Annotated in this window: 97 protein-coding genes, 6 tRNA genes, 3 rRNA genes, 1 pseudogene and 1 riboswitch (2 of these 108 only partly in view); of the genes and pseudogenes, 33 read left to right on the forward strand and 74 right to left on the reverse strand. The window is 41.4% G+C overall.

Annotated elements, in window-relative coordinates:
* From JFY49_RS12415 to JFY49_RS12430, 4 genes are all read right to left on the reverse strand, one after another.
* Nucleotides 1-534 carry the 5' portion of a cell division protein ZipA C-terminal FtsZ-binding domain-containing protein gene (locus JFY49_RS12415; protein ID WP_200223099.1) on the reverse strand. The gene continues 426 nt to the left of window position 1, outside the view, so 534 of the gene's 960 nt are visible here — the first part of the coding sequence; it begins with the start codon at nucleotides 532-534; its stop codon lies beyond the left edge, outside the window.
* A 1-nt stretch (nucleotide 535) separates the two neighbouring features.
* Nucleotides 536-3,988, reverse strand: a complete 3,453-nt coding sequence (gene smc / locus JFY49_RS12420; protein ID WP_200224873.1) for a chromosome segregation protein SMC — start codon at nucleotides 3,986-3,988, stop codon at nucleotides 536-538.
* Nucleotides 3,989-3,998: 10 nt separating this feature from the next.
* Nucleotides 3,999-4,694: a GntR family transcriptional regulator gene (locus tag JFY49_RS12425; protein ID WP_180174703.1), complete on the reverse strand. Its 696-nt coding sequence runs from the start codon at nucleotides 4,692-4,694 to the stop codon at nucleotides 3,999-4,001.
* A 361-nt stretch (nucleotides 4,695-5,055) separates the two neighbouring features.
* Nucleotides 5,056-5,865, reverse strand: a complete 810-nt coding sequence (locus tag JFY49_RS12430) for a sulfite exporter TauE/SafE family protein (protein WP_180174704.1) — start codon at nucleotides 5,863-5,865, stop codon at nucleotides 5,056-5,058.
* A 30-nt stretch (nucleotides 5,866-5,895) separates the two neighbouring features.
* On the opposite strand from JFY49_RS12430, the gene JFY49_RS12435 reads away from it, so the two are divergent.
* On the forward strand, nucleotides 5,896-6,654 hold the full coding sequence (locus JFY49_RS12435; protein ID WP_180174705.1) for a biotin--[acetyl-CoA-carboxylase] ligase: 759 nt from the start codon (nucleotides 5,896-5,898) through the stop codon (nucleotides 6,652-6,654).
* 9 nt (nucleotides 6,655-6,663) lie between these two features.
* Nucleotides 6,664-7,401 carry a type III pantothenate kinase gene (locus JFY49_RS12440; RefSeq protein WP_180174706.1) on the forward strand — a complete coding sequence of 246 codons (738 nt, stop codon included), beginning with the start codon at nucleotides 6,664-6,666 and terminating at the stop codon, nucleotides 7,399-7,401.
* Nucleotides 7,402-7,544: 143 nt separating this feature from the next.
* Here the strand turns inward: JFY49_RS12440 and JFY49_RS12445 are convergent, their stop codons facing one another.
* Together JFY49_RS12445 and ffh are read right to left on the reverse strand one after the other, a co-directional pair.
* A complete protein-coding gene (locus JFY49_RS12445; RefSeq protein WP_166171066.1) occupies nucleotides 7,545-7,682 on the reverse strand; it encodes a hypothetical protein in 138 nt (45 codons plus the stop codon).
* A 123-nt stretch (nucleotides 7,683-7,805) separates the two neighbouring features.
* Nucleotides 7,806-9,209 carry a signal recognition particle protein gene (gene ffh / locus JFY49_RS12450; protein WP_180174707.1) on the reverse strand — a complete coding sequence of 468 codons (1,404 nt, stop codon included), beginning with the start codon at nucleotides 9,207-9,209 and terminating at the stop codon, nucleotides 7,806-7,808.
* A 138-nt stretch (nucleotides 9,210-9,347) separates the two neighbouring features.
* Between ffh and JFY49_RS12455 the strand changes: the two genes are divergently transcribed.
* Nucleotides 9,348-10,154 (forward strand): inner membrane protein YpjD, encoded by an 807-nt coding sequence (locus JFY49_RS12455; protein WP_200223101.1) that lies wholly within the window; start codon nucleotides 9,348-9,350, stop codon nucleotides 10,152-10,154.
* Between the two features lie 166 nt (nucleotides 10,155-10,320).
* Here JFY49_RS12455 and JFY49_RS12460 read toward each other — a convergent pair whose 3' ends face one another.
* Nucleotides 10,321-10,860 (reverse strand): TetR/AcrR family transcriptional regulator, encoded by a 540-nt coding sequence (locus JFY49_RS12460; protein ID WP_200223102.1) that lies wholly within the window; start codon nucleotides 10,858-10,860, stop codon nucleotides 10,321-10,323.
* A gap of 94 nt (nucleotides 10,861-10,954) precedes the next feature.
* Between JFY49_RS12460 and JFY49_RS12465 the strand changes: the two genes are divergently transcribed.
* Entirely contained in the window at nucleotides 10,955-11,485 is a 531-nt protein-coding gene (locus JFY49_RS12465; RefSeq protein ID WP_200223104.1) for an HPP family protein, read from the forward strand.
* A gap of 357 nt (nucleotides 11,486-11,842) precedes the next feature.
* Entirely contained in the window at nucleotides 11,843-12,778 is a 936-nt protein-coding gene (locus JFY49_RS12470) for a tRNA dihydrouridine synthase (protein ID WP_200223105.1), read from the forward strand.
* Nucleotides 12,779-12,814: 36 nt separating this feature from the next.
* On the opposite strand, the gene JFY49_RS12475 is transcribed toward JFY49_RS12470, so the two are convergent.
* The 14 genes from JFY49_RS12475 to JFY49_RS12540 all read right to left on the reverse strand — a co-directional run bounded on the left by JFY49_RS12475 (nucleotide 12,815) and on the right by JFY49_RS12540 (nucleotide 25,157).
* On the reverse strand, nucleotides 12,815-13,474 hold the full coding sequence (locus JFY49_RS12475; protein ID WP_200223106.1) for a nuclease-related domain-containing protein: 660 nt from the start codon (nucleotides 13,472-13,474) through the stop codon (nucleotides 12,815-12,817).
* A gap of 46 nt (nucleotides 13,475-13,520) precedes the next feature.
* A complete protein-coding gene (locus JFY49_RS12480) occupies nucleotides 13,521-14,006 on the reverse strand; it encodes a methylated-DNA--[protein]-cysteine S-methyltransferase (protein WP_200223107.1) in 486 nt (161 codons plus the stop codon).
* Nucleotides 14,007-14,055: 49 nt separating this feature from the next.
* Nucleotides 14,056-14,373, reverse strand: coding sequence for a quaternary ammonium compound efflux SMR transporter SugE (gene sugE, locus JFY49_RS12485; protein WP_200223108.1), 318 nt, complete (start codon nucleotides 14,371-14,373; stop codon nucleotides 14,056-14,058).
* Between the two features lie 235 nt (nucleotides 14,374-14,608).
* Entirely contained in the window at nucleotides 14,609-15,523 is a 915-nt protein-coding gene (locus JFY49_RS12490; protein WP_200223109.1) for a copper resistance protein B, read from the reverse strand.
* On the reverse strand, nucleotides 15,510-17,432 hold the full coding sequence (locus JFY49_RS12495) for a copper resistance system multicopper oxidase (RefSeq protein WP_200223111.1): 1,923 nt from the start codon (nucleotides 17,430-17,432) through the stop codon (nucleotides 15,510-15,512). Before JFY49_RS12495 ends, JFY49_RS12490 begins: the two co-directional genes overlap by 14 nt.
* 44 nt (nucleotides 17,433-17,476) lie before the next feature.
* Nucleotides 17,477-17,932 carry a hypothetical protein gene (locus tag JFY49_RS12500; RefSeq protein ID WP_180042522.1) on the reverse strand — a complete coding sequence of 152 codons (456 nt, stop codon included), beginning with the start codon at nucleotides 17,930-17,932 and terminating at the stop codon, nucleotides 17,477-17,479.
* A gap of 394 nt (nucleotides 17,933-18,326) precedes the next feature.
* Nucleotides 18,327-19,013, reverse strand: coding sequence for a ribulose-phosphate 3-epimerase (gene rpe, locus JFY49_RS12505; RefSeq protein WP_166171048.1), 687 nt, complete (start codon nucleotides 19,011-19,013; stop codon nucleotides 18,327-18,329).
* Nucleotides 19,014-19,169: 156 nt separating this feature from the next.
* On the reverse strand, nucleotides 19,170-20,012 hold the full coding sequence (gene fghA, locus JFY49_RS12510; RefSeq protein ID WP_200223112.1) for an S-formylglutathione hydrolase: 843 nt from the start codon (nucleotides 20,010-20,012) through the stop codon (nucleotides 19,170-19,172).
* Nucleotides 20,013-20,023: 11 nt separating this feature from the next.
* Nucleotides 20,024-21,436 carry a C13 family peptidase gene (locus JFY49_RS12515; RefSeq protein WP_180042525.1) on the reverse strand — a complete coding sequence of 471 codons (1,413 nt, stop codon included), beginning with the start codon at nucleotides 21,434-21,436 and terminating at the stop codon, nucleotides 20,024-20,026.
* A 123-nt stretch (nucleotides 21,437-21,559) separates the two neighbouring features.
* Nucleotides 21,560-22,366 carry a class I SAM-dependent methyltransferase gene (locus JFY49_RS12520; protein WP_200223113.1) on the reverse strand — a complete coding sequence of 269 codons (807 nt, stop codon included), beginning with the start codon at nucleotides 22,364-22,366 and terminating at the stop codon, nucleotides 21,560-21,562.
* Complete coding sequence (locus JFY49_RS12525) at nucleotides 22,366-23,187, reverse strand: undecaprenyl-diphosphate phosphatase (protein ID WP_086197691.1); 822 nt, start codon at nucleotides 23,185-23,187, stop codon at nucleotides 22,366-22,368. The genes JFY49_RS12520 and JFY49_RS12525 overlap by 1 nt, the downstream gene beginning before the upstream one ends.
* A gap of 8 nt (nucleotides 23,188-23,195) precedes the next feature.
* Nucleotides 23,196-23,864: a tRNA (adenosine(37)-N6)-threonylcarbamoyltransferase complex dimerization subunit type 1 TsaB gene (gene tsaB, locus JFY49_RS12530; RefSeq protein WP_180082043.1), complete on the reverse strand. Its 669-nt coding sequence runs from the start codon at nucleotides 23,862-23,864 to the stop codon at nucleotides 23,196-23,198.
* A 131-nt stretch (nucleotides 23,865-23,995) separates the two neighbouring features.
* Nucleotides 23,996-24,526, reverse strand: a complete 531-nt coding sequence (locus tag JFY49_RS12535; RefSeq protein ID WP_180042528.1) for a gamma carbonic anhydrase family protein — start codon at nucleotides 24,524-24,526, stop codon at nucleotides 23,996-23,998.
* 13 nt (nucleotides 24,527-24,539) lie between these two features.
* Nucleotides 24,540-25,157, reverse strand: a complete 618-nt coding sequence (locus JFY49_RS12540) for an NUDIX hydrolase (RefSeq protein ID WP_086197694.1) — start codon at nucleotides 25,155-25,157, stop codon at nucleotides 24,540-24,542.
* A gap of 125 nt (nucleotides 25,158-25,282) precedes the next feature.
* Between JFY49_RS12540 and JFY49_RS12545 the strand changes: the two genes are divergently transcribed.
* Nucleotides 25,283-25,831, forward strand: a complete 549-nt coding sequence (locus JFY49_RS12545) for an NUDIX hydrolase (RefSeq protein ID WP_086197695.1) — start codon at nucleotides 25,283-25,285, stop codon at nucleotides 25,829-25,831.
* A 60-nt stretch (nucleotides 25,832-25,891) separates the two neighbouring features.
* Here the strand turns inward: JFY49_RS12545 and JFY49_RS12550 are convergent, their stop codons facing one another.
* From JFY49_RS12550 to JFY49_RS12575, 6 genes are all read right to left on the reverse strand, one after another.
* Nucleotides 25,892-27,850 carry a hypothetical protein gene (locus tag JFY49_RS12550; protein WP_180082049.1) on the reverse strand — a complete coding sequence of 653 codons (1,959 nt, stop codon included), beginning with the start codon at nucleotides 27,848-27,850 and terminating at the stop codon, nucleotides 25,892-25,894.
* Between the two features lie 21 nt (nucleotides 27,851-27,871).
* Nucleotides 27,872-29,041, reverse strand: a complete 1,170-nt coding sequence (gene filE / locus JFY49_RS12555; RefSeq protein WP_265092670.1) for a putative pilus assembly protein FilE — start codon at nucleotides 29,039-29,041, stop codon at nucleotides 27,872-27,874.
* 32 nt (nucleotides 29,042-29,073) lie between these two features.
* Nucleotides 29,074-30,738, reverse strand: coding sequence for an OmpP1/FadL family transporter (locus tag JFY49_RS12560; protein ID WP_180042531.1), 1,665 nt, complete (start codon nucleotides 30,736-30,738; stop codon nucleotides 29,074-29,076).
* A 12-nt stretch (nucleotides 30,739-30,750) separates the two neighbouring features.
* Entirely contained in the window at nucleotides 30,751-31,986 is a 1,236-nt protein-coding gene (locus JFY49_RS12565) for a hypothetical protein (protein WP_180042532.1), read from the reverse strand.
* 47 nt (nucleotides 31,987-32,033) lie between these two features.
* Nucleotides 32,034-32,873, reverse strand: coding sequence for a C39 family peptidase (locus JFY49_RS12570; RefSeq protein ID WP_200223114.1), 840 nt, complete (start codon nucleotides 32,871-32,873; stop codon nucleotides 32,034-32,036).
* A gap of 197 nt (nucleotides 32,874-33,070) precedes the next feature.
* Nucleotides 33,071-34,105 carry a DUF6160 family protein gene (locus JFY49_RS12575; protein ID WP_180042534.1) on the reverse strand — a complete coding sequence of 345 codons (1,035 nt, stop codon included), beginning with the start codon at nucleotides 34,103-34,105 and terminating at the stop codon, nucleotides 33,071-33,073.
* A gap of 256 nt (nucleotides 34,106-34,361) precedes the next feature.
* Here JFY49_RS12575 and pabB point away from each other — a divergent pair, with 256 nt between their 5' ends.
* Entirely contained in the window at nucleotides 34,362-35,732 is a 1,371-nt protein-coding gene (pabB, locus tag JFY49_RS12580; protein WP_086197702.1) for an aminodeoxychorismate synthase component I, read from the forward strand.
* A gap of 77 nt (nucleotides 35,733-35,809) precedes the next feature.
* On the opposite strand, the gene hisC is transcribed toward pabB, so the two are convergent.
* From hisC to secA, 23 genes are all read right to left on the reverse strand, one after another.
* Entirely contained in the window at nucleotides 35,810-36,901 is a 1,092-nt protein-coding gene (gene hisC, locus JFY49_RS12585) for a histidinol-phosphate transaminase (protein WP_413784584.1), read from the reverse strand.
* 217 nt (nucleotides 36,902-37,118) lie between these two features.
* Nucleotides 37,119-38,420, reverse strand: coding sequence for a histidinol dehydrogenase (gene hisD / locus JFY49_RS12590; protein WP_200223116.1), 1,302 nt, complete (start codon nucleotides 38,418-38,420; stop codon nucleotides 37,119-37,121).
* Between the two features lie 198 nt (nucleotides 38,421-38,618).
* Complete coding sequence (hisG, locus tag JFY49_RS12595) at nucleotides 38,619-39,314, reverse strand: ATP phosphoribosyltransferase (protein WP_086197705.1); 696 nt, start codon at nucleotides 39,312-39,314, stop codon at nucleotides 38,619-38,621.
* Nucleotides 39,314-40,570: a UDP-N-acetylglucosamine 1-carboxyvinyltransferase gene (gene murA, locus JFY49_RS12600; RefSeq protein ID WP_166171032.1), complete on the reverse strand. Its 1,257-nt coding sequence runs from the start codon at nucleotides 40,568-40,570 to the stop codon at nucleotides 39,314-39,316. The genes hisG and murA overlap by 1 nt, the downstream gene beginning before the upstream one ends.
* 6 nt (nucleotides 40,571-40,576) lie before the next feature.
* The gene (gene ibaG / locus JFY49_RS12605; protein ID WP_004650949.1) at nucleotides 40,577-40,828 is read right to left on the reverse strand and encodes a BolA family iron metabolism protein IbaG; all 252 of its coding nucleotides are present in this window, start codon (nucleotides 40,826-40,828) and stop codon (nucleotides 40,577-40,579) included.
* 137 nt (nucleotides 40,829-40,965) lie between these two features.
* A complete protein-coding gene (gene hpf, locus JFY49_RS12610) occupies nucleotides 40,966-41,298 on the reverse strand; it encodes a ribosome hibernation-promoting factor, HPF/YfiA family (protein WP_086197707.1) in 333 nt (110 codons plus the stop codon).
* A gap of 172 nt (nucleotides 41,299-41,470) precedes the next feature.
* A complete protein-coding gene (locus JFY49_RS12615) occupies nucleotides 41,471-42,925 on the reverse strand; it encodes an RNA polymerase factor sigma-54 (RefSeq protein WP_086197708.1) in 1,455 nt (484 codons plus the stop codon).
* A 269-nt stretch (nucleotides 42,926-43,194) separates the two neighbouring features.
* Complete coding sequence (gene tnpC, locus JFY49_RS12620) at nucleotides 43,195-44,799, reverse strand: IS66 family transposase (RefSeq protein WP_200222996.1); 1,605 nt, start codon at nucleotides 44,797-44,799, stop codon at nucleotides 43,195-43,197.
* Between the two features lie 74 nt (nucleotides 44,800-44,873).
* Nucleotides 44,874-45,209 carry an IS66 family insertion sequence element accessory protein TnpB gene (gene tnpB / locus JFY49_RS12625; protein ID WP_162689812.1) on the reverse strand — a complete coding sequence of 112 codons (336 nt, stop codon included), beginning with the start codon at nucleotides 45,207-45,209 and terminating at the stop codon, nucleotides 44,874-44,876.
* Nucleotides 45,206-45,589 carry an IS66-like element accessory protein TnpA gene (gene tnpA / locus JFY49_RS12630; RefSeq protein ID WP_002114018.1) on the reverse strand — a complete coding sequence of 128 codons (384 nt, stop codon included), beginning with the start codon at nucleotides 45,587-45,589 and terminating at the stop codon, nucleotides 45,206-45,208. Before tnpA ends, tnpB begins: the two co-directional genes overlap by 4 nt.
* Nucleotides 45,590-45,779: 190 nt before the next feature.
* A 5S ribosomal RNA gene (rrf, locus tag JFY49_RS12635) occupies nucleotides 45,780-45,894 on the reverse strand.
* 177 nt (nucleotides 45,895-46,071) lie between these two features.
* Nucleotides 46,072-48,964: ribosomal RNA gene (locus JFY49_RS12640) — 23S ribosomal RNA — on the reverse strand.
* A 399-nt stretch (nucleotides 48,965-49,363) separates the two neighbouring features.
* Nucleotides 49,364-49,439: transfer RNA gene (locus tag JFY49_RS12645), tRNA-Ala, on the reverse strand.
* 48 nt (nucleotides 49,440-49,487) lie between these two features.
* Nucleotides 49,488-49,564, reverse strand: a tRNA-Ile gene (locus JFY49_RS12650).
* A 61-nt stretch (nucleotides 49,565-49,625) separates the two neighbouring features.
* Nucleotides 49,626-51,163: ribosomal RNA gene (locus JFY49_RS12655) — 16S ribosomal RNA — on the reverse strand.
* Together the 16S, 23S and 5S rRNA genes with 2 tRNA genes alongside form the textbook arrangement of a ribosomal RNA operon.
* Nucleotides 51,164-52,146: 983 nt before the next feature.
* Nucleotides 52,147-52,223: transfer RNA gene (locus JFY49_RS12660), tRNA-Pro, on the reverse strand.
* Between the two features lie 4 nt (nucleotides 52,224-52,227).
* Nucleotides 52,228-52,303: transfer RNA gene (locus tag JFY49_RS12665), tRNA-His, on the reverse strand.
* A 38-nt stretch (nucleotides 52,304-52,341) separates the two neighbouring features.
* Nucleotides 52,342-52,418 (reverse strand) — tRNA-Arg (locus JFY49_RS12670).
* A gap of 44 nt (nucleotides 52,419-52,462) precedes the next feature.
* A tRNA-Pro gene (locus tag JFY49_RS12675) sits at nucleotides 52,463-52,539 on the reverse strand.
* A 153-nt stretch (nucleotides 52,540-52,692) separates the two neighbouring features.
* Nucleotides 52,693-53,760, reverse strand: coding sequence for a quinolinate synthase NadA (gene nadA, locus JFY49_RS12680; RefSeq protein ID WP_092821088.1), 1,068 nt, complete (start codon nucleotides 53,758-53,760; stop codon nucleotides 52,693-52,695).
* Between the two features lie 153 nt (nucleotides 53,761-53,913).
* On the reverse strand, nucleotides 53,914-55,134 hold the full coding sequence (gene argJ, locus JFY49_RS12685) for a bifunctional glutamate N-acetyltransferase/amino-acid acetyltransferase ArgJ (protein WP_200223118.1): 1,221 nt from the start codon (nucleotides 55,132-55,134) through the stop codon (nucleotides 53,914-53,916).
* Nucleotides 55,135-55,291: 157 nt separating this feature from the next.
* Nucleotides 55,292-55,612 (reverse strand): hypothetical protein, encoded by a 321-nt coding sequence (locus tag JFY49_RS12690; protein WP_092821084.1) that lies wholly within the window; start codon nucleotides 55,610-55,612, stop codon nucleotides 55,292-55,294.
* A gap of 182 nt (nucleotides 55,613-55,794) precedes the next feature.
* Nucleotides 55,795-58,527: a preprotein translocase subunit SecA gene (gene secA, locus JFY49_RS12695; protein WP_200223119.1), complete on the reverse strand. Its 2,733-nt coding sequence runs from the start codon at nucleotides 58,525-58,527 to the stop codon at nucleotides 55,795-55,797.
* Between the two features lie 339 nt (nucleotides 58,528-58,866).
* On the opposite strand from secA, the gene JFY49_RS12700 reads away from it, so the two are divergent.
* The 3 genes from JFY49_RS12700 to JFY49_RS12710 all read left to right on the forward strand — a co-directional run bounded on the left by JFY49_RS12700 (nucleotide 58,867) and on the right by JFY49_RS12710 (nucleotide 61,296).
* Complete coding sequence (locus JFY49_RS12700; RefSeq protein WP_200223120.1) at nucleotides 58,867-59,508, forward strand: peroxiredoxin; 642 nt, start codon at nucleotides 58,867-58,869, stop codon at nucleotides 59,506-59,508.
* A gap of 394 nt (nucleotides 59,509-59,902) precedes the next feature.
* Nucleotides 59,903-60,718: an MBL fold metallo-hydrolase gene (locus JFY49_RS12705; protein ID WP_166171327.1), complete on the forward strand. Its 816-nt coding sequence runs from the start codon at nucleotides 59,903-59,905 to the stop codon at nucleotides 60,716-60,718.
* Nucleotides 60,715-61,296 (forward strand): dual specificity protein phosphatase family protein, encoded by a 582-nt coding sequence (locus JFY49_RS12710; RefSeq protein WP_166171325.1) that lies wholly within the window; start codon nucleotides 60,715-60,717, stop codon nucleotides 61,294-61,296. Before JFY49_RS12705 ends, JFY49_RS12710 begins: the two co-directional genes overlap by 4 nt.
* An 18-nt stretch (nucleotides 61,297-61,314) precedes the next feature.
* Here the strand turns inward: JFY49_RS12710 and JFY49_RS12715 are convergent, their stop codons facing one another.
* The 5 genes and pseudogenes from JFY49_RS12715 to JFY49_RS12735 all read right to left on the reverse strand — a co-directional run.
* A complete protein-coding gene (locus tag JFY49_RS12715; protein ID WP_413784585.1) occupies nucleotides 61,315-62,334 on the reverse strand; it encodes an SPOR domain-containing protein in 1,020 nt (339 codons plus the stop codon).
* A complete protein-coding gene (folC, locus tag JFY49_RS12720; protein WP_180081096.1) occupies nucleotides 62,325-63,608 on the reverse strand; it encodes a bifunctional tetrahydrofolate synthase/dihydrofolate synthase in 1,284 nt (427 codons plus the stop codon). Before folC ends, JFY49_RS12715 begins: the two co-directional genes overlap by 10 nt.
* A complete protein-coding gene (gene accD / locus JFY49_RS12725; RefSeq protein ID WP_166171319.1) occupies nucleotides 63,605-64,501 on the reverse strand; it encodes an acetyl-CoA carboxylase, carboxyltransferase subunit beta in 897 nt (298 codons plus the stop codon). The genes folC and accD overlap by 4 nt, the downstream gene beginning before the upstream one ends.
* Complete coding sequence (trpA, locus tag JFY49_RS12730) at nucleotides 64,498-65,301, reverse strand: tryptophan synthase subunit alpha (protein WP_166171317.1); 804 nt, start codon at nucleotides 65,299-65,301, stop codon at nucleotides 64,498-64,500. Before trpA ends, accD begins: the two co-directional genes overlap by 4 nt.
* A 440-nt stretch (nucleotides 65,302-65,741) precedes the next feature.
* Nucleotides 65,742-66,089: pseudogene (locus tag JFY49_RS12735) on the reverse strand (helix-turn-helix transcriptional regulator); the annotation flags it as partial.
* A 47-nt stretch (nucleotides 66,090-66,136) separates the two neighbouring features.
* Between JFY49_RS12735 and JFY49_RS12740 the strand changes: the two are divergent.
* Entirely contained in the window at nucleotides 66,137-66,751 is a 615-nt protein-coding gene (locus tag JFY49_RS12740; RefSeq protein WP_005402019.1) for an IS607 family transposase, read from the forward strand.
* Nucleotides 66,748-67,902, forward strand: coding sequence for an RNA-guided endonuclease InsQ/TnpB family protein (locus JFY49_RS12745; protein WP_005402020.1), 1,155 nt, complete (start codon nucleotides 66,748-66,750; stop codon nucleotides 67,900-67,902). The genes JFY49_RS12740 and JFY49_RS12745 overlap by 4 nt, the downstream gene beginning before the upstream one ends.
* A gap of 100 nt (nucleotides 67,903-68,002) precedes the next feature.
* Here JFY49_RS12745 and JFY49_RS12750 read toward each other — a convergent pair whose 3' ends face one another.
* The gene (locus tag JFY49_RS12750; protein WP_200223122.1) at nucleotides 68,003-68,740 is read right to left on the reverse strand and encodes an AraC family transcriptional regulator ligand-binding domain-containing protein; all 738 of its coding nucleotides are present in this window, start codon (nucleotides 68,738-68,740) and stop codon (nucleotides 68,003-68,005) included.
* 136 nt (nucleotides 68,741-68,876) lie between these two features.
* Here JFY49_RS12750 and JFY49_RS12755 point away from each other — a divergent pair, with 136 nt between their 5' ends.
* On the forward strand, nucleotides 68,877-69,755 hold the full coding sequence (locus tag JFY49_RS12755; RefSeq protein WP_200223123.1) for a metal-dependent hydrolase: 879 nt from the start codon (nucleotides 68,877-68,879) through the stop codon (nucleotides 69,753-69,755).
* Between the two features lie 74 nt (nucleotides 69,756-69,829).
* On the opposite strand, the gene JFY49_RS12760 is transcribed toward JFY49_RS12755, so the two are convergent.
* The 6 genes from JFY49_RS12760 to JFY49_RS12785 form a co-directional block, all read right to left on the reverse strand.
* On the reverse strand, nucleotides 69,830-70,822 hold the full coding sequence (locus tag JFY49_RS12760; RefSeq protein WP_180081094.1) for a DUF2804 domain-containing protein: 993 nt from the start codon (nucleotides 70,820-70,822) through the stop codon (nucleotides 69,830-69,832).
* A 171-nt stretch (nucleotides 70,823-70,993) separates the two neighbouring features.
* Nucleotides 70,994-71,512: a DUF1543 domain-containing protein gene (locus JFY49_RS12765; protein ID WP_166171309.1), complete on the reverse strand. Its 519-nt coding sequence runs from the start codon at nucleotides 71,510-71,512 to the stop codon at nucleotides 70,994-70,996.
* Between the two features lie 199 nt (nucleotides 71,513-71,711).
* Nucleotides 71,712-72,740 (reverse strand): transposase, encoded by a 1,029-nt coding sequence (locus JFY49_RS12770; RefSeq protein ID WP_200223124.1) that lies wholly within the window; start codon nucleotides 72,738-72,740, stop codon nucleotides 71,712-71,714.
* Nucleotides 72,741-72,759: 19 nt separating this feature from the next.
* Nucleotides 72,760-73,614, reverse strand: coding sequence for an IS982 family transposase (locus JFY49_RS12775; protein WP_200223125.1), 855 nt, complete (start codon nucleotides 73,612-73,614; stop codon nucleotides 72,760-72,762).
* Nucleotides 73,615-74,009: 395 nt separating this feature from the next.
* The gene (gene trpB / locus JFY49_RS12780) at nucleotides 74,010-75,239 is read right to left on the reverse strand and encodes a tryptophan synthase subunit beta (protein ID WP_166171307.1); all 1,230 of its coding nucleotides are present in this window, start codon (nucleotides 75,237-75,239) and stop codon (nucleotides 74,010-74,012) included.
* Nucleotides 75,223-75,864, reverse strand: a complete 642-nt coding sequence (locus JFY49_RS12785) for a phosphoribosylanthranilate isomerase (protein WP_086197509.1) — start codon at nucleotides 75,862-75,864, stop codon at nucleotides 75,223-75,225. The genes trpB and JFY49_RS12785 overlap by 17 nt, the downstream gene beginning before the upstream one ends.
* A gap of 156 nt (nucleotides 75,865-76,020) precedes the next feature.
* Nucleotides 76,021-76,231: riboswitch (cobalamin riboswitch) on the forward strand.
* A gap of 35 nt (nucleotides 76,232-76,266) precedes the next feature.
* Between JFY49_RS12785 and JFY49_RS12790 the strand changes: the two genes are divergently transcribed.
* The 7 genes from JFY49_RS12790 to JFY49_RS12820 all read left to right on the forward strand — a co-directional run bounded on the left by JFY49_RS12790 (nucleotide 76,267) and on the right by JFY49_RS12820 (nucleotide 86,020).
* Entirely contained in the window at nucleotides 76,267-78,105 is a 1,839-nt protein-coding gene (locus JFY49_RS12790) for a TonB-dependent receptor plug domain-containing protein (RefSeq protein WP_180081092.1), read from the forward strand.
* 102 nt (nucleotides 78,106-78,207) lie between these two features.
* Nucleotides 78,208-78,786, forward strand: a complete 579-nt coding sequence (locus JFY49_RS12795) for a cob(I)yrinic acid a,c-diamide adenosyltransferase (RefSeq protein ID WP_086197511.1) — start codon at nucleotides 78,208-78,210, stop codon at nucleotides 78,784-78,786.
* 309 nt (nucleotides 78,787-79,095) lie between these two features.
* A complete protein-coding gene (locus JFY49_RS12800; protein WP_001223318.1) occupies nucleotides 79,096-79,797 on the forward strand; it encodes an IS1-like element ISPa14 family transposase in 702 nt (233 codons plus the stop codon).
* Nucleotides 79,798-79,914: 117 nt separating this feature from the next.
* Nucleotides 79,915-80,616, forward strand: coding sequence for an IS1 family transposase (locus tag JFY49_RS12805; RefSeq protein WP_004693132.1), 702 nt, complete (start codon nucleotides 79,915-79,917; stop codon nucleotides 80,614-80,616).
* 73 nt (nucleotides 80,617-80,689) lie between these two features.
* Nucleotides 80,690-81,400, forward strand: coding sequence for a glycerophosphodiester phosphodiesterase (locus JFY49_RS12810; protein WP_086197512.1), 711 nt, complete (start codon nucleotides 80,690-80,692; stop codon nucleotides 81,398-81,400).
* A 281-nt stretch (nucleotides 81,401-81,681) separates the two neighbouring features.
* Complete coding sequence (locus JFY49_RS12815; RefSeq protein ID WP_086197513.1) at nucleotides 81,682-82,848, forward strand: acyl-CoA desaturase; 1,167 nt, start codon at nucleotides 81,682-81,684, stop codon at nucleotides 82,846-82,848.
* Nucleotides 82,849-83,290: 442 nt separating this feature from the next.
* A complete protein-coding gene (locus JFY49_RS12820; RefSeq protein ID WP_200223126.1) occupies nucleotides 83,291-86,020 on the forward strand; it encodes a restriction endonuclease in 2,730 nt (909 codons plus the stop codon).
* 54 nt (nucleotides 86,021-86,074) lie between these two features.
* Here JFY49_RS12820 and gmtX read toward each other — a convergent pair whose 3' ends face one another.
* Genes gmtX through gmtY form a run of 3 tightly spaced genes read right to left on the reverse strand, consistent with a single transcriptional unit; the run spans nucleotide 86,075 to nucleotide 90,866 of the window.
* Entirely contained in the window at nucleotides 86,075-86,752 is a 678-nt protein-coding gene (gene gmtX / locus JFY49_RS12825) for a gamma-mobile-trio protein GmtX (RefSeq protein ID WP_200223127.1), read from the reverse strand.
* Nucleotides 86,752-89,406: an integrase family protein gene (locus tag JFY49_RS12830; protein ID WP_227609466.1), complete on the reverse strand. Its 2,655-nt coding sequence runs from the start codon at nucleotides 89,404-89,406 to the stop codon at nucleotides 86,752-86,754. The genes gmtX and JFY49_RS12830 overlap by 1 nt, the downstream gene beginning before the upstream one ends.
* Nucleotides 89,406-90,866, reverse strand: coding sequence for a gamma-mobile-trio recombinase GmtY (gene gmtY / locus JFY49_RS12835; RefSeq protein ID WP_200224876.1), 1,461 nt, complete (start codon nucleotides 90,864-90,866; stop codon nucleotides 89,406-89,408). The genes JFY49_RS12830 and gmtY overlap by 1 nt, the downstream gene beginning before the upstream one ends.
* 34 nt (nucleotides 90,867-90,900) lie before the next feature.
* On the opposite strand from gmtY, the gene JFY49_RS12840 reads away from it, so the two are divergent.
* The 3 genes from JFY49_RS12840 to JFY49_RS12850 all read left to right on the forward strand — a co-directional run bounded on the left by JFY49_RS12840 (nucleotide 90,901) and on the right by JFY49_RS12850 (nucleotide 94,062).
* On the forward strand, nucleotides 90,901-91,929 hold the full coding sequence (locus tag JFY49_RS12840; RefSeq protein WP_200224774.1) for a transposase: 1,029 nt from the start codon (nucleotides 90,901-90,903) through the stop codon (nucleotides 91,927-91,929).
* Between the two features lie 240 nt (nucleotides 91,930-92,169).
* Nucleotides 92,170-93,615, forward strand: a complete 1,446-nt coding sequence (locus JFY49_RS12845) for a protein adenylyltransferase SelO (RefSeq protein WP_200223130.1) — start codon at nucleotides 92,170-92,172, stop codon at nucleotides 93,613-93,615.
* Between the two features lie 75 nt (nucleotides 93,616-93,690).
* Complete coding sequence (locus tag JFY49_RS12850; RefSeq protein WP_200223131.1) at nucleotides 93,691-94,062, forward strand: MmcQ/YjbR family DNA-binding protein; 372 nt, start codon at nucleotides 93,691-93,693, stop codon at nucleotides 94,060-94,062.
* A gap of 55 nt (nucleotides 94,063-94,117) precedes the next feature.
* On the opposite strand, the gene JFY49_RS12855 is transcribed toward JFY49_RS12850, so the two are convergent.
* Nucleotides 94,118-94,804: a response regulator gene (locus JFY49_RS12855; RefSeq protein WP_131274647.1), complete on the reverse strand. Its 687-nt coding sequence runs from the start codon at nucleotides 94,802-94,804 to the stop codon at nucleotides 94,118-94,120.
* Between the two features lie 13 nt (nucleotides 94,805-94,817).
* Nucleotides 94,818-96,479 (reverse strand): sensor histidine kinase efflux regulator BaeS, encoded by a 1,662-nt coding sequence (gene baeS / locus JFY49_RS12860; protein ID WP_200223132.1) that lies wholly within the window; start codon nucleotides 96,477-96,479, stop codon nucleotides 94,818-94,820.
* Nucleotides 96,480-96,613: 134 nt separating this feature from the next.
* Between baeS and JFY49_RS12865 the strand changes: the two genes are divergently transcribed.
* From JFY49_RS12865 to JFY49_RS12875, 3 genes are all read left to right on the forward strand, one after another.
* Nucleotides 96,614-97,264, forward strand: coding sequence for a hypothetical protein (locus JFY49_RS12865; protein WP_200223133.1), 651 nt, complete (start codon nucleotides 96,614-96,616; stop codon nucleotides 97,262-97,264).
* A gap of 297 nt (nucleotides 97,265-97,561) precedes the next feature.
* Entirely contained in the window at nucleotides 97,562-99,364 is a 1,803-nt protein-coding gene (locus JFY49_RS12870; protein ID WP_200223134.1) for an acyl-CoA dehydrogenase C-terminal domain-containing protein, read from the forward strand.
* Between the two features lie 169 nt (nucleotides 99,365-99,533).
* On the forward strand, nucleotides 99,534-101,315 hold the full coding sequence (locus JFY49_RS12875) for an acyl-CoA dehydrogenase C-terminal domain-containing protein (RefSeq protein ID WP_200223136.1): 1,782 nt from the start codon (nucleotides 99,534-99,536) through the stop codon (nucleotides 101,313-101,315).
* Between the two features lie 68 nt (nucleotides 101,316-101,383).
* Here the strand turns inward: JFY49_RS12875 and JFY49_RS12880 are convergent, their stop codons facing one another.
* Both JFY49_RS12880 and JFY49_RS12885 read right to left on the reverse strand, forming a co-directional pair.
* Complete coding sequence (locus JFY49_RS12880) at nucleotides 101,384-101,596, reverse strand: hypothetical protein (protein ID WP_200223137.1); 213 nt, start codon at nucleotides 101,594-101,596, stop codon at nucleotides 101,384-101,386.
* A protein-coding gene (locus JFY49_RS12885) for an IS4-like element ISAba33 family transposase (protein WP_200224877.1) occupies nucleotides 101,593-102,683 on the reverse strand; the annotation gives its coding sequence in 2 pieces (ribosomal slippage) (nucleotides 101,593-102,143 and nucleotides 102,143-102,683; 1,092 coding nt in all). The genes JFY49_RS12880 and JFY49_RS12885 overlap by 4 nt, the downstream gene beginning before the upstream one ends.
* Nucleotides 102,684-102,961: 278 nt before the next feature.
* On the opposite strand from JFY49_RS12885, the gene JFY49_RS12890 reads away from it, so the two are divergent.
* On the forward strand, nucleotides 102,962-103,459 hold the full coding sequence (locus JFY49_RS12890; protein ID WP_200223139.1) for a phosphate-starvation-inducible protein PsiE: 498 nt from the start codon (nucleotides 102,962-102,964) through the stop codon (nucleotides 103,457-103,459).
* A 77-nt stretch (nucleotides 103,460-103,536) separates the two neighbouring features.
* On the opposite strand, the gene JFY49_RS12895 is transcribed toward JFY49_RS12890, so the two are convergent.
* Nucleotides 103,537-103,995 (reverse strand): RcnB family protein, encoded by a 459-nt coding sequence (locus JFY49_RS12895; protein ID WP_200223141.1) that lies wholly within the window; start codon nucleotides 103,993-103,995, stop codon nucleotides 103,537-103,539.
* A 184-nt stretch (nucleotides 103,996-104,179) separates the two neighbouring features.
* Between JFY49_RS12895 and JFY49_RS12900 the strand changes: the two genes are divergently transcribed.
* The gene (locus JFY49_RS12900; RefSeq protein ID WP_180042863.1) at nucleotides 104,180-104,632 is read left to right on the forward strand and encodes a hypothetical protein; all 453 of its coding nucleotides are present in this window, start codon (nucleotides 104,180-104,182) and stop codon (nucleotides 104,630-104,632) included.
* 100 nt (nucleotides 104,633-104,732) lie between these two features.
* Here the strand turns inward: JFY49_RS12900 and JFY49_RS12905 are convergent, their stop codons facing one another.
* The 3 genes from JFY49_RS12905 to JFY49_RS12915 form a co-directional block, all read right to left on the reverse strand.
* Nucleotides 104,733-106,196, reverse strand: coding sequence for a phospholipase D family protein (locus tag JFY49_RS12905; RefSeq protein ID WP_200223143.1), 1,464 nt, complete (start codon nucleotides 106,194-106,196; stop codon nucleotides 104,733-104,735).
* Nucleotides 106,197-106,303: 107 nt separating this feature from the next.
* On the reverse strand, nucleotides 106,304-108,346 hold the full coding sequence (gene znuD / locus JFY49_RS12910) for a zinc piracy TonB-dependent receptor ZnuD (protein ID WP_200223144.1): 2,043 nt from the start codon (nucleotides 108,344-108,346) through the stop codon (nucleotides 106,304-106,306).
* A gap of 133 nt (nucleotides 108,347-108,479) precedes the next feature.
* The gene (locus JFY49_RS12915; RefSeq protein ID WP_200223145.1) at nucleotides 108,480-109,343 is read right to left on the reverse strand and encodes an IS982 family transposase; all 864 of its coding nucleotides are present in this window, start codon (nucleotides 109,341-109,343) and stop codon (nucleotides 108,480-108,482) included.
* Between the two features lie 130 nt (nucleotides 109,344-109,473).
* Here JFY49_RS12915 and JFY49_RS12920 point away from each other — a divergent pair, with 130 nt between their 5' ends.
* From JFY49_RS12920 to JFY49_RS12940, 5 genes are all read left to right on the forward strand, one after another.
* Nucleotides 109,474-110,238: a DUF4184 family protein gene (locus JFY49_RS12920; RefSeq protein WP_200223146.1), complete on the forward strand. Its 765-nt coding sequence runs from the start codon at nucleotides 109,474-109,476 to the stop codon at nucleotides 110,236-110,238.
* Between the two features lie 162 nt (nucleotides 110,239-110,400).
* Nucleotides 110,401-112,191, forward strand: coding sequence for an aspartate--tRNA ligase (aspS, locus tag JFY49_RS12925; protein WP_086197526.1), 1,791 nt, complete (start codon nucleotides 110,401-110,403; stop codon nucleotides 112,189-112,191).
* Nucleotides 112,192-112,309: 118 nt separating this feature from the next.
* Nucleotides 112,310-112,531, forward strand: a complete 222-nt coding sequence (locus tag JFY49_RS12930; RefSeq protein ID WP_086197527.1) for a hypothetical protein — start codon at nucleotides 112,310-112,312, stop codon at nucleotides 112,529-112,531.
* Nucleotides 112,532-112,715: 184 nt separating this feature from the next.
* Complete coding sequence (locus JFY49_RS12935; RefSeq protein ID WP_200223147.1) at nucleotides 112,716-113,594, forward strand: lysophospholipid acyltransferase family protein; 879 nt, start codon at nucleotides 112,716-112,718, stop codon at nucleotides 113,592-113,594.
* A 231-nt stretch (nucleotides 113,595-113,825) separates the two neighbouring features.
* The gene (locus tag JFY49_RS12940) at nucleotides 113,826-114,923 is read left to right on the forward strand and encodes a glycosyltransferase (protein ID WP_200223149.1); all 1,098 of its coding nucleotides are present in this window, start codon (nucleotides 113,826-113,828) and stop codon (nucleotides 114,921-114,923) included.
* A 5-nt stretch (nucleotides 114,924-114,928) separates the two neighbouring features.
* Here JFY49_RS12940 and JFY49_RS12945 read toward each other — a convergent pair whose 3' ends face one another.
* On the reverse strand, nucleotides 114,929-115,343 hold the end of the coding sequence (locus JFY49_RS12945) for a glycosyltransferase family 2 protein (RefSeq protein ID WP_180042856.1). The gene runs 503 nt beyond the window's last position; only the last 415 of its 918 coding nucleotides appear in the window; its start codon lies beyond the right edge, outside the window; its stop codon occupies nucleotides 114,929-114,931.

Genomic DNA, 115,343 nt, shown 5'->3' on the forward strand with positions numbered 1-115,343 from the left:
CGATAAGGCACTGGCTTCATCCACGCGTTGCTGTTCATGCAAATGCTCATCCAGAATACTGCTTTCATCTTCAAAGTCTGAAATTTCGGCTTTTTCAATGCTGCTGTCCAGGTTAAATTCATCTGCTTTTTTATCTTCACCCTGTTGATCCTGCTGTGCTGGCTCTGAGCTGGCTTCAGATTTTACTTCTTCTACAGCGGTAGCATCTGCTTTCAACTCCGCCTGAGCGGGTGCTGCTGCCTGTTCAACCTGAGCGGTTTCAACCTTTTCTGCTTGCGCTTCTGCCTGCTGAGCTGCCGGAAGCTGTTCAGCCGCCGTTTCAGTTAAAGTGGGTTCAACACGTTCGGCTTCTTTTGCACTTTGTAGTTGATCACGCACATGACGAGGAATGACCGGTTGCTGGCTGTCAGAATTGACATGAAGTTCCGAATCTAGTGACGGTGCTGCATCCCCAGGTTTTTTAAACAATAATCTTAAACCGAATAGCATAATGATGATGGCGATAACTATGCCAACAATCGTAGTGACTTCCATACTATGACTCCGCAACTAAACCGTATTCTTTTGCCTGTTCCAAATCGACAGTGACTAATTTTGAGGTGCCCGGTTCTGGCATGGTAACACCTAACAAATCGGTTGCCATCGTCATTGCAACTTTATTATGGGTAATGTAAATGAATTGCACCTGTTCAGAAAGTTCTTTTACCAGATTACAAAACCGTCCCACATTGGCATCGTCCAAAGGTGCATCGACCTCATCCAGTACACAGAACGGTGCCGGATTTAAACGGAAGATGGCAAACACCAATGCCAATGCTGTTAATGCTTTTTCACCACCAGAGAGTAAGGCCAGAGAACTGTTCCGTTTACCCGGTGGACGCGCCATTAGTTTTACACCCGATTGCCAGTCGTCTTCAAGGCTTAAACTGGCTTCTCCGCCATTAAATACTTTCGGGAACAGATCTTGTAGTTCATGATTGACCCGATCAAAGGTGGTCATAAACAATTTGCGGGTTTCCTGATCAATACTTTTCATGGCGCCCTGTAACTGATCGACTGTTTTTTCCAGGTCTTCAATCTGATGACTCAGTTCTTCAAAGCGACTGGAGACTTCCTCATATTCTTCAGAAGCCGCCAGATTGACCGCACCCAGTTTTTCAAACTGCTGCTGTGCTTTTTCCAGTGTTTGTTGATGGCTGGCAATATCAATACTCAGCCCCGTGAGCATTTCACTATTCATCTCTTTTAACTGTTCAGAATAGTGCTGCCAGTCAGACTTGGCTGCTTGCCAGGCCAGTCGCTTTTCTTCCAGTTGAGTACGCAGCTTTTCATCTTGCTGCTGATACTGATGGCGCTGTTCAGTCAACTGTTGCTGTTTTTCTTGAACACTGTTCAGTTCAACCTGCCATTCATTCCAGGTCTTTTGCAACTTCTCGGTAATGTGTGCCTGCTCACTGAATTGAGATTCCAGTGCCGGCAATTCCAGCTGCACCGGATCAACAAACTTTTTCGCCTGCTCCATTTGCGCAATAATCTGTTGATATTGTGCTTTTGAGAATGAAGCATCTTTTTCCAGCAATTCAATTTGCTGCCGGCTTTGCGTGGCCTGACGACGCAGCAATTCCATCTCCTGTTGTGCTTGCTGCCAGGTATGCTGGGTATTTTCCAGCTGCTCGGTCAGTTCCTCAACCTGGAATTGTAGGGTTTTATAATTCGGTAAAGCCTGTTCCAGTTTCAGGTTTAAAGCATGCAGATCAATTTCCAGATCATCTTTCTGCATGGCATCCTCTTCCAGCTGCTCATCCAGCTGTTGCAGCTGACTGGCCAATTGCTGTTTCTGAAGCGAAAAAGCCTGAGCCGTACTTTGTACTTTGGCAATGTTGACATCCAACTGCTGCAATGCTTTTTGCTGTAGCTTTAACTGGTCTTGCTGCTCTTGAATGTTTTTTTGCAGCGTTTGAATCTGTTTTACTAATTCCGGCAATTGTTGTTCCGCCGTTTCAAGCTGTGGCAACTGCTGTATCAATGCTGTTTCAATTTCTTCCAAACGGATACGATGACTCAGTGCCCCTTGTCCTGCCTGACTGGCTTCATCGTAAAACAGGCCAATCACCCAATCCTGAGCCACCTGATAACCATCCAGCGTCAAGATAGACTGACCAATACCCAATTGTGACTGTAAAGCCAAAGCCTGATGAAGATTGTCTGCAACTGCCACCTGCTGCCAGATGGAATGCTGCGGTGATTCAATCCATTCGGCCAGACACGGTAAACCTGCAAGCTGAATCTGCCCTTTTGCAACCTGAACTTTCAGCTGACGGGCAATACTTTCCGTGAAATCCGCATTGGCATCTAGTACCTGTGCAGACAGCCATTTCGCCAGGAATTTTTCAATCAGATTGGCATGGTCTTTGGCCTGATTTTTGAGCTTCAACACCTGCATCAACTGCACGGCATCGTTCTGGACTTTCGGACTGTTCTTGATCAGCAACTGATGGAGATTTTTCTGTTCCGACTGCAATACTTGAATCGCAGACTTTAAGGTCGCAACATCATTTTTCTGCTGCGCATATTGTGCCTGTACTGACTCTAATGTGTGTTTCTGCGTTTGAATGGCTTGTTCCAGCTGTTCAATCTGCTGAGACAGTTGAACTTTTTCACTTTCCAGCTGTTCAATATCCTCCAGCTGGTGCTTATTTTGAATCTGTGCGGCCTGTTGTTGCAAGGTCTGTTTTTGCTGTTCAATCCGGGCAACATTTTTCGCCAACTGCTCACTTTGCGCCAGCATCTGCATTTTTTGCTGCTGCTGTTTTTCAACCTGAGCTTTGACCAGTTCAAATTGCTGTTGTACCTGTTGCTGTTGTGCTTTCAAATCGCTCAGACTTTGACTCTGGTCCTGTCCCTGGCTTTCTTGCTGCTGTAATTGTTCAGTCTGCTGTTCATGCTGGACTTGCAAAGTTTCAATTTGCAATTCAATCAGTTGCAGCCGTTCTTTGGTCTGTAGTTTTTGCTGTTCCAGCTGAGTTAAAGTCAAACTATTTTGCTGGAACAAGGACTGCTTCTGTTCCAGCGTCATTTTCAGTTCAGCTAGTTTTTTCTCGGCCTGTTGCCATTCATTTTGCAGTGGCGTGGACTGCTGAATCAGGCGCTGAAATAATTCACTGGTTGCAGTCAGGTCATGTTCCAGTGTGGTGAGTTCGGAACGCACCAGCTTGAAGGTTTCGCCCAGCTCATTCATCTGCACAGTATATTCTTGCTGTAAGCGGCTGCTTTGCTCACATTGAAATGACAGCACTTCCACTTTTATGGTGCGAATCCGGGTTTCCAGTTCTTTATATTGAATGGCGGTTTCGGATTGACGTTTCAGGGTTTTCAGCTGGGATTTCAGTTCCGCGGCAATATCTTCAAGGCGGGATAAATTTTGCGTGGTGTGATCCAGATGCAATAGGGTTTCACGGCGACGTGCCTGATAACGGGAAACACCGGCAGCTTCCTCAATAAACACCCGCATTTCTTCAGGTTTGGCATCGACCAGACGGTTAATCATGCCCTGTTCAATGATCGCGTAAGAGCGCGGACCCAAACCGGTTCCCAAGAAAATGTCGGTGATGTCACGACGACGGCATTTGGTGCCATTTAAAAAATATTCGGACTTGCCATCACGGTTGACCTGACGACGTACAGCCAATTCGTTATAGGCATTATAAGCGCCACCGAGCTTGCCATAGGTATTATCAAAACGCAGTTCGACACTAGCGACCCCGACCGGTTTACGTTTCGCAGTTCCGGTAAAAATCACATCCTGCATGCTGCCGCCACGCAGCTGGCGCGCACTGGACTCTCCCATTACCCAGCGTATGGCATCAATGACATTGGATTTACCACAACCGTTGGGCCCAACCACAGCGGTACGATTGGCCTTGAAATGTAAAGTTGTACTGTCGGCAAAAGATTTAAAGCCGGAAAGTTTTAAGCTGCTTAAACGCATAATGTCCTGATCAACGTCGTGAACGTCTTGCCCATGCAAGTTCGATTTGTTTCATCCGTGTCAGAGATTCCAACACAAGGTTGCGCAAGTGTCGACAAAAATCATCCATAAATAAAGTAGCTTGTTGTGATTTTCGGATCAAAACTGCATCAGTCACCAGCTTAAACAATTCAAATGATTCCTGCAGTTCGCGATGCGAGATATTTAAGGTTAAGAAATAGCTGCGGCGCAGTGAAGGTAACAGTTCCTGATAGACTTTCATTAAATAAGGATTGCCGACCATTTCATGCTGGCGAGACAAGCCCTGAAAGATTAAATCATAAAATTTTTCAGTATGACCGTGACGGGTTTCTTCCTGCAACTGTTGCAATAATGCCTGAATGCTTTCAGCTTCATGCGGACGCCAGGTTTCTGCCATGCGCTGCACAATCTGTCCAGTGAGCAAAGCACACATCTCAAACAGGGCACGTACCTGCTGGGCAGACATTTCCGAGACAATCGCCCCACGGCGAGGATAAATTTCGATTAATTGGGTACGCTCCAGCAGCAGTAAGGCTTCACGTACCGAACCACGACTGACATCCAGTTCAGAGGAAATGCGCAATTCTTGAATGCGTTCCCCCTCTACCAGTTCACCGCGAATGATTTGCTCACTAATATGCCTGGCAATCTGCTCGGACAAACTGTCCTTTTCTTGTTCTTGCATACTGTTCCTATCTTGTTTTTATAAGATGCAATCAAAAAAATTTGGATAAACCCTGTGGATAAATCCTGATTGTTACGTGCTTTTTTACTTGATTTTAACTACAAAAAATATGACATTGTCAGACAATTTTCAAGTCGATAAAGCCAATATCAGTTTGTGATCAGTAGATCAGATAAAACTGTCTATTTCCGTTAAATATCCTACTCTAGACTCACTTCAACCTAAGTGATTCATTTAAATTATAAAATAAAACTTATTCTTAGTTCAGCACATCCTTAGAAAAACAGCAGGATAAGTGATCTCAAGGTGCGTATGCAAAAACCATAGCACACCTTTTCATCTCTTTTATATGGTTCTTAAATTAAAAAAAGGCTGAAAAACCTTGATAAATAAAATACGAACCGACAGTTGCCAACAGGCAGGCAAAACATCTTTTCAGCATGGCTGGCGATAGTTTATGCGCTACTTTTGCACCTAATTTAGCCGTCATAAAACTCATGACACTAATACCAATAAAGGCATAGATATGCACATAGCCAATACTATGCGGTATTTCAGTTTCGGTATTGGAACCAAACCACATAAAGCCTAACGCACCAGCAATAGCAATCGGCAAGCCGCCTGCAGCTGAGGTAGCCACCGCTTTCTGGATCACTACGCCATGACGGCTTAAATACGGTACGGTCAAGCTGCCACCACCAATACCGAATATGGCAGAGGCGATTCCGATTCCGCCGCCAGCCAGAATCTGCATGGCTCTGGAAGGTAAATGATGATTCGGGTCCACCGCTTTGCTTGCACCATTAAACATGGTGTAAGCCACCCAAATAGCAAAAAAGCCGATCAATAATTGTAAGCCCTGACCCGACATATAGTCCGCAATACCGGCTCCTAAAAATGCCCCTAAAGCCAGTCCCGGCGCTAAATTACGAAATACATCCCACATCACTGCGCCTCTTTTATGGTGCGCTGTGACCGAGCTGATGGAAGTGACAATAATGGTCGCTAAAGATGTACCCACAGCCAGATGCATAATCACCGATGGATCATAATGTAACTGGGTAAATACAATATAAAGAATGGGAACAATAATCAGGCCGCCACCAACGCCAAACAGCCCGGCAGCAAAACCCGCCATTGCACCAATCAATAAATATATGATTAACTCCATTATTCACATTCCACGGTTACTTAGATTTAAATGGATTTAGAGACCCGACAGCTGCAAAAAATCCTCGATGATGCCCATCAGCTTCCTGAAGTTTTGTTACTCAAACCCGTCACCACGTCGACCAATGACGATGTACGTGAAATTGCACTGAAAGGCGTGCACAGTGTTCTGGTTTGCAGTTCCAAACAGACTCAAGGTCGTGGACAGCGTCAACGACAGTGGGTATCGCCTGAAGGCAACATCTATTTAAGCACATTGCTGAATACGCGAACAGCCATTGATGGCCGGCTGGCGCTTGAAATCGCACTGAATATTTTACAAATGCCGAGTTTGCAAGATTTAGATTTGCAAGTGAAATGGCCGAATGACCTGTATAGTCGACAAGGTAAATGGGGTGGCATTCTGGTTGAACCGATTTCCCCTCATCAGGTCATTGTCGGTGTCGGGATTAATCTTGAACCTGTTCTCAAAGCACAGATTGACCAGCATGCCACCTCAGTGCGTGAATTGGGATTACAGGATATTTCCCGTATTCAGCTGATTGCTGAACTGTATATGGCGATTCAGCAAGCCAGTGCATGGTTTGATCATGACTGCTATAACCTGGCGGCACGCTTTAATCATTATGCGGCTTTTATAAACCAGGCTGTTGAATTTGAAGATCATTCGGGAGTATGTTCAGGTATCTTCCAAGGCATTCAGGATGATGGTTCGGTCAACATTGACACCCCTGACGGTTTAAAACAGTTTTATCAAGGGCGTTTACGCCGCCTGAGTACCTCTCTTTAGAGAAATGCAATGAAGAATTTATGGCTGGATATCGGCAATACCCGACTCAAATACTGGATTACTGAAAATCATCAGGTAATTGAACATGACGCAGAACTGCATCTGCAATCCCCTGCCGACCTGCTACTCGGTTTAATCCAGCATTTTAAAAGTCTGGATCTGCAACAAGTCGGGGTGTCTTCGGTTCAGGACAAAAAGAACAATGAACGCATCCAGAAAATTCTCAAGTTTTTAAATATTCCGGTAACTTTTGCAAAAGTACATGCCGAATATGCCGGCTTACGCTGTGCCTATGAAAATACCAGCAAGTTCGGGATTGACCGCTGGCTGCAAATGCTGGCTGTCGTGAACAATCCGGAGCAAAAATATTGTGTGATCAGTTGTGGAACTGCACTGACCATTGACCTCACCGATGGCTTGCAACACTTGGGCGGTTATATCCTGCCGAACCTGTACCTACAGCGTGATTCCCTGATTCAAAATACCAAAGGCATCAAGATTCCCGATGCCATATTTGATGAGCTTAGCCCAGGTCGCAATACCATCGATGCCGTTCATCATGGCATTCTGCTCAGTCTGGTCAGCACCATTGAAAAGGTCCTGGAAAAGTATCCAAGCCAACTGATTTTAACTGGTGGTGATGCACCGCTATTTGCTAAATATTTGACAGCTTATCAGCCTGTTATTGAGCCGGATCTATTGCTGAAAGGGCTGCAAAATTATATTTATTCCTTGGCTGAAGCCTGATTTTGTCGAATCAAATAAGGCTGAATAAGCTGTCAGACTTCAGGCAGCTCGGTACAGCCTTTTATAAAAATGAATGGCTGAATGTGTGCATCCGGCAATTTACCTCATTACTTGCATAAAGATTGCAATAGATTCCCACCAGATTAATGCAGCAGCAAAGGTTTTAGAACGTCCCAGACCTGGTTATGCGCAACAATAATACTTTCCGGATCTAAACGAGGTATTTGCAGGTGTATTGCTGTTTGCCAGTTCTGAAAATTCGGTACATTCGGATCGGGCAAGATCAGCAGTCTTGCCTGATGTCCTGCGTGCTGGATTTTTTTTAAAGTATTTTAGAAAAGAAAAAAAGGCAATAAAAAAGGCGCATTACGCGCCTTCTTTAGATTGATCATCAAAGCTTAAGCTTATTTCTGATCTTTATTGCCAAATAGTGGGCCCATACCGCCGCCACCAAATTGTTTTTGCATATTGCCCAATGAACGCATCATTTTTGCCATACCTGACGGATTGGCAAATTTCTTCATCATTTTCGCCATTTGCGCATGCTGCTTGATGAGTTTATTCACCTCAGCAACATCCATACCGCAACCGGCAGCGATACGTTTTTTACGGCTTGGGTTCATCAGGTCAGGGTTACGACGCTCTTTGATGGTCATCGACTGGATAATCGCTTCCATCTTTTTCACTTGCTTTTCAGGGTTGGCTTGGGCGATGGCATCCTGAATGCCTGCATTGCTCATGCCTGGAAGTTTATCCAGAAAGCCCATCATGCCGCCCATTTTGTTCATTTGTTCAAATTGCATCAGCATGTCTTCAAAGTTGAAGCTGCCGCCTTTTTGCAATTTTTTCGCCATTTTTTCAGCTTTTTCTTTGTCGATCTTGCGTTCAACTTCTTCGACCAAAGAAAGTACGTCACCCATGCCGAGAATACGCTGTGCAATACGCTCAGGATGGAATGGCTCTAGGGCATCAAGTTTTTCACCCATACCCAGGAATTTGATTGGCTTGCCGGTAATCGCACGTACCGAAAGTGCTGCACCACCGCGTGCATCACCATCAGTTTTGGTTAAGATCACACCAGTTAAAGACAAGGCATCATTAAAGGCTTTGGCTGTATTTGCCGCATCCTGACCAGTCATGGCATCGACCACGAACAGGGTTTCAGTCGGCTTGATGGCAGCATGAAGCTCTTTAATTTCGTCCATCATTTCGTCATCGACGTGTAGACGACCAGCAGTATCGACAATCAGTACATCAGCAAACTGGATTTTCGCTTGTTCAATTGCACGGTTGGCAATATCAATTGGTTTTTCATTGGCATTCGATTCAAAGAAAATCGCGCCCACTTCAGCAGCAACCGTTTGCAGCTGTTTGATTGCTGCTGGACGATAAACGTCGGCAGAAACCATCGCCACTTTTTTCTTTTGACGCTCTTGCAGGAAACGTGCAAGTTTTGCCGCAGTCGTGGTTTTACCTGCACCTTGCAAACCTGCAAGAAGTACAACCACAGGGGGTTTGGCTGCGAGGTCAAGGCTTTCATTGGCCTCACCCATCATTTTGGTCAGTTCGTCATGTACAATTTTGACGAACGCTTGGCCCGGTGATAACTGAGTCATCACTTCTTGGCCCAATGCCTCTTCCTTAACTTTCGCGATGAACTCACGAGTTACAGGTAACGCCACATCGGCTTCAAGAAGTGCCATACGCACTTCACGTAACGTATCTTTAATATTGTCTTCGGTTAGCTGCCCTGAGCCAGTAACATTTCTTAAACTCTGCGTGAGTCGTTCTGTTAAGGTATCAAACATTGCAAATTCCGCTTAAAATAGCCGTGAGCAAAAAATTGTTTCTTAAAATAGAAAATTTATGCATAGAATGCTATAGGATACTGTAGTTCGCATCGAATTTATATAAATGAATATTCATCATCCTGAAAAAGGTTTGACATGATTAGCCTGCCCTTGGTTTACACGATCTTAGCATTAATCGCTTATACCTCATCTTTCTGGTATCTGTTTATCCACTTAATGTCAAAACGTGATCCAAACCATTGGCTTATTGGGCTGGTACTGGGTTTAGGGGTAATGTTGCATGGGGCTGTGCTGTATAGCGATATGCTCACCCCTTTAGGCATCAATTATGATGTTTTTGTACTGATGTCATTTACCTCTGGTCTGATGCTGCTGCTCAGCCTGCTGTTTAGTACATTTCGTCCCATTTTGGCACTGAATTTACTGGGTATCCCTGTTGCTGCAATCGGTCTCATTTTAGGTTTTACCTTAAGCAAGACCAATCAGGTGATTGAACAGCATTCTCTGGGCCTAGACATTCATATTATTTTGTCTTTATCCGCCTATGCTGTTCTGTTGATGGCCACCATTCAAGCCGTGATTTTGTGGTTTCAAGACCGTGAATTAAAGAATAAGACCAAAAGACTGTGGGTTAATTTACTGCCTTCATTTCAGGCTATGGAATCATTATTATTTGATTTAATCATTACCGGTTTTATCCTGCTGACTTTAGCGCTTGGTTTTGGTTTCTTTACCATTGAAAATTTCTTTGCCCAGCACTTAGCCCATAAAACGGCGTTTAGTATTATTTCCTGGTTTGTTTATGGCTTCCTGCTGATTGGCCATTATAAATTTGGCTGGCGCGGTCAAAAAGCCATTCGCTTTACCTTGATTGGTTTTATGCTATTGGCGATTGGTTTTATTGGTTCCAAGTTTGTACTGGAAATGATTTTGGGTAAGTAAGACCCTTTTATTCAGTGTGTCTAATTAAAAATGTGGAACATGATAAATCATTAAAAAGGCCCAACCCTTATGGTTTGGACCTTTTTTTATACGATATATCATTGATTAAAAATAATAAATTGATATTTTCATATAACTTGTATATGTTAATTTTAGAAAATCTTAATCATCGCTCAAATAAATTATTAATATTTTTCTTCAGAGTACTAGCAATATTAGGATCAAATCCATCTACTAAAAATCTACTCATTAACCCTTCTATTAAAGTATAAATTAGCTCGGATAAATCTTGATGATTCGCTAATAAGCAATTTTGCGATACTAAATCTTTTATCCACTGCTTATGCTTTTTAGAAACGGAAATTATATCTTTTTCATTTTGACCCGACTCAGCTACAGCTCTCACGAATAAGCACCCTTTGAAAGATTCTTGTTGAAACCATTCCATATGCCAATCAAAAATTTTATTAATTGCACAAATACCTTCTGCCGTTCCAATGTATTTGAATAAGCTCTCTTTAAATTTTTCATCACGAGCTCTAAGAACCGACTGAACCAACTGATTTTTATTTTTGTAGTAAGTGTACATAGTGGTTTTAGAACAACCAGATTCATCTCGAATTAGATCTACCCCGACGCCAACAAAGCTATTTTGATTAAATAGTCTTTCTGCTGTATCTAAAATTTTTAATGCTGATTTTGACATTTGTCGCACCCCAAAAAATAGTACAGATCTGTACTATTTTTTATTTTATCTATATTATGGTTTGAAAACAATATTTTGAAAGAGGGAGATAGACATGTTTTCGATTTTTGAAGGAAAGGAAAAATTAGCTGCATTTCCCAAAAGGCATGAAGTTCTTAGAAGTTTATTTGGAGGAACGATCAGCATCTTTCTTCTACTTTTGCTTACTAAATTAACAGGTAATCTCTACATCATGGCTCCTTTTGGCGCTACTTGTGTAATTCTGTATGCTGTTTCACAGTCACCATTGGCACAACCTAGAAATGTTATATTTGGTCATTTCATTTCAGCTTTTATCGGCCTATTTTTCCTTAAGTTTTTCCCTGATTCTATTTTGACTATAGCTTTATCTGTAGGCTGTGCAATTGCCTTAATGCAAGTTTTTAAATGTGTACATCCCCCAGCGGGAGCTAATCCATTAGTGATACTTTTAACAGCAAATTCTATCCACTATGAATGGAGTTTCTTGGTTTTTCCTGTGTTATTAGGATCTATAGCTTTAATTTTGGTTGCTACTGTTATAAATAATATTAAAACTAATAATAAGTGGCCTCTATATGGCTTAGGTTTAATCAGAACCAAGTAATAAATTGACTGAAGGTTAAATCTATTTAACAGAGTGGCACTTATACGAAATGCAAATGTAAGAAACCATTTAAAGTATGTGTATTCTTACTAATTAAAATGTCTAGTCTATGATATACATCAACATCATGGATTGAATATGCATTTGAGATGCTGATCACTATGTCTAACAAAGAGATTTAAATCCTGTTTTTGACTCTTGCAGTTTAAAACAGGACATTTCTACTTAGGAATAACGATACGAAATATAAGGGTTAAGACCTATCTCACACTACAATATTTCAAAGCCTTTTACCTAGACAACCTAGATAAAAAAACGTATAACACCGTTTTTCAAATTTAACGGGCAAACCTCACTGTGAAACTCATCCTTGCACCCATGGAAGGCTTAACAGACCCCATTATGCGTGATGTACTCACGTCTGTGGGCAGCTTTGACTGGTGTGTAACCGAGTTCATTCGTGTCACCGATTCAGTGCTTCCCGATCATGTCTATCATAATTACTGCCCGGAACTCCTCAATGAAGGTAAAACCGCTGCGGGTACACCTGTGCATGTACAATTTTTGGGAAATAATCCTGAAATGCTGGCAGCCAATGCCTTTCGTGCCGTGGAGCTAGGTGCTCCTGTGATTGATATGAATTTCGGTTGCCCTGCAAAAACGGTTAATCGTCACCGTGGCGGTTCAGTGCTGCTGGATGAACCCGACGTGGTACATCTGCTTGTCAAGGCTGTGCGTGATGCAGTACCTAAACATATTCCGGTTTCTGCCAAAATGCGCTTAGGCTATATGGACAGAAAATTTACCCTGGAAAATGCTCATGCCATTGAGGATGCTGGTGCTGCCTGGGTCACAGTGCATGCACGTACCAAGGCGGAAGGCTATACCCCTCCTGCATTTTGGGATCAGTTGCAACCGATTCGTGAAGCCTTAAACATCAATGTCATTGCCAATGGTGAAATTTGGACCAATGCAGATGCCAAACAATGCCAACTTGAATCTGGCTGTGACGATTTGATGATTGGCCGGGCTGCTGTAACCACACCGGATATCACCCAATGTATCCGTCAGAATACTGACGAAGCCTTGATCACCTGGAATGAATTATTGGCTTTGCAAATTCGTTTCCTGAATGGTCCCTATAAAAAAGAAGTGAATATGGTGGGACGCTATAAACAGTGGCTCGGCATGATGTCCAAACATTATCCAGAAGCCAAAATGCTGTGGGATGAAGTAAAACGCATCAAGCAACTGAATGAAATTATTGAAAAGTTGAATCTGCTACAGCATTAAAAATAAAAGCCTTTGCATATGCAAAGGCTTTTTAATTTAGCTGCTTTCTTTCCGCTGTTTTAAATTTTCCACATGTAGGCAATTAGTTTTCCAGGACTTCTCTAAAACTTCTTTTTCAATCCGCAATTGAATCCGTTTTAGTTTCATGGCGGGTATCACTTCCTCCTGAAAACCTTTGACATAATCCACCCATGCAGCACCACGAAATACATTGGCAGGCATTTCTGTTTTAAATTCACTTTCCAGCATAAACACAATCACTGAATGCAGGTACTCTGGCTCAACAATATCAGACAATACATTTTGCAGTACTTTCATGTGCTTATAATTCTGATGCAATGGATTTTGAAATTTATAGCTTTTCTTATAAATCTTCTGTGTCCACATTTTTTGACGTTCACCACCAAAAATCCAGCCTTTATATTTTTTGGTTTCAATCACGAAAATCCCAAAGGGACTGAGCAGAATATGGTCAATTTGCGTCGTTCCTGCCTGTTCATCTGGCAAAGTACAATCATTTAATAAAATATATTGCGGGTCTTTTAAATACAGTTTGACATGTACCGCTACTGCCAATTCCCCAACTTTTCCTTTCAAAAAAGGTTTAAATATCTTAAAAAGAACAGCGCCAGCAAATAATAAAATGATCCACCACAGCTGTGAAAAAAGTGGTATAAAAATTTGAGAAATGTTCATTCAATGAAGTTCATATTATATTTTTAATAACAATAACATAAACTTATTAAATTAGTGAAGATTCAAGTTTCAATAAAATTTCTTTGTTGTCCAGTCCACCAGCAAAACCGACCAGTTTACCATTTGCTCCGACCACACGATGACACGGCGCAATAATGGAAATGGGGTTTTTACCGTTCGCTGCACCCACAGCACGTACCGCTTTGACGTTACCGACTTGCTCGGCAATATCACGGTAACTGCGGGTTTCGCCAAATGGAATGCTCAGCAAGGCTTGCCAGACTTTCTTCTGAAATTCAGTACCTTCAAAATCTAAAGGCAAATCAAACTGCTGTCTTGTTCCAGCAAAATATTCAGTTAACTGTTTTTGAGTTTCCAATAAAATGGGATGATCTATCTGTTCAGTTAGCTCGGCTAAACGTAGCCGTTTAGGATTTTCATTTTCCCAAACTACTGCCACCAGAGCCGTGTCATTGGCTACCAGTTTTAAGCTACCTACAGGAGAAGCCATTTGCATAAATGAAAGTTTCATTGTCTTCTCCTGTAGTGCAATAAATAAGCGATATAGTGAGGAAGAGTCATTATGATGATGACAGTTTCATCAATACTAATCCAGAAATAATCAGTACCGCAGCGAGCATCAGCATCGCCGATGCAGGCTCACCCAAAATAAACACCCCGACCAGAAAAGAACCCACTGCTCCAATCCCGGTCCAGATGGTATAGGCTGTACCCAGTGGCAAAGTGCGCATGGCATAGGCCAGTAAAGCAAAACTTAATACCATAAAAACCAGAGTAATAATACTCGGGGTAAGACGGGTGAAACCTTCTGAAAGTTTCATGGCATAGGCCCAAACAATTTCAAAAAGACCCGCTAAAATTAAAACTACCCAAGCCATGACGACGATGCTCCATTTGATCAGAGTCAGGTCGTCCTGACGAATTTTCTCAGTGCGACAATAAATTCGATTACCCCAAGGGAGGTCGTTCCTCCTATAACTTATTAGATAATTATATAAATAATTGAGCTAAACAGGTGCTTGTTTTACATTTTTCGACCAATTACTCACCTTAAAAGTGCGAATAAAAATACGACTGGCCTAAACCAGTCATATTTTGAACCAACTGAGGGAATTAAAATTTAAAACGAATCCCCGCACCATATAACCATTCCTGATCAGATGCTGATTCCGCTTGCCAATCCGTCTGTTCATGCCCCTGTTTGTATCCATAGGCCACATCAATAAAAGGCATGACCTTTTTATTGATTTCATAACGGGTTTCCAGCCCCAATTGTGCCGTACTTAAACCAGTTTTTTGCGCATAGCTGGAGTCATCACTCAATACCACATTCAAGTCTAGATAAGGCTTAACAATCAGCTTTTGCGTCAGTAGCACATCGCGTTCGGTTTCCAGACTAAATGATACTTGATGATCTTGCCCGAGCAATAAATAGGCATCGGTTTCAAAGAAATACGGTGCCAACCCATGTACCCCAATCACGGCATCGAGCTGATCCTGATCGACTTCCCGATTCTGGTCATTGCGATAACGTAGACCGGCCTGCACATCCCAAAAATCGGCAACATTGCGACTGTATAACACTTTGGCATCGTACTCGGCTTGCTGTGATTCAGCATTATCGGCATGGACTTTGATAAAAATCTTGTTTTCATCTGTGCCAATACGGGTTTCAAGTTCCGATTTTAGAACCCCGTTTCCATCGTTATTGGGTAACCAGCGACTTTCAACCGTGGTTTGCTGATACATCTGCCCACCATGTTCCTTGATATGCTCGGCAGATGCAGCATCGCTTGCGTTCGTATTTTCATCCTGTATAGAGGGTGTCTGTTTTGCTTCAACAGGTGTTTGGGCTGTAGTTGACACGACATGATGCTGTGAATGATCGACCGGTATTTCATTTTGTGGTGACATCTGCACTTCCGCCATCGACATGGTTTGATGACTTGGTTGTGCAAAACTTGGTCCAGAGAGCAACAGTATCGAGACACTCAATGTGCTCATTGCAAAGAAATTAATGATGCGCATGTGAGTCTCCTTGCTGAACTTGAGCCGGCGTAGCAGGTGAAGCTAGCGTTTTATTTCCATCCACATTGGCCACCACCAGTTTACTCATCATACCCGACGACATGTGATAGAGCAGATGACAATGAATCGCCCATTCTCCCAATTCATCAGCGGTCAGTAATGCCGTTACCGTTTTACCCGGTGGCACAATCAGGGTGTGTTTATTTGGCATATTGGCACTACTTTGCCCATTTTCCAGCTGCATAAACATGCCATGCAGATGCATCGGATGCGCCATCATGCTGTCATTGATAAATTTCAGCCGGATACGTTCGCCATACTTCATCTGTAGCGGTTTCACTTCGGTAAATTTCTTGCCATTGATGGTCCAGATATAACGCTCCATGTTGCCGCCCAAACGCACTTCCAGCTCTCTCTCTGCCGGACGGGTATCGGGCTGTGGAGTGAGTGATTTCAAGTCGCTATATTGCAGTGCCTTATGCCCTGCGGGTGTGGATGCATTGCCCCAGCCGTAAACCACGGCTACCTTATTATCTGAAGCAGGTTGTTCTGTACGATGCGTTGTATGGCTTTGCTCGTACGGCTGATCAGACTCAGGTTTTGCTGCCTGTGGCATAGCGTGTTGTTGAGTCACATGTTGCGAATGCTCCTGCATGACAGCATGATTCATTTGAGTATGATCCATTCCAGCCATATCATGTTGCATGGATGAATGATTCATTGACGAGTGATCCATCATTTGATGTTTCATTGTGCCGGCACTGCTTTGATTTGGACTACTCTGATGATCATCCATCTGGGCATGGTTGGTATGATCACTGGATGCAGAACCGTGACCCATATCTTCCATCGTTAACAAGGCACGTGGACGTGGTTTCGGCACAGTAATGCCCTGCTTTATTGCTGCCTGCTCATTGTGCAATGAACCAATCGCAAAACCGCTGCGGTCAATCGATTCGGCTTCAATCTGATAATGATTGGCCTTGGGTTCAACCATAACATCATAAGTCTCAGCGGTTCCGATGCGAAATTCATCGACAGGTACCGGTTGCACAGGCTGGCCATCGGCACTAACCACCGTCATCTTCAAGTCAGGAATACGCACATCATAAAAAGACATGGCTGAAGCATTGATAAAACGTAAACGGACTTTTTCATCTGGTTTAAACATGCCCGTCCAGTTCTGTTGCGGCGTTTTGCCATTGATCAGGAAGGTATAACCGGTGACATCGGACAAATCGGTTTTCAGCATGCGCATCTGATTCCACATGGAACGATCTTGCCAGGTACTTTTGAGTCCATCACGCTTAACTTGTTTCAACACGTCGGCCACAGTTTCACGCCGATTTTGGTAGTATTCAGCCGACTTTTTCAGGTTCTTCTGAATCTGATCACTGCCTGATTGATGAAAATCGGACAGCATCACCACATAATCACGATCAGCCTGTTCATGCGCTGCTAGCGGCTTTTTCCCTTTGGGATAAATCACCAAAGCACCATATAAACCGTCCTGTTCCTGTCCTTTGGAATGCGCGTGATACCAGTAGGTACCGTTTTGCCGCACCTTGAAACGATAGACAAAATCCGCCTGTGGTTTAATCCCTTGAAACTGGTTAAAACCCGGCACCCCATCCATCAGTCCCGGCAGCAATAAACCATGCCAGTGAATGGAGCTTTCCTTGTTTTTCAGATTGTTATGCACATGAATAACGGCATCATCGCCTTCTTCAAATTCGAGAAGGGGTGCTGGAAATTGACCATTCACGGTAATCCGTTTTAAGGGCTTTCCGGTGATATTTACGTTCTGTTCATCAATGTTGAGATGATATTCTTTGACCGCAGCAAACGACCACGACGATGACACTAAACAGACCCCAATCACGAGGCTTTGACTTAATTGTATAGACATGACTAAACCTATAATTTAAAAATAAAAAGTTTTTTAAATCACGGTCAAGCTTTTGGGGGACGTAAAATCTGCTGCCAGAAACCGCTTAAATGCTGGGCGGAATAAGTAAAATTCAGCTGTGGATGTTCTTGAATGGCTTGCACATGTACCAGAGGGTGTGCTTGAGAATCCAGCCAGAGACTGAGACTCTGACAATGCAACTGTAGGCAATCATTACAACTGAAATGTTGCTGTTGATCGCTCATGCCCTGATTACAATCCAGATCATGGGACACGTCTACCTGTTCGACAGGATGCTGCTGCATGTGCGGTTGAGTATTGACTGAATCATGGCAACCCGACATGGTCATCATGGACATTTTATCTTCATGTTGAGCCGTCAATTCACTCATCATTTGCTGATGCATCGGCTGTTCAAATGCCAAGACAGCATTGCTCCACCCAATGGCAAAAACCATCAGGAACACAAACCAAGCCTGTTTGCGTAATGAAGTGGGCACAGTATTGTCCTTAGCCGATGCACAATAAAAGATAAATCATGTTCTTTTGATTTCAGTCTACCAGCATAATCAAGATATAAGTTATACACAATTTTTAAATTTATGCTAAACAGTGTCAAGTCAGGTTGAATAATGCCAACTTAAACAATAAAGTTATTTTTTAAACAGTATTATTTTTAAGCATAGATGAATAAAGCATCATATTTTTTAATGCCTTAACAAGCTAAAAAAGGACTCATTTGAGTCCTTTTTATACATTTAATGTCTAATTATTAAACTATTGATCTACAATTGTTTATAAACTAATCAAGTTATCCATACAGTTATCTACACAGATATCCATATGGTTATCCATAAAGTTATCCACAACTTAGCGATCATTAATTGTAGATTATTAGAGATTAACTGAGCCTACTTTTGCCAGTTCTGAACGCATTTCATCAATGACAGCTTGATAATCTGGCTTGCCAAAAATAGCCGAACCGGCAACAAACATATCTGCGCCTGCTTCTGCAATTTCGCGAATATTGGCTGGAGTCACCCCACCATCAACTTCTAAACGGATGTCACGGCCAGAGGCATCAATGATCTTGCGTGCCTGACGAAGTTTATCCAAAGTCATGGGAATAAATTTCTGACCGCCAAAGCCCGGGTTAACACTCATCAACAAAATTTGATCAACTTTGTCCAGCACATAGTCCAGGTAATGCAATGGTGTGGCCGGATTAAACACCAGACCAGCTTTGGCACCACCCGATTTAATTAACTGTAAAGAACGGTCAATATGATCCGTCGCTTCCGGGTGAAAAGTAATAATGTCAGCACCCGCTTCCAGGAAATCGCCAATCATACGGTCTACAGGCGACACCATCAGATGCACATCAATCGGTGCCTGAATCCCGTATTTTTTTAATGCTTTACATACCCCTGCACCAAAAGTCAGGTTAGGTACGTAATGGTTATCCATGACATCAAAGTGTACGACATCGGCACCTGCTGCAAGCACATTTTCAACTTCTTCACCTAAACGGGCAAAGTCGGCAGATAAAATGGAAGGTGCAATTAAATATGGCTTGGACATGGAGAGAACCTGGCTATGCATTTGAATTGATTTTTCACATTATAACAAATTGCATCTTAGTGCTGTGATTCAATCCTGTTTATTCAGGCATTGATGACAGCAAAAAAAATAAGGAGCTGTTGTGCTCCTTATGTTCTGAGTAAATTTGCTGCTCAATCAAATGTATACATCAAGTTGTACCGCATGAAACTGCAGATGATCATCCATAAAGGTCTGAATAAAGTAATAACCATGATCATAACCGGCATGTTCACGCAAGGTCAGGGACTGACCTACTTCGGCACAGGCCTGTTTGAATAAGGCCGGATTCAGCTGGCTATAGAACTGGTCCTTAGCCCCCTGATCAATCAGAATCTCCTGAAACAAGGCACCTTTAGACTGAACCAGAGCCGTTGCATCATGCTTTTTCCATTCTGTCTGGTCAGCACCTAAATAATTGGAAAAGGCTTTCTCACCCCACGGACATTGGCTCGGTGCGCAAATCGGAGCAAAAGCGGATACCGATTTAAATTTTTCCGGGTATTTAAATGCCAGTGTCAGCGCACCATGTCCGCCCATAGAATGCCCGAAGATGCCTATCGCATCCGCTTGCAGTGGAAAGTTTTGCATCACCACAGCATAAAGCTCATCGGCAATGAAGCTTTCCATTTGATAATGCTCAGCCCACGGTGCCTGAGTAGCATTGATATAAAATCCGGCACCCTGACCGATGTCCCAGGAATCCCCTGCTGCGACCTGCTCGCCTCGGGGTGAGGTATCCGGACTGATCAGAATCAAACCCAGCTGTGCTGCCAAACGTTGCGCATGGGCTTTAATTGCAAAAGTTTCTTCAGTACAAGTCAGACCTGCCAGATAAAACAGGGCGGGACAAGGCTGACCTGTTAAGGCCTGATGGGGCAAGAAAATTCCAAATTTCGCCTGCCCTTTTAAGCTCTTGGAATTAAAAACATAAATTCGCTGTTCCCCATCAAAGCATCGATTCGCTTGCATTAATTCCATCGTTATTTTCCTTATTGTGCTGCCACACTTAATTGTGGGCTTTCTATTTTCATATCTGTCTGAGTTGTAGCTGGAAATAAGCGTTGCTCAAGTTGCGGCAACATAAATTCCATATTCTTGCCAATTGACCATTGCGGTTCAGAGGCTTCAAATCCTTGTGCTGTTTCCCATTGTGCCACTGTTTTTTTGGTCTGCTCAAAAGCACTTTCTATAGACATCTGCTCGCGCATGGCCTGATCAAAGAAAGCCCGTCCAAAATAAGTATAATCCGCTTCATTCGAACAGCCAAACGATGCACGATCAGCCGCAGATGCGGTAATAATCAAGGTATTATCATCCTGCAAAGCGGGAACAAAACTCCCCGAATAACAGGCTGAAATTACGATTACCCGCCAACGGATGCCTGATTTATCCAGAGTATCTTTAAGCCATTTAGGATCGACATCATTTAAATCAATCGGGTCATTTTCCATTTCAAACTGGTTCGGCAAACCATGTGAAGTCATGTATAAAAATAACACATCACTTTCTTTATTCATTTGCTGCCCGATACGGCGTAAAGCCATTTCCATACTGGTGCGTGAAGCAATCGGCATTTGAGTGCGGGTTTCAGGGTTATTAATCAGGGCCAATGAACGGCCAAAAGTCCCAAAACGGGTATCAAACTGTTCTTTAATCCGTTCAACTTCCGACTTAAAAACATCCTGATAACCTGCCCCTGCAACGCCTAAAAAGTACCAGTGCGACTGGGCAAACTCCCCATACTGTATCGATTCCAGCGACTTGTTCAAGATCCGGTTCTGGGCATAAAAAGCATCTTCGGCAAATGTCGGCGGGCTTTCTTCAACTTTCCAGATCGGCTGGCTTTTCACCGACATTTGCCACACCACAAGGGTGAACAGTGTCGCAGCGACAATCAGTGCCCGCTCCCACCATGGCCATTTCAGCTCACGGGAAAAGACCCATACCACCGCCAAGCTCTGCCAGACGAACAGCACCATAAAGATAGTCGGCAAATAGTCATACAATATATAAGGCAATACATCAATAAGGCCCAGATACTGGATCAGACTTTGCAATAAGGCGATATGGGTATCCAGTACCAGCCACAACAAGGCAGGTACCAGCATCAAACGTGGATTATTGATCCGCTGGGAAAGAAAAATACCGACGATGAGTGCAATAAAAGGCCATAAAGCATAACTGATCAGGCCTTGCGGGTTAAACTCCCCCATCTCCTCCGCACTGAGCCAACTGAATAAGCTGTTGGCACTGCCGCCTAAAATTCCCCAAAAAATCAGTTGTAGAATCGAGGGACGTACAATTTGCAAAGATCGGCGTGAACCCAGAAAAAGCCACATCCCGGCAGTTTGGTTGCTCTTAAAATCATGCCAAAAATTGATGGAGGGTTTAAAGTCGATCATAAGATTTTCGGGGGGCTTTAGCTCGCGAGTTTACACTCTAAGTTTATGCTTGATGGAATTTTTATCAATGCTGCTTTGGGACTATATAACAAATTAATGCACATTATTGAAACAATTACCAAACTACTCGGGAAAATGATGCTGAAAGTAGGCATCAAAACGACAGGCATCTCCCTGCCATTGATGATCCGGTTCCAGGTTAGCCAAATAGACAGCCAGACGCGGCCGCTTCACCACCACACGTTTTGCCACTTTTTTTGCCAAAGTTAACAGATTATCACCCAGATCCATTTCCCCATGTTCGGGCAATAACAGATGTAATAATTGCATCTGTTTTTTCACTTGTGCCTGTTTTTTAATGGCTTGTTGATTCTGGTCACGCTGCGGAAACATCGGATCAAGATAAACCACATCTACCACACGTTTCTGTTCCGCCTGCCGGGTTAGGTAATCGGCAGAATCAGAGAAAACCAGATGAATTCGTGACACTACTGAACTAAGAAAAGCATCATTTTGCGCATAGTTTTTACTGTCTTCCAGTAAGGTAAACAAGATCGGATGCCGTTCAACCAGGGTGACTTCAGCACCCAAATGTGCCATTAACAAACTGTCATGACCTAAACCGGCAGTCGCGTCAATTAATGTAGGCTTTTCACCCAGATTACAGGCGCGTGCAATCATTTCAGATTTTAACGATGAGCGTTTTAAACGCGGCACTTCAGCTTTCCAGTCGGGCTGCATCTTCATGCCATTGGCACACAACCACAATCCCGATTCATCTACACATAAAGCCAGTTCCGGATTTAAACGTAAAAATCGGGCATTCAACTTTTCAATGATCTCAACATTTACACTGACACCACGTGAAGAAAGCACAGTAGAATACTGCTGTGCTTGTGCTTGAAACTGAACTTCTGTAAACAAATGCATTACCAAGAAACCCAGCCTGTCCACCAAGTTGCCAAAATAAACAGACCAAAACCTATGCGGTAGTATGCAAATGCAGTGAAATCATGTTTCGATACATAGCGAATTAATGCACGAATCACGATAAGTGCAGAAATAAATGCCACAATAATACCCACTGCTAGAACAGCCATATCATTGCTATGCAAATCAGCCCTCATTTTATACATATCGAGTAAACCAGCACCCATTAATACAGGAATACCCAGAAAGAAGGAAAATTCTGCTGCTGCTTTACGTGATACACCTAAAAATAAAGACCCGATAATGGTTGAGCCTGAACGTGAAGTCCCTGGGAATAAGGCTAAACATTGAATCAAACCAATTAAAGTCGCTTGCTTATAGGTCAAGTCATCTACTTCTTGAGTTTCAATGCTATGCGGACGGCGTTCAGCCCATAAAATAATAAAACCACCCACAATTAAGGCAATCGCGACAGTAATTGCATTAAACAAGTAGGCTTTGATGATATCGCCAAACGTTAAGCCGATAATGATGATTGGAATTGAAGCAATAATTAAGTTAATACTTAAACGGCGGCCCTGTTCTTGACCTTTTAAGCCACCGATTAAAGCGCCCCAAAGTTTGCCCCAGTACTCGTAAATCACCGCTGCAATTGCACCAATCTGCACTGCAACCGCAAACATATCTCTTTTTTCAATGGTCCAGAAATCTAAAAGCTGACCTGCTAAGATTAAATGCCCGGTACTTGAAATCGGTAGAAATTCAGTAATCCCCTCTACCAAGCCCATGATGGCCGCTTTAAATAATAATAAAAGATCCATATCTAACCTTAAGTTGCTTTAATTTGTTCTGGAATTTTTTTCCACGCATTATCACGTAAATACACTGGTAGTGCTTCTTCAGCTGCAACCCAATGCTGCTGTAATGCAGCAATACGTGCAATTTGTGCAATATCTTGTGCTGTGGCAACAATCTCTTTAAATTCTATAGCTTCAGGCTGAATTAAAGCTGAACCTGAACCGACAAGTTCAAATCTGACGGCCTGACTGGCAGCACTATAATTTAACAGTTGCTCTGTATCCACAGCCTGCATAATACCCTGCTGATCCAGCTGAAAACTCGCAATATAGACTTCATTCATACGCGCATCCAGTACTGCAGTCACTGCGGTTAAACCTGCCACACGGTATGCTGCCTGTGCCAGAGCTTGCAGGGTTGAAACAGGAACAACAGGTAGATCATTGGCCCATGCCAGGGCCTGAGTCACGGCAGCATTAATACGTACCCCACTAAAAGAACCAGGACCACGGCTAAATGCAATTGCAGTTAAGTCAGCAGCAGACAATCCAAGCTGGGTAAAAGCCTGTTCAATCATTGGGAGAATCGTTTGCGTTTGTGCTTTTGCTCGCGCATCTAATTGAAAAAATAATTCTTGAGTGTCATCTACAATAGAAATGGAACACTGCTCATTGGCAGTTTCCAATGCCAGCAACTTCATGCACAACCTTAATTTATTTAAATATAAAAAACGTCGGATATCATACTCCACTCATGCGTGCGAGGCGAGATTTTCCATCTGCAGGATACAAAAAAGCCAAGCTCTCGCTTGGCTGAATATCTCGTTTCAAATTACAGTTCAACCGACTCTAAATGCTGAAAATTTTTGAAATGCTCGGCATAGTGCATGGCACTCATTTTTAATTTGGCTTCAGCCGCCTCATCCAGCGTTTTGACGATTTTACCTGGCGAACCCATGACCACAGAATTGTCCGGAATCACCTTACCTTCTGGAATTAAGGCATTAGCACCAATAATACAATTTCTACCAATCACGGCATGATTTAAAATCACGCTGTTAATGCCGATCAGCGTGTTATCTCCTACGGTGCAGCCATGCAACATGGCCTGATGGCCAATCGTGACATAGCTTCCAATATGCATTTCAATACCTGCATCGGTATGTAAAACGGCATTTTCCTGCACATTGGTAAAATCCCCTAACGTGATTTTACTGTTATCGCCCCGAATCACGGCGCCAAACCAGACACTGACCTGCTTGCCCATTTCTACCTGGCCGATAACGGTCGCATTATCTGCCACCCAGCCATCCCAAGGTTGATGCGTTGCTTGAGGTGTATATCCTTTAAATTTATAAATCATGAGGTGAAATTCCTTATTTACCGTATTTAATCTTATTGCTATGAAAAGTGGGCGAATTTAATAAAAATGGCCATTCCTTTTGATAATCCAAACCATACTGAAACAGTGAAACCAACATTCGTGCCGTCAATCCCCAAACCACCTCATTTTCCACACGCATGCTGGGAAAATACAAAGACTGATGAGCATAACGCACCTCATAGGGAATGGGCGGTGCATTCATTAAGCTACTCAGTGATGCAAAAAAGATTCGATCAATTTCAGCTGGTTGAGGAATAAGTTCCACTTCAGGCGGAATCAGCCCGACCACAGGTTTGACCAGCATCCCGTTGCGGGCTTTTTGCATGGGCAAATCGCCAATCAGTTGCACATCAAATGGATTCAGTGCGGTCTCTTCATAGGCTTCGCGCAAAGCCACCACAATATTACTGGTATCTTGCGGATCTCTTTTCCCCCCCGGAAAAGAAACTTCCCCGGCATGATTGGATAAATATAAAGAACGGCGCGTGAGCAAAACTTTGGGATCAGACTCATCAGTAATGGCAATCAGTACAGCTGCATGAGCAGGCTTGATACGTGTAGAAAAGCGTAACCTGTGCTGTAATAATTGTATTAATGAGTAGTCATCCATGCGCTACTGCTCCTGCCTCATGCTTTATTTCATCATAGCTGAATTTTTATTCCAAAGGATAGAAATGATGCCAAAGTTGCATTTTTCAGTTATGCTGATCAACACCTTTATCATTGACGATGAATATGAATTTCTGTGTAATTTGCGGACATAAAACAACGGAAAAAATTCCACTCGGCGACCATCAATTACGCCGCGTTTGTACAGATTGCGGCAATATTCATTACGTCAATCCCAAAGTTATTTGCGGAGCACTGGTGCTGTGGGAAAATAAGGTTTTGCTGTGCCGCCGTGCCATTGAACCGCGTTATGGGCTATGGACCCTGCCCGCAGGTTATATGGAACTGTTTGAAACCATGGAACAGGGCGCTGCCAGAGAAACCCGCGAAGAGGCTGAAGCTGAAGTCGAAATCGAACAGCTCTACTGTATGTACAATATTCCCCGAATTGGACAAATTTACGTTCTGTTCAAGGCTAATCTCGTCAATGGCATATTCGGTGCTGGTGAAGAAACCATTGAGTCGCGTTTATTTGATGAACATGAAATTCCTTGGTCTGAACTGGCTTTTCCCAGCGTAGAACGGACCTTAAGACATTATTTTGAGGATCGTAAAACTGCTTCATTCAGCATGCATTTAGAAACTTTAGGTACCCGCTTAGATCATACTGGTTAAAGATGCGATAAATTTGCAATTTAATAAAAAGCCCATCATATGATGGGCTTTATTTTTTGCTTACTTCTTTTTGACTGTATAACACGGAGCCAAAGCAAAAGTTAAACTGCCTCCACTTAACTTCGCAAGATCTGCATCTTGAGAAGTGTGCGATGTATTATTGGTATTATAAACTTTCTGGAAACTTGATAATGAGTTTGCCCATTTTACCGTACCAACAGCAGAGTCTTTAAATGTAATATCAGCCGCACCCGAAGTAAGATTTAATAAGTTAGCTACATTAAGTAAAGCACCACCCACCACAATACTATCACCAGATGTTGAAGTCTTGATATTGGTATTCATTCCCACTAAAGCACCGTCAATTTTTTTCAAGTTTGCATTTGCCAATACCATACGCAAGGAAATATTCTTATCATTGGTGAAAGCACGAGAAACTGTACCAATCCGGTATTGTTGAACTCCATACTGGTCTATATAAGTGGATGAATTAAAGCCTGTGGTATCACAAGCGCTTTTTCCTGAAGCCAACTCCTGATCCAAAGCAGTACTCATATCATCTTCAGTATAACCAGGCTTCATATTGGTTCGAATGTTGCCTTTTTCATCAATCACTATTCCCAATACAACGTCTTTCACGCTGGTATCGGTAAATTTAAAGGTCAAATTTGCGTACATCGGGAATATATAAGCTTCGCCAGATTTCACATTATTAATGGATTTAAAAACCCTTTTATCTAGATAAGTGATAGGAAAGGTTTTATATAAATCGAGTGTACCATTAAAATTTTCGCTGCCAATGGTCTGCCTCCATAGACCAAAATCCAGCTTATCAGCTGCAGTGACTTCTGTTTTCCTAGTAAGCAACTTATAGAATGCTTCTTTGCCGGCAATCATATAATCATTATATAAAGTGCCCTGATAAATACTTAAAGGTGTAGTGACTTGATCGACCTGAAAATCAAAATTTTGATCAATTTTCTTGGTTACCGGATTAATCCAATGCTCTTGTGCATTTGCAGTCATTCGAATCGGTCGGGTGGTGGTCAGCAATTTGGTATTTAATCCACCTAATGTCGAAGTGCCACTGATGCCTGGACCACGCCATTGTATGCCACTACCAAAAGTATAACCGTCACGATCGGTAATCAACATGAAATGTCCTAACAGATGCTGCGTTGAGCTGTCCTGAGGATTACACGTATCTTTATTACAACCAACTAAACCATCTGAACCACTTAAACTACTAATCACTCCAGAGGTTGAAAATAATGAAAATTCCGGTTGATATACCCCGGCATTCGCAATATTCATCAACATACTGACAGTAGAAAATGCCTGCTCATTGGTTATATTTGAAATATTAATCCAAGGTTGGATCAATAATTCAAAATCGGAATCTGTGGTATTTGCAAAGGTTTCTTGAGGAATTGACTGACTGATTCTCTCCAAATCTACCCGCATTTGATCCGTAATATATAAGGCTTGGATATCGGCTGGATCAGCAATCCCCCCATTTTGTAGCGCAAGTGCCTGTAATATTTTTGCCAACCGCATAGCGACCTTCACGGTGCTATCACTGGCATCCAGAGACTTAGCTGGTGTACCAGAAATTCCGGAGGCAATGTCCAAAATAGTCAAACGAGGCAATTGTGAAGTACTTACCTTGGCAATTTTATTTAGGTCTAGCGTTCCCAAATTAATTTGCTTATCTTTTTCCCCCTTCAGGAAGAAAGTAATTTTGTCACCGACTTTACATGCCCCGGTTGCTGCTCCATCTTTCAAATCTAAAGTGGTTACAAAGCTATTTTTAGTATCACTACTACAAGTAAAATTTAATCCATTTAATGGATAATCCAAGGCAAATCCAAGACATCCACTAGCACCTATCGTACACGTTCCATTCGTTGTACTACCTTCATAAACTTCAGGAATAACATTGGCACTTTCACCACCACACCCCGTTAAAGCTGCCATCAATGTGGTGAGGGCAAAAGGGAGTAAATATTTATTTTTCATCCGAGTTCTCTTCTTATATCCTTAGCGAATTGCTATTAATTTTAATTGACCCTGATTGGTGAGTGCTTTGTTTTCTAGATCTATCGCACTGGCTAAAGGAGTCAACAACATATATCGGCTTTGAGAAGGAATATGAATGATTCCTTCAATTTTTTCATGGCTAGTAAATGACTCGGCAGTTTCATGATTTTTAAAGCCTCCTGCTCCCTCAAGTACACATCCATTGGTATCTAGAAAAACCACAAATGGCCAATAAAAGGTCGGATTCTGTTGTCGCGAAGCATAAGAGTTAATCTGCACATTCTGAATTGCATTGGAAATCTTCACAATTTCAAAATCAAAATGCTCTTTTAATGGTGCACGTGGCCAGACATTGACTTCCTTATCCAGACTGACTGTTTTCGCATTTTTAATTTTTTTGTCCTGAATACATTGTTGACCTAAACTATTCACAGCATCAGCCTGGGAAACCCGGTAATAAGTCGATGACAAGGTAATAGGACCACTATCCTGTTTTTGATTCTTTTTAAAAAATGATTGCAGCAGAGATTTACTCACCCCTTTTTCACGCTCGACCATTTGTAAGCGTGTCGCTCCATGCTTGGTATCAATGATGCCTTCCGGCATAGCATAAAAACGTTTTTTCCCTTCCAGATTAAATTCCTTGTCTTCCAGGTATTCATTTTTTATATATTGCGTACCATCAACCGTGACATAGTTTTCTGCATCTTTAGCTTCTTTCAGTTCTTTAGGCGTACTGGTAGCGAGAGGTACAATTTCTTCCACCGTTTTAGGCAGGGGTTGAGGCTGTGCTAAAACTTTTTGCTTTTTCTCAGTTTCAGGTTCTAGATAGGTCGATTGCGGTATTTTAGCTGTATCTACTTGGGTAGAAGCTTTTTTTGTAAGGCTTTGGATTGCTACTTTATTTTTCACCGGTAATTGCGATAATGTTGTAGTTTGAGTTGTAATAACCTTGATGTCTGGCTGATTATTGGGGGAATGAGTGACCGAGTGAGTTTCTTGAACTCTCCTCTCTACTGAGGAAGATTTACTTCCTTCAGTTTCTTTATTTTTGGGCGCAGATTTTTGTTGCACGACCATAGGCCTACCATCTGGCCCAATAATGGTGTAAAACTCTCCCGCATGAGAAAAAGATAACTGCACCACACATAGCGTAAGTATCGATTTCACCCATAAATTCCCTTTCATTATTTTCAATTTCTCTACCATCGTGTTCTATAGTTCAAGCCTAAAATTGTGACTTTGGTATTCGTTTTAACATTTAAACCTGCATATGGATTTAGTAGAATATTATTCACACCCGTTTGGTTTGCTAAACTACTGGTATTTGCTGGAATGTTATCTTTACTGCGTAAGAAACCAATCGATAAATCCAGATCGGTATCTGCATCGAAACGATAACCTACCCCCAAGCCGAACAATTGTGCATTGTTAATCGGCACCATTGTATTTCGCTTATTATCAGGAATTGCACTAGTACGCGGTTCATATCCGGCACGTAATTTCAGACGATCTGTTGCAGAATATTCCAGACCTATCCCATAATTCCAAGGTGAAGTAAATTGCAGTGGAAGTGCCAGAGAAGAATCACCAATATTTTCAGAAAGTAATTTGGCAATTTTTAATGCTGAAATTTGTCGGTCAAATTCAAATTTAAACTTGTCCCACGCTTTATAGTCTGTCCAGCCCACATCAAAATTGACTTGTAAATCAGGTAAAAGCTTATATTTTATTCCTGCTTGAAAATGGGCTGGATATTCAAAATCCATTGAAACCAGACCTGACTCACTTGCAGGAATATTATTAGGAAACCCCAAAATTGCCGCAAGAATTTGACCTGTAGGAGATGACATTAAACCATTGATCAGCTCACGTGGTGCCTTTGCGTTATCAATGTGATATTTACCTTTCAAACGCATTTTTGCCGCACTTTGATATACCATACCAAAGCTAAAATCCTCAGTCGGTTCCCACAATACGCCCAGGTTATAACTTGGGCTAAGTGATTGTTCCAGAGCAAGCTGCATTTGCCCGAACCTGCCAAATGGGTTCATACCTTCTTGGGCATTACATATACCTAACAACAGAATGTCAGTAATAATGTCCGAGTTTTCTTTAAAAGGTGTACAAACGACCTCATCAATCATTCGTAACATACCAATTAATTCATTGGGAAAACGCAAATCCGTTTTTAAACCAATGGCTTGGTATGACATACCTATAGAAGCACCCACGGATAACTCATCATTCACTTGATAGGCAATAGATGGAGATAAATAGGTAATCCTTTCTAGAGCAACCTGTTGCCCCATGTAATTCGCAGGATTGCCATTTTCCGCACCAAAACCGGCAACCAAAGGTGCATACATTGCAGTTGCAAAAGTTGTTTTTGAACCTGGTGGATTGTAAGCAATACCTGCTGTAGGTGCAGCCATGGGTAGACCTTCACCAAGATCCACCATTTTTTTTAATACTGGGACGTATAGACTGACGTATTCAACATCCCCATTCACTGTGCCTTTAAAGTCTGTACATAAATCGGAAGAAATCTCTGGCCCGTCATTACACACCATCGGGTCATCTGAATAGCCAAATACGTTATAACCAGCAGGAACAGAAAATTCCCGTTGGATATCAAAATTAGCAAGAATCCCCTGCACATCGGTTTGCAGACCTTCAATTTTGGTCAAAGCTGCAGGGTTAAAATGAATTGCACTAATACCAGGAGGATCTGCAGTAACCGCATTTCCCATACTCAATGATCTGACATCAACAGATAAGTTAGTACCTAATTGAGCGAAAGTTGCACTTGAACAGCCCGAGACGATAATTGCTGCAGCTAACGGGCGAAGTCGAATCTTATACATACGACTACCCTCTTAGCGTAGTTTCTTACCGAAACCTAAAATATCCAGTGGGAATGACAAACCTAAAGATACATCTGGCGCATCTTCTGTCAGGCCTATACCCACAGTCCCATTGACAATAGTTTCAGGTGAAACACGAACACCCAATGAAATTGCTAAAGTGGAGCTGGTCTGGTCAGCTGGTGAATAACTCTCACCCGAAGTATAAGTAAATTCTGAACCGGTATTAAAACTTTGCTGATATGACATCGTCATAGACACATCATAGTTAAATGAATAGGCAAAACCTAAAGCAAAACCTCCACTGATCCCAGGTTGAAACTCATCCAGTACTCGTAAACCACGACGTTGATTTAAACCCGTTTCTTTAAAGCCATAATTGGCAGATACGGAAGCAAACAATACCACTGGATCGATATATTTACGCGTACTTGCACCAATCCCTGCAGAGTAATAACCTTTACCGGTTGCTAGATCATTAGTCGCATTAATTTCATAAGGACTATCACCAGTTTTAGTAGAAATATTACCGAATAAGATCAGGGGTAGTCTGCCAGCTTTTAGAGGGAAAGGCTCCCAACGCGTACCAAAAGAAATATCACCTAGACCTGCTGTAGAAGTATCTTTTAATAAATCTGTTTTAGCGACTAAAGGTACTGAAGCCGTAAAGGTTAAATTATCTAGAATGCCATACTGCGCAGTAAATGTATTGGTAACAGAATGGGTCGCATTTTCTTGAACACGGAGTTGATACAGTTGTCCACTCGCCATTTCAGCATCAATCTGTGTATCACGATAATAGGTATAATCAATATCGTAATAAGATGAAATCTCACCTTTTTTAATTAAAGAATATTGTCTTTCATTTGAGGTAAAGACTTCTTGTAAGTTAGCTTCTTTACTTGCATCCCCTTCTTGCTGCTGTAAAGCAGAAGAAGCTTGCTCATTTGCATTAACAGGTTGTGGCTGTGCCGCTGGAGCACTATCGGCAGATGAGGTTGCTGCTGGCTCTTCAACCTGTTCATCAACCACTTCATATTCACCGAGTGCTGACTCTTCCACTTGAACATTTGCGGTTACTTCAGGTTGTACATTTGCAGACTGTGATGCTGTAGATTGAACTTCTGTTTCCTGCTGATCTACAACCTCGTATTCTCCGAGTGCCGGTTCTTCAGCTGCATATACCCCCCCTATTGCCATTTGAACACTCAAAGCCAATAAAGTTTTGTTCATCCATTTACGATTCATATTCCATCCCACCATTTTTATTTTTTTAATCTACTTACTTTTATACTTTATTTACTTTTGTAATAAAGACGTAAAAAATTATATGTCGATTCCCCAAATTTTTCCGAGTCTTCATTTAAATTCTTGTCTAAACGAATCGTTGATGCCTTATTGGCAATTTTATCCATATAGAACTGCGGATATTGCATGTTAACGAAAGCATAGCGATTGACAGTTGCATCTTCGACATGTCGTAAGTCTGTATCCTGAAGTGCTAATAAACTTTTTCTCTTTTCAGGTGCGACATTAATTAAAAATAGGGTGTTGTTTTCCCAGATATCCTTGAAACGTGTTTCATCGAAACTAATATTACCCACTGCAGGGTCAGCTACATAAACACGGCCATTCTTGTATGCTTTAAACACCACAAAATGTTTAAATCCTGCATAAGAAATTGGCACAATGGCTGGTTGTCCCTGTTTCACTAAATCGGAAAATTCGCCTTTATATCCCCCGCTTTCGAAACCGATTGCTCCGACAAAGCGTTTCATATCAAGTAAGGAAAAACTACGTCGCTCGACGATTTTCTCGGTCTCACCAAATTTAAGCAAACCATTCATAACTTGTTGTTCTGTCATGGTTACACCAACATCAACATAACCATTTAACAAGGTCGTTAATGCTGCTGATCCACAGCTATAGTCATAAGCTTGATGTACAATACCCCTAAATTGATCTTCTACAGCAGGTTTAATGAGGACTGCTTCTCTATGCATTCGAGTGAATGAATCTTGGCGAGAGTCTAAGGTTTCAGTGTAATACACAGCTTCCGCTGGCTTTTTTTTAATTTCAAAGGCTTCTTTGGCAGCGTAATACATCAATGCCGAGCCTAACGCGATCTCTAACATATCTTCTGACTTTTCTAGTTATCGGCATGACGTGCCTTTGCTCATTATTTTTCTAGAGTTATTACTCTACATCCATGTAAAAAGGAAGATAACCTTTTTTATAAAAAAAAACAGCTTTTTTTTAGTTTATTTGAAAAATTTAACATTATTTTTGTAAAAAAAAGCGCGTGATTTCACGCGCTTTTTTCAATTCGAAATTAATGACCAGAAATACTAATCATAGAACCTTTATCATAACTAGCACCGTAGAATGTTTGCAAACCTTGAACTTCTACATCACCAATAGAACCAGCAGTACGGCTACCTAAATGAATGCCTTTAACATAATTATCAATTTTGTCATTTGTGCTTACAATACGCACAAAGCCTTTATTCGCTGCCGACTCACCAAATACACTTACACTTGCTTTCATAGTTAAGTTTGTTGAATTGGCATCAGCAACTTTAATGCTTTCAATAAAGATTTCCCCTGGACCTGTAGTACTAATTGGACCAGCAGTTGGGTGAACTGCAACCACAGCACCATTTGTTGAATTATCTAAAATACCTAGGTTCTTGATTTCAAGACCACCCTGCATTACAGAATCCAATTTAATCATGGCACCTTGAGGCGCTGCACCCAATTGAATATTGGCAGTCATTTTACCTGTTTTAACAGACAAACCACTTAAAATCGCATTGTAGTTAGAATCATTACCGCCACGACGGATATTAACAGCAGGATCATTTGCACCAGATGCTGTTACACCAATCTCACCAATATGGATTTCCAAACCAGAAACTTGAGCTGCAATGTTGATAAATGCTGTATTACCACTCCCTGAACCAGCATCGCTATCAATTTGCAAATCAGCAAGGTTACCAGTAGCTAATAATGATTGGTAGTTTGCACCAATAAAAATACCTTGGTCTTTACGATCAATGGTACCACCATTGGTTAATGTAATTGTTTCTGAGTTTTTTGCACCCTTGATTGAAATAGCACCCGCATTACCAGTACCGCCTAAAGCAGTAGTAGGAATAACTGTACCAGTAGCATCTTTAGTACTTAAACCATCATTATCATGAACGAATAATTTATCGATCGTAATTCTAGAAATACCGATCCCGATGTTAATACCATCTTGACCAGTAGTAGCACCCAATGAAGCATCATCCATTGCTTGCATTGCCATCGCATTTGCGCTAATTGCTAATGAAGAAACTAAAGCAAGTTTAGTAAATTTTTTCATTTCGTACTCTCCCAAGAGTATTATTTTTTTGATTGTTAACTACTCGATTTCACTAATTGTTTTTTATTTTTTGACAATAGTGAGGCTTTCCTTGAGCAGCTGGTTTGCCCTAGCTAAGTTATCTCTGTGTCATTTTTTGTTCAACTGCTGTTGGTCGCAATCTGCATGTTACCGATAAACGGTATTTACAGTTTTTATGCATCAACAATGTTATAGAATAGACCATCTATGTATCGAATTTATTAAGTCACGTCGTATGAATGAGCCTGTTTTTTTTCAAAAATTGCTAACCAAGCAACAGCTTAATCCTACTGAAATTCTTTTATGCTTATCGCATCTTAACCATGTGGTTTACTTAAAAAATGTAAAGCAACCTGTCATTGCAATTTTGGCTTCTGAATATATGCTGATGCAAAATAACAAAATTCAGAAATTTACCAGAACATCGTTAAACAAATATCAACAAAAAAATGAACCAATTGATTTCAATCAATTTTTTAAGCAGGATTTGCAAAATCACACCTCCGATTTCAATGGTGGTTTAATCGGTTTTATCAGTTATGATGAAGCTGCCCAACAACACGTCAATATTCAATCCAAGAACCAGCCCTCTTTATTTTTAGGCATTTATTGCAGCTATATTAAACTGACCGATCAAGGCTGGACCTTTTTTAGTCATGAACATGAGGCTGAAGCGATCTTTCAGGTACTTCAAAATGCCTTGCAAAACAAAAACAAGCCAAGTAAAGAAAATCAAAATTTCACCCTCACTCGACCTTGTACCGCACGCTGGACTAAAAAACAGTATGTGAATGCCTTTAATCAGATTCAAGATTACATTCGGGCAGGTGACTGTTATCAAATTAATTTAACTCAAGAATTTACAACCAAAGCACAAGGTTTGTTGTTAGATACAGCAGAAGCGTTTTGGCAATTGACTGATGCACCTTATTCAGGTTATCTCAAAATCAATGATTTTGAATTATTAAGCTGCTCTCCCGAACTGTTTATCAAGTTTGAAGCAAATCGGAAAATCACCACAAAACCGATTAAAGGCACTATGCCCAGATATTCAGATGTTGCGCAAGATGAGCAATCCAAGCAAAGCTTAATTCACTCTAAAAAAGACCAAGCCGAAAATGTAATGATTGTTGATTTACTGCGTAATGATTTGAGCGTATACGCTGAAACAGGCTCTGTTAAAACACCAAAACTTTTTGAAATTGAGTCATTTAATCAAGTTCATCATATGGTGAGTGAAGTCACTGCTAGATTAAGGCAAGATATCAATCCTTTTCACGTTCTGATGTCAGCTCTTCCGGGCGGTTCAATCACAGGCGCTCCCAAAATTCGTGCCATGCAAATTATAGAGGAACTTGAAGGTGCTCCACGTGGTGCCTACTGTGGTTCGATGGGGTATTTTAATTTTGATGGTACAGGTTCATGGAATATTTTGATTCGCTCAATTCAAAAATATCAGAATGATATTTCTGTTTGGGCTGGCGGAGGGATCACCATTGCATCAGATTGCGATGCCGAATATCAGGAATGTTTTGATAAAGTGTCTGCCATGCTGGATTTGCTTAATACCTGGTATAAGCCAAATCAACAAAAAAGCGATTCCTGAGAATCGCTTTTTTGACTTCAAATCCCTCCTCCCTTTATAAAAGGTGAGGAGCACTGCTCCGCAAGGGAGGTGTTTAATTAAGCTAAAATATCATTTCTCAAGGTATCGACTAAACGCTGGTTTTGCTCGTCGGTACCAATGGTAATACGCAGGAACTGGTTGATACGGGGCTTATTAAAATAACGTACGATAATGCCACGTTCGCGCAATTCAGCAGCAAGCTCAGCTGCATCTCTACTCGCTAATGACGCAAAAATAAAGTTTGCACTCGATGGCAAAACTTTAAAGCCAAGCTCAGCCAATTGGGCAACCAACTTTTCACGGCTTGCAATCACTTTCTCATTTTGCGCTTCGAAGTATTCTTGATCTTCAAAAGATGCTACAGCTGCTGCAATCGCAAAACGATCGATCGGATAAGAGTTAAAACTGTTCTTCACCGCTTCAAGGGCAGCGATGAGATGTGGCTGTGCAATGGCAAAACCGACACGTAATCCCGCCAGTGAACGAGACTTAGATGTAGTTTGGCAAACCACCAAGTTATCGTATTTCTCAACCAGTTTTACCGCCGATTCAGCACCGAAATCCACATAAGCTTCATCAATGACGACCACTGAATCTGGATTGGCCTGAAGCACATCTTCAATGGCTGACAAACCCAGTGCGATACTGGTCGGCGCATTCGGATTGGTAATAATAATCCCGCCATTGGCTTGTTTATAATCATCCACCACAATTTCAAAATCATCATTCAATGGCAAAACTTTGGTTTTTACCCCAAAGAACTGACTGTAAACCGGATAAAAACTATAGGTAATGTCCGGATAAAGCACTGGCAACTCTTGGACAAAAAATGCTTTAAAAATATGTGCCAAGACTTCATCAGAACCATTGCCCACAAAGACATTTTCAACAGCAACTTTTTGTTGTTTAGCAATCGCCTGTTTTAGCTCGGAAGCATCTGGATCAGGATATAAACGTAATACATCTGCTGAATTGGCCAATACCGCTTGAACCGCTTCGACCACTTTTGGTGATGGCGGATAGGGATTTTCATTGGTATTGAGTTTTAATAAGTTTTGGATTTTGGGTTGTTCACCGGGTACGTAAGGTTCGAGTTCACGTACTTCAGGACTCCAAAAACGCATTTTTTCAGTGGTCATGGTCAACATTTTATTTTCTCTTATTTCCCTCTCCTAACCTCTCTTGCGCTTTGCTTTAAAGCAATCTTTAAAGCTCACTCAGGGAGCGGAATCTACACCTCATGAAGATAGAATCAAACGTCAAAGTCATTCTCATCATATGAGTTCCCCTCTCCTTTCAGGAGAGGGTTAGGGAGAGGTTTATAATTTTAGAAAACCAGATTTTTTCTATCTAGCCTATGATTCATTACTGATAACGATAACGTGCTGAACGTGCATGGGCATCCAGGTTTTCCTGTTGCGCCAAGATATCGGCTGTTTTCGCTAAAGTTTTCACGCCTTCTTGCGAACACATAATCAGGCTGGAACGCTTCTGGAAATCATATACACCGAGTGGTGATGAGAAACGTGCTGTGCCCGAGGTTGGTAACACATGATTTGGTCCGGCACAGTAGTCACCAATGGCTTCAGGCGTATAACGCCCCATAAAAATCGCACCCGCATGGCGGATTTGTTCAGCCATTTCTTGTGATTCATCCAGGCAAAGCTCCAAATGCTCTGGTGCGACCTGGTTAATGAGGTCAATCGCTTCCTGACGATCTTTCACCAAAACCAATGCCCCACGATTGGCAATTGAAGTACGAGCAATTTCAGCTTTTGGCAAAGCCGCCAAATGTTCTTCAATCGCCTGTTCAACGTCGTTTAAAAGCTGTTCATCCGGTGTGATGAAAACTGCTTGGGCAACGGTGTCATGCTCGGCTTGGGACAAGAGATCCATCGCCAGCCATTTGGCATTGTTTTCGCCTTCAGCATAGACCAAAATTTCAGAAGGTCCCGCAATCATGTCAATACCGACTTGACCAAATACAGCACGTTTAGCTGCTGCTACGAAACGGTTACCTGGACCAGTAATTTTATCGACAGAGGGAATGGTTTCAGTACCATAAGCCAATGCTGCAACCGCTTGCGCACCACCAATGGTAAATGCACGATGCACACCAGCCAGATATGCCGCGGCCAATACCAATGGATTTAACTCACCATTCGGCGCAGGAACCACCATGATAATTTCAGGCACACCGGCAACATGCGCAGGCACCGCATTCATCAATACGGAAGATGGATACGATGCCAAGCCACCCGGTACATAAATACCGACACGATCCAGCGGGGTAATTTTTTGACCTAAGGTATTCCCTAAAGCATCGACATAGGTCCAGCCATCCTGCTTTTGTGCTTGATGGAATTCACGAATACGGTTTGCAGCCAATTCTAATGCTTCACGAACTTCTGTTGTTAAACCGTCAAAAGCTGCTTTAAGTTGTTCTTGAGTGAGTTCTAGATCAGAAAATTGATGCGCTGGATGTCGATCGAACTGTTGAGTGAGTTTAAGAACATGAGCATCACCATGCAGACGTACGTCAGCAATGATTTGGTCTACGGTTTTTAAAAGTTCAGGATCACTAACTGTCTCAAAAGCCAACAAGTCAGCAAAGGCCTGTTTAAAGCTTTGATCTTGAGTCGATAAACGTCGCATCAATTTACCCACAAGGTTTGAATTGGAAAACTTTAGTTTACCTTGTTTCCCAAACTTTGTGGGTATCAATCACACATCTATTCACATAGTTTCATAGGAAATTACTTTCTGAATTATCGAATAAATTCGCTGTTTAGCTCGGGATGGTAAAAATAGGCATAAAAAAACCGCCAAAGGGTGACGGTTTTTCACATCTGAATGCAAAAAGACTTATTTTTTGCTTTCGCGTTCTTCAACTGCTTTTTCAAGCTGTGCCAGAATCGGATTAAGCAGTGCTTGTTTACGTTTGAAACTGGCTTTGTTCACAATTAAACGTGAAGATACTTTGCAGATTTCTTCCAAAGGCTCTAAACCATTGGCACGTAGGGTATTACCCGTATCGACCACGTCAACAATGTAATCACCCAAACCAACCAATGGCGCAAGTTCCATCGAACCGTAAAGCTTAATCACATCGACTTGCTCGCCCAGGCTGGCATAGTATTGACGTGTAAGATTCACATATTTAGTGGCAATTTTTAAACGGCCTTTCGGACGAACCATACCGACTTTACCCGCTGTCATGAGTTTGCAGTTGGCAATTTTTAAGTCCAATGGTTCATATACATTTTGTGCGCCATGTTCCATCAGCACATCTTTACCTGCAACACCCAAATCCGCTGCACCATTTTCCACATAGGTCGGTACATCAGAAGCGCGTAAAATTAAAATACGGACCTGTTTATGGGTCGTTGGGAAAATCAATTTACGGGATTTATCCGGATCTTCCAGTAAATTAATTCCTGCTGTTTCTAGCAGAGGTAAAGTTTCTTTTAAAATACGTCCCTTACTTAATGCTAAAGTTAAACCATGATCAAAATTGCCCATAACATCAAAGTTTGGATCATCGTTTCTCATATCGCTCATTAACTTACTCGCTTAATTTGGGCACCTAAACCTTGTAACTTCGCTTCAACATCTTCATAACCGCGGTCAATATGATAAATACGGTCAATCAGGGTTTCACCTTCGGCAGCCAACGCAGCCAAAACCAAAGAGAAAGAAGCACGTAAATCTGTCGCCATTACAGGAGCAGCTGAAAGTTTTTCCACCCCTGTAACCACTGCATCGTTACCTTCAACCTGAATATTTGCACCCATACGTGCCAATTCAGGTACATGCATAAAACGGTTTTCAAAAATCGTTTCAGAAATCGTAGCAAAGCCACGACCAATCGCGTTGACAGCCATAAGCTGAGCTTGCATATCAGTTGGGAATTCTGGATGTGGCAGGGTCTGGAAACTAACAGCTTTTGGACGTTTACCCATCATATCGAGTTCAATCCAGTCATCACCACGGGTCACTTCCGCACCCATTTCTTCAAACTTATCCAAAACGGCTTCAAGTAATGCCGGATCGGTATGAGTCGTTTTTACTTTACCACCGGTAATTGCCGCGGCAGCCAAATATGAACCTGTTTCAATACGGTCGGCAACTACAGCATATTCACAGCCATGTAAATGCTCAACACCGGTAACCACTAAAGTCTCGGTATCCAAACCTTCAATTTTCGCACCCATTTTAATCAGCATTTTTGCCAGATCAGTAATTTCAGGTTCACGAGCTGCATTACGGATAGTTGTGACGCCATCGGCTAATACTGCTGCCATCAGAATATTTTCAGTACCGCCCACAGTCACCATATCAAAGACCACTTCGCCACCTTTGAGACGACCATCGACTTTGGCATTGACATAACCGGCTTCAACTTCAATTTCAGCACCCAAAGCTTCTAATGCTTTAAGGTGTTGATCGACTGGGCGTGAACCAATGGCACATCCACCAGGAAGAGATACTTTTGCACTACCATAGCGCGCCAATAACGGACCAAGCACCAAAATAGAAGCACGCATGGTTTTGACCAGTTCATAGGGGGCAAACTGATTATCTAATGTAGACGTATCTGCTTTAACGGTATCGCCTTCATAAGAAATTTGAACACCCAAACCAGCAATCAGTTTTACCAACGTGTTCACATCCTTAAGATTTGGAACATTGGTTAATGTGGTGGGAGTTTCAGGGAGAATCATTGCAGCAAGTAATGGAAGTGCTGCATTTTTTGCACCAGAAATACGCACTTCACCTTCGAGCTTAACACCGCCCTGAATTAAAAATTTATCCATCTAGTTCTAAGCTCCGAATAAGCTTGCTTTACGCCATTCTTCTTTGGTCATTGCACGAATAGTTACTGCATGTACTTCACCGCTGGCAATATATGAATTTAACGGAGCATAAACTGTCTGTTGGCGTGCCACCGGACGTTTGCCTTCAAATTGTTCATCTACAATGCGAAGATCAAATTTCCCGCCTTGCCCACTAACTGCAACTTCAGCCTCTGGAAAAGCAGCTTTTAAAATTTCAGTGAGCTGTTCACTATTCATCACAAAGACCTCTTATAGGACCAACGGTGTAAAAACCTGCCATTTTACTATAAATATGAAAAATAAATCATTAAGCTATAACATTTAATATATAAAAAAAGAGGTCATAAAAAACCTCTTTTTGTTCAGCAACAAAACTATGCCATTAAAGATGGGGATGCAACCTGCATTTTTCTATGCTTATGCAACTGTCTTTTAAGTTTTTCTGTTAATTTTTTTATTGATGTATACATATCATCAGCTGTTGCCTGTGCAAACAATTCTGCCCCCGGTACACGAATAATTGCTTCTGCAATATGATTCAAACTTCCTTTTCTTGATCGTTTATCTACTTGATGATCTTTGCTCAATTTCACCTGCATACTATTGACCTGATCTAAATGTTTGGTCATTTCAGCAAATTTTAAACGAATATTATCTTCAATTGCAGGGGTGATAGTTAAGTGATGACCACGAATTGTTATTTGCATAATTCTATCCCTCACCTTCTTTAGGATTAGTTAAAGTCATAGCCGAAATGATCTGCTGACAGAACCTAGAATTCTGCAATTTACACTTTAAATCATTTCAACCACACCTTTAAAAGAAAAAAGATTCATTATGTTGTCATAATGAATCCTTAGAATAATCAGATTTTAAAAATTAGATCAAGACTTTTCGTTCAGAAGATGAAGGAATATGTAACGACTCTCGATATTTAGCGACAGTTCGACGTGCCACATCAATGCCATCTTGTTTTAACAAATTGGCAATAATATTGTCAGATAAAGGCTTGCGTGGATTTTCTTCGGAAATTAACTTTTTAATTTTTGCCCGAATCGCAATTGAAGATGCCTCCCCACCTGAAGTCGTTGCCACATGACTGGAGAAAAAATATTTCAGTTCAAACAGGCCACGCGGGGTCAGCATAAATTTGTTGGTCGTCACTCGCGAGACTGTAGACTCATGCAATTCCACCTCTTCCGCAATATCGCGCAATACTAAAGGTTTCATCCCTTCAGCACCTATTTCCAAAAATCTTTTTTGATGTTCCACGATACATGTGGCCACTTTTAATAAGGTTTTATGACGCTCATCGACACTTTTAATAAAATTTTTGGCATCCAGCATTTGATTGCGTAAATATTGATTATCGTTACTTTGATCTGCACGTTTGATCATACTGGCATAAAAAGAGTTGATCCTTAATTTAGGCATAACATCCTGATTTAACTGCACTTGCCAATGATCATTCTTTTTCATGACCACCACATCGGGAATCTGATAATCAGAGTCCTTTTCTTCAAACTCCATTCCCGGATAAGCTTTTAAGGTCTTTAACAAGTCAACTGCACATTTCAATTGTTCAGGATTCAAACCCGTTTGTTTGATCAATTTTGGCAATTCATTCGAAATCAATAATTCATAATGATTTAGTAAAGTTATCGCTTCATGACGATAAGCTTGATGGGCAGGCAAGCTTTCCAATTGTACCAATAAACATTCTGCCAGATTACGTGATGCTACACCTGGAGGATCCAGATGTTGAATATGTTTTAAGACAACAAGGACTTCATCATCTTCCACTTCATCCTCATAATCCATAGTTTCCAATAAATGCTGCACAGATGCCGTGATTTCAGCAATTTCAGCATCTAAAAAACCTTTTTCATCTAAAGAATCAACAATACAATGCGCAATCAAGCGATCTACATCAGAAAAATGCAACAAATTGATTTGTTCAAGTATGTGTTCTTTTAGACCAAGATGTCCCTGACGGTTATCTTCACGCTCTTCATATTCAGGGGAACCAAGACTCGTCGGTTGATGGGTATAGACATCATCCCAATCAGTATCGACAGGTAAATCATCAGGAAGATGGTTTGCATTCAGCTCATTCGTTAAATCTTTATTATCGCGTTCCTGATCTTGTAAGGTGGATAAACTTTCAATCGAAGATTGCTCTTCAACCTTCTCTAGTAAGGGGTTACTATCAAGTTGAATCTGAATTTCTTGCTCTAATTCAAGACTAGAAAGTTGAAGCAAACGAATGGCTTGTTGTAACTGCGGTGTCAGCGACAAGGAGTTTGCAACTTTTAATCCAACCGATAACTTCATATTACCCTACTCTTTTTAACTGCTATTTATGAAAACACATCTTGTAAGCAATTTTTGTGCCGTTTTAATTTTTATATCATAGATACACATAAAAAATATACAAATTTAAAATTTTTTAATTATATTTTCGATAAAATACTCACGAAATATTAATAAATATTTTTATAAATTAATAACTTACTCAAAAGATAAAATCTAATTATCTAAATAGCAGAAAAATCAATTCCGTTAAAGAATCGTAAGCGTCCGCTGAATCCCATGCCTATTTTTTAATTTTGGTCGGATTTCCAGCGGTGTGGCAGTAATTCTTCTATTTGGGTCACTTTATGCGTCGGCAGCCTTTTCAGCACATCACTTAAATAGGCATACGGATCCAGTCCATTCAGCTTTGCTGACTGGATTAAAGTCATGATATTGGCAGCTCGTTGGCCGCTGCGCAGCGAGCCAGCAAACAGCCAGTTCTTACGTCCCAACGCCCAGGGGCGCATCTGATTTTCAATCCAGTTATTGCAAATCGGTAGATTGCCATCATCCAAATAGCGGCTTAAAGCTGGCCAACGCTTCAGAGTGTAATTGATGGCCTTGGCGGTGGGAGAACTCGATGGCACCGTCAGATGATGTTGGTTGAGCCATTCATATAGTTGTTGCATCACCGGTTGGCTATGCTGTTGTCGGTATTCGCGGCGGTCTTCCGCTGTACCATCCGTCTTTTTCCTGAGTTCTGCTTCTATGGCATACAGTTTCTGAATCAGCACTAATGCCTGTTCAGCGACCTGACTTTTCCCGGTCACATGCAGTTCATGGAATTTACGACGTGCATGGGCCATGCAGCCCACCTCAATGACCTGGCCTGATTTAAAGCGTGCTTTATAACCACTGTAATCATCACAGACCAGATGACCCTGCCAGCCTTTCAGGAACTCTTCAGCATGCTGACCTGAACGACTATCCTGAAAGTCATAGATCACCGCTTGAACTGGATTGTACTGTGTGGTGGCATAGGCCCAGACATAACCTTTCTTCGGTTTTTTCTCATCATCACCCATCCGCATGATGGTGACCGGCGTTTCATCGGCATGGATCACCCGCTGTTGCAACACCACCTGTTTTAAGGCATTAGCCAGAGGTTCCAGTTCCACACCGCAGCGACCAATCCAGTCAGATAAAGTGGATCTGGACAGATCAATGCCAGCCCGCTGATAGATCAGGCGCTGACGGTACAGCGGTAAATGATCGGCATACTTCGATACCAGCACATGGCTGAGCAGTTCAGGTGAAGCAATGCCTTTATCAATCACATAGGCAGGCATCGCTTGCTGAGTCAGGGTGTCACACTGATCACAGACCCATTTGCCACGGACATGCTGTTCCTTGTAGAACTGTGCCGGTCTGAAATGCAGTTTTTCACTGATATCTTCGCCGATACGACGTAACTGGCAGCCACAACTGCATTGGGTTGATGCAGGTTCATGCTCAATACGGATGGTGTGTAGATGATCTGGCAGCAGTCGACGTTTAGGTTTGTTGACTGTGGCTTTCTGTGTCGCTGCATGGGTTTTATCTGCATTTAATCGTTCTAATTCCAGATCAACGGCTGCGATATCTTCTTCGACCGCCTCATCCCATAGATGGATTTGTTTTGCGGTGAGATGTTCGTTTTTACTGCCGAATTTATGCTTTTTAAACAGCGCCAGTTCATGCTCGTATTTTTGATTGAGAATAGAAAGATGCTGAACTTTGGCATCCAATTGCTGGTTTGATTTTTCTAATTCTTGATTTGATTGTGCCAGAGACTGATGCTGCATCGCCAACTGCCGGGTAAATTCCAGCAGTTGTTCATGGGTCAGTTGGCTTAAATCAGGCAGCGTATTCATGACCGCAGTATGCCTGAGGTCATGAAGAGAATGAAATAGAACGTTTGGAGGATGGCAGAATAGCCGAGCTTGGTTTAGAGCATCGTGACCACCTGCTGTCGTCCAATGCGCTGCCAAGGCAAACCCTGGATTAATGCCTGTAACTGTTCCGGGTTGAGAGCTACGTTTTCACCCTGGTGAACTTTAGCCCAGTGGAATTTTCCCTGTTCCAGCCGCCTGGCACACAGCCAGATGCCCAGTCCATCATGTACCAGCACTTTCATACGATGGCCACGTTTATTACAGAACAGGTAGGCGCAATGCGGTTTGATTGAGCCAAAGGCTTTCATAATCTGCGCCATGGCCGTATCCATTCCTGCACGCATATCCATGGGCTGAGTAGACAACCAGATTTCATCGATACGGATCATGTTGCCAGCACCTTGAGTAATTCTGCCAAGGCAGGTATTTCTGATACTTGCCATTTCAAGCCAATTTCTGCTTTTGAGTGGGGTAAAGTAATTTGAACTTTTAACATGTCAGTAGGAGTAGGATCTAATGGTGCAGAGCAAGATAAGGCAATAAATGCAGGTTTATTCGGTAGTGGTGAGCGATCACTCCCTGGCTTAGCATCAATTAAGCGAATCCATTTGGATACAAGATTTGTATTCAATCCATGTTGCAAAGCGACTGAAGCAATTGAAACGTCCGGTGCTTTACAAGCCTGAACGATCTGCTGTTTAAATTCAGCACTGTATGTTCTTCGTTTTTTCGCAAGAGATGCGATGGATGTCTGATTATTTGTAGTCATAAATTTAAGTCCCCACTTGTTTCTAAGTGGGGACTAAATTAAGGCTTATAGGATGAATTCAGAAGGTGTGTTCAGCGGACGCTTACAAAGAATCTAATTTCATTCATCATCAAATAATAATTTTAAGGTTTTAATAATCTAGGCAAAAAAAAAGCCCCTGCTTTATGCAGGGGCTTTTTAAGGAATAATGAGCTGGCGATGACTTACTCTCACATGGGTAATCCCACACTACCATCAGCGCTAAGAGGTTTCACTTCTGAGTTCGGGAAGGGATCAGGTGGTTCACTCTTGCTATGGTCGCCAGCACAACTGTTTATGACTTTGCGTTTGGTCTTATTTAGATGCCAATGCTTGGTCAAATAGAATTCATTAACAGGTATATCTGAGCTGTCGTATTTTGTTCTTTAGCGTTCACTAAATCAAGCTGTTTTGCTTAATATTGAATTAATTGATGCTTTATACAACAACTGTTTGGGTGTTGTATAGTCAAGCCTCACGAGCAATTAGTATTGGTCAGCTTCACATATCACTATGCTTCCACATCCAACCTATCAACGTCGTAGTCTTCAACGGCTCTTTAGGAGACATAAAGTCTCGGGGAAATCTTATCTTGAGGTAGGCTTCCCGCTTAGATGCTTTCAGCGGTTATCCCTTCCGAACATAGCTACCCGGCGATGCGACTGGCGTCACAACCGGTACACCAGAGGTTCGTCCACTCTGGTCCTCTCGTACTAGGAGCAGATCCTCTCAAATTTCCAACGCCCACGGTAGATAGGGACCGAACTGTCTCACGACGTTCTAAACCCAGCTCGCGTACCTCTTTAAATGGCGAACAGCCATACCCTTGGGACCTGCTTCAGCCCCAGGATGAGATGAGCCGACATCGAGGTGCCAAACACCGCCGTCGATATGAACTCTTGGGCGGTATCAGCCTGTTATCCCCAGAGTACCTTTTATCCGTTGAGCGATGGCCCTTCCATACAGAACCACCGGATCACTAAGACCTACTTTCGTACCTGCTCGACTTGTGGGTCTCGCAGTTAAGCGCGCTTTTGCCTTTATACTCTACGCGTGATTTCCGACCACGCTGAGCGCACCTTCGTACTCCTCCGTTACTCTTTAGGAGGAGACCGCCCCAGTCAAACTACCCACCAGACATGGTCCTCGTCCCGGATAACGGGACAGAGTTAGAACCTCAATATTACCAGGGTGGTATTTCAAGATTGGCTCCACTAGGACTAGCGTCCCAGCTTCAAAGCCTCCCACCTATCCTACACAAGTAAGATCAAAGTTCAATGTCAAGCTGCAGTAAAGGTTCACGGGGTCTTTCCGTCTAGCCGCGGGTACACCGCATCTTCACGGCGATTTCGATTTCACTGAGCCTCTGCTGGAGACAGCGCCCCCATCATTATGCCATTCGTGCAGGTCGGAACTTACCCGACAAGGAATTTCGCTACCTTAGGACCGTTATAGTTACGGCCGCCGTTTACTGGGGCTTCGATCAAGAGCTTCGCTTACGCTAACCCCATCAATTAACCTTCCAGCACCGGGCAGGCATCACACCCTATACGTCCACTTTCGTGTTTGCAGAGTGCTATGTTTTTAATAAACAGTTGCAGGGGCCTGGTTTCTGTGGCTGCTCTCAGCTCAGGAAGCAAGTTCCATCACCAAAAGCAGCGTACCTTCTCCCGAAGTTACGGTACCATTTTGCCTAGTTCCTTCAGCAGAGTTCTCTCAAGCGCTTTGGTCTACTCGACCTGACCACCTGTGTCGGTTTCGGGTACGATTCCAGTGTAACTGAAGCTTAGAGACTTTTCCTGGAAGTATGGTATCAGCCACTTCACTGTACAAGTACAGCTTGCTATCAGATCTCAGCATAGAGCACCCCGGATTTGCCTAAGATGCATGCCTACTTCCTTCCACCTGGACAACCAACGCCAGGCTGACTTAACCTTCTCCGTCCTCTCATCGCATTACACTGAAGTATTGGAATATTAACCAATTTCCCATCGACTACGCCTTTCGGCCTCGCCTTAGGGGTCGACTCACCCAGCCCCGATTAACGTTGGACTGGAACCCTTGGTCTTTCAGCGAGCGGGTTTTTCACCCGCTTTGTCGTTACTCACGTCAGCATTCGCACTTCTGATACCTCCAGCAGACTTCTCAATCCACCTTCATCGGCTTACAGAACGCTCCCCTACCACGTATACAAAGTATACATCCGCAGCTTCGGCACATAGTTTTAGCCCCGTTACATCTTCCGCGCAGGCCGACTCGACTAGTGAGCTATTACGCTTTCTTTAAAGGGTGGCTGCTTCTAAGCCAACCTCCTAGCTGTCTATGCCTTCCCACATCGTTTCCCACTTAACTATGATTTTGGGGCCTTAGCTGGCGGTCTGGATTGTTTTCCTCTTGACTACGGACGTTAGCACCCGCAGTCTGTCTCCCGGATAGTACTCATTGGTATTCGGAGTTTGCATCGGTTTGGTAAGTCGGGATGACCCCCTAGCCGAAACAGTGCTCTACCCCCAATGGTATTCGTCCGAGGCGCTACCTAAATAGCTTTCGGGGAGAACCAGCTATCACCGAGTTTGATTAGCCTTTCACCCCTATCCACAAGTCATCCCCTGGCTTTTCAACGACAGTGGGTTCGGTCCTCCAGTCAGTGTTACCTAACCTTCAACCTGCTCATGGATAGATCACCCGGTTTCGGGTCTATACCCAGCAACTAAACGCCCTATTAAGACTCGATTTCTCTACGGCTCCCCTATTCGGTTAACCTCGCTACTGAATATAAGTCGCTGACCCATTATACAAAAGGTACGCAGTCACCGAACAAGTCGGCTCCCACTGCTTGTATGCATGCGGTTTCAGGATCTATTTCACTCCCCTCACAGGGGTTCTTTTCGCCTTTCCCTCACGGTACTGGTTCACTATCGGTCAGTCAGGAGTATTTAGCCTTGGAGGATGGTCCCCCCATATTCAGACAAGGTTTCACGTGCCTCGCCCTACTCGACATCATCATATAAGCCCTTTCGTGTACAGGACTATCACCTACTATGGTTGCACTTCCCAGAGCATTCCACTAAAGCTTATATGACTTAATGGGCTTTTCCCCGTTCGCTCGCCGCTACTGAGGGAATCTCAATTGATTTCTTTTCCTAAGGGTACTGAGATGTTTCACTTCCCCTCGTTCGCCTCGTAACACTATGTATTCATGTTACGATACCTACCTTATGGTAAGTGGGTTTCCCCATTCAGAAATCTCCGGATCACAGGATATTTGCCGCCTCCCCGGAGCTTATCGCAGGCTATTACGTCTTTCATCGCCTCTGACTGCCAAGGCATCCACCACATGCACTTAATTACTTGACTATACAACCCCAAACAGTCGTCCATCCCTACAAGTAGGATGAGCAACAGATTATGATGATTTCTCATCACTCTCATACAGTTGGCGTTTGTGCACTTAAGCACTGTACAGCTTCAATTAGATTCATATACCAAAACGCTTGATTCAGTTTAATCGCTAGTAACTCATTTCTTAATCTTCATCAACCAGTCATAAATGACTGCTAATGTCGATTTTAAAACGAGTATGAACAATTTATTTCAACTCAAATATATTCTGTTAATGATTTTTCTCGTCTTCGTCAGATCGAGAAACTGTGATAAATCACAGAGGTTAATAACAATGCCGCGCATTATACGCCGCTTTCTTACTAAGCTCTATAAGCTATCTAACCGTTTGCTTATTATGCATCCGAAGATACATGGTGGAGACTAGGAGAGTCGAACTCCTGACCTCCTGCGTGCAAAGCAGGCGCTCTACCAACTAAGCTAAGTCCCCAGCTTATCAATAAGTCAATGTTTCTGATTTTCCGTACTTCGTCAGTAGTGGTGGGTCTGACAAGACTTGAACTTGTGACCCCACGCTTATCAAGCGTGTGCTCTAACCAACTGAGCTACAGACCCTCAGATACATCGTCATGAAGAACAACTTGTTGTGGATTCTTACCGATCGTCAATCTTTCGTTAAGGAGGTGATCCAGCCGCAGGTTCCCCTACGGCTACCTTGTTACGACTTCACCCCAGTCATCGGCCACACCGTGGTAAGCGTCCTCCTTACGGTTAGACTACCTACTTCTGGTGCAACAAACTCCCATGGTGTGACGGGCGGTGTGTACAAGGCCCGGGAACGTATTCACCGCGGCATTCTGATCCGCGATTACTAGCGATTCCGACTTCATGGAGTCGAGTTGCAGACTCCAATCCGGACTACGATCGGCTTTTTGAGATTAGCATCCTATCGCTAGGTAGCAACCCTTTGTACCGACCATTGTAGCACGTGTGTAGCCCTGGTCGTAAGGGCCATGATGACTTGACGTCGTCCCCGCCTTCCTCCAGTTTGTCACTGGCAGTATCCTTAAAGTTCCCGGCTTAACCCGCTGGCAAATAAGGAAAAGGGTTGCGCTCGTTGCGGGACTTAACCCAACATCTCACGACACGAGCTGACGACAGCCATGCAGCACCTGTATGTAAGTTCCCGAAGGCACCAATCCATCTCTGGAAAGTTCTTACTATGTCAAGACCAGGTAAGGTTCTTCGCGTTGCATCGAATTAAACCACATGCTCCACCGCTTGTGCGGGCCCCCGTCAATTCATTTGAGTTTTAGTCTTGCGACCGTACTCCCCAGGCGGTCTACTTATCGCGTTAGCTGCGCCACTAAAGCCTCAAAGGCCCCAACGGCTAGTAGACATCGTTTACGGCATGGACTACCAGGGTATCTAATCCTGTTTGCTCCCCATGCTTTCGTACCTCAGCGTCAGTATTAGGCCAGATGGCTGCCTTCGCCATCGGTATTCCTCCAGATCTCTACGCATTTCACCGCTACACCTGGAATTCTACCATCCTCTCCCATACTCTAGCTTCCCAGTATCGAATGCAATTCCTAAGTTAAGCTCAGGGATTTCACATCCGACTTAAAAAGCCGCCTACGCACGCTTTACGCCCAGTAAATCCGATTAACGCTCGCACCCTCTGTATTACCGCGGCTGCTGGCACAGAGTTAGCCGGTGCTTATTCTGCGAGTAACGTCCACTATCCCTAGGTATTAACTAGAGTAGCCTCCTCCTCGCTTAAAGTGCTTTACAACCAAAAGGCCTTCTTCACACACGCGGCATGGCTGGATCAGGGTTCCCCCCATTGTCCAATATTCCCCACTGCTGCCTCCCGTAGGAGTCTGGGCCGTGTCTCAGTCCCAGTGTGGCGGATCATCCTCTCAGACCCGCTACAGATCGTCGCCTTGGTAGGCCTTTACCCCACCAACTAGCTAATCCGACTTAGGCTCATCTATTAGCGCAAGGTCCGAAGATCCCCTGCTTTCCCCCGTAGGGCGTATGCGGTATTAGCATCCCTTTCGAGATGTTGTCCCCCACTAATAGGCAGATTCCTAAGCATTACTCACCCGTCCGCCGCTAAGTATTAGTGCAAGCACCAATACTCCGCTCGACTTGCATGTGTTAAGCCTGCCGCCAGCGTTCAATCTGAGCCATGATCAAACTCTTCAGTTTAAAATCAATAGTGCTTTATTCAAAACACCAAATCTGGCTCATCAATTTTCTGACAAATATTTCTCAAATAAACTTCGAGTAATTTCTACCATCAATCAATGAAAATAATTTCGATCAATCAACCAGTAAAAATCCACACAAGTTGTTCTTCATAATCTCTTAATGATCTTCTTACTGATTCGTCACCAGCAAGCTAGGTCGGCTATATTACACTAGATATTCTCAGTGTCAATCAGTAATTCAAATTATTTTAAACTTTCTTTCTAAAACCAAATCTCAACACTTCGCGCTAAGTTGCTGTTTTATCAGAAGTTTTAATCTTCATCACCACCGATGGATGTGCATTCTACACCATCCCAAACCCAATGCAACTCCTTTTTTTAAATAATTCGGCAAAAATATTACAAATGTTTATTTATTGCACAAAATAGAAGGTTTTTATTATTTTTAAGTTTAAATTAACAACATTTTCCACTTAAACCCCAAAAGTAAAGCAAATAATTTTTTCATCTACAGCATTTCTTAAATTATCTTAGCCCCTCTTTCATTTTTGACCGCGATTAATTTGTCTAATTGTTAAATTACAACCAGCTCTTCAATACAGCTTGTTTAGATAAGTGAATAATCAAAGTAAAAAAGTATAATCAGATTTAAAAATAGAATTACCTATCCACCAATTCCGCACAAAAGAGCATTTTAATTTGGGGGATTTCTATTTTACTGAATGCAATTCTATGCATATCTTGAATAAGCTGGCCCCACCAACTGGCGCTACCCCATTAATAAGCAATCACATTACTTTTAAAATTTAGACTAGCAGCCTTAATATTATTTAAGCCCTTTTGAATGTTGAATGTTGAATGTTGAATGTTGAATGTTGAATGTTGAATGTTGAATGTTGAATGTTGAATGTTATTATCAAATTTCAGGCATAAAAAAACCGCATTTAAGCGGATCATTTACTTTTAAGTTTATACTTAAAATGGTCGGAGCAGTAGGATTCGAACCTACGACCCTCTGGTCCCAAACCAGATGCGCTACCAAGCTGCGCCATACTCCGAAATTGGGGTGAATGATGGGATTCGAACCCACGACAACCGGAATCACAATCCGGGGCTCTACCAACTGAGCTACATCCACCGTTACAACACTTTGGCTCTAAATACCAGACTACCAAATGGCGCGCCTGACAGGATTCGAACCTGTGACCATCCGCTTAGAAGGCGGATGCTCTATCCAACTGAGCTACAGGCGCATGACCGATGATATTACTATCATGCGATACTTGCCTTGAAGAATTGGTCGGAGCAGTAGGATTCGAACCTACGACCCTCTGGTCCCAAACCAGATGCGCTACCAAGCTGCGCCATACTCCGATTCATCTCAGCTTTTAGTGTATCGCACATCGTGCGGTACGGGGTGCATTTTAGGCGTGACGCCTAGAGACGTCAACACCTATATTCAAAAAAACTCAAAAAAACGCTTCAACCGCTTATTTATCAAGCATTTTAGGCATTTTTTGATCAAAATTAACGTTTTAAACTCGCACTAAAGCTTAACATACGATCAAGTGGTAATTTAGCGCGTTCTGCAAGAGCAGGATCAACGTGTATTTCTTGATCACCCTTTTGTAAAACCTCTAAAATTCCATCTAATTCGTTCATTGCCATCCACGGACAATGGGCACATGAGCGACAGGTTGCCCCTTCACCTGCAGTCGGTGCTTCGATTAATGTCTTGTTTGGCACAGCTTGTTGCATCTTGTAGAAAATGCCGCGGTCGGTTGCCACAATTAAACGCTCATTTGGAAGCGTTTGTGCGGCTTTAATCAGTTGCGAGGTGCTTCCTACTGCATCTGCAATGTCTACCACTGACTCTGGCGACTCAGGATGAACCAGAACTGCTGCATCCGGATACAATGCTTTCATCTGGGCAATACCGCGGGCACGGAATTCTTCATGCACGATACAGGCACCATCCCATAGCAACATATCTGCACCGGTTTTCTTCTGGATATAACGCCCCAGATGCTGATCCGGTGCCCAGATAATCTTTTCACCCAGGCTATCCAGATGTTCAATAATTTCAACTGCACAGCTTGAGGTCACCACCCAGTCAGCACGTGCTTTAACAGCAGCAGATGTATTTGCATATACAACCACTGTATGATCGGGATGGGCATCACAGAATGCTGTAAACTCATCGACAGGACAACCCAAGTCCAGCGAACAGGTCGCTTCCAGGGTAGGCATAAGCACGGTTTTTTCAGGAGAAAGAATTTTCGCTGTTTCTCCCATGAATTTCACCCCAGCGACCACTAAGGTTTTGGCAGGATGGTCTCGGCCAAAACGTGCCATTTCCAGGGAATCAGAAACACACCCACCCGACAGTTCTGCAATCTCTTGCACTTCAGGATCACAATAGTAATGAGCGACCAGGACAGCATCACGTTTTTTGAGTTCTGCCAGAATTTGCGCAAACTTCTCCTGTTTGACCTCATCACTTAAATGAATATCTTTAGGTTCGCCTAAACGATCTAAATGCGCCTGCACAATCGATTTTGCTTCATTAGCAATTAAATTGGTCGCATCATTCATAACAACGTCTTCTCTATCTTCATGCTTGCCCTAACACAAGCGTACTCAAGTCACTGATGATATGGGGGCAATTTGCTCATTCACCAGCCCTTTGCCGATTGATTGAATGCTAAAAAAGCCTCACAACGGAGGCTTTGTCATTCAATTTGAATTTTACGAACGGTAATCCGCGTTAATCTTGACATAGTCATAAGACAGATCACAGGTATAGACTGTATCTTTTGCCTGTCCTCGTCCCAAATCGACCCGAATGGTCAATTCAGCCTGAGACATCACGCGTGCACCAGCTTCTTCCGTATAGTCCGCTGCCGCACCACCATCTTTACAGATCTGTACATCATCTAACCAAACCTGGATTTTTTCAACGTCTAAATTTTTAACACCGGCATAACCAATTGCGGCAAGAATACGTCCCCAGTTCGGATCTGAGGCGAAAATCGCAGTTTTCACCAGCGGAGAATGAGCAATGCTATACGCTACATCACAACATTCCTGGGTATCTGCTCCACCTTCAACCGCAACGGTAATGAATTTGGTCGCCCCTTCCCCATCACGTACAATCAGTTGAGCCAAGCGCTTCATAACATGGGTTAACACATCCAGAACAATCGCATAACGTGCATCGTCAGTTGATGTAATTTCAGTACCGCCCGCTTGACCTGTCGCCACAAAAATACAGGAGTCATTGGTTGAGGTATCACCATCTACGGTAATACGGTTAAATGAAACATTCACCGTGGTTTTTAACAGTTGCTGTACCAGTTCACGGCTGATGGGTGCATCGGTCGCTACATAGCTGAGCATGGTCGCCATATTTGGACGAATCATGCCGGCACCTTTAGAAATACCGGTCATGGTGTAGGTCACACCATCCATTTCAAACTGTTCTGACGCCCCTTTAGGTAGCGTATCCGTGGTCATGATGCCTGTTGCTGCATCTAGCCAGGCATCTTCTTTTAAAGAGTCTAATGCAGGCTGCAAACCATGCACCAAGCGTTCAATTGGCAACTGCTCGCCAATCACACCAGTTGAAAAAGGTAAAATTTCGCTAGTCGATACACCGGCCAGTTCAGCCAGTTTGGCGCACGTCGCCTGGGCATTTGCCATACCGATTTTGCCAGTCCCTGCATTGGCATTACCGGTATTAATGACCAGATAACGCGGATTGCCCGCTTGCAAATGAGCTTTACACACATGTACCGGTGCTGCGCAGAATGCATTTTGGGTAAACACACCGGCCACATTTGAACCTTCAGCAAATTCAAAAATAACGAGGTCACGTCGGTTCTGATAGCGTACATATGCTTCAGCTGAACCAATTTTTACACCTTTAACCACATGCATCTGTGGCATTGTTAAGTCGCCCACCGCCATTTTTAAACTTCCAAATAAGTTCGTGATAAAAAGACAGCTTAGTAGAAATTCAGTAAAAAATCGAGCAGAACACTTTGTTTGATTTATTTTTTATCAGTTTGACATTTTCAGGCATAAAAAAACCAGTCCGCAGACTGGTTCTAGCAATAGATTAGATTTAGTTGGAAGCCAATTGAGTTGATTCCGATAACAGTGCCTGTTTGGCTTTTTCCTGACTTGCAGCAGATAACGCTGGATTTGAAGCGACAATGCGGTTTGCATTTGCTGCATTTGCAGGCGTAATCGCTGCAGTTTTTAACACCACAGGACGTTGCTGCGGATTCGCAAAGGTATAGCGAATTCCTGTACGCGGACTCATTACTGTAGTGTTTTCATCTTTCACAGCATTTGCTGCGGTATTTTTGGATGGCTCATTTGCAAAAGCCAAACCTGGAATAGCTAAAGCTAAAATCATCAATGGTTGTAATACTTTTTTCATTGTCTTTTCCGCGAGTCAATGTTCATCAATATGCACTAAATACCACTTAATTTGGCGCTCTGCAAACATATTCACATCTTGCAAAAAATAAACGCTTATTTTGTTGCAATAAAAAACCACTTTATCGATTCAAATCCGGAGGGAAATAAATCTATAAAGTGGCTGAATGCTTAAGATAAAAATTAAATTTTACCGTGACACTGCTTATATTTTAAACCTGAACCGCATGGACAAGGTGAATTACGGCTTGCAGGCGGTGCAAATGTTTGCTCTGCCGGATTAAAGCCCGACTCGACTTCTACAGTTTCAGTACCGCTTAAATCACCCGCCAACAAATTATCAAATTCTGCATGCGTCAGATTCAACTTCATTGCTTCTGCCTGAGCCTGTTGTTGTGCTTCCATTTCAGCCAGTTCTTCAGCTGTAGGAACATGAACACGGGAAAGATCTGTAATTACATCGGATTTAATGACAGCCAGCATGTTTACAAACAGGTTAAAGGCTTCTTTCTTGTATTCCTGTTCAGGGTTCTTTTGCGCATAACCACGCAAGTGAATGCCCTGACGCAAGTAATCCATCGCAGCAAGATGATCTTTCCAGTGACGATCCAAAGCACTCAGCATGAAGTGACGTTCCAGCATAGCTGCTGACTCACTACCCATTTGTTCACGGCGAGCGCGATAGCGTGCGACAATTTCGTCAGAAATACGTTCTACCAAAGCTTCTTCGTCTAAACGACGGTCTTCTTCCAGCCATTGATTGACCGGTAAATCAATACCGAGCTCTTCACGCAGTGCACGTTCCAGACCATCGATATCCCATTGGTCATGAATCGATTCAGGTGGAATGTAGTTAGCAATCACGCCCTTCACGACTTCATGATGCATTTCCTCAATGTAATCTTGTAGCGTACTTTCAGCAAGCACTTCATCACGTTGTGAATAGATGATTTTACGCTGTTCGTTATTCACGTCATCGTATTTCAACAGGTTCTTACGAATGTCGAAGTTACGTGCTTCTACCTTACGTTGTGCATTTTCAATCGAACGCGACACCATCTTATGTTCGATGGCTTCATCTTCCTGCAAACCCATCGCACGCATCATCGCAACCACACGATCACCAGCGAAGATACGCATCAGGTCATCTTCAAGCGACAGATAGAAACGTGAAACACCCGGGTCACCCTGACGACCGGCACGACCACGCAGCTGGTTATCGATACGGCGTGATTCATGACGTTCTGAACCAATGATATGCAAACCGCCAGAGGCCAATACCATTTCATGGTTTTGTTCCCATTCGGCTTTTAAGCGTGCTTCATCTTCAGGGGTTGGATTTTCAATTTTGGCAAGTTTGGCTTTCCAGTTACCGCCCAGCAAGATGTCGGTACCACGACCGGCCATGTTGGTTGCAATGGTCACAGCACGTGGTGAACCCGCTTGGGCAATAATGTCTGCTTCCCGTTCATGCTGCTTCGCGTTCAACACCTCATGTGCAATACCCGCTTCTTTCAATTTTTCAGAAAGAATTTCAGAAGCTTCAATGGTTGCTGTACCAATCAGAATCGGTGCAACACCCTCTTCATGCACGCGCTGAATTTCTTGAATAATGGCGTTGTATTTACCATTGCGGTTTAAATAAATGAGATCGTTTTCATCTTTACGGATCATTGGTCGATGGGTTGGAATCAGTACTACATCCAGACCATAAATTTCTTTCATCTCCGCAGCTTCGGTATCAGCTGTACCGGTCATACCAGAAAGCTTTTTATAAAGGCGGAAATAGTTCTGGAAAGTGGTGGTTGCCAAAGTCTGGTTTTCAGGCTGAATTTCCAGACCTTCTTTCGCTTCAACCGCTTGATGCAAACCTTCTGACCAACGACGACCCGGCATGGTACGGCCAGTATTTTCATCCACGATGATGACTTCACCATCATGAATGATGTAATGCACGTTGCGCTGATAAAGGAAATGGGCACGAATTGCTGCAGCAACATGATGAACCAGATTCAGGTTAGAGGGTGAATACAAGCTTTCACCTTCAGCGAGCAACCCCATCTGAATCAACTGGTCTTCTACAGCTTCATAACCCACTTCAGTCATTTCAACCTGACGCTGTTTTTCATCAATCCAGAAATGACCGCCATCCGGCACTTTTTCTTCTTTTTGCGCATGAAGTTTTGGCGGAATGCTATTGATGGCTGCATAAAGCTGAGACGAGTCATCACTTTGACCCGAAATAATCAACGGTGTACGTGCTTCATCGATCAGGATCGAATCGACCTCATCGATAATCGCATAGGTTAAGCCACGTTGTTTCTTCTCGGCCAGAGAGAACACCATGTTGTCACGAAGATAGTCAAAACCGAATTCGTTATTGGTACCGTAAGTAATATCGGCACGATAGGCTTCAGCTTTCTCTGTTGGATCTTGCATGGAATAAATGATGCCAATGCTCAGACCCAGGAATTCGAATAAGGGACGGTTTAACTCGGCATCACGCTGCGCCAAATAATCATTTACGGTAATGACATGAACGCCTTCACCGCTAATCGCATTCAGATAACAGGCCAAGGTCCCCATCAGGGTTTTACCTTCACCAGTACGCATTTCTGCAATTTTACCTTCGTGAAGTGTAATACCACCAATCAACTGGACATCGTAGTGGCGCATTCCCATGATCCGCTTTGCCGCTTCACGACAAACAGCAAATGCTTCAGGCAATAATTTATCCAGGCTTTCGCCCTTATTATATCGTTGTTTGAATTCTTCAGTTTTTGCAGATAAGTCTGCATCGCTTAGTGCAGATATCGTCGGCTCGAGCGCATTAATCTTGTCTACGATTTTACGCATGCGTTTGAGTTCGCGCTCATTTTTGGTACCGAAGATTCCTCCGATCAGACTTGCCAACATGAATAGACTCTCTAAATCTTGCTTGTCGAATGAATAAATTTTTTCTCAGTCGTTATTATGGTGCTAGAAATTTGAAGTACAAGGGGTTTGCACAAAACCAATTAAAAAATTCTGATCACTCGTTCTAGCACACGACAGCTAAGGCCAAACAATGTAACAAATTTTATACAGGCAATATAGTCATAAAATTCATCATTCATCCAGATTTTAACAATCAATCACGGCCTCTATATTCCATATACTCATAAAGAAATACAAAAACACTATTTTCATTGCAAAAAAAAATGCGTCATATTAGATCGCATCAACATAGATAACAAAGCAGATGAGGCTATAAAAATGACATTACGTTTAGGCGATACCGCACCAAATTTTGTGCAAGACTCAAGCGAAGGTAGCATTAATTTTTACGACTTTTTGGGTGATAGCTGGGGGATTTTATTTTCCCATCCTGCGGACTACACACCAGTATGTACCACTGAGCTGGGCTATACCGCAAAGCTGAAAGATGAATTTGCAAAACGCGGTGTTAAAGCGATTGCCTTGTCAGTCGATGATGTTGAGTCACATAAAGGCTGGATTAACGATATTAACAAAACCCAAAATACCACGGTTAATTTCCCGATCATTGCCGATCAAGACCGTAAAGTATCTACTCTTTATGACTTTATTCACCCGAATGCCAGTGAAACCCTGACGGTTCGTTCTTTAGTGATCATTGATCCAAACAAAAAAGTACGTCTGATCATCACTTATCCAGCTTCAACTGGCCGTAATTTCAATGAAATTTTACGTGTGGTTGATTCGCTGCAACTAACAGATAACCATAAAGTAGCAACACCGGCTAACTGGCAGCAAGGTGAAGACGTGGTGATTGTGCCTTCTCTTAAAGATGAAGACGAAATCAAACAACGTTTCCCGAAAGGCTATAAAGCTGTAACACCATACTTACGCCTTACGCCACAGCCTGAGCAAAATTAAAAGGATTCCTTTTTAATTTTGCGCAAGACAAGCGCAGCGCGTAGTTTTGGACAAGCAGAGCACTGCTCTGCCCTGAGGAATATATTCCATAAGAAGACGATAAGCTATGCTTCGAGTTAAAATTAAAGTGCTGTCTTATTTTGTCGCAAGACAAGCGAAGTGCGTAGTTCACTCAGAAAATACTGCTCTACCCTTGCGTGCATTAAGGTGAGAAGCTCTGCCGCAAGTATGCAGCAAATACAGGATGAAAATGACGAGCCATGTCCTGATCTTGTTCAAGCCTGTCTGATGACGGGCTTTTTTATGCTGCTCAAAAATTAAATTACAAAATCAGGTTGGTGTTTATTTCACAGCCCGTTTATAAATACGCCTAATCATCTTAAGAATAAATATTGTGATCTATAACATCCATCATTTGCATTGCGGCACCATGTGCCCGGTTTGTGGTCCACTCTTCGGACAAAAGGGCTTACATGCCAAAGTGGTTTGTCATTGCCTGCTGCTGGAAACCGATCAAGGCTTAGTGCTGGTGGATACCGGTTTAGGCGTACAAGATTATCTGCATAGCAAAGCCCGTTTAGGCAATCTGGTCTCACGGCTAGGCCGCATCGAAAACAATTTAGAACTCACGGCAATTGCGCAGATTCAAAAGCTCGGGTTTAGCCCTCAAGATGTGAAGCATATACTGATCTCCCATCTTGATTTTGATCATGCCGGTGGTATTTCCGATTTTCCGCATGCCACCGTGCATGTGCTTTCCAGCGAATATAATACTACTCAAAGCTTTTTTTCCCTAAAAAATAAAGCCCGTTATAAAACCCAGCAATTCAAGCAACACCAATACTGGAACTTCATCGAACCCGATCAGGGTGAAACCTGGTTTAACCTGCATCAAGTAAAAGGCTTCCGCTTATTTCAAGACGAAATTTTAATGATTCCACTTTTAGGTCATAGCCAAGGGCATTGTGGAATTGCCATTAAACAGCAGGATGGATGGCTTTTTTTCTGTGGCGATGCCTATTACTCTCACCTGCAACTTGACCCTAAAAACAGGCTGAGAACACTGGATAAACTGGAGCGTTTTTTTACTGAAAATAACCAGATGCGTATAGATAACTTGCACAACATCCAGCAACTGGCACAAAATGAAAAAAATATCGAGATTATCTGTGCGCATGATCCGATTGAATTGGCGCGTTATCTAGCATGATCAAAAGAACAGTTGTTGCCATTTTACTGGGTAGCTCAAGCTTGATGGGATGCATGACCACACCCGCACTTCCACCTGAACAACGCCCTACGCACTGGGGAACATTAATTAATCAAACAGATAATTTTTATCAAATTAGCGAGCATGTGTTTCGTAGTGAGCAGCCCTCAACTGAGCTGATTCCGCAATTAAAGGCACATGATATTGATGTGGTGATTAATCTAAGATCAAGAAATAAAGATCTGACCGTGCTGCCCTCCACGGATTTTAACTTGGTTCATATCCCCATCCACACCTGGGCAATGAACCGTGAAGATTTATTACAGGTCATGCGGCAGATTCAGCAAGCCAAGGCCTTAAATCACAAGATACTTATTCATTGTTATCATGGTTCGGACCGTACCGGTGCAAGTATTGCCATGTACCGGATTATTTTTGAAAACTGGCCGATTGCAGATGCACTCAATGAAATGAAACATGGTGGCTACGGTTTTCACCCCGTCTGGATTCATATTGAAAAAATATTCAGTCCTGAAAACGTAAAATGGATTCAACAGCAACTGTTGAATCCACCTTAGTTCAGCTTCAAGCCATGTTTAGCGCTTATCGAGCGGAACCCAGTCAATCACCCATGCCGACTTCATACCCAAACTTGCATCACTGGTAATTTTCTTGCGTGCAGCATCAGCGGCATCACGGTCTTTAGCCGGCCCAACCATAATGCGAACCCCTTTCGATGTTGGGCTCCTGGTCACCTTATAACCTTTGGCACGCAACCTGGAGGCCAGTGCATCTGCATTGGCTTCATTGGCCGCCAAGGCCACTTGAACCATCCATTGTTTATCGCCATTTTCCAGCAAATCTCGGGCTTTTTCAGCTTCTGCTTTTTTCTTGGCTTCAGCTTTTTTCTTGGCTTCCAGTTCTTGCTCAGCCTGTTCTTTTTTCTTGGCTTCCAGTGCTTTCTTTGCAGCCAGCTGTTTTTCAGTTTCTGCTTTACGTTTTAGCTCCGCATCATGCTTTGCCTTGTCCTCAGCTGCTTTTTTCTCGGCTGCTTGCTTTGCGGCTTCAGATTGGGCCTTACGTTTTTCTTCGGTTATTTTTTTATCAGCATCAGTTCGTTGTTGTTGAACTATCTGCTGCTGTAACTTTTTTTCAGCGAGCAACTTTTCATCAGCCAAACGCTTTTGTTTAGCTTTTTCATCTTCTACCAGTTCAGGGGGAATATTATCCGAACTCTGCTGTGCTCCACTACGCAGAGCATTTAAAGCGGCATATTCTTCAGCTGCTTTACGTGCCGCATCTGCCTCAGCCTGTTGCTGCATCGCTAGAAACTCGGCTGCACGTGCTTCCTGTTCTGCAACCGCTTTTTCACGTGCCCGGCGTTGTTCTTCAAGTAAACGTTTTTCTGTTTCAACATCAACTGTTAAAGGTTGCAGCTGAACCATTTCCCCTTCTGCTGCCGGCTTTTTTTGCTCAACTTGAGCGGCTAAATCCGGAGTTCTGAGTTGGTTCTGATATATTTCTTCTTTACCCTTTAGAAGCAATGCTGCCAATAAAACACCACCACCTAATAAAACAACGCCTCCCATCCAGCGTTGTTTGCTATTCATTGACATTCTTCCAAATACTCCCATACCGCTTCTAAGGTATGAAATGAACCACATACCAAGATCAACTGATTATTTTTTGTTTCATTTAGCGCTGATTTAAAAGCCAATTGAACACTATTGAAGTGTTGTACTGTTTCGCCCTGTAATGCTTCCTCAAGCTGCCCGATTGTGGCTGCTCGCGGAACGGTTAACGGGGAAATTTTCCATGTTAAAACAGTATCTTTCAACAAATCTACGACAGAATTGATGTCTTTGTCCGCCAACATGGAAAAAACGCTGATCACTTCTGTGTACTGTTTATTGTATTCCAAAAATTTTCGCAACTGATTTAACAAAAATTCTACGCCATGGGGATTATGTCCAGCATCAAAAATAACGGTTTTATCTTGAATATGGCGTATTTCAAAGCGACCTGGTAATTTTGCATTCTGAATGCCGTGTGCAATGGCATCCTGAGTCACATTTAAACCACTGACCAAAATCGCGGCCACAGCTGTGGAAATATTTTCCAGTGCCAGAGCACCGAGGGGAAGTTTTAAAGTGCTGCCCGATGAGGCAAACATCCAGGCTTGACCATCATCCGTATATTGATAGAAATAATCACGATTGACGGCAAACAGTTGCGCCTGACATTCATCGGCTTTATTTTGTATGGCTTGAGGAAGCTCTTGCGAACCACCAAAAATCACCGGAATATTCGGACGAATAATCCCGGCTTTCTCGAACGCAATTTTTTCAATCGTATCACCGAGCCAGTCGGTGTGATCCAGGCCAATGTTGGTAATCACGGCGACATCCGGCTCAATCACATTGACCACATCCAGACGACCACCCAGTCCGACTTCAAGCACCCAGACATCACACTGCTTGGCCTTGAAAATTACAAAAGCCGCGAGTGTGGTGGCTTCAAAGAAGGAAAGGGATAGGTCACAGTCACGACGGGCCTGATCCACCTGCACAAACGCATCCACCAGGGTTTGATCATCCACTTCAATGCCAGCCAGTTTTACCCGTTCATTGAAACGGTAAATATGCGGTGACTGGTATAACCCCACTTTATAGCCTTGCGCATTTAAAATGGCAGCCAAAGCGGTGGTGGTTGAACCTTTTCCGTTGGTTCCCGCTACAGTCAGCACTTTAGCATGCGGACGCGTTACACCGAGCTTTTCAGCCACAGGAATAACCCGTTCCAGACCTAAATCAATACCCGTAACGTGAACATGGCTCCAATAATCGAGCCATGTGTTTAAAGAGTCTGTTGCAAGTGGTGCTGTGTTCAAGACAAATTCATCAGTTTCGCTACAATACGATATACAGTATCACGTAATGCGTGACGATGAACAATTTGATCGATTACACCATGATCAAGCAAATATTCGGCGCGCTGGAACGGTTCTTCCAGTTTTTCACGTACGGTTTGCTCAATTACACGTTTACCAGCAAAACCAATCATGGCTTTAGGTTCAGCAATATGTACATCACCTAACATTGCCAATGATGCAGTTACCCCACCATAAACTGGATGAGTTAATACCACCAAATATGGTAGGCCGGCATCTTTCATGCGTTGGATTGCAGCAGAGGTACGCGCCATTTGCATAAGAGATAACATACCTTCCTGCATGCGTGCACCACCTGATGCAGCAAAGCAAATCAAAGGTTGTTTATCTGCAATCGCTTTTTCAGCTGCTTGCACAAAACGGTCACCCACCACTGTACCCATTGAACCGCCCATAAAGTCGAATTCAAATGCACATGCGATTAAAGGAATATCTTTAAGTAAACCCTGCATCACCACCAATGCTTCAGTTTCGCCGGTTTTCTTTTGCGCTTCAGACATACGGTCCGGATAGGCTTTGCTATCGACAAAATGCAGAGGATCTTTAGCAATAAATTCCTGACCCAATTCATTTTGTACCTGGTCAAAGAACCAGTTCAGACGGTCACGTGCTTTCATGCGCAAATGTTCATCGCATTGTGGACAAACATAGGCGTTAAATGTCATCGCGGTACGTGTAACCAGTGCGTGACATTCAGGGCACTCAATTGTTGGTTCAGTAAAGGTTGCCTTGAGTGCGGTTTGCTCATCTGGCGTGTGAATACCCGGAACATGACGTTCCGTCCACGGCTGCGCTGGGCTAAGAATTTTGCCTGGTTTCACTTCTTGATTCATACTAACTCATCGAGCGCAGCTCGAAGCTCCTTGACTTTATTGACCGTTTCAACAACGGCTTGTTCTGGCGCTAAGTTCGCAAACTGTTTTACAAATGCACTACCAACAATCACAGCATCAGCCGCTACACCCATGGCTTTTGCCGAGGCAGCATCGCTGATCCCAAAACCGACACCCACAGGAACGTCAGTCACAGCTTTAATTTTTTGGATACGGGCTGCTGCTTCAGCAACATCTAAAGTTGCAGCACCTGTGACCCCTTTCAAGGATACATAGTAGATAAAACCACTGGCTTGGTTCGCCACATGCTGGATACGCTCATCGGTCGATGTAGGCGCCAGCAAGAAAATTTGATCCATATTGAATTTCTTCAATACATCATCAAAATCTTTGGCTTCTTCAGGAGGTAAATCTACCAGAAGTACACCATCGACACCGCATTCATTGGCCATTGACACAAACTTTTCATAACCGATCACTTCTACAGGGTTGAGATACCCCATCAAAACCACCGGTGTTTCTGCATCTTTTTGACGGAACTCTTTCACCATGTTCAAAGCGTCCAGGGTATTGGTTCCACCTGCCAATGCGCGTTCTGCTGCAAGGGCAATCACGGGACCGTCCGCCATAGGGTCTGAAAATGGTAGACCAAGCTCAATCACATCTACCCCAGCCTCAACCATTTGATGTAACAATGGAACGGTTACTTGTGGATGAGGGTCGCCAGCCATCACATAGGAAACGAGCGCTTTACGCTGCTGAGATTTAAGCTGTCCGAAACGAGTGGCTAAACGTGACATAGGGTTGTACTTTCCTTGAATTATTAAAGAACTGAGGAGTTGGCTTTGTAGAAATACAAGACAACGCATTGTAACGCTATTTTTTACTCATTGAATAGAGCCTGAGCATTTCACGCTACTTTCGACTCAGCATCTCATTTTTTCAGAACAATCCGAGAGCACCATTTACTGATATTTACGACTTTTTCTCAATGATCAAAGATGCCTAATTTTGCCATGTAAACAAATATCCCTGATGAAGATAAACTTATTCTTATTCATAAAAAATTGATAAAAATAAATATGTTGTCTTTTAAATTTAAAGTTTCATGCAATAGCAAAAACCTGCACTCTAGGACACAGACTTTTTATTTTTTATTTTATAAGATTGCCGAATGCAAAGGTGAACTGCATGTCTGCGTAGTTGCGCTGCATTTCAAAGTACCTTAAATACGCCCTTTTTATCGTTCAGATTGTGCTTTCAGTTGCTGTTTTCGCTGTAATAAGGTTTGACCACTATAGGCTTTATAAGCACGTGCCAAAGCCGACTGATCTGAATAGCCCAGACACATGGCCATTTCCGTAAAATTCATGCTTTGCAACAGTAACTGTTCACAGCGTTTCATGCGCTCGGTTTCAAGCAGTTTTTTAAAGGAAGTATTTTGTTTATACAGTTGACGCTGCAAGGTCCGTACAGATACATGCAATTCATCCGCCAGCCATTCTATTTTCGGGGACTGTTCCTTAACCCGCAAATATTCAGCCAGTTTTTGCTGAATATGCAGCAATAGATTTTCATAATGGGGTTTGTAACTGCTAATTGAAATCTACTTATTTCTATACTATTATATACAACATGAGTAAATATGTAAGCATTAGCGTTGCAGCTAAAACATTAGGTGTTTCCATTCAAACATTAAGGCGTTGGGATGAAGAAGGCACTTTGGTTGCAGATCGAACCCCTAAAAATCATAGACGATATGATCTGAGTAAGATCACGCCTGAGCAAATACACAAGCCCGATAGTCAACTTCAAAGGAAAACCATTGCATACGCAAGGGTATCGAGTCATGACCAAAAAGAAGATTTAATTCGACAGCAACAAGTTCTTGAAATGTACTGTGCAAATCAAGGTTGGACGTTTGAATTAATCTCCGATCTTGGTTCGGGTATGAACTATAGAAAAAAAGGCTTAAATAAGCTGCTAGAAGCAATCATGAATGATGAAATCGGACGTTTGGTTTTAACGCATAAAGATCGCTTATTGCGGTTTGGTGCTGAGTTGGTTTTTGCCTTATGTGAAGCTAAAAGCGTGGAGATCGTCATTCTTAATAAGGGTGAAAATTTGTCTTTTGAGGAAGAACTTGCTCAAGATGTTTTGGAAATCATTACAGTGTTTTCGGCAAGATTATATGGTAGTCGTAGTAAGAAAAACCAAAAGTTAATACAGGCAGTCAAAGACGCACTATGAGCCGATTCATACGAGGGCATGTAATCCAATTACTGCCAAATAATAAGCAAGCAAGTCATTTCGCTCAAGCGAGTGGTGTTGCTCGTTTGTCGTATAATTGGGCTTTAAAAGAATGGCAACGTCAATATAAAGCAGATAAGGAATATAGAGATCAGTGTGACTATTATGGCGTTCAGGTGGATAAAAAACTTCTAAATAAACCATCCGAAGCTAAAATAAGAAAGCACTTAAACTCGTTCAAGCGTGAGAAATACCCTTTCATGCTTAAAGTGACCAAATGTGCGCCACAACTTGCGATTAAGCAATTGGGTAGTTCATTTGATCGTTTTTTTAATGGTCAATCCAAATATCCAAAGCCTAGAAAAAAAGGCGTAGATGATCGCTTCTCATTATCAAATGACCAATTCAGCATTAAAGATAGAAAAATTAGTATCCCAAACTTGGGTTGGGTAAAAATGACTGAGGATTTGCGTTATCAAGGAAAAATATTATCAGCGAAAATATTTAAACAGGGTGGTAAGTGGTTTGCTTCGATTGCTGTTGAATTAAATCAGCCTGAGAAACTTCACCCCAAAACAGGTTTATCTGTTGGTATTGATTTAGGTGTTTCCAGTCTTGCCACTTTATCTAATGGCGAGGTTGTTCCATCAAGTGCGCCACTAAAGAAACAGCTTGCCAAGTTAAGACGACTTGCTAAGTCTTTTAGCCGTAAAAAGAAAGGTAGTCAAAACAGAGAAAAAGCGAAAACCAAGCTCTCTCGTTTGCACTACAAAATATCATGCTTGAGAAAAAACAATCTTCATCAAGTCACATCTGATTTAGTTAAGCGATTCGATCTGATTGCGATTGAGGATTTAAATGTGAAAGGTATGGTACAAAACCGTAAGCTCTCAAGAGCCATATCGGATATGGGCTTTTATGAGTTCAAGCGACAGTTGATTTACAAGGCTAAACAGCATGGCAAATCAATACTTTCTGTTGGACGATTCTTTCCAAGCAGCAAGATGTGTTCGAATTGTGGTGAATTAAACCAAAACCTGACACTTGCAATGCGTGAGTGGCGATGTTCATGTAACACCCTGCATCACAGGGATATTAATGCTGCCATCAATATTCTAAAACATGCAGATAAAGAATTGGTGGCTACATAAGCCACCAATGGCGGTGAGTTACACCGTGACAGCCTATGGAATTGAGGTAATCCCAAGCGCAATAGCAATTGGTTCTTGATGATGAAGTAGGAATTAAACATTAAACCCACGTAAGTAGGTTTAAGTAGGTTTTAAATAACGGTTTGGCAGCAATGGCATCTTCTGCCTGCCTGAGTAGAAGCTGCATTAAAGAGGGATCAGCCAGCTCGGACTTCAGCTCTAAGTTTTCCACATTGATCTCAAAAGAATAATCCGACTGTTTAAATTCCACTTTGCAAGCAAAAAACCTTTGATAATGATCATCTGCCATTTCTGGACTATGGGCAAAATTGATCTGTAATAGCTGGAATTTTTGAGCCGGAAAAATCTGCCGGGCCAAATGCACCATACAGGCCATGGTCATCTCATTGAGCAAGGCATATTTTAAATCATGAAAAGGCCAGCTTAAACAGATCTTTTTGTCCCGTTGATGCATCTGTATCGGGCTAACATCTGCCCCGTCAATGACCAGACGGCTAAAGCGAATCACATATTGCAATGCCTCTGCCACACTGTTACTTCGAGTCGCCATATAGCCCAGTACACCAAAATGTTCAGGACGGATCAGGCAGGCCATTTCAAACACCAATTGCGGACAATCCATCTGTTTTTGAGTCAGCTGCATGACTTCTGCAAAAAATGAATAGGTCGATTGCGAATCGATAGGCAAAGATAAGACATAGCGCAGTTGTGCCTGATGTGGCTCTAGACAGGCCAGGCTAAAGATATCCATATCCTGTTGCTGCAAATACATGTGCAGCAACTGAAAATAGCCATTTGGAATTTGCAATTCTTGCACGATGTACCTTGATTATTTTTGACATTTTATATTTTTACTTTGGCGTAAAATGTATAAAAAATGGCAACAACTGTCAAAACAAAAGATAAAAATCCAGACATACTGCAATAGTCTAAGGCAATTGAAGTAAAACAACATGAATGCCATTGTCCAAGCGCAGATTATTCCCGTCGTACGTCGTAATCTGGATTTCAAGCTGAATGAGGTTCCGCGTTTCTGGTTCGGAGGTGACCCGTTTATTACCCGGATGTTTGATGCACTCAGCCTGACTTTTCCCGATGGCGAACGTTACTTCATTCAGTCAGTCCGTCTGTTTCGGGAGCAGATTACCGATCCAGATTTAAAGCAGCGTGTGGCAGAATTTATCGGTCAGGAAGCACAGCACGGCATTGCGCATGACAAAATGAATCAGGTCATGAAAGAACAAGGCATGCCGGTCGATCAGTTTATTCAGCGTTTGAATAAAATTTTTAAATTCGAGCTGGAAAAACGTTCTCCACAATACAATATTGCCATGACGGCTGCCGCTGAACACCTGACCGCCTTAATGGCAGAAACCTTTTACAGCCATAAAGAGAGGTTAAGAGATGCCCATCCTTATGTACGGGCACTATTTGCCTGGCATGCGATTGAAGAAATGGAACACCGGGATGTCGCTTTTGATGTCATGAAGCAGGTCGGCAATGTGCCTGAAAGTACCCGTAAATTTGTTCTGGTCTGGACCACGGCATTAATGTTCGGCTTTACCCTTTACCGTGCCAATGTCATGTTAAAGCATGACGGGTTTAGCTCATTACAACGTCTGCAAATGAATATTCGCGGATTACCGTGGTTCTTTGGAAGAAAGGGCACGCTCAGCAAAATGAGCAAACAATATCGCGACTGGTTTAAAAAGGATTTTCATCCCAGCCAGCATCCGGTGATTGCCCAATATGATGTCTGGGTCAAAACCCTGCAACAGACCGGTGATCCGATCCAGGCTGGAGAAGCATTTTGGCAGGCAGCTAAAGACTAGGCCTTATATGAATTGAATTAAATTGAGACCAACCAAGTCCAGACTCACCTCCACTTGGTTTTTTAGTCAGTGTGTTACCACTTGGCATAATGCTGTTCGAGCAAACCATATTCATTGATCAAGACAATTTCCTGATCATCTTGCTGAATGGTCCCGCTAATTTTAGCTTGCCATTGGCTGAACTGACTGCCCACCAGTCTTAAATTCAGATTTTCATAACGTCGCCAGCCCGTTTTGACATCCAGATTTAATTTTTCATCCAGTGAGCGAATTGTCCAGTGCCCCTCATCCTGATGCTGGAATAAAACATCACTGACAGGATACAACACGCCATTCACCCATAAGCAGTTTTCATTGCCAAAACTTTCATTGACCCCGGAAGCCAGATTCAAACCGATCCGGTTATTTTGCGCATCCCCAAAATTGCAGGATAACCAGAACCAGGCCGTTTCCGGCCGTAGAAAACCACAGGTATCATCTAGTGATGCAAAAGTTCTTTCATTAAACTGTATGGTTTCACGCTGTTTATTGATAAAAAAACCTTCACAGGCCAAAGTCGTCAGTTTTTGCGTATAAGTCCAGCCATTAATTCCCGTCGGGCTACACATACTAAGCGGGTTTGTACCAGCACAGAAAATTCGCGCACTAAGCCTGATTTCACCATATTTGGTGACGTGGATATAACGCACGCCATTGGCATGCTGGATATCAATTTGAAAAGGCGACTTGGAAAAAAAACTCTGGTTATAAAGCGGCTGTTCATCTACCACGGTATTGCGTGATAACAGGTTAATCGCATTCCACTCTAAAACCTCATGGTTTTGATGATTATAAATATAGAAAAAGGCATGCCCAGCCCATGCAATATCGGCAATGGCCAGACCAATCGTATAATGGCCATGCTGAATACAACAAAATTTAAACTTTTTATATTTTAATCGCTTGCGCCAACCAGTTAAGACATCGCCATAAGGTGTCTTGTACTGGTATTGATTCAAATCGATGGTTTTGGGGAGGGCGCTAAAACGTCCATAATGCGGTTGTCCATTTGATTGAATCAAATCCATTTATCAAATTCCATCTAGCCAAGAGATAACAATTCCTTAGCGTTATTATGCCTATATAAGCGGAACTTGAAAGTGTCAAAAAGCATATTTCATCGAAAAATACAAAAATTTATAATATTTCACCTGGTCTAATATTTGATAAATATAATTTATTAATCAATTAGATATAAATCAACCCTCATCCAGCATTAAATAGGTATTTTCCCAGAGGTTCGCTGAAAACTGGCCTTCGACCAGCTCTACATAACGGCCATGAATATGATCAATCACAATACAATCATCTACATCTAATATTCGGTCAGTATGTTGCTTCTGCCAATGCTTGGCAAAATAAGCCTTCCCCCGTTGTTTTGCCAACATGGCATTTTGTGCCACAACCAGAACATAACGATGCAGTTCTCCAAACTCCTGGGCATCGTAGCCACCCAGATTAATTAAAAACAGATGTTCTGAAGATGAATTCGGTGCTGCATCGCTAAATTGGATTTGATAGTGTTTTCCGTCAAATTCAATCCCATTGATTTGCGCCCAGGCATCAATATGCAACCCTTTTTGTTCCCCAAACCATGCATTTTTCAGTTGTGGATAGACTTCTTGCAAAGTTTCACCAACTGCTAAAACCACATCATGGACTTCTGTATTGGCACGTGCATGACGACCACCGAGCATGACGATAAATAGGCTGGGCATGATTCTCTCCTTAATTTTAATCCTCCTCCCTTGCGAAACAGTGTTTCTCATCCTTTTTCAAAGGAGGGGGAACTTTACATGACAAAATTTAGTTAGGAGAATAATTAACCTGAGTTCGACTTAATTTGATTGATAATTAAGCATGTTTTTAAATGTTGGTTTATTTGGTGATAAACAATAAGCTAGGACTTACGCACTATTACTTATAGATTCTCTGTGGTAGCAGATGATTTTTATCGAGAATAAAGTCATCAATGAAGTTTTTGATCATTGGTCTAAATAATTTCTTCTGCCAACGATATATATTTTCAAAGATCCGCTCAAACTGGTTCTTTTGTATCTCAACGTAGGCCATCAAGGCTGAAAAAATATGATTCAAAATCAGTTTAGATCGTCTTACTTGAAACTTTTCAATATGACAAACCTGTTTAATCACCCGGTGATATTGCTCTATTTTCCAATGACTTGAATGTAATTCATGAAAACCTTCAAAGGACAATAAATCATCTTCATCTTGATGCACAATATAAAACCTCTGCTGTTCTTTTAACTGAGTCTTAAATAATTGTACAAAGCCAAAATCTTTGAGCCAGATCACTTGACCCTGATGGAAATCTGGCAATAAGCGCAGTTGAAACCATTGTCCTTTTTCTGGGGAAACCTTACGGTTACAGTCGATACCAAACATAAATCGAATACCATATTTTCTTATGGTTTTTAGATTTCCAGTCGATGAATACCAACTATCACCTGTAATAAATTGAATCTTTGCACCCCAACTGAGTACTTCACTTAACATATCCATAAAGTAATCATTCTTGGTTTTACTTTCAGATTTGTCATAAATTCGGAAATTAATTGGAATATTTTGACCATTTCGATCTGTCGCATACAAGGTAATGAGATTAATACCCTTGACGGATCGGTGGTGTTTGCCTGACCAAAAATAGCTAACCAAGTCCATATGTTGACTATATGGTTTATCTAAAACAGTATCATCAATACTGACTATAAGTTTATTATTATCAATATGTTGAATTGATTCTTGATATAGGTCGTGAGGTGTGTAGTCTTCACGCTCTAGAAAGCGATTTACACTATCATGCGAGATATTATAAGTCTCGGCAAGTTGTGTGCAGCTAATAGAGTTCGGTTCTGTCATGAGAAAGCCCATATAAATGGGTAATGTACAAGTTGCTGTAGAAGCATGTTTAATTCGTCTGATCACAGATACTTTATAAAGTATTTTAATACTTTTTTGAATCCGTCAATGCGTAAGTCCTATAAGCGATGATTGCTGCCATTAGATTGACCATAAAATTGTTAACCGAGCGATGTCGGGTATGGTCAATCTGATGCAAGTTTTTTAGCTGATCATTCACGGTTTCAATCAATCCCCGTTTTGAAAGAAGCTGCTTCTCCATCTCATTATATTGAGGCAGGTTCTTCATATTCTTACGTCCAGTCGTTAAAATCTTAAGCCCTCGCTGTGATAAAACTTCGGCTTTAGCTTTACTGATATATCCCTTATCTGCGAGTAAAACTCCACTTAAGCCTTGACCTAACACATCCAGCATTTTGACATCGTGAACATTTCCTGATGTAAATGCAATATTAATAATTTCACCTAATTGATTGATAACCATGTGTAATTTAAAACCATAAAACCAACCCGTACTGCTTTTTCCTCGTCCTGCCAGGCCCTTAAAAACCTTATTCCTTGCAATACGACGATTATGGCAAACGATCAGTTTAGTTGAATCAATTAAGCTAATTCCTGTACATTGACCTTTAATTTGATGAAAGAAACACGTTAATGCTGTCAGACATTGAGGTAATAATTCAATCATTCTGTTATAGCTGGGCAGTGTAGGAAATGCTTCTTTCCAGAAGGGTCGAATCATATGGTTGTAATAATATTTGAAGAATCTAAAACCTGATTGATGGAACAGTACCGTGATGGTCATGATTTCAGATAAACACAGGGCTTTAGCTCTCTGTCGTCTTGGTTGTTGGTCGGAAATGAGAGCCGTTTTTAATGTTGATTCAAAATCTTTGCAAAAGTCATCTATTAAACAGAATATTTCAGTAATATAATCCACGGGAAAGCCTTTGTTGTTGCAGTTTTTTGTCTTTAGAACCAAAATCTTACAACTTCAAAGGCTTTTTCTTTGTTTCTTTTTTATGTCGAACTCAGGTTAATTATTACATCTCAATATGATACGCGCTGGCGACATGGATGTCGCCCGTTTGGCAGGAATACAAGGATGTATTCTCTGCCAAACAAAGGGGTTTTGTTACTTTTGCCCCGTCAAAAGTAAAGAATATATGTTCTTGCATCTTCGATACCCTTCTAAAAAGGAAAAGTTTTTCTGTATGTATAAAAAATCGTGCTGAATTGCTTCAGCACGATTTTATTCTTTATAAAATCCACCCTTGCGGATTCAGAATATATTCTGAAGTCCTCACCTTTAAAAAAGGAGGGCTTCAAGGCAAATTACATCTCAACCATTTCTACGCCATCAATACGTGCCACAGTCATCAAGTCCTTATCGCCACGACCTGAAACAGTCGCAATAATAATTTGATCTTTAGACATGGTTGGCGCAAGTTTAGTCACATACGCCATCGCATGTGAACTTTCCAGCGCAGGAATAATCCCTTCAATCTGGGTTAAATCACGGAAACCTTGAAGCGCTTCCTGATCATTAATCGGCACATATTCAACACGGTGCATATCTTTCAAGAAACTGTGTTCAGGACCAACGCCCGGATAATCCAGACCGGCAGAAATTGAATGGGTTTCAATGATCTGGCCTTGCTCATCAGACATCAGATAAGTGCGGTTACCATGCAACACACCGACATGACCTGCGTTTAGCGGAGCAGAGTGCTTACCGGTTTCAATCCCCAAACCTGCTGCTTCCACACCATACATTTTCACGTCCTGATCGTTCAGGAATGGATAGAATAAACCGATCGCATTCGAGCCACCGCCCACACAAGCCACCAATGCATCTGGCAAACGGCCCGCCTGTTCCAGAATCTGGCGACGTGCTTCACGACCAATCACAGACTGGAAGTCACGTACCAGCATCGGATACGGATGAGGACCCGCCACTGTACCGATAATATAGTAGGTACTGTCTACATTCGTTACCCAGTCACGCATCGCTTCATTTAATGCATCTTTCAGGGTTTTAGAGCCGCTTTCTACTGGCACCACTTTAGCACCAAGCAAACGCATACGGTACACGTTCATAGCCTGACGTTTTACGTCTTCGGCACCCATATACACGACACATTCCAGGCCTAAACGCGCTGCAATCGTCGCTGTTGCCACGCCGTGCTGACCTGCACCGGTCTCCGCAATAATACGTTTTTTACCGGAAAGTTTTGCCAGCAGTGCCTGACCAATGGTGTTGTTGATTTTATGTGAGCCGGTATGGTTCAAGTCTTCACGTTTTAAGTAAATTTGCGCACCACCCAACTCTTTTGACCATCGCTCAGCATAATATAAAGGACTAGGACGACCTACATAGTAAGCCAGATCACGGTCGAATTCTGCCAGAAACTGTTCGTCATTTTTCATACGGAGATACAGCTTTTCTAGGTCTTCTAGAGCTGCCATCAGAGTTTCTGACACAAAACGTCCGCCATGGATACCGAAATGCCCTTTTGCATCAGGGAATTGGGTATAGTCAATCACATTATTTTGCTGATCCACGTAGGACTCCTTGCATAAAGCGTTCGATGAGTTGTTGGTCTTTTATACCTTTTGCGGACTCGACACCGCCGCTCACATCCACAGCATAGGCTTGTGTGGTGAGAATTGCCTGCTCGATATTGTCAGGGTTTAAGCCCCCTGCCAAGATGAGCGGAATATTTAATTTTGGGAAAGTGGTCCAGTCAAAGCTATGCCCGGTGCCCCCTTTTAAATCTGGATGCCAGGCATCTAACAGCACAGCACTTGCCCCTGCATCCTGATAACTTTGAATTTCGGCTTGAATATCTAAACCTGGTTTCACCTGGATGGCTTTGTACCAGCGGCGGCCGACCTGTTTGGAAATATGCTGACACTGTTCAGGACTTTCATCACCATGAAATTGCAGCATATCCAGAGGCACATCTTTTAAAACGTGTTGAATGTCATCCGCAGATGCATTGACAAATAAACCCACTGTTTGCACATAGGCAGGTACATGCTGGATCAGTTCTTTCACTTGCTCTTTGGTCACACTACGTGGACTAGGTGGAAAAAATACAAAACCAATCGCATCTGCTCCTGCATTCACAACTGAATGTATATCTTCTATTCGTGTGATTCCGCAAATTTTGGCACGGGTTCGCATACAATTCGCTCTAATTTTTTAACCTTAACTTTGCCAATTTATAGTCATGCTATAAACATAAGGGCGAATCATTGTAATGCAATTTCTTTAGCTTGCGTAAAGTTCATCCGAATAATTCTTGTCTGACGTTGTTTATCAGCAATACTATCTTTATACTGCGCCCATCTTGCAACAAGTCAAAGCCTTAAAGCTTTAGGGAAGTTGGTGAAAATCCAACACTGCCCCCGCAACGGTAAAAAATGAAACGTCAATCAATTTAAACCTCTGGTTTACGCCACTGCATGAAAATGTGGGAAGGTGGATTGGCAGCATGGTGCCTGCCCTGCACATTTAAGTCCGGATACCTGCTTGTTGTGTTCTTTAACTCAATCATTCACGGGGAGTGAATGTATGGAGCACATTATGTCTATTCAATTTCAGCCTACAGCTTTAGTGGGCGCAATCGCTATTGCGATGGGTTTCTCTGCATCTGTCTCTGCACAAGACAATACAACGACTGTGAATGCTTCTTTAGACACTTTAGTCGTTACCGCAACACGCTCTGAAGAAAAGATTAAAGATGTGCCTGCGCGTATTTCAATTATTGAACCCCAAATTGTTGAACAATCACCAATTGCCTCTTTTCCTGATTTGCTCAAACATGATGCTACCATCAACATGGTTCAAAGTGGCGGTATGGGGCAACTTGCCGATATTTATTTACGTGGTACTGAATCAGACCATACTTTGATTTTACGTGATGGCATACGATTAAATAATGCATCTTCGGGTACAGCAAGCCTTGCTTTTATTGATACCACAGATATCAAACAAATCGAAATTCTAAAAGGCCCTGCTTCTGTTCTATATGGTACAGATGCTATTGGCGGTGTGGTTCAATTGATTTCAAAAAAACCTGAAAAAACAGGTGCATTCGTTACAGGTGAAATAGGAGAACATAAAACCTATAAATCTGTCATCGGTGCTGATTTATATGAAGACGGTTTTTATGCTCAAATTCGCGGCCAACGATTAGAATCTGATGCAACAAAAGTAACCAACCAAAAAACCAACAGCCATGAAACCGCTTCTTTTGATCAAAAAGGCTTTAGTACTAAATTTGGTGTGGAAAAAGAAAAACTTGCAACATCAATTGACTACAGTACCAATAAAGGCACCAGCCTATATGATGCTTATTCATTTAATGGTGCATTGCTGAAACAAGACTTTGAAAATGAAATTATCAATCTTCGTGGTCGTATAAACCTGACTGATCAATTTGAACTGAATGCACGTTTATCTCAATTTACGGATGAAGTCGACCAAAAAGATTCAACCGACTTTGTACATGGTAAAACTCAAGAAGCAGAACTCTATGGTAAATGGAACCTCATGCCTCAGCAGACTTTACTTACAGGTGTGACTCATCGCAATCTGGATGGCGATATTCTGTCTTATGGCACACCTTATAATGAAGATGTGGACTCAACTGGATATTATATTCAGCATCAATTTAACGGGACTAAACTCAACACCCAGATTGGTGTCCGTGTAGAAGACAATGAAAAATATGGGACTCATACTGTAGGTCAAATTGCTGCTCGCTACCAATTGCTGCCATCAACCAGCGCATATGTAAATGTAGGTACAGCATTTAAATCGCCAACCTTGAATGAACTTTATAATTCATGGAATGGCAACCCAGATCTGAACCCTGAAGAAAGTACATCTTATGAAATTGGTTTTGACCAAAATCTGGCTTATGGTTTGCAAACAGGTTTATCTGCTTACTACACAGAAGTTAAAGATTTGATCGCCTCAGGCAGCAATGGCAAACTGACAAATATTCAAAAGGCTACTTATCAAGGTGGTGAGGCTTATTTAGGCTGGCAGCAAGATGATTTATTTGCCAAAGCAACCTATAGCTACGTTAAACCTCAAAATGAAGCAACTCATCAAGATTTAAATCGTCGCCCTCGTCAAGGTTTTACCTTAACAACTGGCTTACAAAACGAAGTATATGGTATTAGTGCATCTTTGGTCGCTAAATCCAAATCTAAAGATTGGGATAAAAACTACAAGAACCCGGGCTATGCGACGGTTGATGTAAATGCTTTCTGGAATGTAAACCCAAATGTGAAACTATTTACCAATATTCAAAATATTGGGGATGTTGAATATAAGACTGCATACCAAGACCAAGGTTATTACTATGTCAACGGCGGTCGCCTCGCTTCTGCGGGTGTAACCTTCCGTTACTAAGCTCTTAACAGCAAAAAATTTTAAAACAGCGCAGTTTATGGATAATGTTATGACCGACATTATCCTTTTTTATTGTATTCATCAAAAACTCAAGGAACAGATATGGGCCACCGTTTAAGTAAAATCTATACCCGTACCGGCGACTCAGGCACAACTGGACTCGGTGATGGTTCGCGTGTCGCCAAAGATGACTTGCGCATTACGGCACTAGGCGATGTGGATGAGCTGAATGCCTGTATTGGCGTACTTCGCTCACAGATTGCCCACAGTACTATTGCAGAAAAAGCCAACTGGGATAAATCCTTAAGCCTGATTCAGCACTGGTTATTCGACCTCGGCGGTGAAGTCTGCATTCCAAACTTTAACCTGGTTCAAGCGGTTTCCATCGAGTTTTTGGAAAATGACATTGACCGTATGAACGAAGCATTGCCAATGCTGAAAGACTTTATATTACCTGCCGGAACTTTAGCTTGCAGTTATGCCCATCAGGCCCGTGCCGTCTGCCGTCGTGCCGAGCGCAGTGTAATGTCGGTACATAGCCGTGACCAGAATATTCAGGCCAACTCGCTACAGTTGCTTAATCGCCTGTCCGACTGGTTATTTGTTGCATCGCGTACCTTGCAACGTGCTGAAGGCGGATCTGAAGTGCTTTGGCAAAAAAATATTAATGAGACGATTTGAAAAAATTAAAATTTAAATCTGCTATTTGATACTCGGCCACGTCATCTGCAACTGTTCGAGGCAGGACTATATTTAAAGTCTAATGTTTTTTGCGAAAAACTTAAAAAAATTACGGTTTTTGACGAGTTTTGCAGATGATAATGGTTTTGCCTACTTTTGCCGAAACAAAAGTAGGTCGAACCGAAGGTTAATTTTCAAGATATAATTCAAATGAAAAGACGCTGTAGTGACAATATTCCTTAAAGAAATTGGTGGTGTTTCAAAAAGTATGCTGAAACAAAGCAGGTTGAATTTTGATAAAATAGAGAAATGCGAATAACTCTAGAAATCAAATGTCCAACCTGCCTCAGTGACAGTATAAAGAAAAATGGCATCAAAGTAGATGGGAAACAAAACTATCAGTGCAAAGACTGTAAACGTCAGTTTATTGGTGACCATGCTCTGAGCTATCTAGGATGTAATTCAGGCATTACTCGAAAAATATTACAGTTGATGGTCAGAGGTAGTGGTATACGAGATATCGCTGAAGTTGAGCGAATCAGTATCGGTAAAGTTTTACGTACTTTAACCGAATCGACCTACCAAATTCAGCCTAAACAAAGTCATTATGAGTCTCTTGAAGTTGATGAGTTTTGGACTTTTGTGGGAAATAAAAATAATAAACAATGGCTTATTTACGCCTACCATCGAGAAACAGGTGAGATTGTTGCTTATGTTTGGGGTAAAAGAGACTTAGCTACAGTTCAACGATTGAAGACAAAGCTTAAACAATTAGGTATTCACTACACCCGAATTGCAAGTGATCATTGGGACAGTTTCATAACTGCTTTTAAAAACTGCAAGCAAAGTATTGGTAAATTTTTTACTGTAGGTATTGAAGGTAATAATTGCAAAATAAGGCATCGAATTAGGCGCGGTTTTAGAAGGAGTTGTAATTTTTCAAAAAAGATTGAAAACCATTTTAAAGCTTTCGACTTAACCTTTTTTTACATCAATAATGGCTTCATTTAATGTCAGCATACTTTTTGAAACACCACCAAGAAATTAATAAATCCATATTTAAAATTTGGGTGGTGTATCAAAAAGTATGCTAAAAAAAAGCAGGTTGAGTTTTGATAAAATAGAGAAATGCAAATAACTCTAGAAATCAAATGTCCAACCTGCCTCAGTGACAATATAAAGAAAAATGGCATCAAAGTAGATGGGAAACAGAACTACCAATGCAAAGACTGCAAACGTCAGTTTATTGGTGACCATGCTCTGAGCTATCTAGGATGTAATTCTGGCATTACTCGTAAAATATTACAGTTAATGGTCAGAGGCAGCGGTATACGAGATATCGCTGAAGTTGAGCGCATTAGTATCGGTAAAGTCTTACGGACTTTAACTGAATCGGCCTATCAAATTCAGCCTAAACAAAGTCATTATGAATCTCTCGAAGTAGATGAATTCTGGACTTTTGTTGGAAATAAAAATAATAAACAATGGCTTATTTACGCTTACCATCGAGAAACAGGTGAGATTGTTGCTTATGTTTGGGGTAAGAGAGATTTAGCTACAGTCCAAAGGTTGAAGACAAAGCTTAAACAATTAGGTATTCACTACACCCGAATTGCAAGTGATCATTGGGACAGTTTCATCACTGCTTTTAAAAACTGCAAGCAAAGTATTGGTAAGTTTTTTACTGTAGGAATTGAAGGTAATAATTGCAAAATAAGGCATCGAATAAGGCGTGGTTTTAGAAGAAGTTGTAATTTCTCCAAAAAGCTTGAAAACCATTTTAAAGCCTTCGACTTAACCTTCTTTTACATCAATAATGGCTTCATTTAATGTCAGCATACTTTTTAAAACACCACCAAAATTTGAAGTAAAATAACTTTCATAAATTGTCTTAGAGATACACATGCGAATCATCGGACATCGTGGTGCACGCGGAGAAGCCCCTGAAAATACCTTGGGCGGATTTCAGTATATCCATGACCTAGGCATTCGGGCAGTCGAATTTGATGTCCGTCAGCTCAAAGACGGTGAACTCATCATCATGCACGATGACAATTTCCTAAGAACCACAGGTACCAATCAGGCACTCTATGATTTAAACAGTCACCAGCTTGAAGCTTATAATCAGGCACATATCTGGATAGACTGGGAAAAACAGCTTACCCCGACACTCCGTCAAACCCTGAGCATTATTCATGACTTTGAACATATTGAAGTTGAAGTCAAAGAAGTGGCAACCATGTTCGATGCTGAAAAACTGGTTTTAGAATTACAACAACAGTTACATGGTTTTGAACAAACTGCCGTGATCACCAGTTTCGATTTAAAAATTCATCAGGCTTTAAAACGGCAATACTCCATTTTTAAACGCGGCTTACTAGTTGAAAATGACATTCAATACTTGGCTATTGAGCAGGCTTTAGAACTCGGTTGCTGTCAAATTGGCTGGATGAACCAGCTGGCAAGCGATGAGATGATTCAGGCCACACAACAGGCACATTTAGGCATTAGTGTCTGGACAGTCAATGAGGTTGAGCGTGCCAAGCATCTACAAAGCTTGGGAATAGATGGATTAATTACCGACTTTCCCAAAATGATGCTCGAACAACTTTAATAAAAGTTTCTGTCCCCACTTTTGTGACTCAATCCGCTATTTATTGAATCAAAAATGACTCACATCGCTGCTGTTCACGGAAGCAGCTTTGACCTTCGATAAAATCAATCAACCCTTCCCCGTATTCTGTTACTGTTTAGTACAATACACCTGTAGAATAATGCTAGTGAAGATTTGTTCGCTCATGCTAATATTGAAGAAGTCTTAATCCCTATAATTTGTATTGAATTAAGAATTCATTTATACCTTACCCTTATACGGTTCTAGGAGTGCTGTTGGAGATGAATGCTCCCTTACCCAAAGCCCCAATTAACTGGATTGCAGTGTTTGCATTGGTTTTTTTACCAATTGTGGCTGTAATCGCTATCCCTTTATATGCTTATCATCATGATTTTAGCTTAGGCGCATGGATCAGCTTATTTGTACTGCTTGGTTTTAGCAGTTTAGGGATTACCGCGGGTTATCACCGCTTATGGGCACACCGTGCTTATGAAGCAACTCTTCCATTAAAAATTATTTTAATGATTATGGGTACTTTTGCTGTTCAGAACAGTATTTTGTTCTGGGCTTCAGGTCACCGTACTCATCATCGTCATGTTGATGATGTCGAGAAAGACCCATATTCAATTAATAATGGTTTTTGGTATGCGCATATGGGATGGATGCTTCGTAACTATCCGGCAGCAGAAGCAAACTATAAAAATGCACCTGATTTGTTAAACGACAAAGTGGTGATGTTCCAAGACAAATATTACATTCCGCTGGTGATTGCCGTACACGTAGTCATTCTGACCACTGTAGGCTGGGCTGTGGGTGACATGTGGGGCGTCGTGTTATTGGGTGGTTTACTCCGTCTGATCTTGAGCCATCATGTAACTTTCTTCATTAACTCACTGTGTCACATGTGGGGCAAACGCCCTTATACCGACGAAAACACTGCGCGTGACAATTTCATTTTAGCCATTGCCACTTGGGGTGAGGGTTATCACAACTACCACCACATTTTCCAGTACGATTACCGTAACGGCGTGAAATGGTGGCAGTATGACCCGACCAAATGGTTGATCTGGTCCTGTTCAAAACTGGGCTTAGCTAAAAACTTACGCCGCATTCCAAGCTTTAATATCAAAAAAGCAGAATTAGCAATGCGCTTTAAATATGCTGAACAGGATTTGGCAGTATATGGCCATAATGTCAATGAAGATATGGCAACGGCTAAACTTCGCATTGCTCAGGAATACGAAGCTTTTACCCAAACTTTAAATGATTGGGCAACACTGAAAGAGCAAGAGATTCAAGTCAAGAAAGCCTCTGTTGCTGAAAAAATTCATCAAATGGATAACAAACTTAAAGTTGATTTCCAATTGGTTGAACAGCGCCTTGTTCATCATCGCGACAGCTTGAAAATTTTAATGCGTAGTATTAAAAAGAATCCAGTTTCAGAATAAAATCTGGTTCAATATAAAGCCCCATTTTTTTGTATATAGTGAAAACTGTGTATATGTAAAATATATTAATTTAAATATTTGAAATTTAATATTTAATTTTAATGATTAAAGCGTACATACCATGTACTTTAGTATGTACGCTTTTTGCTTTCTTAGGCGTAAGGATCTTTTTTATAAATATTACTGATTAATTTGTTTAGAAAATTTCTTAATATCATATAAATGGAATACTTGATCTAACTGAAAGACGCAAATTATAAAATACTTAATTATTGCGATAGAAATATAGAATAATAAATAAAATAGTGCCATTGGTTCTTTTGAATATTAATGTCAGAGAGATGAAAGCTAAAATATTCCCAATTTTTTAAAGCTAAATTTAATTTTCTTCTAACTTTAAATAGTGTAAATTTAAGGAAAAATATAATATTGCGATTAATTAATGAGCTCCATTCTACCAATTGAAAAAAACATCATTGTAAGTGTGCCTGTTGAATACACTACTTCTCAAAAAGGTACATATTTTGAGAAATTATGTGCCCAAATTCTTCGAAAACAGTCTTATGAAATTACAGGTTGTGAAGTCAGAAGAACTGGGATGGAAGTAGATCTAGAAGCTACCCATAAACCCTCTCAGAAGACTGTATATATAGAATGTAAATTTTTTAATGATAAAAGTGCGATTGACTCAAAAATAGTAGACCTTTGTTTTGCTCAATCTTTCAGAGGTGACTTCAATAAAATAGCTTTATTTTCAACTGTTAAATTAGGTAAGGATGCTCAGGGTACTTATGATAATTATATCAAAAAAGGAATTGATTTTTCTTTCTATAATAGTGAGGAAATCCTGTCAGCTTTAGAGGTAAGCGGTCAAGTTGCAAATATTGACACAATTCAATTAAATGCAAATGTTACCTCGGCTACTCTACTTATTCATCCAGAAATTGTACCTGTGTGGCTTTTACAAGAAAGTGAAAATGGTTCTCCAACGGGACTAATTGCATATGTTTCACCTGGACATGAAATAAGTTTAGAGCGAGTACGACAAATTCTTGATAGTGAAGGAAAGCTAGAAGAACTTGAAATAAGGCTTTATGAACAGAAAACCACCCCAAAAAAAACTGAATTAATTGCTCATTCCCCTACAAGAGAAGTTGTTAGTGGAATTGTATTAGCCGATGACATCATGGATCCTAAACCTTGCCGTCCAAAAGACTTTATCGGCAGAGATGACATTCAAAAAGAAATATGGGACTTTTTAGAGTCTGTACGTACAAATGACACAGATTGTAGAATTCTTGCATTGACAGGATTATCAGGAAATGGAAAGTCATCACTAGTTGCTAATCTTTCCGACAGATTCACTAATATAAAATGGAAAAATAAACTTTATCTTTATCCGGTTGATGTACGTTCAGCAAGAGGTTCTCGTTTTGTCGCTGAAGCTGTATGTAAAGCATTTAAAACGGCTATTAGTCATGGATTTATAGAATCTAAAAATAACTTCTACGTTGAAAATATTGACGAAATCACAGGTGGGAAATCCTTTCAAGAGTGCGCACAATATCTTGAAAACAATAATAAAGTAATGGTGATCTTCTTTGATCAATTCGAAGAAGTGTTCATGAAAGAAGAACTCTTTTCTTTGTTTCGTGCATTTAGAAGATTCGCTCTCGATATCTCTGCGGAGAAAACCAATGTGGTAGTTGGTTTTTCATGGCGAACAGGCATTTTTTTAGGTAATGATAATCCTGCTTACGGTTTATGGTATGACTTACGGGATCATCGAACTGAACGAAAGTTAAAAACATTTGATGTAAAAGATTCTAATAGAATGATTTCTAGTTTTGAAAAGGAAGCTGGGATTAGCCTTACTAAACCATTAAAAGCTAGATTAATACAACAAGCTCAAGGGTTTCCTTGGTTTCTTAAAAAGCTCTGTATTCATTTGTTTAAGAAAATAAAGGAAGGGATTTCTCAAGAAGAACTTTTGATTAGCCAAATGCAAATCAAGAATCTATTTGAAGAAGATTTAGAACGACCTTCACGTGAAGTTGAGTGTTTAAAATTTGTAGCAAAAAAATCACCTGTCGATCGCTATGAGGCGACAAAAGAATTTGGTGAAAATACTGTTTCAAGATTAATTGCAGATAGATTGTTAATTAAAACAGGAGAAAAAATCTCTGTATATTGGGACGTATTTAGAGATTACCTTATTACAAATGAAACCCCCATTATTTCTTGGGCATTTATGCCCAACTATGGAAATAGCGTGTCGTTAAAATTCGTAGATTTGATTAAGGATAATGCGGCTTCTATAGATGAATTAGTAGAAAAAACTAATTACAGTAGAGGAACTATTCAGAATATTTTTGTTGATTTATCATCCTTTGCATTGGTTGTAAAAACTAAAGATGATAAATATAAACTTAATTGTGAAATTGATGAAATTGCTCTTAAAGTTCGTAATCAAATGCTTGGACATGTCATTTATCAAGAAGCCCTAGCAGCCTCTAAAAATAATAATGAACCAATTATAACTATTGAGGATATGTCATCTATTATTGATACAGCTTATGCCTCAAACGAAGAAAAAGCTCAGATGAAATATGTAGTGAAAATCTTATCTTGGTTAAGATTTTCTGGCTTAATGAGCTTATTGCACGATAAAGTTAGAGTATATGATGCTGATAGTTATTCTCCTGATTTTGGTGAAATTACTGGAGGCCGTAATAAAACCAGTTTGTTTTTAGCAGCAAGTACATTTGAAAATGCAGTCGTTCTACTTGAAAAAATCATAGCCCAAACGACTATTGATCAAACAGAATCAGGGGCTCGTAATGTTATTTCTGATCTAGTCGCATTAGGTATTTGTCGAAGGGTTAGCAATAATCGTATTGAGTTAGTAAAAACAAATAATCCTGAATTTTCGATCGAACAACAACTAGCTATTAAGGTATTAGAAGCAGATACGATTATCTTGTTAGATAAGCTCATTGTGCATCATGGTGAGGAAATAAATACACTGGTTGAAAAAATGTCTGCCGAACTAGGGAAAAAGTGGAAACCTGCAACAGGGCAACGATATATCAGTGCCTTATTGCGCTTTAAAAATTTAGCGAACAAGACTCTTAATAAAGAACATGACGTAAATGTTTCAGATGTAGCTTAAAAGAATTGTAAAAAACAGCTCACGTACAGGGGCTGTTTTTTAATAAACTTCCATTTAATTATCTAATTCTTTGAGAATTTTACGTAAACCTGTCGCAAACCCCCTCGGAAAAATTTCACTATTGTATTCGATATGCTTTACTTGACCAGCTTGAGTCGTTACCCAATCATTTTTTTCCATACATTCATCGGATATGGCATAAAATAATGCTCTTTTTTCCGACTCACTTAATAATCCCAATAAAGAAGGTAATACCTCGATACTTGGCTCTATTGGATCATTAAACTGTCGTACGGGACGCTTATCAATAGTAATATTTGCATGCTGCTTAAGTAAATTTACTTCTTTAAGATAACGATTTCTCTCTGCAATTATTTGCCCAAATAGAACTCTCAATGCTGGATCAGGAATGCGTTCTAATAATTGATTATCTTTAGGAACTTTCTTAGAACGTGCATACGGAACAATAGGCTTTTTAGTATTAGTGTTAAATTTTTGAGCCCATGCCTCAATTAGTGTTCGATAATGTTTATTCCGAGTTGCTCGTAATGCTTCATAAGCTAAGCCTCCTTTCGCTAAAGATATTCGACCAATCTTTGTAATAGAAAAGTCTCTTTGGCCTGAATCAGTATATTCTTTAAGAATATTGTTTAGCTGATCAAGATTATCCTTTGTTCTTTGTGATTTGTCTTCTTTTAAGCCTTCAAGAATGACTTCAATATTAATTTCCATTATTCCTCCAATAAGGCTGGCTGAATGAAACTTTTAAAGTTAAGAACTTTATTTCCTAAAGCTTCTATTCCTTCATTTAGTAGACGATTGTCTATTAAGTATTTTTCAGCTTCAATATAATTTGCAACTTTTCTATAACCTTCGAGCTTATCATCAGGATCTGTAATTTTTGCCATATGCCGCATCATGGCATTTGCAGAAATTAGTTGTTTTTTTTCATCCATTTCTAAAAAAATGGGTTGAAATCCTTTTTTCATAAAGATTCTACTAAGTTGAATAGAACGCTTCTGAATAACAGAAGTTTTACGTAATTCATCTTGTAAATCTGGATAAAACTCAGCATCTTCACACAATAAAGATAAATGTAGTAGTTCCGACTCAGTTTCAATAAATTTAAGAGCATAGTTAATGTCATGCTCTGTACCTACTGCAATTAATTTATCTCTATTGTCTTCCTGGGTTCTTTCTTCTTCGATACGAATAATCTTACTAATAAGATCAAAGCAAGCCATCCAATCTTGAGTGTATTCATCCGCTTCAACTCTTTGCTTTTCCCATCGACGTGTTAATACTTGAAGTTCATCAAAACGTATAAACGGTTTACCTTGTTCTTCGCAGAAGAATTGTTCATCTTTGAGTAATTCTAATTCTGTTTCAATTTCAATCGACAGGTTTGCAGCTTGATGCGCTTTATAACTCAGTTGGTTAAATTGTGCATTAAGCGCAGGTAGGTAACGAGCTTCAGTGATAAACCAACGACAGCGTATACAATTTTCAGGACCATGAGGAACACTACCATAAACCCGATTAATAGATATTTGTGATTCCTTTAATATCTCTCCACCGTTCCAACAACCACCTAATGTACTAACTTCATCTGTTCTAATAGTATTGCCACCGACTAAACATAAACCAGTTGCACGTTCTTCCCAGCCAATTGGGTTGCGATTAGTAAGCACTGCTTGAATACTGTCTTGTTGGTGATATGCCATCTTGCATTTAATTTGCTCCATTGAGGCATCTTTCAGAAAGTTACGGACTGATTGTTCGGATTTATTATCCAATTGCTTATGAGCCTCTTCCATTTTTTCTGCAATCTTCGATGGAGTTATCTTATTATAATAGATGGTCATGAGTAGCCGAGAATGTCCTGCTAACAGCTTAGATATAACAGGTAGGGGCAATTGGGTGTCCATCGTGTATGCAGTAATAAGGGAAACTCTTAAACTGTGTAAAGGAAACAGTGTAGAGACCCCCCTTTCATCTTTATCATTTAAATTATCAACAACAAGTTTTAAGCGTTCGCCATTGTCAAGTGTATTACCACGTTGAGCAAGTTGTTGCTCTAACGCAAATAAGAGTTGATACCAAAGGTCCGCTAATGGATATTCTGTTACTGGTTTGTGCTTATCCGCGCCTTTTGCAGATGCATCACGGAATAAGAAAGAAATCTCTCCCATGCTTTTTAATTGCATTTCAGTTTTCTTTTTCCCAATATGCTTTTTCAGTAGGGTGGTACAGTCTGTAGGTTTATCAATTGGGTTGTATTTTTCCTGCCAATTACGTAGCTTTTCTAACCAATATAAGACTTCTTTATTTTGCCAAGGAATGATGTATCCACGCTCTAATTCATCCTTGTTTTGATCTGCAGTTTTATTGGTATTGATATACATACCAGTGGAATATTGCCCTGTCATCGTATCAAGGATGCGGCGAAATACACCTTTACTAAATGGACGCTTTTGACTTCCAAGTACGAAATTATACTTATCATTTAACTTCCATCCACCATGATCATAACGCCAAGTATCTGCTTCTCCGCTATCCAACATACGTATCTGATAAGTGCGAAGTGGTAAATGAAGTTTGATGAAAAGAATCATTGACTTTACAGGCGACCAAAGTTGGTAAATGGTATTTTTTTTACCCTTGGTTTTAACTTCGATAGTACGCCAAACGCAATCAGGATCAGATTTGTCTATTAGTTCAGGTTCGATATTAAACCAGTCACCACCTCGCTTAAGTTTCTGTGTCGGATTTTGAGCCCAAACCCAGTGTTTAAAATGACAGTAATGATAGGCTGGTAATAAAGTTTCGCCTTGTTGAAGGTTTTGTTCCATCACTTCCAATTGAGCTTTATTGGGAAGTGGACATAAGATTTGTCTTAAATCTTGAATATATCGATACGGTAAAGGACTACGAACTGTCTCATGATTAGCAGCTTGTAATTTAATCTTTTCAAATGGATTTTGAACAATAGGTAGTGAGTTATTGTGGTCATCCATTTGCATAAAGTGACGCTTGATTACAAATTCAATGAAATCAAAAGGAATATTAATACCTCTTTGCAATTCATAGGGGCAATTCAGGTGTTGTTTTAAGATATTTTCGAACTCTTCACTAGAACAACGATGCCCCATATAACCCTGAAAAAATAACCGTATATCAGTTGCATACTTGGCGTGTTTAAAAAGATAAGTTTCAAAGAATCGAGCTAATGCAAGAAGTTTATGACTATTACCATGGTGTTGCTCAAGTATCCATTCAGAAGCTAATATTTGCCATTGTTTCCACTCCGCACCTAAAGTAGTAAGCATCCAGGAAAAGGTTAAATCTGTTGTGCGCCCATCATTCTTTTTGCGTATTTTTGGCATCATTTACCTCTCAATTTTGGATTCTTACCAGTAAATAAACCTTGTGGATCAATATCATCGAATCCATATTCAACCAGTGTTTTCCAATCTATTTTTGGTGTTGTAGACTCTGTATTTGCCAATAGTAAAGTTGCTTTATTAAGAGCATCGGATACTTCTTGCTGGCTTTTCCCTGTATAAGGAAGTTGTGATTCTAATGATTTATGATGCATACATTTACGTATGATCAATGGACTAAGTCCTGCTCGTTCTAAGCGTCTACCATAATTGTGACGATGGCCATGTGGATCAAGACCTTCTGATTTATTGGGAATTAAACCAATACGGTTTAAAGCAGTTGCATAACTTTGATGGAAAGCATTTATTGTGTAGGGATTACCTATAGAAGAATGATGGTATGAAATGAATGCATAAGGATGATGGCATTCCACGCTTGCACGATATTTCTGATAGGTTTTCCAAAGAAGCATGAAAACTCTACCATAATCCGACGGAAACCATTGAACCTGTAAATAGTTATCTTTGTGGTCAGTAAGACGGTTTTTCCATCCCAACTTTTGTGTTGTAGTCATTCTACTTCGAGGAATTCGAGCATACTCTTCTTTTAGATATGCTTCTCTAGTGGTTCTACCTTTCAGACTACGCCAACCTTCGGGAGCTTTACCTTCAACCTCATTATAGATTCTTACATTAGCAATATCAGGATCATAAGGGTCTTCAAACACATCAGTGACCCAAAGAGTCAAAGCTTCACTTTCACGTAAACCACCACCATGCATTAATAACACTATCAATTTATCTCGTAACGCAACTCGTGGATCTTTTGCTCCCCCTATACCATTTTTATAAAAGGTTTCCCAATAATTTTCAGGAAAAGCTATAGCATCGTCATTTGTTTTTGTTAGAGGTATTCGTCCTTTAATAGTTCGAGCTTTACGAACAGTATTATTAACGGTTTTATCTTCTATATGACCGAGAAAATCATATTGGTTTTTACGAAACCATGCTGCGTAATTTAGCCTTTGCTCATGTGAAGTGGCATCACGTAATGGATTTATTTGTATTGTCCCAATACGATGAGAAAGCCAATCAGTAAAATTAGTAAGTCTGTAGATATAGCCATTTATAGTGTTTATCGAATTTGGTATCCAATATAATCCCGATGGATCAAGGCCATCTTCACCAGTTGTTCCGTTATATAAACGTTTAGTAAATGTTTGGAAAAGAACTTTAGGATCATTAAATAACCCTTCATTTGCCTCCATGTAATCTAGAAATAAAGACACTGCCTTTATAAGACTATTCATGAGAGACAAACTTGCCCCATCTGCTTCTAGTTTAAGTAAATAGTCCGTAAGTGATCTTAAGTCACCTTGTTCTGTCAGTAAAATTGGGAGCTGACTTTTAATTCCCGTATTATCTTCAGTAATTATTGCTTTAGGACTTACGCATTGACAGATTCAAAAAAGTATTAAAATGCTTTATAAAGTATCTGTGATCAGACGAATTAAACATGCTTCTACAGCAACTTGTACTCTACCCATTTATATGGGCTTTCTCATGACAGAACCGAACTCTATTAGCTGCACACAACTTGCCGAGACTTATAACATCTCGCATGATAGTGTAAATCGCTTTCTAGAGCGTGAAGACTACACACCTCACGACCTATATCAAGAAGCAATTCAACATATTGATAATAATAAACTTATAGTCAGTATTGATGATACTGTTTTAGATAAACCGTATAGTCAGCATATGGACTTAGTTAGCTATTTTTGGTCAGGCAAACACCACCGATCCGTCAAGGGTATTAATCTCATTACCTTGTATGCGACAGATCAAAATGGTCAAAATATTCCAATTAATTTCCGAATTTATGACAAATCTGAAAGTAAAACCAAGAATGATTACTTTATGGATATGTTAAGTGAAGTACTCAGTTGGGGTGCAAAGATTCAATTTATTACAGGTGATAGTTGGTATTCATCGACTGGAAATCTAAAAACCATAAGAAAATATGGTATTCGATTTATGTTTGGTATCGACTGTAACCGTAAGGTTTCCCCAGAAAAAGGACAATGGTTTCAACTGCGTTTATTGCCAAATTTCCATCAGGGTCAAGTGGTCTGGCTCAAAGATTTTGGCTTTGTACAATTATTTAAGACTCAGTTAAAAGAACAGCAGAGGTTTTATATTGTGCATCAAGATCAAGATGATTTATTGTCCTTTGAGGGTTTTCATGAATTACATTCAAGTCATTGGAAAATAGAGCAATATCACCGAGTGATTAAACAGGTTTGTCATATTGAAAAGTTTCAAGTAAGACGATCTAAACTGATTTTGAATCATATTTTTGCAGCCTTGATGGCCTACGTCGAGATACAAAAGAACCAGTTTGAGCGGATCTTTGAAAATGTATATCGTTGGCAGAAGAAATTATTTAGACCAATGATCAAAAACTTCATTGATGACTTTATTCTCGATAAAAATCATCTGCTACCACAGAGAATCTATAAATAATAGTGCGTAAGTCCTATGCTTTTACTTTAACTGTAGCCACATTAAAATCTCATACACAATATACATATATTACACTATAAAATATAGATTAAAAGAGTAAATAAAAAGGTAGATCACTCTACCTTAGTACACTATATACATAGTTTAAGTCACTATATATAAAACAATGGGGCTTTATTCATTTTTGTGGTTTAAATTTGCTATAGTGATCACATCTCCCCCCATTTTTTAGATTGTCCCGTGCAAATTAATCCGCGTTACCCTTCGCTCAATCCCAAGCTTTATCATCATCAAATGCCTGTTCCCTTAAAGGGAGCAAAAGCTGGTCATTTCAATGCAGCACTGGCTGATAAATTACAGTGGTCAGAACAGGATAAAGCTCAATGGGTGGAAATCTGTAGTGGACAAAAAACCTTTGCTGAATTCCCCCCCTTGGCCATGGTCTATGCCGGTCATCAGTTCGGACAATGGGCAGGACAATTGGGTGATGGTCGTGGCTTGCTGATCGGGCAAATTCTGGATAAGAACAATCAAACCATCGACTTGCATTTAAAAGGCGCCGGCTCTACCCCCTACTCCCGTATGGGCGATGGCCGTGCGGTATTGCGTTCCGTCATTCGGGAGTATCTGGCGGGTCATGCACTCAATGCTTTAGGCATTGCATCGAGTAATGCCGTGGGTTTCACCTCTTCCACCCAAGGCATACAACGGGAAAAAATGGAACCCGGTGCCATGATGCTGCGGACCTCAGACTGCCATATTCGCTTTGGACATTTTGAATGGATCAACCAATATCAGCCCGACCTTCTAGAAGAATTCGTACAGAAATGCATGGAATGGCACTATCCTGAATGTCTGCAAGCTGAACAGCCAATTTTGGCTTTTGCCACCCAAGTGATTCAACGTACTGCGGTGATGATTGCCAAGTGGCAACTGGTGGGTTTTGCCCATGGAGTGATGAATACCGACAACCTGAATATCACCGGTTCAACCCTCGACTTTGGTCCTTATGGATTTATGGAGCGTTTCCGTCCGAACTGGATGAATAACCACTCGGATTACCAAGGTCGTTACACCTACCAGCAGCAACCGAGTATTGGGCACTGGAACTTATGGATGTGGCTGAACAACCTGATTCAACTCAAAAAAGATCCTGCGGAAAAAGAACAGTTCAAAGAAAATTTAGCGAAATGCTTAGAACATTTTGAAACTACTTTTCTTGAACATTACACCCTTGGACTGTGTCAAAAAATGGGACTGCCAAGTTTCCACAAAGACAGTTTTGATTGTGGCATGGTGTTCTTGCGAATTTTACAGACGGAACAACTGGACTACACTGAAGGCTTTATTCGTTTACAGAATAAGCAATATGAAAGCATTAAAGATGACTGCCTGGACCGCCGCCAGTTTGAAAGTTTCCTGGCTCAATATGAAAACATTCGGGCGAATCAGGATACTGATGAACTGGATGCCGAAATGGCCAAAGCCAATCCGCAATATATTTTACGCAATCACATGGCACAAAAAGCGATTGAGCTGGCAGAACGGGATGATTTTTCCGAAGTCGAGCGTCTGTTTAAATTGCTAAGCCAACCTTATATTAAACAGCCTGATTTAGAACAGCGTGAAGATTTAGCGCCATTGCCAAGTGATGTGTCAGAAGTGATGGTGAACTGTTCATCTTAATTTATTCACAACCACCAAGAAAACTGTGGATAATTTAAACATTATCCACAATTTTGTTTTGGATTATTCAAACTTATGACTTTACACAATCTTGCTTCCCAAACTGCTTTAAAGCTACCTGAAGTAACGATTACCCAGCCTTTTGGCCCGGACTGTGACGTATTTAAAGTCATGGATAAAGTCTTTATGCTGAATTTTCATTTAGAAGGCCAAGCAGCGATTAACTTAAAAGTTATCCCGGATGATGGTGCCATGCTACGGGATATTTATCCTTATATTCATGCCGGATGGCATATGAATAAACAGCACTGGATAACTGTTTATGAGGATGAAAACTTGGATGAATCTTTAGTGCAGGATTTGGTGCAAAATTCTTATGATTTGGTGGTCAGCAAACTGAATAAAATACCGCAAAAACGTATCGCCCTATTAAAGTCAGCAATATAAGAAAAGCGAGCCATTCTCATGACTCGCCTCGTTTAGATTTAATTAAAAAATCAATTCAATCCTCAGGATATTCAAAACGATAGCCCACACCATACACCGCCTGAATCCACTCATGACGGTTACCTGTTTCGGCAGCATCAGAAATTTTACGACGCAGGTTTTTAATATGACTATCAATCACTCGGTCTGCCACATCAAAACTGTCAGGATTAATATGGTCGAGTAATTGCGCACGTGAATAGACTTGACCGACATGTTCCAGGAACAACTCCAATAAACGGAATTCAGTCGGGGTCAGGTTCAAGGTTTTTTGTTGATACCAGATGCGTTGCTGGGCTTTATCCATACGGAACAGGCTGTTCTGCTCAGGTTCAGCATGACGGTCCAGGCGACGTAACACCGCTTGTACCCGTGCAACCAGTTCTTTCGGGCTAAAAGGCTTACAAATGTAGTCATCTGCACCCATGTTCAAGCCCAGTACACGGTCAATCTCTTCGGTTCGTGCAGTCACCATAATAATTGGCAAATCGGACTGTTCACGCACTTTACGGCAAATGGTTAGGCCATCCATACGTGGCACCATCAGATCCAGAATCATTAAACTGGGTTTACGTTGCAGAAAGCTGTCATAGGCTTCTTGCCCATCATGAAACATACTGACTTCAAAACCCGCAGCTTCCAGATAGTCCCGCACCAATTGTGCAAGTTCCACTTCATCTTCTACCAGCATGATATGTTTCATGAATGTTATTCCTTTATTTGTTTAACTGTTTTAGAAAAGTCAGTTTGCAACGCAAACCGCCTAATGGAGAATGATCAAAACTCAACTGTCCACCCATTGCCTGCGCAATTTTACCAGATAATGCCAGACCCAAGCCTGTTCCCCCAGTACTCCGGGTACGGGAATCATCCACACGATAGAAACGTTCGCCTAAACGTGCCAACTGTTCGTCACTCAAGCCAAGCGGACTGTCATCCACAATCACACTCCAATGGGTTGCTGATTGCTTGGTATGCACACGAACCTCGCCGCCTGCTTCAGTATAACGAATGCTGTTACCCAGCAAGTTGACCATAATTTGTTTAAAACGATCTATATCTAATTGTAAATTCGCACCCTCACCCTGCACCGAAATAGATAGATCAGCCTGGGCAAACTTAGGTTTAAAGTTCTCAACTTCCTGCAGCACCACATTCCACGGATTGACATCTGCCATGTAGCATTTCAACTGTTGTGCTTCAGCCTGAGCCAGGTCGGCCAGATCTTGAGTGAGTTTTTTCAGGCTGGTGACCTGGCGCAGCATTGATTCAAAATGTTCCGGTGTCGGTTTGCGAATACCGTCCTGCATCGCCTCAATTTGCGCTTGCAGTACCGCCAATGGTGTTTTTAATTCATGTGAAGTATCTGCCACCCACTGACGGCGTGAGGTTTCATGCTGATTCAGAATAACCGCAAGATGGTTCAACTCTGTCGATAAATCACCCAGCTCATCATTGCGGTTGACTGTGACCTGATGCTGGAAATTGCCTTTGGTCAGTTCGCGGGTCCCTTGCAGCAAACGCTGAATGGGCGTTTTAAAATAAGTGGCCAACAATAAAGCCGCGACCAAGCTGGTCAGGAAAGTTAAACCATATACCAATAATAAATAACGTTTCTGGTTACTAAAGAAGTTAATGCTAGAAGCATCATCCTGATCCAGCACCGGCTTCAAGCCTAAATAACCGACTACCTTGTTATTCACCATAATCGGACGGTATGACACTGGAATATCGGATGGCTCACCGACGACAAACTGTTTTTTGGCATCATACAGCGACAAGCGGGAACTTAAGCCCAAACGGTCTGGCAAAGAGATAAACTGCTTTTTCTTAGTTTGAGTGGGTGTTGCATCGGCAGGCTTATCTTCAGCTTTCCGGTCAGAGCGGAAGATATTCTGATTGGCACTGAGTGGAAATTTAAGCCCTTCAAAAGGCTGATACTCGGAAGGTAAATTCAACTCGATTAGGCGCAACTCTTCTGCGTCTAAAATCGGTTTGCTCGGCCCGGTTTTATTTAAACTCGGAGACACACTCAGCAAGGTATTGTCCTGAAAATAACGCTGTTGCAAGGCAATATCATATTGACGGCGTAACCACCAGCGAGACAGACGGTCATAGTCATCCGGTGCAGCAGTGCCTTCTATTTGCAGGATTTGTGCCTGAATGGCATTGCCCCAGTCATGATAAACCGAATAGACGCCAGCCAGATTACTGATCACATGATCCAGCTTCTGCATTTCCACATCCGCGACATAGCGGGCGAAGTTCTTTTGCATGGTCCAATGCAATACCCCCAGACTCACCGTCGTAATCACCAGGGTGGTGAACAGTACGGTCAGAAACAGGCGTAAGGCAATCGGAACACGGCGAATCTTCAAAAGTTAAGTCTCAATCTTTTTCTCGATGAATTATTGTAACGAACCTTCTAAAAAAATACTCTTCATTGTTTCTTCATCATTATTGTTTAATCTTTAACATATCAAATTTCGTTTTTTCATTGGAGATAACAACAATGAATTCCATGACAAAAATGGCTTTAGTCGGTGCCAGCGTACTCAGTATGGGTGTTTTGACAGCCTGCCAATCGACCAGCACAGTTCAGGACAAAGATGGTGACCACCCGCGCATGATGCGAGATCATCATCCAAAGCATGAGCGTAACATGACACCCCAACAGCGTGAGCAGTGGCAACAGGCCCGTGCCGAACGCCAGCAAATGATGAAAAGCATGAAAACAGCCTGTGACGGTGAAGCCGTTGGTTCTGCGGTACAAATCAAGGCAGGTGAAAAAAGCATTGCTGGGACTTGCGTGACGCATTTCACTCCCGATCGTGCAGAGATGAAGCGCATGCGTGGCGAAATGAGAGCAATGCACATGCAAGCTGATCATCGTACCATGCAGGGTGAAATGAAAGGCATGTACAGGATGCAACATGATGAACCGCTGACTGATGCCAAACGCGCAGAATTGACCAGACAATTTGACCAGCGCCTCGCTCAGCACCAGGCACATCAGCAAGCCATGTTAAAAGCTTGCCAAGGTCAACCTCATGGTAAGGCTGTTCAAGTCAAAATGGGCACACACACCCTCAATGGTAAATGTGAAGTCCACTTTCAGCCTAAAGCCCCTATGGGTTCCACAACAGCAAAACCTGCATCATAAAATTTACCCAAAGTTAAAAAGGCGCAGCTCTGCGCCTTTTTTATTGCCTGTCAAAAATTAAACCATTTGACTATTTATGCCACTCACAAAGCCATAAAAGCATTTACACTCAAGATACTTAGCCATTTCAAATTATAAATCTTTGACTTTACAGTCACCAAGAAAAAGCCCCTAACGCTTGTACCAAGGGGGAAGATGTTGCACGATTGAGCCATACAAATACGTGTCATTGAAGATACGTTCCAATGTTTATTTAGAATTATTAACGCTGGTTAAACCAGTATTGAGGAAACCGATATGCCACAATACAAAGCGCCCTTACGTGATATGCAATTTGTTCTACATGAATTGTTAAATGCTGAACAACATTATGCAAGCTTGCCTGCATTTTCTGACACCGTAAGCCGTGAATTGGTTGATCAATATTTAGAAGCTGCGGCTGACTTCTGTGAAAATGAATTGTCTCCAATCAACCAAAGCGGTGACCGCGAAGGTTGTACCTGGAATGATGGTGTGGTAACTACACCTACAGGCTTTAAAGAAGCCTATCAAAAATATATCGAATTGGGTTTCCCGTCATTATCTGCTGAAGAGCAATACGGTGGTCAAGCCTTGCCTGTTTCTTTAGGCAACGTGATCTCTGAAATGGTGGGTACTGCAAACTGGGCATGGGGTATGTACCCTGGTCTTTCACACGGTGCTGTCCGTACCCTGGAACATCACGGCTCGCAAGAACAAAAAGATACTTACTTGCCTAAGCTGGTTTCAGGTGAGTGGACCGGTACCATGTGCTTGACAGAATCTCACGCAGGTTCAGATCTGGGAATTATCCGTACCAAAGCTGAACCGAATGCAGATGGCAGCTACGCAATTTCTGGCGAGAAAATCTTTATCTCTGCTGGTGAACACGACATGGCAGAGAACATTATTCATATCGTGTTGGCGCGTCTTCCGGGTGCACCAAAAGGTACTAAAGGTATCTCTTTATTTATCGTACCGAAATTTAACCTCAATGCTGATGGTTCACTTGGCGAACGCAATACCGTTCGCTGTGGTTCAATTGAACACAAAATGGGTATTCATGGTAACGCAACCTGTGTACTCAATTTTGATAACGCAAAAGGCTTCCTGATTGGCCCTGAAAACCGCGGCTTAAACTGCATGTTCACATTCATGAACACTGCCCGTATTGGTACTGCGGTACAAGGTCTTTCAGCTTCTGAAGGCGCGTTCCAAGGTGCATTGGCTTATGCCAAAGACCGTTTGGCAATGCGTTCACTTTCAGGTGTTAAAGCGCCAGAAAAAGAAGCCGATCCAATTATTGTGCACCCTGCTGTACGCAACATGCTGCTCACGCAAAAATCTTTTGCTGAAGCTGGCCGTGCATTGGTTTACTTATTGTCTTTCTATGCAGACACTGTAGAGCAAGGCGCAACTGAAGAAGAACGTAAAGCTGCGGACAACATGTTGTCGCTGCTGACTCCGATCGCAAAAGCATTCCTGACTGAAACGGGTTCTGAATCTGCGAAACACGGCGTTCAAGTATTCGGTGGTCACGGTTTCATTTCTGAACACGGCATGGAACAGATTGTTCGTGATACACGTATCTCCTGCCTGTACGAAGGTACCACTGAAATTCAGGCACTGGATCTGTTAGGCCGTAAAGTGTTGGGTACTCAAGGTGCAATGTTGAAAGACTTCACCAAGGTTATCCATAAATTCTGCGAGACCAACAAAGACAATGCGGCAATGAAAGAATTTGTTGAACCGCTTGCTGCTCTGAATAAAGAGTGGGGTGATTTGACCATGCAGATTGGTATGCGTGCCATGCAAAACCCGGATGAAGTGGGTGCTGCTGCAGTAGATTACCTGTACTTCTCTGGCTATGTAACCCTTGCTTACCTATGGGCCCGTATGGCACTTGTTGCTCAAGAAACCTTGGCTGCTGGTACCACTGATGTAGATTTCTACAATGCAAAAGTGACCACTGCCCGTTTCTACTTCAAGAAAATTCTTCCACGCGTTCGCTCACACGTTGAGGTGATTGCGGGTGGCGTTGAGCCATTACTTGCTTTAGATGCTGAACACTTCGCATTCTAAGTGCAGGATTTTTAAACTGAGGTGAGAAAAAGGACAGTCATGTTTTTGGCAGTCCTTTTTCTTTATCAGATAAACAAAAAAATTAACCTTTAGTCGTCTAACCACATGAATTTTCATCTATTAGACTGATCAAACCGAACTGAATCAAACAATAAACAGGTGACTCACTATGCCAATCTATAATGCACCTCTTGCAGATATGAAATTCATTTTGAATGATGTTTTCAATGCAGAACAATTCTGGCAAGCCAATGAAAATCTTGCTCATGTTGATGCAGCAACAGCAGAAGCCATTCTTGAAGAAATGGCCAAGTTTGCGCAAAATGTGACTTTGCCTTTGAACCGTACTGGTGATGAAGAAGGTGCAACATATAGCAACGGTAATGTGACTACACCTGCTGGCTTTAAAGAAGCCTTCAAACAATATGCAGAAGGCGGCTGGATTGGCCTGGGTGCTGACGCTGAATGGGGCGGTCAGGAAATGCCAAAAATGCTGACCGTACTTTCTGATGAAATGCTGTTTGCAACCAATCCGTCTTTCATGCTCTACCCGCTTCTGTCTGTCGGTGCAGGTATGGCATTAAACAGCTATGCTTCCCAAGAGCAAAAAGAAACTTATCTACCTAAAATCTACTCTGGCGAATGGTCAGGGACCATGTGTTTGACCGAGCCACATGCCGGTACAGACTTGGGCATTATTAAAACCAAGGCAGAACGTAATGAAGACGGTACTTATAACATTACCGGTACTAAAATTTTCATTACCGGTGGTGACCATGACCTGGCTGAAAACATCATTCACCTGGTTCTTGCGAAAACGCCAGATGCACCGGCCGGTTCACGTGGTATTTCACTCTTCATCGTACCGAAATTCCTGGTGAATGAAGATGGTTCTTTGGGTGAGCGTAACCATGCAGGTCCAGGTTCAATCGAACACAAGATGGGCATTAAAGCCTCTGCGACTTGCGTGATGAACTTTGACGGCGCCAAAGGTTATCTGGTCGGTAAAGAAAATGAAGGCCTGGCTGCCATGTTCGTGATGATGAACTACGAACGTCTGTCTATGGGTATTCAAGGTCTGGGGGCTTCTGAGTTTGCTTACCAGAATGCTGCGCAGTATGCGACTGACCGTCTTCAAGGTCGTAGTGCGTCTGGCGTGAAATCTCCAAACAAACCTGCTGACAGCATTTTGGTTCATGGCGACGTGCGTCGTATGTTACTGAATGCGCGTGCTAACAACGAAGCCTCTCGTGCCTTTGCGGTGTATGTCGGTCAACAGCTCGACATTACCAAGTTCTCGACCGATGCCGAAGCGGTAAAAAAAGCCAATGACCGTGTTGCGCTATTAACCCCAATCGCAAAAGCTTACCTGACCGATACTGCATTTAACGCAACTTTAGATGCACAAATGGTTTTCGGTGGTCATGGCTTCATTCGTGAATGGGGTATGGAACAATGTATCCGTGACTTGCGTATCTCGCAGATTTACGAAGGGACCAACGGTGTTCAGTCCCAGGATTTGATTGGCCGTAAGACCATTAAATGTGGCGGTGCATTCATTGCAGAATACATCCAGGAAATTCGTGATTTTGCCAATGGCCTGGATGCGGATCTGAACTTCATTAAAGATGCCACTTTAGATGCAGCAGCAGAAGTTGAATCGGTAACGCAATATATTCTGCAAGCTAGCAAAGAAAATATCGACTTCTCGAATGCAGCAGCTGTGGATTATCTGCATGCGGTGGGTCTGCTTAGCTTCTCTTACATGTTTGCAAAAATTGCCAATGCAGCAAAAGCCAAAGACGGCGAGTTCTATCAAAATAAATTGTCGCTGGCGCTTTATTTTGTACAACGTATTCTGCCTGAACTTGCAATGCGCATTACTAAAGTAAAAGCCGGTGCTGAAGTGGTGATGAACTTCTCTGAAGACTACTTTACTAACCAGGCTTAATCCTGCACAAAGATAAGCAATAAAAAACGCCTGCAAATGCAGGCGTTTTTTATGACTCAAGATATCAATTAGATTTTTTCAACAATAATGGAATCTGAAACTTTTTTATTACTCTGTGCCTCTTGATTAATTTTCACAATTTTAATTACGCCCTCGGCTTGTAGATGTTCGCATAACGTAACCAGCTTGTGCATTTCATCCATTTTAATCCCTGAACCCAAAATAAGTTTTTTTCCATTTTGTAAATTATCAATTTTTGCTCTGTACACGACAAATTTCATAGGATCCTTGTCCTATCAGGCTTTTTCTTTCTTAAAATTGCTAGCACTTTCTTAAATTCTTCTTTTTTTCCAAAACCAATCAAACGTAGAATAGCCATTTGAACATAGTCCAAACCGTAGCGAAATAAACTTACTGAAAGTCGTCCATGCTTCTTTATTTTTATCGCTTTTTTCCGATCATGTTGCCATTCACCTGTTAAATAGCACCAACAGAAACCGATAGCTAGCACTGCTATCAATTTCTTGACTCGTCTAGGGTCTGTTAAACGAGTATTTTCAAGATTGAATCCACGTCCTTTGAGACAACTAAATAACGTTTCGATTTCCCAGCGTAATGCATAATCACGAATAGCAGAAGCATTAAACATAGGAGAAACAACAAGTAAAAGCTCTCCATCTTCTAATCGTAGCGCACTAATATACAGTTTCACTCGACCAACCCAAATACGTCGTTTACGACATTCAGTTTGACCAACTTGAAGATGACGAAATAAATCACTAATTTTATGATTCTTGGCTAAGTGATTGGTCACAATAAAGTTTTTTTAACACGTATACAGAAGTTAATGTCATTTTCAATTAACCATGTAAACCATTTCTCACCGATAAATTCTCTGTCTGCAAACACATTCACAATACGATCTTTACCAAAAATGGAGATAAAGCGTTGAATCAAAGCAATACGCTCTTTTGTATCTGAATTTCCACGTTTATTGAGCAATGTCCAAACAATAGGTATCGCTATTCCACGATAGACGATGGCTAACATCAAGATATTAATATCTCGTTTTCCCCATTTCCAATGAGTTCTATCCAAAGTTAATTGGACTTTATCGAATGAAAATATATTGAAAATTAACTGAGAAATTTGACGATAATCGAAATGCTGATCTGCAAAGAAGCGTTGTATACGTCGATAAAATGATTGTGGTAAGCACTTGATGGGTAAGGCTTTAGATGCAGAAGAAAGATTACATGTCTGTTTTACAATTAATGCAAGCATAATCAGTGTAAAACATTTTGCATGTGACTTGTTCCACTTTAGATATTTGTTTAAGATGAGATGTAACTCATTGAAATGTGTCATCATATTCGTCGTCAGAAAACAAGTATTATGCCATTATTTCAATGAGTTATCTTTTTTTGTCGTGTACAAAGCAATTTTTGTTTGAATTGTTGCTAACATTTTCTTTTCCCTGATCAATGAAATAACCCTTCATACATTACATGAATTTCGTATAAAAAAAATACAATCACTTAATTTTTTATCCTCTTTCATTTTTTATTCTTTAATGTGCATGAAACTTGCATACTATTTAATAATCAATTTCATACAAACAATCATTCAAGAGACAGGAGGAAAAGATGCCAAAACCTGATAACAAAGTTGAAAGGATTGAGACCCTCCTTGACCGTTTCGGAAATATTGCCGTAGAAAGTTTTCACTATATTGCCCTGTTTATTATTGGCTGTATGGTGATCTGGTCTGCCGGACATACGGTATTTGAAATTTTAACCATTAAACAGTTTGCGACCATCGATGATATTCTGCTGCTGTTTATTTATCTTGAACTGGGCGCCATGGTGGGTATTTACTTCAAAACCAATCACATGCCGGTACGTTTTTTAATTTATATTGCCATTACGGCTCTGACTCGTTTACTTATTTCAGATATCCAGCATGACCATAAAGCCGATATGGATCTGGTGATTATTACCGGTTCAATCCTGATCTTGGCATTTTCGATTTTGGTGGTGCGTTTCTCTTCCTGGACCTACCCGTCTGTGATTCGTGATAAACATTCAGAAAAGCCACTCCCTGCAGATAAAACTCCACAACCGCAAGATGATGAATTAGCTTAATATGTTAAAAGCCCCTCTTTTTAAAGATGAGCCATATATGGCGCAAGAGGGGAGATTGAATCATTAAAAATGAATCTTTAACGATTCGGCACCAACACATAACGACCATTTTCAAATATCCAATGGCTGCCAGTCGGTGGTGCAGGCAAACCCAAACGTTGCCAGTCGGAGATAAAGGTCGTGTTTGAACTTTCAATTCGGGCGGTTTTCGGATCACCATTCACCCAGCTATAGCTTTGAGAATTTTGTGTAATGGTCGTGGGTGCCTGATATTGAATGCTGATGCCATTCTGAATGGTCGGATAATTCTGATGATGCGGTAGACGCTGCGGATAATTCGGGTAGTGCTGTGGATAATGTTGCTGCTGATGTGGATAGTGATTTTGAGGATAACTATTTTGCGGATAATAAGGACGAGGCTGGTAGCGAGTAGTATCTACCCCACGATAATTTGACCAGCGATTTTCTGCTTGCGTTGTTGCAGAAGCCCCCAAAAGCATCATGCCAATCAAAGCACAAAGAGCTGTTAATTTCATAAGAGCCACCTACCATACATTATAAAGCTTATTGTAATTCCTAGTTTAGGATAAAAAATGAATAAAAAAACAGCAAATGCAAAGTTTTGTAAATGAAATATTTCTCGAGTTTTCTCTTGAGACACATCCCGGCTCAAATGATGAATATGCTAAAATGCAGTTTTTTATTATGGGATCAAACAGAGTGTCTGATTTAAGTTTTGACCGCCTACATCAATTCTTTTGCAAGGTTCCAAGTATTCAAGAATCTTTAATTAATGCCTATGGTTCAGATGGTCAACATGCCTGGTGGTTTAAATTTCAAATCAATGTGGAACATCCTCTGGCATGGCAAACCGTACAGGAACTGGGTCATGTATTAAATTACATTTCCAAGAATGAACGTTTACCGACACAGTTTTTGCCGGTTTCTCCGCCACCTTATATGAATGGTGAAGCCAAAGAGTTTTTGGCTTGGGTCATTCAGTGCAATCATCCCGATTTTTCACCTGATGTGGTCTGTGACTGGTTAGAAGCACGTTTACCGCAGCCGGTTGAAGATGAAAGCCAGTGGAAAATTAAAACGGATTTAAAAGAGCTGGATAAACTCTCTGACAAAGATCTGGATCAGATGGTTCCGCCTAATCCTGAAAAGTAAAGTTTTATTATTTTACCTCTCCCTTGCGTAGCAGTGCTACTCATCTCCTGAAAGGAGAGGGAACTCCTTCTCCCTCTGGGAGAAGGTTGGGATGAGGGACTTAAAACGTAGACAATCCGCTCCATTCCATAAAACGGTAAATTCCATATTTCAATGTCGATTCATCTGCATATTGACTGTAATCCACACTCATGTTTTTGCCATCCAAATTTGACCAAACACTATCAAAATAAGCTTGAGCATCAATAAATACAGAGGCTTGTGATGAACCGACTACCCGCAAATTGGTTTCCAGATTATAGTTTTTGATGTTCCGTGCAGTGAAATTTGCAGACCCCAAAATCAGGTCAGACTGCTGTGCATTTGATTTAATGATCATCTTGCTATGACATTGCTCACCTTGGGTATTACACCAGCGTACCGGCACACCGGCAGCATTTAATTCAGAAGCCACCTGCCGGTTAGGAATTCCATTTTTTTTACGCCCAAACGCATCTTTATTCGGATCGAGCAAGACACGAACTTTTACCCCACGCTCATGTGCAGCAATCAGGGCTTTGACAATATGCCGTTCAGACAAATAGAACATGGCCAAATCAATCTGCTCTTTAGGCTTGGCAGTTTCAATCAGTTTGAGTGTTGCATCGTAAATCGCTTTTTCAGTCAGCACCTGAACTTGAGGTAAAGACCGATCCCCTTCAAACTCGCCAATAATGACCATTGGAATGTCAGCTTTGGACATCCGGCCTACAGCCTGTTCGGTCTTCAATACATCAATGGCTGTATTGCCCGTTACCAGCAAAGCCACATTAGAATGACGTGAACTGCCATCATGCGGATTGGCTGAAGTCACCAAAGCTTTCCAGCCCTGAGCCGTATCCACCACCAGAGTTTTACGGTGATTGGCCTTAAAATTAAACAGATTAAAATAACTGCGCAGGGTAATTTTTTCCTGACCAAACGGATTGGCAAGCCAGCCTCTTTCAGGATTATTGCCTGCATCCTGACAACAGAGATACCAGAAGCCAGACCATACTGGATTGGATGCACGCAGCGGTCTTAAATCCGTTTCAATCACGTCAATGCCTGCACTACGTAACTGACGATAATGCTCGGGCGCAAGACCACCATAGACTGAATTAATCGGGTCGGTAATCACCTTAATTTCAATATTGGGCTGCACACCGCGTTTTAAAATCAAGGCATCCGTGAGTTGTTGCGCCAATGCCTGATGAGATAGCGTTGACTCGCCGACTTCACTATTGAACAAGAACATATCCAGTACAATGGTGGTTTGTGCTTCATCAATCAATTTTAACATTTCATTAAAAATATGATGGTCTTGCTGCTGTTTTCCACTTGCATCCAGATAGGTTTGATCTGCAATAAACTTCACCTCGGCATGACGTAACTTACCGGTAAAATTCAGGCCTTCAGGCAAGGGTTTATATGTATGATAAATGGCCGATGAGAGATATCCCAATGCCAGCAAACCGATGATCACGCCGGCATAACGACGGCCTGACCAATTCAATTTCTGATGAATTCGTTGAAAAATACGCATAACAAAAAACCTAGTCCAATATCATCAGACTAGGTTTTATGGCTTGATTTATCAAGAGGATTTCTGTTTCACCTGCTTGAATCAGCAGATTTCAGGATGACTTTTGCCTAGAAACCGAATTCCAGACCAACAGTAAAGTTACGTCCCACTTGCGGAATATTCGACAGGAATGAAGCATGTGAATAAACTTGATCATCCAGCAGGTTATTGGCTTTAAAGTAGACACGATAAGTATTTTTATCAGCAAGAGTATTGGCATAACTCAAGCCCAGATTAACCATGTTATAGCCCTGAGTTTCATCCTCATAGCTGGCAATTTTGTCCTGATTAAACACATGGTAATACTCAGCCAGACCCGACCAGTGATCGTCAAAGCTTGCATCCACTTTGGTACCTAAACGACCTGCCGGAACGCGAGGTGCATTTTCACTCTCGATTTTGCCACGCACATAATCACCAAACACACCCACTTTGTAGGTATCGTTTAGGGCATAAGAGGCCGCTGCTTCAGCTCCATAGAACTTGGCTTTGTCTTGGGTATATTCAACCAGGCGGAAATCTTTAAAATTACCCAGGGTTTGGGCATAAATATAGTGATCAAACCAGTTGTGATAGACATGCACATGATAATCCAGCGGACCGTTTTCATAATGCAGACCAAGCTCCAGATTATTGGATTTTTCTGCAGCCAGATTTTCATTGCCGCGTTCATAAGTGTTGGTCGCGAAATGTTTACCATTGGCATACAGCTCTTGCGCCAAAGGCAGACGTTCTTGATGAGAACCTACCAGCGATAATTTATAGTTAGGTACAAATTCCCAGTTCAGCGCGCCTGAGTAGGAAAAACCATAATCATCAAAGTCTTTTTTATCAGAATCGATGTCAAGTTTTTGCTGATCCAAACGTGCACCGAGTTCCACATGTACATCATCAAACTGTTTATGTTCTAAGGCAAACAGACTCCACTTTCGGGTTTTGGTCGGATCCAGCAAAGCTTCTTCACCGCTAATATCCAGCTTTTGCTGATTATATTGAGCACCGATCATCCCTTCCCAGTTTGCAATCGGATTGTGGACCAATTCTAAACGTGCATCATAGCCTTTGCTTTTAAAGGTGGTTTGCGCAGCATTCTCTTCAATTTCATCATGCTTGTAATCGGTATAGCTGGCATGGGCACGAAGCTTTTGAAACCCGGCAAAAGGATCATTGAGTTCGGTACGGAAATCATAACGTTCGGTTTTCAAATCGACCCATGGTCCCGCTGCATGCTCTTCATGCGTATGCCCGGGTTGCTGGCCACAGCCAATTAAGGCATTACCGGACACCTGACAATCTTCATATTCATGACTATGCCCCGGCAAGCCATACTGGTCCTGACGGTTACTGTATGAAATGCCGCTAAAGCCTCGGTCATGAATCCAGGACAATCCAACATTAACCGTTTCACCTTCAGCAAAGGTATTCCCGACACGGCGTTCTTTTTCTAATTCGCCTTCATGATCATGAAAATAATCCGGTGCAATATAGTCATTGGCTTTACGTTTTGAACCTTCAACCCGTAACGCAACCTGATCGGCTAAAGCAACCGTGACACCCGCACTAGCGAGTTTTTCATCACTACCCGTGTTGTAACGTAAGCCCAGCTGACCTTCATAACCCTTGTCAGGCATTTGCGTTGGAATTTTATTATCTGTGACATTGACCAGTCCACCCACTGTTCCTGCGCTATACAGTAAAGTCGATGGTCCCCGAATAATCTCAACCTGTTTTGCCAGAATCGGATCAACCGTCACCGCGTGGTCAGGGGACAAGGTTGAAACATCCGCAGTTTCAGAAGCATGTTGCAGGACTTTAACACGCGCACCATCTTGCCCGCGGATCACCGGACGGCTGGAACCTGAACCATACTGATTGGAAGATACCCCAAGCTCACCTGTCAAAGCATCACCAATAGTCGTACTGCCTTCGGCAAGCTTTTTATGATCAATGACCTGATCAGCCACTGCAAAATCTGCAGCCGACTGTACCAGGGGGTGTGCCTGCAATTTGAGGGTGGCAAGTTGTTGAGTCTGAGTATCCTCATCAGCAAAAACAGCAGGTGCAATGACGGCAAAAATAGAGAGTGTGATTAAATTCTTATGAACAAGCATGGAACGGACTCAAGGCTGCAATTTCTAAATAACGTTATAATATAACATTGCATTTTTTTTGCAATCCTTTACGATAAACAGCTACATGTTTTATTAGAATGTTTTTAAATAACCTGAGTTCGACGAAATCTGCTTAGCCTTTTAGCATATTTTGGAAAGTTGGCTTATTGGGATTCAAACAATAAGCCACTACAGCAGCCATGATATTCACCATGAAGTTATTTACCGAACGATGACGTGAATGTTCAAGTTGATGTAAATTTTTTAATTGATCATTCACGGTTTCGATCAATCCTCTTCTGCAAAGTAATTGTTTTTCTTCTTCAGTTTGGATGGGTTTATTTTTCATATTCCGACGTGATGGGGTCAATATTTTCAGTCCTCTTGCTGCTAAAGTTTCGGCTTTTGCTTTGCTCAAATAGCCTTTGTCTCCGAGTAGGATTCCTTTTAATTCTTGAGTTAAAGATTCTAATATAGCAACATCATGAACATTTCCCGATGTCAGTTTGAGATTAATAATTTCACCTAAATTATTGATAACGATATGTAATTTAAAACCATAAAACCAACCCGTACTACTTTTTCCACGGCCGGCCAAGCCTTTAAATACACGATGCCTTTTAATCCGAAGATTATGGCAAACTACCAATTTAGTGGAGTCAATGATACTGATTCCCGTATCTTTTCCTTTCACCTGGTGGAAGAAACTACTCAGAGCTTGCAAACAACGGGGCATGATTTCAATAAATCGGTTGTAGCTAAGCAGTTTAGGAAAAGCAGATTTCCAGAATGGAACGATCATTTGGCAATAAAAATATTTGAAGAATCTAAAACCGGATTGATGAAATAAAATGACAATGGTCATTGCTTCAGACAAGCTCAAGGCTGACTTTTTCAGCTTGGATTTTTGATCAGAAATTAAAGCTTTTTCTAAAGATTCATTAAATGTTTTGCAGAAATCGTCCAAAATACAAAATAATTCGGTAATATGATCCATCGAGAAGCCTTGTTTTATAACATTTTGTATTGAGAACCAATATGTTATAAATTCAGGGCTTTTTTTCTACTCTTTTTTATATCGAACTCAGGTTAAATACTTTTTATCGCATTAAAACATTATTTTATTTATGCCCTTTACCCTATCTCATGCTGTCCTTGCCCCACCCATTTCCTACCTGACTGGAAACCGGCTTCCGGTTGCCGCACTGGCGATTGGCTGCATGGTGCCAGACCTTTATCGTCTGTTTAGCCAAGATCATTCCAATAGCACTCATTTATGGTCCTCCCTAATTCATCCAGACTTGTGGATCGGGCTGGCTTTTTGTGCCATCTGGTATCTGATTTACCGGCCTGTGATCTACCGCTTTCTCGGTATCCGGCATGAACTGAATATCACCAGCTTCTTTGCAGCATTTAAGTTTTTTACAGGAGTCTGTCTGGCCGTGATGCTGGGTACAGCAACCCATCTGATTTGGGATGGTCTGACCCATGTGGATTTTCGTACCTTTGCCTTGCATGACCTTCTCAGTCAGCAGTTTCAGATTTTAGGACAAAGCTATCCCCTGCACCGCATTTTACAGCTTGGGAGCTCCTTCGCAGCCCTGCCATTTATTTTATGGATGAGCCTGCATTACTATCGGTGCCATCGGCAATCCCTGGCCCTTAGCCACAAAATCAAAGTTTTTGCTTGGGGCTTATTCGGACTGTCGATTCTCACTGCCTTGTTCTCGGTCTGGGACTATATGCACTATATTCCTGATGAGGTGTGGCAATCTGAGCTGTATTATTTTACCGGCCGTTCCATCAATGAATTCAGTCAGGGCTTTTTGATGGTATTCAGCCTGGGCTGTTTACTGTTTTTATTTCTGGACCAGAATCGGCGTATGGGCTAATCAAATAGCCCACTTTCCGCTTATTCACTTTAAATTGTTGCTGTTTTTGTCTCAAGTTCTTGTGACTATATGCCCAAAGAGGCATAATTCAACATTCGAAAAAAGCGGTACGCTGTTTACGTATACGCTGACCTTAACCCATATAGTTGGATTTTTTACGCTATGATGCGAACTCATTACTGTGGCTCATTAACTGAAGCCCAAATTGACCAAACCGTAACATTATGCGGTTGGGTACACCGTCGCCGTGACCACGGTGGTGTTATCTTCCTTGACATGCGTGACCGTGACGGTCTTGTTCAAGTGGTTATCGATCCAGATACACCAGAAGCATTCTCAACTGCGGACAAGGCACGTTCTGAATTCGTATTAAAAATCACAGGTCGTGTACGTCGCCGTTATGAAGGCACAGAAAATGCCAACATGGTGAGTGGTCAAATCGAAGTTTTAGCAAAAGACATCGAAGTTCTTGCTACTTCTGAAACGCCTCCATTCCCATTGAATGATGAAAATACCAACATTTCTGAAGAAATCCGTTTGAAATATCGTTTCCTGGATATCCGTCGTCCAGAAATGTTAGATCGCCTACGTTTCCGTTCTAAATTGACAAACCTGATTCGTAACTACTTCGAAGAAAATGGTTTCTTAGACGTTGAAACTCCGATCTTGACCCGTGCTACTCCAGAAGGTGCTCGTGACTATTTAGTACCAAGTCGTGTTTCTAACGGTAGCTTCTATGCACTCCCACAATCTCCACAGCTATTCAAACAGTTGTTGATGGTGGGCGGTATTGATCGTTACTACCAAATCGCTAAATGTTTCCGTGATGAAGACTTACGTGCTGACCGTCAGCCTGAATTCACCCAAATCGACGTTGAAACATCGTTCATGAGTGACGATGACATCATGGATTTGATGGAGCGTTTAACCGTTAAGATGTTCGATGAACTTCTTGGCGTGAAATTCGACAAATTCCAGCGCATGACTTATGCAGATGCAATGCGTGACTATGCATCTGACAAACCAGACTTACGTATTCCTTTGAAACTTGTTGACGTTGCAGACATGATGCAAGATGTTGAGTTCAAAGTATTCGCAGGTCCTGCCAAAGATCCTAAAGGCCGTATCGTTGCGCTTCGCGTACCGGGTGCTGGTTCTCTTCCACGTAGCCAGATCGACGAATACACTAAATTCGTGGGTATCTACGGTGCGAAAGGTTTGGCTTACATTAAAGTCAACGAACTTGAAAAAGGCATCGAAGGTCTGCAATCTCCAATCGTTAAATTCATCGAGCCAATCGTACTTGATTTGTTGAAACGTGTTGGCGCTGAAAATGGTGACATCGTATTCTTCGGTGCAGATAAAGCTAAAGTTGTAAACGATGCAATGGGCGCTTTACGTATCAAGATCGGTCATGACATGAACATGGCGACTTGTGAGTGGGCTCCGCTTTGGGTGGTTGACTTCCCGATGTTCGAAGAAACTGACGATGGCAAATGGACTTCTGTTCACCACCCATTCACACTGCCAAAATCAAGTGTTGAAGAAGTGAAGAACAATCCAGGCCAAGCATTGTCTGTGGCTTACGATATGGTATTGAACGGTACTGAAATCGGTGGTGGTTCACTTCGTATCTATACGCTCGAGATGCAAAAAGCGATCTTTGAAGCGCTGGGTATTTCAGAAGAAGAAGCAGAAGAAAAATTCAGCTTCTTGCTGAATGCACTTAAATTCGGTGCACCTCCTCACGGTGGTTTGGCATTCGGTCTGGACCGTCTTGTCATGTTGATGACAGGTTCATCTTCAATCCGTGACGTGATTGCATTCCCGAAAACCAAAACTGCTGAATGTCCGTTGACTCAAGCACCAGCACCAGTTGAAGGTAATCAATTACGTGATTTGGGTATTCGCTTACGTGAAAAACCAAAAGCTGAAGCTCAACAAGAAGCTTAATTCTTGCCTGATTCAGTGATCAAAAACCCTGCTTGATGCAGGGTTTTTTATTGAATTGAGATTGATTCCGGGTAGTGGCATAATAATGCTGTTTTTTTATTATTGAGTTAAACAAGCTATGGCTATGCGTCCCGCTGTTCGTAATCGTGGCATTATGCTCATTGTGTTTTCTATTGTACAGTGGCTATTTATGCGTTATATCTTGGCCAATGACTTATTTAACATGGATACTAATCAACGTATTCTTTATTTTTGTGTAAGTAGTCTAGGTGGGGCCTTACTTATTTTTGTCGGCTTGATTTATATGGTTTTAAAAGGCAATGCCGATAAAGCCGAATAACTCCCTTCTTTAGCCACTGCCTGGTGACATTCCTCAGTGGTTTTATCTTGTTTTATTTTGTGCTGAAAATATTTAACTCCTGATCTGTGATTTAGACATGGGGCAGCAGCAGCATTGCTGTAATAAAACTCTTTGCAAAATTTTCTTCTTATAACCAGTGTAGTTTTCAAAGAGTTATGCCATTATGTATTTTTTCCTCAAAGTTATTTCCCGATTTCCGTTGTCTTTTTTACAGCTTCTGGCATCCTGCATTGCAATTCTGCTGTACTCCTTCAATTCCTCACTCAAACGAATTACTGGCATCAATTTAAAGCTGGCTTATCCAGAACTGGATGAAACAGCCTACCAGGCTCTCCTCAAGAAAAGCTTAAAAAGTCAATGCATGACGTATATAGAATCAATCAAATGTTGGGGTATGCCACCTGAATACAGCTTAAATCAGATCAAAAATATTTACGGAGAACAGCATCTTACAGAAGCCTTAGCCAATAAAAAAGGCGTTATAGTTGTGGTTGCACATTTGGGCTGTTGGGAATTTTTAAATGCATGGCTGAATTTACATGCCGCCCCGATGATCATGTACAAGCCCAATAAGCATAAAGCGGTGGATCGCTTTATGCTAGAAGCGCGCCAGCGATTGAATGCCACACTTGTCCCCACCGATGAAAATGGCGTGCGTGCCATCTTTAAATATCTGAAGCAAGGAGGATTAACGGTCATTTTACCAGATCATCTTCCGAAAGCATCGGGAGGTATTTATTCAGAATTTTTTGGGCAAAAAACCTTATCTACTACGCTGGTGTCAAAACTGGCCAGTAAGACCCAATGCAATATAGTGGGCCTCAGTTGTATTCGTGATGAAACATCAGGTTTTAATGTGTATTGCTCACCACTATCCGATCAGATTTTATCGAAAGATTTACAAACTTCAGTTGATAGCCTAAATCAAAACCTTGAAAATATGATTAATGTTGCACCTGAGCAATATGTCTGGTCTTATAAGCGGTTTAGAAATGTTGAAGGGAATAAAAATCTTTATACATCTCAGGCACTAGATAAATAGCGATGCTATCTTCACCACCTGTAACCATAGAATCATGCTGATAGTGTTTTTTAGTTGAACTAACGCTATTTATACGCTATATACTTACCAATGATTGGTTTAAACACTAATAGCGAAACAGTCTATTTTTACTAAAATAGCATTTTAGGTGTACCCATGATTTTTATCGGTTAATTTATAGAGAGTTAAAGATTAATCTAGAATAGGGTTAATAAATATAGAAAGCATGAAATGAAAAAAATTTTATTTATTGTAGATGATCTAGGAAAAGGTGGAGCCGAAAAGATAACACTTGATCTGGCTTACACATTAGCAAAAAATGATAATTTAGTAACTCTTGCTGTTTTGAATTCAAGTAAAAATACCTTAGCCGTTGATTCATCTATTGAATATATTGATTTAAATATCAATCCAAAATTTGCATTTGGAAAACTCTGGAAATTTAAAGAACTTTCAAAAAAAGAGCAAGAAACCATTTCTTTACTAATTAATGAAAAAAATTTTGATCTTATTATCCTAGGTTTTCATAATGGTTATTATTTAGGTAATTACTTAACCCAGAAAAAAAATGTTTGGCATTGGATTCATGGAGATCTTTTAGAATTTAGAAAGTTCAATAATCCATTAAAGCAAATTAAAGAACATATTCGTTTTTTTAAGAATAAACGCAAATTTGCTAAATTATTTAAAAATAGAAATCTGATTACAGTAAACCGTGACCTAGAATCTAAAGCTCAAACCTATGCTCAACCAAAATCAACAGTCACCATTGCAAATGGGGTACAAGTATCAGATGACCTTATTGCTCAATCTCCATATACTGAAAAAAAATGGGATGTGATTTTTGTAGGACGTTTGGTTCCAATTAAACAAGTAGATCATGCAATTAAAGCATTTTCTATTAGTAATCTCACTGGTAAAATGGCAATTGTGGGAGATGGAACAGAGAGAGAAAAACTTGAAACTCTTACAAAAGAACTTAACATTTCTGACAGAATTGATTTCTTAGGTTGGATTGATAACCCTCATCAACTCATGCTACAGAGCAAATGCCTTGTTATGTGTTCTCTGTACGAAGGTAGCCCTGTAACATTAGCCGAAGCAATTGCCCTTGGCGTTCCCATCATCAGTTATAACTCTTCAGCTGGTATTGCAGATTTATTTACTATTGATACTGCAAAATTTGGATTAGTTCCTAAACAAAATATTAAAGCTCTTAGTTTTGCATTAGAAAAATGTGTGCAAAATCCTTATAAATATAACCAAGAATGTATAGATAAAGTGTGTATGGACAATATGCAGAAAAGAATTCTTCAATTATGTGATTAAAAACTTTATTTGCTTTTCATCAAGTATACTGACTTTGGCAAAAGGGTTAGTATAAAATATTTTAATTGTCTGATAGTGTAATATCTTATAGATAGAGATTTTTTAACCAACTCACAATATAAGTCATAGTCACTGCCAGTTTGATGAAATTGGCGAGCATATTGCAGTGTATACTTAGAATAAGTTTTTCTTAATTGTTCAAGTTTATATAAATCATTTTCTTCCACCAATTTCTTATCATATACTCTCATTATACCCATAGGTAAAATCGGGTTAATCTTTTTCCCAATAGTACTAATTCCAACATCTACACGGTATGCCCCCAACTCTTCATCTAAATGATAAATTAATCCTTTTTTAGCCTGCTCAATATGTATTTCAATATCTAATGCTTGAGGGTGTAATTCATCAAAATGATCA

Source organism: Acinetobacter sp. CS-2 (genome assembly GCF_016599715.1).
In the GTDB taxonomy this organism is placed as follows: Bacteria; Pseudomonadota; Gammaproteobacteria; order Pseudomonadales; family Moraxellaceae; genus Acinetobacter.

Excerpts from the sequence above, each read along its gene's own strand:
- smc (WP_200224873.1), bottom strand. The coding sequence starts at position 3,988 with ATGCGTTTAAGCAGCTTAAAACTTTCCGGCTTTAAATCTTTTGCCGAC.
- JFY49_RS12855 (WP_131274647.1), bottom strand. The coding sequence starts at position 94,804 with ATGAAACATATCATGCTGGTAGAAGATGAAGTGGAACTTGCACAATTG.
- JFY49_RS12785 (WP_086197509.1), bottom strand. The coding sequence starts at position 75,864 with ATGCGAACCCGTGCCAAAATTTGCGGAATCACACGAATAGAAGATATA.
- JFY49_RS12710 (WP_166171325.1), top strand. The coding sequence starts at position 60,715 with ATGATCAAAAGAACAGTTGTTGCCATTTTACTGGGTAGCTCAAGCTTG.
- JFY49_RS12850 (WP_200223131.1), top strand. The coding sequence starts at position 93,691 with ATGACTTTACACAATCTTGCTTCCCAAACTGCTTTAAAGCTACCTGAA.
- JFY49_RS12755 (WP_200223123.1), top strand. The coding sequence starts at position 68,877 with ATGAATGCCATTGTCCAAGCGCAGATTATTCCCGTCGTACGTCGTAAT.
- JFY49_RS12920 (WP_200223146.1), top strand. The coding sequence starts at position 109,474 with ATGCCCTTTACCCTATCTCATGCTGTCCTTGCCCCACCCATTTCCTAC.
- JFY49_RS12915 (WP_200223145.1), bottom strand. The coding sequence starts at position 109,343 with ATGGATCATATTACCGAATTATTTTGTATTTTGGACGATTTCTGCAAA.
- JFY49_RS12565 (WP_180042532.1), bottom strand. The coding sequence starts at position 31,986 with ATGAATCGTAAATGGATGAACAAAACTTTATTGGCTTTGAGTGTTCAA.
- JFY49_RS12715 (WP_413784585.1), bottom strand. The coding sequence starts at position 62,334 with ATGTCAATGAATAGCAAACAACGCTGGATGGGAGGCGTTGTTTTATTA.
- JFY49_RS12765 (WP_166171309.1), bottom strand. The coding sequence starts at position 71,512 with ATGCCCAGCCTATTTATCGTCATGCTCGGTGGTCGTCATGCACGTGCC.
- gmtX (WP_200223127.1), bottom strand. The coding sequence starts at position 86,752 with ATGGAAATTAATATTGAAGTCATTCTTGAAGGCTTAAAAGAAGACAAA.
- JFY49_RS12880 (WP_200223137.1), bottom strand. The coding sequence starts at position 101,596 with ATGAAATTTGTCGTGTACAGAGCAAAAATTGATAATTTACAAAATGGA.
- JFY49_RS12895 (WP_200223141.1), bottom strand. The coding sequence starts at position 103,995 with ATGAAATTAACAGCTCTTTGTGCTTTGATTGGCATGATGCTTTTGGGG.
- JFY49_RS12570 (WP_200223114.1), bottom strand. The coding sequence starts at position 32,873 with ATGTTAGAGATCGCGTTAGGCTCGGCATTGATGTATTACGCTGCCAAA.
- JFY49_RS12525 (WP_086197691.1), bottom strand. The coding sequence starts at position 23,187 with ATGGATCTTTTATTATTATTTAAAGCGGCCATCATGGGCTTGGTAGAG.
- JFY49_RS12690 (WP_092821084.1), bottom strand. The coding sequence starts at position 55,612 with ATGAAAAAAGTATTACAACCATTGATGATTTTAGCTTTAGCTATTCCA.
- accD (WP_166171319.1), bottom strand. The coding sequence starts at position 64,501 with ATGAATCAAGAAGTGAAACCAGGCAAAATTCTTAGCCCAGCGCAGCCG.
- JFY49_RS12805 (WP_004693132.1), top strand. The coding sequence starts at position 79,915 with ATGCAAATAACTCTAGAAATCAAATGTCCAACCTGCCTCAGTGACAAT.
- murA (WP_166171032.1), bottom strand. The coding sequence starts at position 40,570 with ATGGATAAATTTTTAATTCAGGGCGGTGTTAAGCTCGAAGGTGAAGTG.
- JFY49_RS12815 (WP_086197513.1), top strand. The coding sequence starts at position 81,682 with ATGAATGCTCCCTTACCCAAAGCCCCAATTAACTGGATTGCAGTGTTT.
- JFY49_RS12475 (WP_200223106.1), bottom strand. The coding sequence starts at position 13,474 with ATGAACATTTCTCAAATTTTTATACCACTTTTTTCACAGCTGTGGTGG.
- ffh (WP_180174707.1), bottom strand. The coding sequence starts at position 9,209 with ATGTTTGATACCTTAACAGAACGACTCACGCAGAGTTTAAGAAATGTT.
- JFY49_RS12830 (WP_227609466.1), bottom strand. The coding sequence starts at position 89,406 with ATGCCAAAAATACGCAAAAAGAATGATGGGCGCACAACAGATTTAACC.
- hpf (WP_086197707.1), bottom strand. The coding sequence starts at position 41,298 with ATGCAAATAACAATTCGTGGTCATCACTTAACTATCACCCCTGCAATT.
- JFY49_RS12520 (WP_200223113.1), bottom strand. The coding sequence starts at position 22,366 with ATGCATTTGTTTACAGAAGTTCAGTTTCAAGCACAAGCACAGCAGTAT.
- secA (WP_200223119.1), bottom strand. The coding sequence starts at position 58,527 with ATGTTGGCAAGTCTGATCGGAGGAATCTTCGGTACCAAAAATGAGCGC.
- JFY49_RS12800 (WP_001223318.1), top strand. The coding sequence starts at position 79,096 with ATGCGAATAACTCTAGAAATCAAATGTCCAACCTGCCTCAGTGACAGT.
- pabB (WP_086197702.1), top strand. The coding sequence starts at position 34,362 with ATGAATGAGCCTGTTTTTTTTCAAAAATTGCTAACCAAGCAACAGCTT.
- JFY49_RS12425 (WP_180174703.1), bottom strand. The coding sequence starts at position 4,694 with ATGCAAGAACAAGAAAAGGACAGTTTGTCCGAGCAGATTGCCAGGCAT.
- sugE (WP_200223108.1), bottom strand. The coding sequence starts at position 14,373 with ATGGCTTGGGTAGTTTTAATTTTAGCGGGTCTTTTTGAAATTGTTTGG.
- JFY49_RS12700 (WP_200223120.1), top strand. The coding sequence starts at position 58,867 with ATGACATTACGTTTAGGCGATACCGCACCAAATTTTGTGCAAGACTCA.
- hisG (WP_086197705.1), bottom strand. The coding sequence starts at position 39,314 with ATGAGCGATATGAGAAACGATGATCCAAACTTTGATGTTATGGGCAAT.
- JFY49_RS12615 (WP_086197708.1), bottom strand. The coding sequence starts at position 42,925 with ATGAAGTTATCGGTTGGATTAAAAGTTGCAAACTCCTTGTCGCTGACA.
- JFY49_RS12435 (WP_180174705.1), top strand. The coding sequence starts at position 5,896 with ATGGATTTAGAGACCCGACAGCTGCAAAAAATCCTCGATGATGCCCAT.
- JFY49_RS12550 (WP_180082049.1), bottom strand. The coding sequence starts at position 27,850 with ATGAAAAATAAATATTTACTCCCTTTTGCCCTCACCACATTGATGGCA.
- JFY49_RS12575 (WP_180042534.1), bottom strand. The coding sequence starts at position 34,105 with ATGAAAAAATTTACTAAACTTGCTTTAGTTTCTTCATTAGCAATTAGC.
- JFY49_RS12515 (WP_180042525.1), bottom strand. The coding sequence starts at position 21,436 with ATGATCGACTTTAAACCCTCCATCAATTTTTGGCATGATTTTAAGAGC.
- JFY49_RS12865 (WP_200223133.1), top strand. The coding sequence starts at position 96,614 with ATGAATTCCATGACAAAAATGGCTTTAGTCGGTGCCAGCGTACTCAGT.
- JFY49_RS12465 (WP_200223104.1), top strand. The coding sequence starts at position 10,955 with ATGTTTTCGATTTTTGAAGGAAAGGAAAAATTAGCTGCATTTCCCAAA.
- JFY49_RS12940 (WP_200223149.1), top strand. The coding sequence starts at position 113,826 with ATGAAAAAAATTTTATTTATTGTAGATGATCTAGGAAAAGGTGGAGCC.
- JFY49_RS12440 (WP_180174706.1), top strand. The coding sequence starts at position 6,664 with ATGAAGAATTTATGGCTGGATATCGGCAATACCCGACTCAAATACTGG.
- JFY49_RS12460 (WP_200223102.1), bottom strand. The coding sequence starts at position 10,860 with ATGTCAAAATCAGCATTAAAAATTTTAGATACAGCAGAAAGACTATTT.
- rpe (WP_166171048.1), bottom strand. The coding sequence starts at position 19,013 with ATGTCCAAGCCATATTTAATTGCACCTTCCATTTTATCTGCCGACTTT.
- JFY49_RS12480 (WP_200223107.1), bottom strand. The coding sequence starts at position 14,006 with ATGAAACTTTCATTTATGCAAATGGCTTCTCCTGTAGGTAGCTTAAAA.
- JFY49_RS12740 (WP_005402019.1), top strand. The coding sequence starts at position 66,137 with ATGAGTAAATATGTAAGCATTAGCGTTGCAGCTAAAACATTAGGTGTT.
- JFY49_RS12930 (WP_086197527.1), top strand. The coding sequence starts at position 112,310 with ATGGCTATGCGTCCCGCTGTTCGTAATCGTGGCATTATGCTCATTGTG.
- ibaG (WP_004650949.1), bottom strand. The coding sequence starts at position 40,828 with ATGAATAGTGAACAGCTCACTGAAATTTTAAAAGCTGCTTTTCCAGAG.
- JFY49_RS12535 (WP_180042528.1), bottom strand. The coding sequence starts at position 24,526 with ATGATTTATAAATTTAAAGGATATACACCTCAAGCAACGCATCAACCT.
- JFY49_RS12905 (WP_200223143.1), bottom strand. The coding sequence starts at position 106,196 with ATGCGTATTTTTCAACGAATTCATCAGAAATTGAATTGGTCAGGCCGT.
- JFY49_RS12890 (WP_200223139.1), top strand. The coding sequence starts at position 102,962 with ATGCCAAAACCTGATAACAAAGTTGAAAGGATTGAGACCCTCCTTGAC.
- trpA (WP_166171317.1), bottom strand. The coding sequence starts at position 65,301 with ATGTCACGTTTAGCCACTCGTTTCGGACAGCTTAAATCTCAGCAGCGT.
- hisC (WP_413784584.1), bottom strand. The coding sequence starts at position 36,901 with ATGTTGACCATGACCACTGAAAAAATGCGTTTTTGGAGTCCTGAAGTA.
- JFY49_RS12875 (WP_200223136.1), top strand. The coding sequence starts at position 99,534 with ATGCCAATCTATAATGCACCTCTTGCAGATATGAAATTCATTTTGAAT.
- nadA (WP_092821088.1), bottom strand. The coding sequence starts at position 53,760 with ATGAATGATGCGACCAATTTAATTGCTAATGAAGCAAAATCGATTGTG.
- JFY49_RS12820 (WP_200223126.1), top strand. The coding sequence starts at position 83,291 with ATGAGCTCCATTCTACCAATTGAAAAAAACATCATTGTAAGTGTGCCT.
- tsaB (WP_180082043.1), bottom strand. The coding sequence starts at position 23,864 with ATGAAGTTGCTGGCATTGGAAACTGCCAATGAGCAGTGTTCCATTTCT.
- JFY49_RS12870 (WP_200223134.1), top strand. The coding sequence starts at position 97,562 with ATGCCACAATACAAAGCGCCCTTACGTGATATGCAATTTGTTCTACAT.
- argJ (WP_200223118.1), bottom strand. The coding sequence starts at position 55,134 with ATGGCGGTGGGCGACTTAACAATGCCACAGATGCATGTGGTTAAAGGT.
- JFY49_RS12455 (WP_200223101.1), top strand. The coding sequence starts at position 9,348 with ATGATTAGCCTGCCCTTGGTTTACACGATCTTAGCATTAATCGCTTAT.
- JFY49_RS12795 (WP_086197511.1), top strand. The coding sequence starts at position 78,208 with ATGGGCCACCGTTTAAGTAAAATCTATACCCGTACCGGCGACTCAGGC.
- JFY49_RS12490 (WP_200223109.1), bottom strand. The coding sequence starts at position 15,523 with ATGCGCATCATTAATTTCTTTGCAATGAGCACATTGAGTGTCTCGATA.
- fghA (WP_200223112.1), bottom strand. The coding sequence starts at position 20,012 with ATGGAATTAATGCAAGCGAATCGATGCTTTGATGGGGAACAGCGAATT.
- aspS (WP_086197526.1), top strand. The coding sequence starts at position 110,401 with ATGATGCGAACTCATTACTGTGGCTCATTAACTGAAGCCCAAATTGAC.
- JFY49_RS12495 (WP_200223111.1), bottom strand. The coding sequence starts at position 17,432 with ATGTCTATACAATTAAGTCAAAGCCTCGTGATTGGGGTCTGTTTAGTG.
- JFY49_RS12545 (WP_086197695.1), top strand. The coding sequence starts at position 25,283 with ATGAATTTCTGTGTAATTTGCGGACATAAAACAACGGAAAAAATTCCA.
- JFY49_RS12540 (WP_086197694.1), bottom strand. The coding sequence starts at position 25,157 with ATGGATGACTACTCATTAATACAATTATTACAGCACAGGTTACGCTTT.
- tnpC (WP_200222996.1), bottom strand. The coding sequence starts at position 44,799 with ATGAATACGCTGCCTGATTTAAGCCAACTGACCCATGAACAACTGCTG.
- tnpA (WP_002114018.1), bottom strand. The coding sequence starts at position 45,589 with ATGACTACAAATAATCAGACATCCATCGCATCTCTTGCGAAAAAACGA.
- JFY49_RS12430 (WP_180174704.1), bottom strand. The coding sequence starts at position 5,865 with ATGGAGTTAATCATATATTTATTGATTGGTGCAATGGCGGGTTTTGCT.
- JFY49_RS12560 (WP_180042531.1), bottom strand. The coding sequence starts at position 30,738 with ATGTATAAGATTCGACTTCGCCCGTTAGCTGCAGCAATTATCGTCTCG.
- znuD (WP_200223144.1), bottom strand. The coding sequence starts at position 108,346 with ATGCTTGTTCATAAGAATTTAATCACACTCTCTATTTTTGCCGTCATT.
- JFY49_RS12935 (WP_200223147.1), top strand. The coding sequence starts at position 112,716 with ATGTATTTTTTCCTCAAAGTTATTTCCCGATTTCCGTTGTCTTTTTTA.
- tnpB (WP_162689812.1), bottom strand. The coding sequence starts at position 45,209 with ATGATCCGTATCGATGAAATCTGGTTGTCTACTCAGCCCATGGATATG.
- JFY49_RS12745 (WP_005402020.1), top strand. The coding sequence starts at position 66,748 with ATGAGCCGATTCATACGAGGGCATGTAATCCAATTACTGCCAAATAAT.
- JFY49_RS12810 (WP_086197512.1), top strand. The coding sequence starts at position 80,690 with ATGCGAATCATCGGACATCGTGGTGCACGCGGAGAAGCCCCTGAAAAT.
- JFY49_RS12790 (WP_180081092.1), top strand. The coding sequence starts at position 76,267 with ATGTCTATTCAATTTCAGCCTACAGCTTTAGTGGGCGCAATCGCTATT.
- JFY49_RS12760 (WP_180081094.1), bottom strand. The coding sequence starts at position 70,822 with ATGGATTTGATTCAATCAAATGGACAACCGCATTATGGACGTTTTAGC.